Origin of the sequence: Leptospira limi (assembly GCF_026151395.1) — a bacterium.
Classification (GTDB): Bacteria; Spirochaetota; Leptospiria; order Leptospirales; family Leptospiraceae; genus Leptospira_A; species Leptospira_A limi.
The window spans coordinates 2496885-2612227 of record NZ_JAMQPV010000001.1 but is presented as its reverse complement, the minus strand read 5'-3'; the positions used below and the strand labels follow the sequence as shown (position 1 = coordinate 2612227).

The 115343-nt window shown below is 37.5% G+C and carries 114 protein-coding genes, 1 tRNA gene and 1 pseudogene (2 of these 116 cut by a window edge); 64 read left to right on the top strand and 52 right to left on the bottom strand.

Features of this window, described 5'->3' with window-relative positions:
- The 8 genes from ND812_RS12125 to serA form a co-directional block, all read right to left on the bottom strand.
- On the bottom strand, window positions 1–732 hold the 5' portion of the coding sequence (locus tag ND812_RS12125) for an ABC transporter permease (RefSeq protein WP_265375665.1). Its footprint begins 39 nt before the window's first position; only the first 732 of its 771 coding nucleotides appear in the window; the start codon lies at window positions 730–732; the stop codon falls past the left edge of the window.
- Window positions 733–734: 2 nt separating this feature from the next.
- Window positions 735–1652, bottom strand: coding sequence for an ABC transporter ATP-binding protein (locus ND812_RS12120; protein ID WP_265375664.1), 918 nt, complete (start codon window positions 1650–1652; stop codon window positions 735–737).
- Window positions 1653–2684 (bottom strand): oxygen-dependent tRNA uridine(34) hydroxylase TrhO, encoded by a 1032-nt coding sequence (trhO, locus tag ND812_RS12115; RefSeq protein ID WP_265375663.1) that lies wholly within the window; start codon window positions 2682–2684, stop codon window positions 1653–1655.
- Window positions 2681–4066, bottom strand: a complete 1386-nt coding sequence (locus tag ND812_RS12110) for a dihydrolipoyl dehydrogenase (RefSeq protein WP_265375662.1) — start codon at window positions 4064–4066, stop codon at window positions 2681–2683. The genes trhO and ND812_RS12110 overlap by 4 nt, the downstream gene beginning before the upstream one ends.
- A 101-nt stretch (window positions 4067–4167) precedes the next feature.
- Window positions 4168–4908: an endonuclease gene (locus ND812_RS12105; protein WP_265375955.1), complete on the bottom strand. Its 741-nt coding sequence runs from the start codon at window positions 4906–4908 to the stop codon at window positions 4168–4170.
- 47 nt (window positions 4909–4955) lie between these two features.
- Window positions 4956–5348, bottom strand: a complete 393-nt coding sequence (locus ND812_RS12100; RefSeq protein WP_265375661.1) for an MAPEG family protein — start codon at window positions 5346–5348, stop codon at window positions 4956–4958.
- A gap of 45 nt (window positions 5349–5393) precedes the next feature.
- Window positions 5394–6170, bottom strand: a complete 777-nt coding sequence (locus ND812_RS12095; protein WP_265375660.1) for an MBL fold metallo-hydrolase — start codon at window positions 6168–6170, stop codon at window positions 5394–5396.
- 24 nt (window positions 6171–6194) lie between these two features.
- The gene (gene serA / locus ND812_RS12090; RefSeq protein ID WP_265375659.1) at window positions 6195–7418 is read right to left on the bottom strand and encodes a phosphoglycerate dehydrogenase; all 1224 of its coding nucleotides are present in this window, start codon (window positions 7416–7418) and stop codon (window positions 6195–6197) included.
- Between the two features lie 201 nt (window positions 7419–7619).
- Here serA and ND812_RS12085 point away from each other — a divergent pair, with 201 nt between their 5' ends.
- Window positions 7620–8024 carry a hypothetical protein gene (locus ND812_RS12085; RefSeq protein WP_265375658.1) on the top strand — a complete coding sequence of 135 codons (405 nt, stop codon included), beginning with the start codon at window positions 7620–7622 and terminating at the stop codon, window positions 8022–8024.
- A gap of 126 nt (window positions 8025–8150) precedes the next feature.
- On the opposite strand, the gene lysS is transcribed toward ND812_RS12085, so the two are convergent.
- Together lysS and ND812_RS12075 are read right to left on the bottom strand one after the other, a co-directional pair.
- Window positions 8151–9635, bottom strand: coding sequence for a lysine--tRNA ligase (gene lysS, locus ND812_RS12080; protein WP_265375954.1), 1485 nt, complete (start codon window positions 9633–9635; stop codon window positions 8151–8153).
- A gap of 10 nt (window positions 9636–9645) precedes the next feature.
- Complete coding sequence (locus ND812_RS12075; RefSeq protein WP_265375657.1) at window positions 9646–10284, bottom strand: hypothetical protein; 639 nt, start codon at window positions 10282–10284, stop codon at window positions 9646–9648.
- Between the two features lie 105 nt (window positions 10285–10389).
- Between ND812_RS12075 and ND812_RS12070 the strand changes: the two genes are divergently transcribed.
- The 3 genes from ND812_RS12070 to ND812_RS12060 all read left to right on the top strand — a co-directional run bounded on the left by ND812_RS12070 (window position 10390) and on the right by ND812_RS12060 (window position 11435).
- A tRNA-Leu gene (locus tag ND812_RS12070) sits at window positions 10390–10471 on the top strand.
- 273 nt (window positions 10472–10744) lie between these two features.
- Window positions 10745–10930 (top strand): hypothetical protein, encoded by a 186-nt coding sequence (locus ND812_RS12065; RefSeq protein ID WP_265375656.1) that lies wholly within the window; start codon window positions 10745–10747, stop codon window positions 10928–10930.
- Window positions 10931–11168: 238 nt separating this feature from the next.
- Window positions 11169–11435, top strand: a complete 267-nt coding sequence (locus tag ND812_RS12060) for a hypothetical protein (protein ID WP_265375655.1) — start codon at window positions 11169–11171, stop codon at window positions 11433–11435.
- 775 nt (window positions 11436–12210) lie between these two features.
- Here ND812_RS12060 and ND812_RS12055 read toward each other — a convergent pair.
- Window positions 12211–13095 (bottom strand): alpha/beta hydrolase, encoded by an 885-nt coding sequence (locus ND812_RS12055; protein WP_265375654.1) that lies wholly within the window; start codon window positions 13093–13095, stop codon window positions 12211–12213.
- A gap of 70 nt (window positions 13096–13165) precedes the next feature.
- Between ND812_RS12055 and ND812_RS12050 the strand changes: the two genes are divergently transcribed.
- A complete protein-coding gene (locus tag ND812_RS12050) occupies window positions 13166–13603 on the top strand; it encodes a DUF1499 domain-containing protein (RefSeq protein ID WP_265375653.1) in 438 nt (145 codons plus the stop codon).
- Here ND812_RS12050 and ND812_RS12045 read toward each other — a convergent pair.
- A complete protein-coding gene (locus ND812_RS12045; RefSeq protein ID WP_265375652.1) occupies window positions 13598–14704 on the bottom strand; it encodes an NAD(P)-binding protein in 1107 nt (368 codons plus the stop codon). The two genes, ND812_RS12050 and ND812_RS12045, sit on opposite strands and share 6 nt — an antisense overlap.
- Window positions 14705–14731: 27 nt before the next feature.
- Window positions 14732–14953: a hypothetical protein gene (locus tag ND812_RS12040; RefSeq protein WP_100728036.1), complete on the bottom strand. Its 222-nt coding sequence runs from the start codon at window positions 14951–14953 to the stop codon at window positions 14732–14734.
- A gap of 79 nt (window positions 14954–15032) precedes the next feature.
- Between ND812_RS12040 and ND812_RS12035 the strand changes: the two genes are divergently transcribed.
- Complete coding sequence (locus ND812_RS12035; protein ID WP_265375651.1) at window positions 15033–15605, top strand: methyltransferase domain-containing protein; 573 nt, start codon at window positions 15033–15035, stop codon at window positions 15603–15605.
- A 32-nt stretch (window positions 15606–15637) separates the two neighbouring features.
- Here the strand turns inward: ND812_RS12035 and ND812_RS12030 are convergent.
- Window positions 15638–16540, bottom strand: a pseudogene (locus ND812_RS12030) (APC family permease); the annotation flags it as partial.
- A gap of 98 nt (window positions 16541–16638) precedes the next feature.
- Here ND812_RS12030 and ND812_RS12025 point away from each other — a divergent pair.
- From ND812_RS12025 to ND812_RS11920, 22 genes are all read left to right on the top strand, one after another.
- Window positions 16639–17478 carry a tyrosine-type recombinase/integrase gene (locus ND812_RS12025; RefSeq protein ID WP_265375649.1) on the top strand — a complete coding sequence of 280 codons (840 nt, stop codon included), beginning with the start codon at window positions 16639–16641 and terminating at the stop codon, window positions 17476–17478.
- 171 nt (window positions 17479–17649) lie between these two features.
- On the top strand, window positions 17650–19164 hold the full coding sequence (locus ND812_RS12020) for a VapE domain-containing protein (protein ID WP_265375648.1): 1515 nt from the start codon (window positions 17650–17652) through the stop codon (window positions 19162–19164).
- Between the two features lie 310 nt (window positions 19165–19474).
- Window positions 19475–19978: a hypothetical protein gene (locus ND812_RS12015; protein ID WP_265375647.1), complete on the top strand. Its 504-nt coding sequence runs from the start codon at window positions 19475–19477 to the stop codon at window positions 19976–19978.
- Window positions 19975–20454, top strand: coding sequence for a hypothetical protein (locus ND812_RS12010; protein WP_265375646.1), 480 nt, complete (start codon window positions 19975–19977; stop codon window positions 20452–20454). The genes ND812_RS12015 and ND812_RS12010 overlap by 4 nt, the downstream gene beginning before the upstream one ends.
- Window positions 20432–20665, top strand: a complete 234-nt coding sequence (locus ND812_RS12005; protein WP_100766337.1) for a hypothetical protein — start codon at window positions 20432–20434, stop codon at window positions 20663–20665. Before ND812_RS12010 ends, ND812_RS12005 begins: the two co-directional genes overlap by 23 nt.
- On the top strand, window positions 20662–20982 hold the full coding sequence (locus ND812_RS12000) for a hypothetical protein (RefSeq protein ID WP_100728697.1): 321 nt from the start codon (window positions 20662–20664) through the stop codon (window positions 20980–20982). The genes ND812_RS12005 and ND812_RS12000 overlap by 4 nt, the downstream gene beginning before the upstream one ends.
- The gene (locus ND812_RS11995; protein WP_165780934.1) at window positions 20979–21146 is read left to right on the top strand and encodes a hypothetical protein; all 168 of its coding nucleotides are present in this window, start codon (window positions 20979–20981) and stop codon (window positions 21144–21146) included. Before ND812_RS12000 ends, ND812_RS11995 begins: the two co-directional genes overlap by 4 nt.
- Before the next feature lie 34 nt (window positions 21147–21180).
- Window positions 21181–21723, top strand: coding sequence for a hypothetical protein (locus tag ND812_RS11990; protein WP_265375645.1), 543 nt, complete (start codon window positions 21181–21183; stop codon window positions 21721–21723).
- Between the two features lie 120 nt (window positions 21724–21843).
- A complete protein-coding gene (locus ND812_RS11985) occupies window positions 21844–22938 on the top strand; it encodes a hypothetical protein (RefSeq protein WP_265375644.1) in 1095 nt (364 codons plus the stop codon).
- Window positions 22939–23168: 230 nt separating this feature from the next.
- A complete protein-coding gene (locus ND812_RS11980; RefSeq protein WP_100766334.1) occupies window positions 23169–23708 on the top strand; it encodes a hypothetical protein in 540 nt (179 codons plus the stop codon).
- Between the two features lie 34 nt (window positions 23709–23742).
- Window positions 23743–24432 (top strand): hypothetical protein, encoded by a 690-nt coding sequence (locus tag ND812_RS11975; protein ID WP_100766333.1) that lies wholly within the window; start codon window positions 23743–23745, stop codon window positions 24430–24432.
- Between the two features lie 69 nt (window positions 24433–24501).
- A complete protein-coding gene (locus tag ND812_RS11970; RefSeq protein ID WP_100766332.1) occupies window positions 24502–24951 on the top strand; it encodes a hypothetical protein in 450 nt (149 codons plus the stop codon).
- A 2-nt stretch (window positions 24952–24953) separates the two neighbouring features.
- Window positions 24954–25616, top strand: a complete 663-nt coding sequence (locus ND812_RS11965) for a hypothetical protein (RefSeq protein WP_100729140.1) — start codon at window positions 24954–24956, stop codon at window positions 25614–25616.
- A gap of 3 nt (window positions 25617–25619) precedes the next feature.
- Window positions 25620–26912 (top strand): hypothetical protein, encoded by a 1293-nt coding sequence (locus ND812_RS11960; RefSeq protein WP_265375643.1) that lies wholly within the window; start codon window positions 25620–25622, stop codon window positions 26910–26912.
- The gene (locus tag ND812_RS11955) at window positions 26913–27332 is read left to right on the top strand and encodes a hypothetical protein (protein WP_265375642.1); all 420 of its coding nucleotides are present in this window, start codon (window positions 26913–26915) and stop codon (window positions 27330–27332) included.
- A 4-nt stretch (window positions 27333–27336) separates the two neighbouring features.
- The gene (locus ND812_RS11950; RefSeq protein ID WP_100729023.1) at window positions 27337–27678 is read left to right on the top strand and encodes a hypothetical protein; all 342 of its coding nucleotides are present in this window, start codon (window positions 27337–27339) and stop codon (window positions 27676–27678) included.
- A 38-nt stretch (window positions 27679–27716) separates the two neighbouring features.
- Window positions 27717–28184 carry a hypothetical protein gene (locus ND812_RS11945; RefSeq protein ID WP_265375641.1) on the top strand — a complete coding sequence of 156 codons (468 nt, stop codon included), beginning with the start codon at window positions 27717–27719 and terminating at the stop codon, window positions 28182–28184.
- Entirely contained in the window at window positions 28185–28670 is a 486-nt protein-coding gene (locus ND812_RS11940) for a M15 family metallopeptidase (RefSeq protein ID WP_265375640.1), read from the top strand.
- Window positions 28667–29008: a hypothetical protein gene (locus tag ND812_RS11935; protein WP_265375639.1), complete on the top strand. Its 342-nt coding sequence runs from the start codon at window positions 28667–28669 to the stop codon at window positions 29006–29008. Before ND812_RS11940 ends, ND812_RS11935 begins: the two co-directional genes overlap by 4 nt.
- A gap of 7 nt (window positions 29009–29015) precedes the next feature.
- On the top strand, window positions 29016–29693 hold the full coding sequence (locus ND812_RS11930; RefSeq protein ID WP_265375638.1) for a hypothetical protein: 678 nt from the start codon (window positions 29016–29018) through the stop codon (window positions 29691–29693).
- Window positions 29690–29959, top strand: coding sequence for a hypothetical protein (locus ND812_RS11925; protein ID WP_100729028.1), 270 nt, complete (start codon window positions 29690–29692; stop codon window positions 29957–29959). The genes ND812_RS11930 and ND812_RS11925 overlap by 4 nt, the downstream gene beginning before the upstream one ends.
- Window positions 29956–30336, top strand: coding sequence for a hypothetical protein (locus ND812_RS11920; protein ID WP_265375637.1), 381 nt, complete (start codon window positions 29956–29958; stop codon window positions 30334–30336). Before ND812_RS11925 ends, ND812_RS11920 begins: the two co-directional genes overlap by 4 nt.
- Before the next feature lie 4 nt (window positions 30337–30340).
- Here the strand turns inward: ND812_RS11920 and ND812_RS11915 are convergent, their stop codons facing one another.
- Window positions 30341–30643 (bottom strand): hypothetical protein, encoded by a 303-nt coding sequence (locus tag ND812_RS11915; RefSeq protein WP_265375636.1) that lies wholly within the window; start codon window positions 30641–30643, stop codon window positions 30341–30343.
- A gap of 155 nt (window positions 30644–30798) precedes the next feature.
- On the opposite strand from ND812_RS11915, the gene ND812_RS11910 reads away from it, so the two are divergent.
- The gene (locus ND812_RS11910; RefSeq protein ID WP_100766322.1) at window positions 30799–31536 is read left to right on the top strand and encodes a hypothetical protein; all 738 of its coding nucleotides are present in this window, start codon (window positions 30799–30801) and stop codon (window positions 31534–31536) included.
- Window positions 31533–31760 carry a hypothetical protein gene (locus ND812_RS11905; protein WP_265375635.1) on the top strand — a complete coding sequence of 76 codons (228 nt, stop codon included), beginning with the start codon at window positions 31533–31535 and terminating at the stop codon, window positions 31758–31760. The genes ND812_RS11910 and ND812_RS11905 overlap by 4 nt, the downstream gene beginning before the upstream one ends.
- Before the next feature lie 210 nt (window positions 31761–31970).
- Here the strand turns inward: ND812_RS11905 and ND812_RS18445 are convergent, their stop codons facing one another.
- The 4 genes from ND812_RS18445 to ND812_RS11890 form a co-directional block, all read right to left on the bottom strand.
- The gene (locus ND812_RS18445; protein ID WP_407658517.1) at window positions 31971–32216 is read right to left on the bottom strand and encodes a type II toxin-antitoxin system RelE family toxin; all 246 of its coding nucleotides are present in this window, start codon (window positions 32214–32216) and stop codon (window positions 31971–31973) included.
- The gene (locus ND812_RS11900) at window positions 32213–32686 is read right to left on the bottom strand and encodes a hypothetical protein (protein ID WP_265375634.1); all 474 of its coding nucleotides are present in this window, start codon (window positions 32684–32686) and stop codon (window positions 32213–32215) included. Before ND812_RS11900 ends, ND812_RS18445 begins: the two co-directional genes overlap by 4 nt.
- A gap of 398 nt (window positions 32687–33084) precedes the next feature.
- A complete protein-coding gene (locus ND812_RS11895) occupies window positions 33085–33672 on the bottom strand; it encodes a hypothetical protein (protein ID WP_265375633.1) in 588 nt (195 codons plus the stop codon).
- Between the two features lie 363 nt (window positions 33673–34035).
- On the bottom strand, window positions 34036–34719 hold the full coding sequence (locus ND812_RS11890) for an APC family permease (RefSeq protein ID WP_265375632.1): 684 nt from the start codon (window positions 34717–34719) through the stop codon (window positions 34036–34038).
- 127 nt (window positions 34720–34846) lie between these two features.
- On the opposite strand from ND812_RS11890, the gene ND812_RS11885 reads away from it, so the two are divergent.
- Window positions 34847–35101, top strand: a complete 255-nt coding sequence (locus tag ND812_RS11885; protein WP_108959252.1) for a hypothetical protein — start codon at window positions 34847–34849, stop codon at window positions 35099–35101.
- 351 nt (window positions 35102–35452) lie between these two features.
- Here the strand turns inward: ND812_RS11885 and ND812_RS11880 are convergent, their stop codons facing one another.
- On the bottom strand, window positions 35453–37123 hold the full coding sequence (locus ND812_RS11880) for an EAL domain-containing response regulator (RefSeq protein ID WP_265375631.1): 1671 nt from the start codon (window positions 37121–37123) through the stop codon (window positions 35453–35455).
- A 144-nt stretch (window positions 37124–37267) separates the two neighbouring features.
- Between ND812_RS11880 and ND812_RS11875 the strand changes: the two genes are divergently transcribed.
- Both ND812_RS11875 and pepN read left to right on the top strand, forming a co-directional pair.
- On the top strand, window positions 37268–37537 hold the full coding sequence (locus ND812_RS11875; RefSeq protein WP_100728010.1) for an RNA recognition motif domain-containing protein: 270 nt from the start codon (window positions 37268–37270) through the stop codon (window positions 37535–37537).
- Between the two features lie 41 nt (window positions 37538–37578).
- A complete protein-coding gene (gene pepN / locus ND812_RS11870; protein ID WP_265375630.1) occupies window positions 37579–40161 on the top strand; it encodes an aminopeptidase N in 2583 nt (860 codons plus the stop codon).
- Here pepN and ND812_RS11865 read toward each other — a convergent pair.
- The 3 genes from ND812_RS11865 to ND812_RS11855 are packed head-to-tail and all read right to left on the bottom strand — an operon-like array spanning window position 40158 to window position 43923.
- Complete coding sequence (locus ND812_RS11865; RefSeq protein WP_265375629.1) at window positions 40158–42032, bottom strand: AMP-dependent synthetase/ligase; 1875 nt, start codon at window positions 42030–42032, stop codon at window positions 40158–40160. The two genes, pepN and ND812_RS11865, sit on opposite strands and share 4 nt — an antisense overlap.
- A 32-nt stretch (window positions 42033–42064) precedes the next feature.
- Window positions 42065–43546 (bottom strand): tetratricopeptide repeat protein, encoded by a 1482-nt coding sequence (locus ND812_RS11860; RefSeq protein ID WP_265375628.1) that lies wholly within the window; start codon window positions 43544–43546, stop codon window positions 42065–42067.
- The gene (locus ND812_RS11855; RefSeq protein ID WP_265375627.1) at window positions 43543–43923 is read right to left on the bottom strand and encodes a YopX family protein; all 381 of its coding nucleotides are present in this window, start codon (window positions 43921–43923) and stop codon (window positions 43543–43545) included. The genes ND812_RS11860 and ND812_RS11855 overlap by 4 nt, the downstream gene beginning before the upstream one ends.
- A 95-nt stretch (window positions 43924–44018) precedes the next feature.
- Here ND812_RS11855 and ND812_RS11850 point away from each other — a divergent pair, with 95 nt between their 5' ends.
- Window positions 44019–44792 carry a ParA family protein gene (locus ND812_RS11850; RefSeq protein WP_265375626.1) on the top strand — a complete coding sequence of 258 codons (774 nt, stop codon included), beginning with the start codon at window positions 44019–44021 and terminating at the stop codon, window positions 44790–44792.
- A 10-nt stretch (window positions 44793–44802) separates the two neighbouring features.
- Here the strand turns inward: ND812_RS11850 and ND812_RS11845 are convergent, their stop codons facing one another.
- Entirely contained in the window at window positions 44803–46158 is a 1356-nt protein-coding gene (locus ND812_RS11845; RefSeq protein WP_265375625.1) for an ion transporter, read from the bottom strand.
- Between the two features lie 80 nt (window positions 46159–46238).
- Here ND812_RS11845 and ND812_RS11840 point away from each other — a divergent pair, with 80 nt between their 5' ends.
- On the top strand, window positions 46239–46559 hold the full coding sequence (locus ND812_RS11840; RefSeq protein WP_100728017.1) for a YbaB/EbfC family nucleoid-associated protein: 321 nt from the start codon (window positions 46239–46241) through the stop codon (window positions 46557–46559).
- A gap of 109 nt (window positions 46560–46668) precedes the next feature.
- On the opposite strand, the gene ND812_RS11835 is transcribed toward ND812_RS11840, so the two are convergent.
- Together ND812_RS11835 and ND812_RS11830 are read right to left on the bottom strand one after the other, a co-directional pair.
- On the bottom strand, window positions 46669–47400 hold the full coding sequence (locus tag ND812_RS11835) for an OmpA family protein (RefSeq protein ID WP_265375624.1): 732 nt from the start codon (window positions 47398–47400) through the stop codon (window positions 46669–46671).
- Between the two features lie 97 nt (window positions 47401–47497).
- A complete protein-coding gene (locus ND812_RS11830; RefSeq protein ID WP_100728038.1) occupies window positions 47498–48346 on the bottom strand; it encodes a flagellin N-terminal helical domain-containing protein in 849 nt (282 codons plus the stop codon).
- Window positions 48347–48549: 203 nt separating this feature from the next.
- Between ND812_RS11830 and ND812_RS11825 the strand changes: the two genes are divergently transcribed.
- Window positions 48550–49122, top strand: a complete 573-nt coding sequence (locus ND812_RS11825; protein WP_265375623.1) for a cob(I)yrinic acid a,c-diamide adenosyltransferase — start codon at window positions 48550–48552, stop codon at window positions 49120–49122.
- On the top strand, window positions 49095–50468 hold the full coding sequence (locus ND812_RS11820) for a peptide MFS transporter (protein WP_265375622.1): 1374 nt from the start codon (window positions 49095–49097) through the stop codon (window positions 50466–50468). The genes ND812_RS11825 and ND812_RS11820 overlap by 28 nt, the downstream gene beginning before the upstream one ends.
- Before the next feature lie 19 nt (window positions 50469–50487).
- On the opposite strand, the gene ptsP is transcribed toward ND812_RS11820, so the two are convergent.
- From ptsP to ND812_RS11790, 6 genes are all read right to left on the bottom strand, one after another.
- Window positions 50488–52215 (bottom strand): phosphoenolpyruvate--protein phosphotransferase, encoded by a 1728-nt coding sequence (ptsP, locus tag ND812_RS11815; protein WP_265375621.1) that lies wholly within the window; start codon window positions 52213–52215, stop codon window positions 50488–50490.
- A gap of 62 nt (window positions 52216–52277) precedes the next feature.
- The gene (gene lpxC, locus ND812_RS11810) at window positions 52278–53186 is read right to left on the bottom strand and encodes a UDP-3-O-acyl-N-acetylglucosamine deacetylase (protein WP_265375620.1); all 909 of its coding nucleotides are present in this window, start codon (window positions 53184–53186) and stop codon (window positions 52278–52280) included.
- Between the two features lie 178 nt (window positions 53187–53364).
- Window positions 53365–54138: a mammalian cell entry protein Mce gene (gene mce / locus ND812_RS11805; RefSeq protein WP_265375619.1), complete on the bottom strand. Its 774-nt coding sequence runs from the start codon at window positions 54136–54138 to the stop codon at window positions 53365–53367.
- Window positions 54139–54170: 32 nt separating this feature from the next.
- Complete coding sequence (locus ND812_RS11800; protein ID WP_265375618.1) at window positions 54171–54959, bottom strand: ABC transporter ATP-binding protein; 789 nt, start codon at window positions 54957–54959, stop codon at window positions 54171–54173.
- Between the two features lie 8 nt (window positions 54960–54967).
- A complete protein-coding gene (locus ND812_RS11795) occupies window positions 54968–55744 on the bottom strand; it encodes an MlaE family ABC transporter permease (RefSeq protein ID WP_100728023.1) in 777 nt (258 codons plus the stop codon).
- Window positions 55741–57150, bottom strand: a complete 1410-nt coding sequence (locus tag ND812_RS11790; protein WP_265375617.1) for a hypothetical protein — start codon at window positions 57148–57150, stop codon at window positions 55741–55743. Before ND812_RS11790 ends, ND812_RS11795 begins: the two co-directional genes overlap by 4 nt.
- A 47-nt stretch (window positions 57151–57197) precedes the next feature.
- Between ND812_RS11790 and ND812_RS11785 the strand changes: the two genes are divergently transcribed.
- The gene (locus ND812_RS11785) at window positions 57198–58247 is read left to right on the top strand and encodes a D-alanine--D-alanine ligase (RefSeq protein ID WP_265375616.1); all 1050 of its coding nucleotides are present in this window, start codon (window positions 57198–57200) and stop codon (window positions 58245–58247) included.
- Here the strand turns inward: ND812_RS11785 and ND812_RS11780 are convergent.
- From ND812_RS11780 to ND812_RS11760, 5 genes are read right to left on the bottom strand one after another with little or no spacing between them, the layout of a single operon-like run.
- Window positions 58216–59616: a high affinity choline transporter 1 gene (locus ND812_RS11780; protein WP_265375615.1), complete on the bottom strand. Its 1401-nt coding sequence runs from the start codon at window positions 59614–59616 to the stop codon at window positions 58216–58218. The genes ND812_RS11785 and ND812_RS11780 overlap by 32 nt on opposite strands.
- 3 nt (window positions 59617–59619) lie before the next feature.
- A complete protein-coding gene (locus ND812_RS11775) occupies window positions 59620–59895 on the bottom strand; it encodes an exodeoxyribonuclease VII small subunit (protein ID WP_265375614.1) in 276 nt (91 codons plus the stop codon).
- Between the two features lie 9 nt (window positions 59896–59904).
- A complete protein-coding gene (gene xseA, locus ND812_RS11770; protein ID WP_265375613.1) occupies window positions 59905–61182 on the bottom strand; it encodes an exodeoxyribonuclease VII large subunit in 1278 nt (425 codons plus the stop codon).
- Window positions 61183–62292 carry an AI-2E family transporter gene (locus ND812_RS11765; RefSeq protein WP_265375612.1) on the bottom strand — a complete coding sequence of 370 codons (1110 nt, stop codon included), beginning with the start codon at window positions 62290–62292 and terminating at the stop codon, window positions 61183–61185.
- A 2-nt stretch (window positions 62293–62294) separates the two neighbouring features.
- Window positions 62295–62723, bottom strand: coding sequence for a hypothetical protein (locus tag ND812_RS11760; protein WP_265375611.1), 429 nt, complete (start codon window positions 62721–62723; stop codon window positions 62295–62297).
- 120 nt (window positions 62724–62843) lie between these two features.
- On the opposite strand from ND812_RS11760, the gene ND812_RS11755 reads away from it, so the two are divergent.
- The 5 genes from ND812_RS11755 to clpA are packed head-to-tail and all read left to right on the top strand — an operon-like array spanning window position 62844 to window position 70422.
- Window positions 62844–63455 carry a DedA family protein gene (locus ND812_RS11755; protein ID WP_265375610.1) on the top strand — a complete coding sequence of 204 codons (612 nt, stop codon included), beginning with the start codon at window positions 62844–62846 and terminating at the stop codon, window positions 63453–63455.
- Window positions 63456–63482: 27 nt separating this feature from the next.
- Window positions 63483–66632 (top strand): SpoIIE family protein phosphatase, encoded by a 3150-nt coding sequence (locus ND812_RS11750; RefSeq protein WP_265375609.1) that lies wholly within the window; start codon window positions 63483–63485, stop codon window positions 66630–66632.
- Between the two features lie 15 nt (window positions 66633–66647).
- Window positions 66648–67811 carry a GNAT family N-acetyltransferase gene (locus tag ND812_RS11745; protein WP_265375608.1) on the top strand — a complete coding sequence of 388 codons (1164 nt, stop codon included), beginning with the start codon at window positions 66648–66650 and terminating at the stop codon, window positions 67809–67811.
- The gene (clpS, locus tag ND812_RS11740; protein ID WP_265375607.1) at window positions 67811–68146 is read left to right on the top strand and encodes an ATP-dependent Clp protease adapter ClpS; all 336 of its coding nucleotides are present in this window, start codon (window positions 67811–67813) and stop codon (window positions 68144–68146) included. The genes ND812_RS11745 and clpS overlap by 1 nt, the downstream gene beginning before the upstream one ends.
- Before the next feature lie 2 nt (window positions 68147–68148).
- A complete protein-coding gene (gene clpA, locus ND812_RS11735) occupies window positions 68149–70422 on the top strand; it encodes an ATP-dependent Clp protease ATP-binding subunit ClpA (RefSeq protein WP_265375606.1) in 2274 nt (757 codons plus the stop codon).
- A 47-nt stretch (window positions 70423–70469) separates the two neighbouring features.
- Here the strand turns inward: clpA and ND812_RS11730 are convergent, their stop codons facing one another.
- Window positions 70470–71021, bottom strand: a complete 552-nt coding sequence (locus ND812_RS11730; RefSeq protein WP_265375605.1) for a hypothetical protein — start codon at window positions 71019–71021, stop codon at window positions 70470–70472.
- Window positions 71018–71476: a RidA family protein gene (locus ND812_RS11725; RefSeq protein WP_265375604.1), complete on the bottom strand. Its 459-nt coding sequence runs from the start codon at window positions 71474–71476 to the stop codon at window positions 71018–71020. The genes ND812_RS11730 and ND812_RS11725 overlap by 4 nt, the downstream gene beginning before the upstream one ends.
- 153 nt (window positions 71477–71629) lie before the next feature.
- Between ND812_RS11725 and ND812_RS11720 the strand changes: the two genes are divergently transcribed.
- Window positions 71630–72073, top strand: coding sequence for an Hsp20/alpha crystallin family protein (locus ND812_RS11720; RefSeq protein WP_265375603.1), 444 nt, complete (start codon window positions 71630–71632; stop codon window positions 72071–72073).
- A 17-nt stretch (window positions 72074–72090) separates the two neighbouring features.
- Entirely contained in the window at window positions 72091–72492 is a 402-nt protein-coding gene (locus tag ND812_RS11715) for an Hsp20/alpha crystallin family protein (protein ID WP_265375602.1), read from the top strand.
- Window positions 72493–72602: 110 nt separating this feature from the next.
- Here the strand turns inward: ND812_RS11715 and hisC are convergent, their stop codons facing one another.
- The 3 genes from hisC to ND812_RS11700 are packed head-to-tail and all read right to left on the bottom strand — an operon-like array spanning window position 72603 to window position 76702.
- Entirely contained in the window at window positions 72603–73697 is a 1095-nt protein-coding gene (hisC, locus tag ND812_RS11710; RefSeq protein ID WP_265375601.1) for a histidinol-phosphate transaminase, read from the bottom strand.
- A 3-nt stretch (window positions 73698–73700) separates the two neighbouring features.
- A complete protein-coding gene (locus ND812_RS11705; RefSeq protein ID WP_265375600.1) occupies window positions 73701–75218 on the bottom strand; it encodes a 2-isopropylmalate synthase in 1518 nt (505 codons plus the stop codon).
- 17 nt (window positions 75219–75235) lie between these two features.
- Window positions 75236–76702, bottom strand: a complete 1467-nt coding sequence (locus ND812_RS11700; RefSeq protein WP_265375599.1) for a hypothetical protein — start codon at window positions 76700–76702, stop codon at window positions 75236–75238.
- Between ND812_RS11700 and ND812_RS11695 the strand changes: the two genes are divergently transcribed.
- On the top strand, window positions 76703–77065 hold the full coding sequence (locus tag ND812_RS11695; RefSeq protein WP_265375598.1) for a VOC family protein: 363 nt from the start codon (window positions 76703–76705) through the stop codon (window positions 77063–77065).
- On the opposite strand, the gene ND812_RS11690 is transcribed toward ND812_RS11695, so the two are convergent.
- On the bottom strand, window positions 77047–77811 hold the full coding sequence (locus tag ND812_RS11690; protein ID WP_265375953.1) for a glycerophosphodiester phosphodiesterase: 765 nt from the start codon (window positions 77809–77811) through the stop codon (window positions 77047–77049). The genes ND812_RS11695 and ND812_RS11690 overlap by 19 nt on opposite strands.
- Before the next feature lie 4 nt (window positions 77812–77815).
- Entirely contained in the window at window positions 77816–78526 is a 711-nt protein-coding gene (locus ND812_RS11685) for a queuosine precursor transporter (protein ID WP_265357825.1), read from the bottom strand.
- A gap of 145 nt (window positions 78527–78671) precedes the next feature.
- Between ND812_RS11685 and ND812_RS11680 the strand changes: the two genes are divergently transcribed.
- Window positions 78672–80252 (top strand): glycosyl hydrolase family 18 protein, encoded by a 1581-nt coding sequence (locus ND812_RS11680; RefSeq protein ID WP_265375597.1) that lies wholly within the window; start codon window positions 78672–78674, stop codon window positions 80250–80252.
- A gap of 1 nt (window position 80253) precedes the next feature.
- Window positions 80254–81246 (top strand): L-threonylcarbamoyladenylate synthase, encoded by a 993-nt coding sequence (locus tag ND812_RS11675; protein WP_265375596.1) that lies wholly within the window; start codon window positions 80254–80256, stop codon window positions 81244–81246.
- Between the two features lie 85 nt (window positions 81247–81331).
- On the opposite strand, the gene ND812_RS11670 is transcribed toward ND812_RS11675, so the two are convergent.
- Window positions 81332–82855: a S49 family peptidase gene (locus tag ND812_RS11670; protein WP_265375595.1), complete on the bottom strand. Its 1524-nt coding sequence runs from the start codon at window positions 82853–82855 to the stop codon at window positions 81332–81334.
- A 152-nt stretch (window positions 82856–83007) separates the two neighbouring features.
- Between ND812_RS11670 and uvrA the strand changes: the two genes are divergently transcribed.
- Both uvrA and ND812_RS11660 read left to right on the top strand, forming a co-directional pair.
- Complete coding sequence (gene uvrA / locus ND812_RS11665) at window positions 83008–85899, top strand: excinuclease ABC subunit UvrA (RefSeq protein WP_265375952.1); 2892 nt, start codon at window positions 83008–83010, stop codon at window positions 85897–85899.
- A 5-nt stretch (window positions 85900–85904) separates the two neighbouring features.
- On the top strand, window positions 85905–86912 hold the full coding sequence (locus ND812_RS11660; RefSeq protein WP_265375594.1) for an acyl-CoA dehydrogenase: 1008 nt from the start codon (window positions 85905–85907) through the stop codon (window positions 86910–86912).
- A gap of 42 nt (window positions 86913–86954) precedes the next feature.
- On the opposite strand, the gene ND812_RS11655 is transcribed toward ND812_RS11660, so the two are convergent.
- Genes ND812_RS11655 through ND812_RS11645 form a run of 3 tightly spaced genes read right to left on the bottom strand, consistent with a single transcriptional unit; the run spans window position 86955 to window position 89656 of the window.
- Window positions 86955–87941, bottom strand: coding sequence for a cation diffusion facilitator family transporter (locus tag ND812_RS11655; RefSeq protein WP_265375593.1), 987 nt, complete (start codon window positions 87939–87941; stop codon window positions 86955–86957).
- On the bottom strand, window positions 87934–88998 hold the full coding sequence (locus ND812_RS11650; RefSeq protein ID WP_265375592.1) for an OmpA family protein: 1065 nt from the start codon (window positions 88996–88998) through the stop codon (window positions 87934–87936). The genes ND812_RS11655 and ND812_RS11650 overlap by 8 nt, the downstream gene beginning before the upstream one ends.
- On the bottom strand, window positions 88985–89656 hold the full coding sequence (locus tag ND812_RS11645) for a hypothetical protein (RefSeq protein WP_265356082.1): 672 nt from the start codon (window positions 89654–89656) through the stop codon (window positions 88985–88987). The genes ND812_RS11650 and ND812_RS11645 overlap by 14 nt, the downstream gene beginning before the upstream one ends.
- Window positions 89657–89742: 86 nt before the next feature.
- Here ND812_RS11645 and mgtE point away from each other — a divergent pair, with 86 nt between their 5' ends.
- On the top strand, window positions 89743–91146 hold the full coding sequence (mgtE, locus tag ND812_RS11640) for a magnesium transporter (protein ID WP_265375591.1): 1404 nt from the start codon (window positions 89743–89745) through the stop codon (window positions 91144–91146).
- A gap of 63 nt (window positions 91147–91209) precedes the next feature.
- Entirely contained in the window at window positions 91210–91845 is a 636-nt protein-coding gene (locus ND812_RS11635; protein ID WP_265375590.1) for a hypothetical protein, read from the top strand.
- Between the two features lie 40 nt (window positions 91846–91885).
- Here the strand turns inward: ND812_RS11635 and ND812_RS11630 are convergent, their stop codons facing one another.
- The gene (locus ND812_RS11630) at window positions 91886–92857 is read right to left on the bottom strand and encodes an LEA/WHy family protein (protein WP_265375589.1); all 972 of its coding nucleotides are present in this window, start codon (window positions 92855–92857) and stop codon (window positions 91886–91888) included.
- A 33-nt stretch (window positions 92858–92890) separates the two neighbouring features.
- Complete coding sequence (locus tag ND812_RS11625) at window positions 92891–93661, bottom strand: exodeoxyribonuclease III (RefSeq protein WP_265375588.1); 771 nt, start codon at window positions 93659–93661, stop codon at window positions 92891–92893.
- A 50-nt stretch (window positions 93662–93711) separates the two neighbouring features.
- Here ND812_RS11625 and ND812_RS11620 point away from each other — a divergent pair, with 50 nt between their 5' ends.
- The 8 genes from ND812_RS11620 (at window position 93712) to ND812_RS11585 (ending at window position 107079) form a co-directional block, all read left to right on the top strand.
- Complete coding sequence (locus ND812_RS11620; protein WP_265375587.1) at window positions 93712–96537, top strand: adenylate/guanylate cyclase domain-containing protein; 2826 nt, start codon at window positions 93712–93714, stop codon at window positions 96535–96537.
- A 4-nt stretch (window positions 96538–96541) separates the two neighbouring features.
- Window positions 96542–98665, top strand: a complete 2124-nt coding sequence (locus ND812_RS11615) for a FecR domain-containing protein (protein ID WP_265375586.1) — start codon at window positions 96542–96544, stop codon at window positions 98663–98665.
- Window positions 98655–99836: an LIC11435 family protein gene (locus ND812_RS11610; RefSeq protein WP_265375585.1), complete on the top strand. Its 1182-nt coding sequence runs from the start codon at window positions 98655–98657 to the stop codon at window positions 99834–99836. The genes ND812_RS11615 and ND812_RS11610 overlap by 11 nt, the downstream gene beginning before the upstream one ends.
- A 43-nt stretch (window positions 99837–99879) precedes the next feature.
- Window positions 99880–101172 carry a histidinol dehydrogenase gene (gene hisD, locus ND812_RS11605; protein WP_265375584.1) on the top strand — a complete coding sequence of 431 codons (1293 nt, stop codon included), beginning with the start codon at window positions 99880–99882 and terminating at the stop codon, window positions 101170–101172.
- Entirely contained in the window at window positions 101169–102023 is an 855-nt protein-coding gene (gene panC, locus ND812_RS11600) for a pantoate--beta-alanine ligase (RefSeq protein ID WP_265375583.1), read from the top strand. Before hisD ends, panC begins: the two co-directional genes overlap by 4 nt.
- A gap of 6 nt (window positions 102024–102029) precedes the next feature.
- Window positions 102030–105452: a transcription-repair coupling factor gene (mfd, locus tag ND812_RS11595; protein WP_265375582.1), complete on the top strand. Its 3423-nt coding sequence runs from the start codon at window positions 102030–102032 to the stop codon at window positions 105450–105452.
- Between the two features lie 100 nt (window positions 105453–105552).
- Window positions 105553–106233, top strand: a complete 681-nt coding sequence (locus tag ND812_RS11590; RefSeq protein ID WP_265375581.1) for a lipoprotein LipL31 — start codon at window positions 105553–105555, stop codon at window positions 106231–106233.
- 6 nt (window positions 106234–106239) lie between these two features.
- Window positions 106240–107079 (top strand): undecaprenyl-diphosphate phosphatase, encoded by an 840-nt coding sequence (locus ND812_RS11585; RefSeq protein ID WP_265375580.1) that lies wholly within the window; start codon window positions 106240–106242, stop codon window positions 107077–107079.
- Here ND812_RS11585 and ND812_RS11580 read toward each other — a convergent pair.
- On the bottom strand, window positions 107054–109582 hold the full coding sequence (locus ND812_RS11580) for a 7TM diverse intracellular signaling domain-containing protein (RefSeq protein ID WP_265375579.1): 2529 nt from the start codon (window positions 109580–109582) through the stop codon (window positions 107054–107056). The two genes, ND812_RS11585 and ND812_RS11580, sit on opposite strands and share 26 nt — an antisense overlap.
- Window positions 109583–109637: 55 nt before the next feature.
- Between ND812_RS11580 and ND812_RS11575 the strand changes: the two genes are divergently transcribed.
- The 3 genes from ND812_RS11575 to ND812_RS11565 are packed head-to-tail and all read left to right on the top strand — an operon-like array spanning window position 109638 to window position 113401.
- A complete protein-coding gene (locus ND812_RS11575) occupies window positions 109638–110819 on the top strand; it encodes a class I SAM-dependent rRNA methyltransferase (RefSeq protein ID WP_265375578.1) in 1182 nt (393 codons plus the stop codon).
- A 25-nt stretch (window positions 110820–110844) separates the two neighbouring features.
- Window positions 110845–112269, top strand: a complete 1425-nt coding sequence (locus ND812_RS11570; protein ID WP_265375577.1) for an MBOAT family O-acyltransferase — start codon at window positions 110845–110847, stop codon at window positions 112267–112269.
- Between the two features lies 1 nt (window position 112270).
- The gene (locus tag ND812_RS11565) at window positions 112271–113401 is read left to right on the top strand and encodes a DUF1574 domain-containing protein (protein ID WP_265375576.1); all 1131 of its coding nucleotides are present in this window, start codon (window positions 112271–112273) and stop codon (window positions 113399–113401) included.
- Here ND812_RS11565 and ND812_RS11560 read toward each other — a convergent pair.
- Window positions 113398–113997, bottom strand: a complete 600-nt coding sequence (locus ND812_RS11560; RefSeq protein WP_265375575.1) for a J domain-containing protein — start codon at window positions 113995–113997, stop codon at window positions 113398–113400. The genes ND812_RS11565 and ND812_RS11560 overlap by 4 nt on opposite strands.
- 62 nt (window positions 113998–114059) lie before the next feature.
- On the opposite strand from ND812_RS11560, the gene miaB reads away from it, so the two are divergent.
- Window positions 114060–115343: the 5' portion of a tRNA (N6-isopentenyl adenosine(37)-C2)-methylthiotransferase MiaB gene (gene miaB, locus ND812_RS11555; protein WP_265375574.1), read on the top strand. It continues 93 nt past the right edge of the window; only the first 1284 of its 1377 coding nucleotides appear in the window; its start codon is at window positions 114060–114062; its stop codon lies beyond the right edge, outside the window.

Genomic DNA, 115343 nt, shown 5'->3' with positions numbered 1-115343 from the left:
ATTGAGTAAAAATAAAAGAGCACAAAGAAATAGGATAAAACTAAGAGAAAAGAGTAAATTTACATCTGTTATCCCAATGAATCCATATCGGAAAAGATTCACCATATACAAAATTGGATTTAGGTAAGAGATGGTTTGCCAAAATTCAGGCAAATTTTTCACCGAATAAAACACACCACCTAAGTAAGTTAATGGAGTGAGGATAAAAGTGGGAATGATTGTAACATCATCAAATTTTTTTGCAAAAAGAGCATTAAAAAATCCTCCAAGTGAAAATAAAATCGATGTTAGGATGACTGTAAAAAAGATGATGATGGGATGTTGGAATTGAAGGTTTGTAAAAAATAAGGAAGTGAGGGTGACCAAAATTCCGACAAAAAGACCTCGCACCACTCCACCAAACGTATAACCTAAAACAATGGTATAAGGAGATGTGGGTGATACCAAAAGTTCTTCGATATTTTTTTGGAACTTACTTGAAAAAAAGGAAGAAACAACATTGTTATAGGAATTGGTTATGACACTCATCATGATGAGTCCAGGAACAATGAATTCGATATAAGTAAAATTTCCGATTTTGCCAATTTGGCGGCCAACAAGTTCGCCAAAAATAAGGAAATAAAGCGCCATTGTGATCACTGGTGGGATTAAAGTTTGGACCCAGATTCTAATGATTCGAATCCATTCTTTTCGAACGATGGTTTTAAGTGCCGTTAAGTTTTCTTTCCACATAATTAGTTTTTTCCTGTAAGTGATAAAAACAATTCTTCTAAACGATTTGATTTATTTCTCAAACTTAAAACTTCCATCTTATGTTTTGTCAGTTCGGCAAATAAATCATTTACTGACGTTTTTTTGTCCAATTGAACTTCTAGGCTATGATCGTCTAACCAAATCCAGTTGAAACCTTTGGAATTTGGTTTTGTTTTAAAAGATTTTTTTAAATCGATGATAAAGGTTTCTTTGTCCAATCTTTGTAAGAGTTTTTTCATCGATGTATTTTCGACAATTTCGCCCTTATCAATGATTGCTATATTTTTACAAAGGGATTCTGCTTCTTCTAGGTAATGTGTGGTAAGGATGATTGTTTTACCTTCTTTGTTGAGTTCTTTTAAAAAATCCCACATGGACCTTCTAATTTCAATGTCCACACCTGCTGTTGGCTCATCCAATATTAGTAATTTTGGATCATGAATGAGAGCCCTTGCAATCATCAACCTACGTTTCATTCCACCACTTAATGTCCCCGCAGCTGATTTACGTTTATCATAGAGTGAAAGTTTATCTAAATAATACTGAACTTTATCTTTTGCTTCTTTCAGTGGCATACCATAAAAACCAGCTTGGTTGATGAGGATTTGCTCTACTGCTTCAAATATCCCAAAGTTGAATTCTTGCGGGACAATTCCGATGAATTTTTTTGCTAGATTTGGATTTTCATCTATATCCACTCCAAAGATTTTCACTTTGCCATTGGTTTTATTCACCAAGGAACTTAAAATCCCTATTGTGGTTGATTTCCCTGCACCATTGGGTCCAAGAAGGGCAAAAAAATCGCCTGTTTCGACTTTTAAATCGATCGATCGAAGTGCCTTTACACCGTTTTTGTAAGTTTTTTCAAGTCCGTTTAATTCAATCGCATAATGATTCATTTATTTTCCTACTAGTTTTCTTGTTAGGTGATGAGTTGGGTATTTTTGTTGTTTTCTTTGTTCTTGTCTTAGTCTTTTTTGTTCCTCTTCTGGAAGAGATACAATGTTTTTGCATTCTTCTGAACAACAACCAAGTAAAGACTCAGAACAAGATTCACATTGAACGATGAGAACATGGCATCCTAAATTGGCACAGTTAGCGTGACGGTCTGATGGTTTGCCACAGGTATAACAAACGGTTAAAACATCATCAGTAATCCTTTCTCCCAATCGGTCATCAAACACAAAGTTTTTGCCTTTGAATTTTGATTGTAATCCATTGTCTTGGACAACTTTCGCATAATTGATGATTCCTCCACGTAACTGATGGACCTTTTCAAAACCTTTGTATTTTAAGTAAGCACTTGCTTTTTCACACCGGATTCCTCCAGTACAATAGAGTAAGATTTTTTTATCTTTATCATTCTCTAGAATTTTTTCGACTAAAGGTAATTCTTCTCGGAAGGTTCCGACATCTGGTAAAATTGCATTTTCGAAATGACCCACTTCTGATTCATAATTGTTTCGTAGGTCAACAACGATGACACCTTCTTCCTCCAATGCATTATGAAATTCAAGAGGTGAAAGATGGGTTCCCACATTGGAAGGATCAAATTGAGAATCATCTAATCCATCAGCGACAATTTTTTTTCTGACTTTGATTGCAAGTTTGATAAAACTTTCCTTTTTATCTTCCACTGCATCATTAAAATAGATATTGTTAAGTTCTGGAACCGAATCGACAAAGGAACGTAAATTTTCGACATTCTCAATCGGAATTGAAAATTGTGCATTAATTCCTTCGTTTGCTAAATAAATTCTTCCAAGGATTCCTAAGTCTTCAAAAGAATCATAGAGTAAATTCCGAAATTCCAATGGATTTTCAATATTAACATAACGATAAAATGATATGACCCGTCTTTCTCTTGTATCCGACAAAACTTTTTTTTTAAGGGTATCCTTATCAAAACGATTGAATAAAAATTTTTTCACGATTTTCCCTCTTTCCATTTTTGTTCGCGAACTTTGCGAAATGCATTTCTAGTGATTTCTGAAATGGCCGGATGGATATAAACCATTCCTAAATAATCATCGAGTTTGGCATTTAAATAAATTCCGAGTAGTATTTGGTGGATGAGATTGGATGCTTCGTCTCCAATGATATGAGCACCAAGCACTTGTTCTGTTTCTTTAGAAACTAAAACCTTCACAAAACCTAAATTGGATAATCTAGCCATACCCGTCGCACTGGCGGAATAGGGATTGATTCCTTTGTAATACGGAATCCCTTCTTGTACCAAAGTTTCTTCCGTCTTTCCCACACTTGCGATTTGTGGGTTTGTAAAAATGGCCTCAGGGATTGGCGGGTAAACAATTGGTTGGTTCTTCTTGTTACCAAATAAATGTTCAAAGAGGTATTCCCCTTCAAAATTGGCACTGTGTCGGAAAAAATACCTTCCGATTACATCGCCAAAAGCATACACACCTGGTTCACCAGTTTGTAAGGTCCCATCCACTTGGATAAAACCTTCTTCATTAATTTGTATGTTTGTATTTTCTAAGTGTAATTCATCTGTATTGGGTTTGATACCAGTGGCAACGAGGAGTTCATCTGCTTCAAACTCGGTAAATTTTCCCTCTTTTGTTTTTCCACTGACTTTGAATTTTTGGTTTAGGTAAGAAACCGATTCGAATTGAAAATCAGTGTGGATAGGAAAGGGTAAGTGTTTACTTAACTCGGTTTTGACATCACCATCTACATGCCTTAACACTTCCCCTCGTGTGATCCCTGTTACTTGGCACCCGTATGCTTGGTAAGCAGCACCGAGTTCGAGTGAGATAAAACCAGCTCCGATAATGAGTAAAGATTTTGGAAATTTAGGAGGGGAGAGAGCTTCTCTAGAAGTCCAATAGGGTGTATTTTCCAATCCTTGTATGTTTGGAATTTTTGGTCTTGTGCCAGTAACAATGAATATGTGTTTGGCGGTGTAATCGTTTTCACCATCTGTGAGAATTTTGGATGCCTTAAACCAAACTTTTTTAGGAATATAATCGATATTGGGATTTTTTTCATACGCAATCGGAATGGAATCGGAATCAATTTTTACGGTTTGGTTCACTCTTTGGAATATGGACTCAACTGGAACCGTTGTTGGTTTTGGGAATTCGATGCCAAATCGTTTTCCTTCTTCTCGAAGTCTGATCAGTTCAGAAGGATAGATGATCATTTTGGAAGGGATACATCCTCGATTGAGGCAGGTTCCACCAGGTGTCTCTTTTTCAAAGACAACCACACGTTTGCCTATGAGAGAAGGAGGGGTCACAAGTTTGGTTCCTGCACCGGCTCCTACCACCAAAATGTCATATTCTTTCATAATGGTTCCAGACTCCAAAGCACCTGAATTCTGTAAATGAAGCTATCTTTGGTTTGGCAAAATTAAAATCATTTTCGAAACCAAAACTTCCGCTTAGCGGATCAATTGGGAGTCTCTCCATCCACAAAGGGATTTTTGACCTTCTGGAGCCTTTCTACAATCTCATTTTTGCGGATCTCAAACGTATCCGGCGGGTCATTCTCGTGCCAGGATTGGTAGAGTTTACGTTTTCCTTCTGGGATGGGAATTTGGTACCGCCACTCCATATAAAAGTAAATCCGTGCAATGTCACCCCTGATCTCTAGTTTTGGTTCTGCAATGGATTCCTTAAAATTCACTTCAAAATCACAAAGTCCATATTCCCTGGGTTCCCCATCTATTTCTCCAAAGGGAAAAATTCCCCTGTCAGCATTAATTTCACCTGGTACGGGAACGATGTTATGAAGGTCGGCTTCGATGAGATTAAATTCAGGATCTGTTGCACCACAACATTTCCTTCCTTTTAAAAGTTTCCCGCCAACCTCACAATTGGATTTGGTCCAACACTCTCTTGTTTTTCCAAAACTATAAGCGGGAACAATGTGTTCCCATTCGATGTAGGTTTGTCGTTTGGAATCTTTTCTAGCTTGTAATCCACAAGAATCCTGTTTGATTTTGAAACGTCCGAATTCCTCTTCATCTTTTTCAAACTCACATCCACAATAAAAATCCTTTCCTACTTTTGTATAAAACCGTTTTAAAACACGTTTTGCTTTTTGAAAATCGGTGATTCGGTTTTTACCATTAGTTTCTGCTTCATTCGATTCAGAAAAAAGTACATAACCAAACCCAAATACCAACATAAGTAGAAATAAAATGGAAATTCGTTTCAATGGTTTATGAGAGTAACTTAATACACTAATGGTAAGATATACAATCCAATATTACAAAGAAATGCAAGTGTCCATGTGGTAGAACGTGCAAAAGGAAAATCAGCAATATACAAGTAAATGTATAAAAAACGTAAGGAAACAAAACTAAGTGCGAGGATTTCAGCGAAATAAAAATCTACTTCGATGGTTAAATTGAGGAGGATTGCAATCGCAAACATTGGGAAGGCTTCAAATCCATTTAAGTGTGCACCATAAGCTCTTCCGCCCCATCCAGTGAGTTTTGATTGTTGTTCCCTAGGATGGTGGTTGTCATATCCATTCTTCTCGCGTGACATGGCAACGGCTACAACACCCTTGGCTAAATAAATTTGAAAAATGGAAACTAGGAGGCAAATGATAAGAATTGTCATATGACTAAAGGTAGAAGAGAGTTTCTCTTTTGTAAAATGAAAATTTTACCAATGGTCTCTTAGTTTCCGTAAGAGTAAGAATACAGAACGATCATCTGTAACCGTTTCTCCCATTTCTGTTAGTCGGTCCTTTATGGATATTGAATCACGTCGAAAAAATGGGCTTAATTTTTTTTCAAGCCCAATGGTTGAGACTAAATGAGGGGTAAGTGTTTTTTGGAACAATTCTCTCTCTTCGTGAATGGGTTCAATATGTTTGGAAAAGGCAAGATTATTTTCCCAATAATCATGGCCTGGATACAAACGACATGTGTCAGGTAAATTGGCATAACGGTTGTTTATGGTTTCATACAAGGCATTTGGATCTCCACCACGGAAACAATTGCCCACACCTACATTGAATAAGGTATCACCTGAAAAAATTCCAAGTATGGTTTTAGGATTTTTATGTACAAAACTTAAATGAGAAAATGTATGACCGGGAGTGTCCCATACTTCAATGGATTCCCCTTCCACTGAAAAACAAATTTGTCCTTCTGCTAATGTTTCGTCGAGTCCAGGGATTTTTCCTTTGGCATTTTTGTGCCCATAGATGAGACATTTGGTTTCTTCTTTTAATTCTAAATTTCCTTCTGTATGATCACCATGTTCATGTGTATTCAAAATTCCTTTTAGTTTTAGACCCATTTTTTTGATCTGTGCCAAGATGAGTGGAGCATGATAGGGATCTACAGAGTATGCTTCACCAGTTCGGTTGGAATAAATGAGATATGTGAAGTTGCGAAGTGGAGAATTTGTAAATATGGGAAGGATTTCAATCATTTTGATTTCATCCTTCCTTTTGGTTTAGTAAAGGATTCGAGTGCGAATCGAATGTTTGTGGGCTTTGATTTTGTCTTTTAGTTCATCACCCAAATTTTTATCAATTTCCATACTCAAGTAACCAATGTTTGCTGATGTACTTAAGTTTTGAGTGAGGATATTTCCTCCCATATCGGAGATAATGGAGTTAATATCTCGCAAGAAACCTGGTTGGTTTTGGTGGATATTTAGAATTCTGTGGTAACCAGATTTTAAATTCCCCAACTCAATGTTTGGAAAGTTCACAGAAAAAGTGGTGGAACCATTATTCATGAATTTTAATAATTTTTCGGCGACTTCCGTTCCAATGTTTTTTTGAGCTTCTTCTGTAGAACCACCAATGTGCGGAGTGAGAATCACATTGGGAAGTCCTTGTAGTGGACTAACAAATGGATCATCATTAGATTTTGGTTCTTCAGGGAATACGTCAACACCAGCACCAGCAATTTTTCCTGATTTGATTCCTTCTACAAGTGCATCAATTTCGAGAACCTTTCCACGAGATAAGTTTAAAACATAAGCCCCATTCTTTAAGAGAGGTAAGTGTTCCTTACGGAATAGGTTTTTGGTATCTTCTGTTTCAGGAACATGGAAAGAAATAAAATCAGATTGTTTCAGAAGTTCTTCGTAACTGTGTGCAGACGAGGCATTGCCGAGTGGGAGTTTGGAGATGATATCATAAAATACCACTCGCATTCCCATGGATTCAGCAAGAACCGATACTTGGGTTCCAATATGACCATAGCCAATGATACCGAGAGTTTTCCCTCTCACTTCAAAACAACCTTTTGCAATTTTATTCCATTTGCCAAGGTGGACATCCCTTGATTGGTCCGATGCTTTTCTTGCAAGCATGATGATTTCGGCTATGACAAGTTCTGCCACAGACCTTGTGTTGCTGTAAGGAGCATTAAAAACAGGAACCGCTCTTTTTTCTGCTTCTTCCAATTCCACTTGGTTGGTTCCGATACAAAAACAACCGATCGTCATTAATTTTTTAGCATTCTCTAATGCTTTTTTTGTGACGTTTGTTTTGCTTCGAATTCCAAGGACATGGACATCAGAGATTTTTTGGATGAGTTCTTCTTCTTCCATCGCATCTTTGATGAGAGTTACATCAAAACCATCTCGGTGGAAAAGTTCATATGCATCCTTGTGGATGTTTTCCAGAAGTAGGACTTTTATTTTTCCTTTGGGATAAGATACCATAGGAACAGGATTTTTTCCTTTGCCAAACCTTGCATCTCGAAAAAGGTTGGGTGTATCATGGAAAGAAACTTCTCACTCACCCGAATTTCCTCGATTTTCCTCCTTTTTTTGGTCCTCGTTTCCTGTTCCGGGACTAAGGCCTTTGTCGTAACCCCAGAACCGACCTTGGAGCAACAAACCGCGATTTCCAAAGACATTTGTATGCAAAAATACCTATGGTTATTCTCAGGAAAACGCCCTTGTGTGTATTTTAAGGCAGAACGAGATAATGGCACAGGGGCTATTAATTATTTCCTACTGTACGAAATTGGAACCTTCGATGTAGATATCCCAATTGGAGTTTCATTAAAGTTGGGAGAAACTTGGTACAATTTAAAAAAGACCAATACTGATTATTCTGATACCATCATTGTTACTTCGGCACTCACACAAGACATGTTACCAAAAATTGGTGAAAACCAAAACATCACCATCAGTTACACAAATCGAAAGGAAACTATCAATTACCAATTGAATGGAGACCAAACGGTGAATTTTCAATCTAACCTCTCTAAACTCATCCGTGTGATTGAATCGGAACCAAAACTCAACATTAACAAACGTTAAGAAGAACTGATTGGGTAAGTTTTGATGCCGTAAGGTTTTAGAAACCACTCTTTCAATAAAAAACCTCTCCAAGACTTAGGTGTTAAGGAGAGGTTTTTTTATCCCTAGAAAGAATGCTTGAGGATTTTATTCTGGGCGCATCAGTGGAAATAAAATTGTATCTCGAATGGAATGAGAATCTGTCAGTAACATGACCAATCGATCAATTCCAATCCCAAGCCCACCTGTTGGTGGAAGTCCATATTCTAAGGCACGGATGTAATCATCATCCATCATAAACGCTTCATCATCTCCAGCTTCCCTCTGTTTTACTTGTTCTTCAAAACGTTCCCTTTGGTCGAAAGGATCGTTTAACTCAGTAAAGGCGTTTCCAATCTCTCTTCCAGCCACATATGGTTCAAATCGTTCCACAAACTTTGGATCATCTTCTTTTGATTTTGCAAGAGGGGAGAGTTCTTTTGGAAAGTCAGTGATAAAGATAGGTTGGATGAGGTGAGGTTCTACTAGTGAACTAAACACATCATCACACACTTTCCAAATCGATACTGAATCAGAAGAATCAACTCCTTTGGATTTTGCTTTTTCAATGGCTTCTTTTACATCGGAGATTTGGCTAAAATCAATTCCTGAATAGTCTTTAATGATATCAATGTATTTTACTCGTTTCCAAGGAGGAGTGAGGTCAATCTGGTCTTTGCCATACGCAAATTTTAAACCTTTTCCAATGGATTGTGCCACAGAAACAATCATCCTTTCGGTAAGGGATAACATAGTTTCCATATCACCAAATGCCATATACGCTTCCATCATGGTAAATTCTGGGTTGTGTTTTGTGGAGATCCCCTCGTTCCGAAAGTTACGGTTGAGTTCAAACACTCGGTCCATTCCACCCACAATGAGTCGTTTTAAATAGAGTTCTGGTGCAATTCGAAGGAAAAGTTCCATATCAAGAGTATTGTGGTGGGTGACAAACGGTCTTGCTGCTGCACCTCCCGCAATCGGTTGCATCATGGGAGTTTCCACTTCTAAAAATCCTTCATTCGTTAAAAACTTTCGGATTTCCGAAATGATACGAGAACGCATCTTGAATGTTTCTCGTACGTTTTCGTTTACGACAAGGTCCACATAACGCATTCTATATCGTTGTTCAACGTCGGAAAAAGCATCATACACAACGCCATCTTTTTCTTTTACAACAGGGAGTGGTCTGATACATTTTGCTAACAATTGAACATTTGTTAAATGGAGAGTGGTTTCCCCTTTTTGTGTTTGGAATAACCAACCTTCAATGCCAATCCAATCTCCTAAGTCTAATGACTTAAATAATGAGTAATTTTCTTCGCCTAGGTCATCCCGAGTCGCGTACAATTGGATGAAACCTTCTGCATCTTTTAAATGAGCAAAACTTGCCTTTCCCATAACACGTTTTGCATGCAGACGTCCACCAAGTTTGAAAGATTTTTTCTCAGTTTGATTGGGATCAAAACTAGATAATAGTGTTTTAGAATCTGAATTTGGGAAAAAACGAAGTGGGTAAGGGTTGATTCCTTTTGTTTTTAAATCATTTATCTTTTGAATTCTTTGTTCTATGAGTTCGTTTGAATCTTTTATTTCATCCATGTTAAAGGATACCTCTGGTGTAAGAATAGATATAACGTACAAATTCTACGGAAACTTCTTTCATACCTGATTCTGATAAGAACCAATTCGAACCCGAAATTTCAGATGGAAAACTATACGCTGTGACTTTTACGGGCAAACTGGTTAATGTTTTTTTGTAAATATTCAAAACACGACGTTTTTCAAACTCACGTGTTAGGAGTAATATTGACCCTAAATTGTCAGAAACAGCTAATTTTAATAGGTTTTTGGATGCCTCATCTGTGTCACCCATTTTGGAGACTGGGATTACAAGAGTCATGATTTGAGAATTTGGGATTCCGTTTGAAATGAGGAATTCTTTCACTTTTTGGTCTATTTCAAAAGGTCCTATCAGTTGGTTTTGTGATTTATCTTCTTTGCTAACAAGGATTAGCTTTTTGAAATCTGACTTGGAATACAAGTTTGTGATCGCCTTTAGTTGTTTTCTGTTCGGCAAAACGTCTGTGATTTCCAATACGGCTACGTCTGATTTTTGGTATGGATCATTTGTTCCTAACCAATATGGGCTTGAAAGTAACAAACCCAAACAAAGAAAGATAGGCGAAAGAAAGCCAAGAAAGAGTAGTTTAAATCGAAACGCTAAATCGGAAACTTGCATATTGATGACCCCTACAACCTACTGAGAACTAAGGGCAAGTGACAAGAGAAAATTCATCTCCTTGACGAAAGAACCTGTTTTCCTAACCTGTCCACATACACACCCGCTCGGATGGTGGAATTGGTAGACACGCTACTTTGAGGTGGTAGTGCCGCAAGGTGTGGGGGTTCGAGTCCCCCTTCGAGCAGTGGTAATCACCGAAGCCCACATTTCTAGAATCCCCCAAAGTCAGTAGATTTCGTAGTTCAGGAACAAACCTTACGTTTCCTAAGAAACTGATCTCATCCAACGCCAATAGTCCCCACTTACAACTTAAGAACCCATAACTGCGGAAACTTTGTTTGAGTAGATTGTTTCGTGTTTCTGCTCCATTGGAACTCACACCCTCTTTAGTGACCCATCTCTCACTAGACATGTTGTATCTTGGATCATTCGATTTCTTACTATGATTTACGGATCTATGATTGGGACGATCCCACAAGAAGTTGTATCCCTCATCAGTGAAGAGAGTCACGTTCTTTGGTATCTTCTCATTCAGATCCTTCTCTCAGTAATGTTGGTTGTTCAGTGGTATACTTTTGTAGAAGGTCATCCCTCCATTGATGACTACTGTATGAACCAAATTTCCTTTCTGTTCTCCTCTTAAGCAGATGCTGATTGTTTATCTTTTTGAAGGTTTTTCTAAGTGGATTTTATTGATAATAGACTGTTGATTGTTATATTCTCAAATTAAATCAGATTTAAATTTTATACAGATGTTTTAGGTGAGAAATTTCGTTTGGATATCCTTTTTTCATAAAGAAACATATTAACATGATGTTATTGGAATTCCAAATTTTGAAAATGAGTTGAAATTTGAAGATATCTAGGGAAGCATGAACCCGATGAAATTGAATACACTAACAAGAATTTTATTACTTTGTCATTTGTTCATTAACTGTGAATCCAGCAGAGATAAGTGTTTCGAATTTAGGTCAGAAACAGATTGGGGAGGGGTTTGCGAGACTTTATGGAAAACTTCTAGCGTGGAAAAAAATGAAGAGATAAAGAAGAATGCAGAGGGAGCCATTTTACTTGCGTGTTTCCTTGGTAATGAGCAAAATAAACAATGTAAGAAAAAAAGAAATTGGGATGTTGTAGATATTTTTTAATCAGCAGATGGTCTTTGAAAATGATAGTAAAAAGTTTGTTTCTAATAAGGACAGAATATAAAGTTTTTTAAAAGAATCAGATGAATTGCCAGATATAATATTCTCATTACAAATTTTTCAACTTACTTTATGTTTCAATTTTCTGTTTTTTATATTCATCTTGGAATATTTTTTAATAAATTTGTTCAACAGTTTATATGGATGTCTCTTTATGTTACGTTTCTTTTTCATTAGATTACTTTCTAGATTTTGTTAGTTGTTCAATGGGATAGATTTATAGAAAGTCATTTCTTCGTTACTATCTACTGAATGAATGAGTCTCCCTTTCTCTTCTCATTCTAAGCTTTTAGGTTGCTTTTTGTAAAAAGATAGTTGTATGATTTTGAATCGAGATTCCAATTGTGCAAAGTAAAAGAACAACTAACAGGTTCTTTAGTTACAGATATCATATTAAAATGGAATAAGAAGATTTTATGGTGAGAACGGTTATCATAGTTTTATTTTTGATTGTAAATTGTTCTGTTTCCGTTTCAACGAGCAATAGTGATTGCTCTGAACAAAAAAAGAAACTGCAAGCTTGCCTATTTCTGGCAAATTCAGCAAGAGACTCCGAGAAATTACCTTTAGTCCTTTCTTGTCGGAGTATTTTAAGAATCGATTCAATTTGTAATTAGTATTCCAAACTTACGTAAGCTCAAGAAAGTATTAATCATTATTTTTATGTTCCTAATTTACGAATGTATTAGCAGCCCTTGTGCTATTTCCTCTCACTTCCTTACTTTAAATACTCCATAAAAAAACCAACTGTTCTCTTTTCAGCTTCTTTGGGATCAAAATTCCAAATTCGTTCGTGACGATTGCATTCAGGCGCCCATAGACTTTTCGGTTCTTTTGCTTTGGCATATAAGTCCTCTGCATGGTGGTAGTCTACATAATCATCCATCTTACAATGAAAAATGGCAATTGGTCTTGGGTGGATGTTTGCGATCGAATCAATCGGTCTTATGGAATTCATATCGATTCCACTTCGGAAGTCCAATACCAATTTCACAACGGGGATGAGGGGGTAGTAAGGAATTCCAAAATCACGTTTTGCAGATTCGATAAGAACATCCATCGCACTTGCATACCCGCTACTAAAAAGACCCGCTTTGATTTCTGGGTGGTTTGCCATAGCGATGATACTTGTTGCGGAACCCATTGAAAATCCAAAGATTCCAATTTTGGTTTCACCTTTTGTCTTTAAGAATTGAAGTGCCGCATCCACATCTTTTTGTTCGAGGCCACCCATAGTTGCATAACCACCGTGGTTTCTGCGAAGGCTTAGAAGTAATAAGTTGTATCCTGCTTGGTGTAAGCTTTTGGAAAAACGAAGACCCTCATTCCTTTGGCCACCATGCCCATGTACCATAAGAATAGTTCCTTTAGGTTGTTTGGCGGGGATCCAGTAACTAACAAGGTTCAATTTGTCTTCAGTGGTGATGTTTACTTCTTCAAAATCCAATCCCAATTCTTTTGGTCCGTCACAATAAACATGATGGTCTGGGTTACAACGAACCTTGGGGTATAACACCATCCCTGAAAAATAATAGGCGATACCAAAGAGTAGGATGAGACTTAAAAACAAAATAACCGAAATAAGTTTGAAGGTTCGTTTCATGAGATAAGGAAATTACGAGGAAAATGAAAATCTGCAAGTAAAAAAAAGGGGAACTTTAAGAGATGGAAGTATGGAAGCAGCTTTAGGCCTATTTTTCATTTGTTGTATGAGTGTTCTTAGTCCCTTTTCAGGTGTAGAAGAAGGTGAACTTCGAGGTTGCCCTCCTTCACCTAACTGTGTTTCGTCGCAAAGTATGAAATACAATTTTGTTCACAAAGTGGATCCTATTGTGTATTCAACCTCTAGGGAAGAGGCATACAAACGAATTTCGAAATTTTTTCGCGAATCAGAAAATATCTACATCAGTGAAGAGAAAGAAGGGGAATACATTCGAATCATCTTTTTTACCAAAGTGTTTCGGTTTCCGGACCGAGTGGAAGTTTACTTTCCAAACGACAAAAACGAAGTCCAGGTTAGGTCTCAGTCACTCCTTGGCCTTTGGGATATTTTTGCCAACAGAAGGAGAGTGAATTCGTTTCGGGAAATTTTAGGAAAAGTCGAATCATAAGATACCGTTATGGATGAGGAAAAAAACTCCTCCAATGATCCTTTCAATCTTGGATCCAAATAGCCAATCGCCTAACACAGTGATACCAGTTTCTTTACAGAGGGATTTCCATTCTAAGAATTCCTCTGAATCAAGTTGTAAAGGACCTTCACGACCTAGGAGTGGCATCTGAGCCTGTGCAAACTTCCAGCGGTGGTTCCAAATTCCATCGGGATTTGGTGCCTGCCATTTTTCCTTTAAGCTGGACGTTAACATTTCTTCATAAAAGGGAGTTGGTTTTTTATCTGGATCCATCCAATACTCAAAATGTTGTTCAGAAAACATCGCCGAAAATTGTACGAGCAAAGTGGATCCTTGATCATTTTGAATTGGGTATTTGATAAATTCCCAACTTTGGTATTCCCAGTCTTTACCTCGTTCCAAAACGGTATTCACTGGGTATTTGGAATTTTGGTTCAGTCCGAATGTTTCCAAACCTGGTTTCCAGTTTTTCCAATGAAATAAACTAACAAGAGTTTTTCTGTAATCATTATAAGTTTCTAAAAATTGAATCCATTTTTCTAGGTGGACATTCGATTCAGAATGTTTGAATATTTCAAGGATTTGTGGGATAGGGAGGGTGAGGATCACTTCTTTTGAAGAAACTTGTTCCAATCGTTTGTTTGTATTGGAGTAAAAATCACAATTCCATCCATCGTCCTTATCTTGGCTGATAGATTTTAAAGTCATACTTTGAGAAGAATGGTGGTTTTTTAACATTCCCTTCACAATTGATTCCATTCCATACACTGGATAATGGTGGTGGTTGTCATAAATCGGTTTTGTATCCACCGTGACAAGGTTCGAATTCCAGATTTCAAAGAGATTATAGGATGAAGTTTTTCCTAACCAATTGACTTCCATTTGGTCACGGAACATTGTAGCTCCTATATCAAATCGAATTCCCAAATCTTGTAATTCTTTTGTGGTAACCCTTCCTCCAGCATTTCTTGCTTTGTCAAATAACCGAATTTCCGGTTTCATCATCATGATGGATGCACCAGTGATTCCAGAACCCACAACGATGGGGGTATTTGATGATTTTAAATCAGATTCGCTCACGTAGGATTAGACGGAATACGGTTATGATTATAATTGTTTGATCAACGTTTTCAAATCATTGATGAGGGAAAAAGGAACAGGTTTGATTTCTTCAGCGAGTTGGATTGTGTCTTGAATTGTCCTTGTAAGGACTTGTTTCTCCGCTTGGTAAGCGGCTTGGGGCAGTTTGGTTTTATTTTTTTTAAAGATCGAAACTTTCGTGTCTATGATTTCAATCATCTGGTTTAAATACTGTATTTTTTGATCCATAAGGAAAACTTGTAACACGGATTGGAAAAATGAGAAACCAATTTTTGAATTGGTACTTTCTTAGGATGTAGGGGATGTGATGACAGACGAGATTTGGGATTCTTTTTTACCAATTGAATACAAAGTCCTTTCTCCCTACCAGTGGACTCCTATCGAAATCATTCGGTTCACCTGGGAGTATCTAAAAACGCAATCTGTGTCTTCCGTAATGGATTTAGGTTCAGGGGTTGGAAAATTTTGTTTGAACTTGGTCCAGTTTGCCAATGGAAGTTTCCCTGTGTATGGTGTCGAAGATCGTAAGGGACTTGTAGATGTTTCAGAAAAGTTAAGGCAAAAACTGAAAATAACAGGTGTTACCTTTACTCATTCTGATTTTTTGGTCAATTTTCCTTACGGACATTCTCATTATTATGTTTTTAATCCTTTGTATGAAATAATGAAAGGAGAACATTCGATTGATTTCAAAAAGGAAAAGTCAGCAATGGTTTTTATCAAAAACTTACAAATTTTAAAGAATCATTTGAGCCATTGCAAAAAAGGTACAAAACTGATCACCTACCATGGATTCGGTGGAAGTGTTTTGCCTGGTTACAAAATTGTCAAACAAAAGGAATTGGAATTCGGAGATTGGATGGTTTGGGAAAAAGAATAATCCATTTCCCAAAATCCATCGTTTCAAAATTGCTAAATCGATTTTGCGTATTTTTTTCGGATATGTGGTTTCGCTAGAAAAAGGTAGAATAAACCTGTTGTTACTACCACTAGTGATGTGAATATCATTCCGTAATTAATGAACCAAGGTTCGTCTGGTGATCTTGGCCATACCATATTCGAAACAGCAATGATTCCATAAACAAAGGCAATTACGTTAATTCCATAACCATACTTTCCTAGCGTAAAGGAACCTTGTGGTTTCCATCCTTTGAACCTGGCATATAAAGCTCCAAAGACAACCATTTGAAACGCCACATAAATTCCACAGGATGCAAAACTGATGATGGTAGTGACCGTATCTTGTAACCAGTGTCCAATGCTTGTGATGATGATGGGTATTATCCCTGTGATGATCAGAGCTTTTGTTGGAACTTTTCCTTTTTTGGATAGATGGTTTAAATATTGGCTTCCAAATATCATTCCATCACGTGCAAATGAAAATAACAATCGACTCGCCGCTGCTTGTAAACTCAGTAAACAGGATAAAAAGGAAATCATCACCACAACAATAACCAACCGATAACCAGTCATTCCCATAGCAGTTGTGAGTGTGGTGGTAACTGGATCAGAATCTTCTCCCGAGATCGCTTTTTCCACATTGGGAAGTGCTAAAAGTAGGGCCAAACAAATGAAAATGGCAGCACCACCACCAATGTAAATTGTCATACGCATGGACTTAGGAATCGCTGAACTTGCATTTGGTGTCTCTTCGGCCACATCTCCACATGCTTCAAACCCATAATAACAAAACATGGCAGCAACTGAAGAGGCAAGAAATGCAGGAAAATAATCAACTACACTCCCGAAAGAAAACGTATTCCATAATATAGAAATAGAGTTCACTTTTGCAAAAAAAAGTAAATACCCCCCGCCAGGCATTGACCGAATGATGTCTCATTAGAGGCCATTTCCCGTAAAATATCAAATTTAGAAACCCTTAATCTCCTTCCGATCTTATCCCCAAAAAAAATATGATAAGATCAATCGAACCTCACATAATATCTGATAGTTTACAACTTCTCACTACACGTGACCAATACCGTGTAACCAAATTCCTTACATGGAACAAGGGTGAGACGGTGACACCAAGACGATTTTTAAATTTTTTACAAGAACGGAAAAATTTAGGAATAAAATCCGCAACGCTTAGAGACGACAAAAACTCTGTTTTTCGAGCAATGAAAAAGGCAACCGTAGGAACCGAGTTAGGTTTGGTAATCGACGCATTTCGAAAAGAGTTAAACGAAGTCTTCCCAATTAAAGTTCCTAGAACTCGTGTTAGTGAATCTGATTTAATTACTCTAACAGAAATTCAAAAGATCAATAAATTTGGAACCGCACGTCAGAAGGCTATCACTCTTTTTCTTTGGACAACTGGTGTCAGAGCTGGGGACTTAGTAAGCATAAGACTAAAGGATTGCCGTCCGTTAGATAACAATCTAATCGAAATTAAACTAATAGGAAAGAATGAGAAGAAAAGGAATATCGTTATTCCGATTTCCCTCTTTCAGCAAATCAGACAAACCTTTTGTGGTTATGTTTTCCTATTCGAAACGGTAAATAAAGATCAGTTCAATCCTCACGCAATTTGGAGAATCGTTTCTGCCATTGGAAAGAAATATCTTGGAAGAGATATTTACCCGCACCTGTTTCGACACACTTTCATAACAGACATGATCCGAGAAGGAAACGACATAGGAGCCGTTGCTGAGTTCGCAGGAAACACTGCCGAGGTGATTGCAAGAACATACCTTCACTCTTCCTTAGATCGTTCAGCTATTACGAGACGTTTAGACAAAATTTGCGCATGATAAATATAGAAAAAGATGAACCTAAAAAGAATGAAAATGAAGAGCCTAAGTCCTGCAAAAAATGCGGGGCTTCGAATGTTCAACTGTATCAATACGATATGTGTAAGGACTGTTTGTCGGAATGGTTTAAAGAAATCAAAGTTGATCTAAAGGAAGCAAAAGTATTTCACTATGTCTGAACAAATAGAAAATCAAATTCAAAAAGAATTGCAGAAAGTTATACCTGCTATCTATTACCAGAAATTTTTTAAAGAAATGAAATTGGTAAGGCTAAATGAAAGTAAAGTGGTGTTCGGCTTAGCTGGATCGGGAGCCTTAACAGCAAAACAACATATTGAAAATAAGTATATGGATAGCTTAAGCCTAGCGGTGGCCAATTCAATTGGAAAGAGAAAAGTTGAACTTATAGTTGATGAGAAAGTAAACATTACGAAAGAACCAAAGCCTTCAGAAAAGATCGATATTGATGGAGAAGTTCACAAGTTAGAAAACTATTTAAAAAAGAATGTAAATTTGCGATTTAACGAAATTTCTCAATCATTAGAACATAAGCCAAATAACTCAAAGAATTTTATTCAATGGAGCGACAGGGATTTTAACGATCTATGGATCTTTGTTAAAAAACAAAAAGAGTTTAAATATGCCTCTAAAGACAATTTGCTTTCCCTTCTCAGTTCTTCAGTAATTCCCACATACCACCCAATCAAAGATTATTTCAACAATCTAGAGAAATGGGATAAGAAAACAGATTGGATCGGAAAAGTGTGCTCATGTATAAAAGTCTCGAATGAATTAGATTTTAGAAGCTATTTTGAAAAATGGTGCATTCGTGCAGTCTACTCACTGTTCAGTGATGGAGAATTTGTCAATGAACATTGTTTAACAATTCAATCTAACCAAGGTTGGTATAAAAGTACTTTCATCAATGGACTGATTCCAAAAGAGCTTAAACCTTACTACAACTCAAGGATTCCCACTGATTTCAAAAGTAAAGACGCATCGGTTGCCGCTTCTAAAATTTGGATTTGGCTATTTGACGAGATAGATAAAATCACAAACAAAAAGGAAGCCGCCGAAGTTCGAGACTTCTTTTCAATGAAAGGCTCTTTTGAACGAGCTGCTTACGGAAGAAACGCTCAACACTTTAAACGAATTTCTAGTTTTATTGCCGCTTGTAATAAGGTCGAATTCTTGGTGGATGATACCGGAAACAGGCGATACATCATCTTTTCATTGTTAAGGCCAATCGAAATCGACAAGTTTCAAAAAATTCCAATAGAACGATTTTGGGCACAAGTCTTTCATTTATACAAAGCTACACGTTGGAACCAAATCCACTGGAATAGCAGTGAACAAAAAGCCATTCAAGAAAATAATCTTCAATACGAATACTCGAATAACGAGTACGAGTTGATTCTTAAATATTTTAGACCAATCACTGTTGAAGAATTCGAAGATAAGAATAAAAATCATGTGAAGTTAAGTGCAACGGATATCTACCTCTATATTCACGAAAAGCATCCAACTTTTAAATTAGATACTAGATGGATTGGAAGAGGTTTATCGAAGATGAACTTTGCAAGAACCAAGATCGACAAAAATCATAGGGTATTTTTGCTAAAGAAGGTCGGAGACAAAGAGACATCAGAGACATTATTTCCGAAAAACAGTATTGGAGGTAAATGAAAATGAAAATCCATGATCGACATACAAACCTAGTTCAAAAAATCAATATGCCGGACTTCTGCCAATTCTGTGATAGTTTCGCTGTGCATGAATACCAAGGACGCTTGCTTTGCGAAGATCATTTCAATAAAGCATGTAACAGACTCCTAAACCTTGTCATCTATGGAACTTTGTTAAAATCATAATAATCGGAATTGGAATCAATGAAAACAGGAACGAAAATATTATTATTACCTATCTCCTCTTTGGCTCTCACCTTCATTTTTTTTAATCTTATCTTTGGTGAGGTTAAGGGTTGGGATCTATATGTTTGGATCTTCTTTCTTTTCGTTACGATGGTTGTCATCGATGTCTTGGATTACTGGGTGAAGAGAGTATGAAGTTGAGTCCAATTGAAGCCAGAATTCAAAAATTGAAATCTCGATTAGTGCATATAAACTTAGTAAAATCTGAGTTTGAACTTTCTCGTTACAATCCTAAAACTGAAAATCTTCGAACTAAAATTTTGAATCAGCTAGAACATGATAAGTATATACATATAAAAGAAATAAAAACCCTCTCTGCAATTTTATCAGAACTCAAAGCCGACAATATTAAATCAATGGAGAAGGAAATGAGGCCACCCGTTCGTTTAGAAAAGTTAAATCAATTTATCGATGGTGAAGAACAATTTGAAGCCTTCATTCATGAGCATGTTGTTGAAAGAGGAAGTTTCGAACAGTGCCAAAGGACTCTAAGAATGAACGGTGAATTCGTCACCAGAGGAAGCATTTATTCAAAGAATAAAGAAGATTCATCGGAGGTAATAAGATGAAAGATTACACAAAACTAGCAAAGGAATTTTCAAAGAAAGGGGTCAGATTGAATTCAAATTTGGATTCCTTCTTAATAGCCTTACAGAACGCAAAGGAACCAAACGAAGATCCTATTAGTCAATGGGATGCAATCCGTATTCTCCAAACTATGGTTTGGTTAGAATGGTGTCACACTTTTGGTTTCACAATTGATTTAGATGTCGATGCAATTATCGACGAAGAATCTTTTAAAGAGGAAATGAAGTTAAGAGGTTATGATCCAACTCTCGGAATTTCGATGTACGAATCAATTAGGGAGAATCTAAACGATGAAACGAAGGAACCTAAATCGAGCATTGAATCTAATCTGGTTTCTAGCGACATTACAGCTTCTCAAGGAGAATCCAACCAAGGAGAGAATGGAACAGATTCTAAAACTCTGGAATCAAATGAAACTAAGGGAGAAGCCCAAGATGGTAGCTCTAAAAGCGGTTGATCCTAAGTCGGCATATATGGACTCAAAAAATCTTGTACCGATTTGGAAAAGGGAAATAGAGAAGATTGATTTAGAAATTCAGGTACTGGAAGGTGATCTTGAAACCGCAATCGATAACCTCAACTACATTAAAGACAAAAAAACAAAACTCAAAAAGCAAAAGGAAATTGCCTTGAAAAAAGCGATGGAAGACCAAGGCCTCTTTCAATGAATGTGATTCGTTTGCATAAAGACGAATTTATTCTCGACATATACTACGATGTCGAACTCGGAAATACCCACGTAGCAGACCACGGAGTTACTGACTTGGAACTTTATGAGTTTTTTTCACTAGAAAAATACTTGGCGATAAAAAGAAAAGATGGTAGCTTTGAGGCTGTGGGAATGACTTCCAATCGCTCCTTAAAAGTGATTTTTAGAAATCAGAAGATGACAAAGAAACAAAAACATTTTTTTGTCATTACTGCTTGGGAGTATAAACTAAGCAAAGATGAAACGGACGCTATTCGATCCAGGGAAGATTTATGAAAACAAAAGTTGCATTTAACATTGTAACCCCGACGAAAGCTGAGGATAAAAAGATAAAAAAGATCCTTTCCGATGTTGAAAAGAACAAGGATACTTTTGATTTATCTAAGGCAAAACATCCAGATGGGAAAGCAATAAAGAAAAAAACAAAAAAAGCCTCTTGACTTAAACTCACCCTTACACCCCGAAATATCGATTATGCGAAAAATCGAAAAAGTCGGGGAATACACTCGAACTAGACAACCACTTTTTACATACAAACAAACGGTAGCAGATTGTTTTGATCTTGCTCGTTTGTATTGGAAAGACCTTCTCCTATTCAAAGCCAACGGCGTTCCATTAGAGGATTTATCAATTCGTGAGTTTTACGAATATATTAAATCAATTCGGTATGTAAAAGATCCCGACAGAAAGGAACACGTAAGCAGGCCAAAGATTCTATTGGAACGAGCGAATACAGATCATCCATTTGATTGTGATGATAGATCCATTTTGGCACTTAGTTTCTTTAAACTTCAAAACAATTTAAAAGGAACAAGATTCAAAACAAGATTAGCTGTCACTGGTCGATATGCAAAACCCAAACACATCTATGCTGAATTTAAAGACGAAAATAATTTAGAAAGCCAATGGACTCCTTATGATTGTACTTATCCTTGGAACAATTTTGGTAAAACTTTATATATTCCACAGTTCAAAAGAGTTTTTTATGAGGAAAACCATCCAGTTAAAAAACATTGATTCACTTTAAATATATATCATTAATTAGTATTAGGTTGTATTGGTTTAATACTTGTTAAGGTTTTAATCTTTTTTCTGTTTACAGTTTTTCATTTTATAAAGTGATTCTGTTAAGCGAAAATGTCACAAGTAGAATCAATTCGATTAGAGGGGGACGAAGCTCCCCCTCAATCGGTCAAAAATATTTTAGTAAGTTATGATTCAATTCTTCATGGAGAAGAAATTGATTCACCTTTGTTTTCAAACGAACCTGTCTTCCTTTCTGGAGACGATGGAGAAGAATATCTTCTCTTAGGTGAGGATGAAGATACAGGATATCTTGTCTATGGTTTCGAAGATGAAAACGGAGACGCTGTCCTTGTCTTTGGAGACGATGAAGGAAACGTACATGAATATGAAACCTTAGAAGGATTTAGCTTCAAAGGTTTCAAAGGTTTTAGTCTTCCTAAAATGCCGAAAATGAAACTCGGTAAACTTCCAAAAGTAAAATTCAAAGCTCCCAAAATCAAAACAAGCGGCTTAACTAAAGGATTTAGCAAAGTCGGTAAAGGCATCTCTAAAGGTGTCAGTAGTGTTGGGAAAGGTATTTCTCAAGCTGGAAAAGCATATACAAAGCATCTTTCTGATGTCGGCAAAGGAATTTCTAAGGGTGTAGGTCAACTTGCAAAAGGTGCGGGTGATATTCTATCACAAGTAGCTCAAGGTGCTGGAAGCCTTCTTAGTCCTGACTCTGGAATGCCTGAAGAGGAACCAGAGGAAGAAGAAGTCGAGGAAGAATACGAAGAAGAAATTCCAACTGAAGAATATTCAGAGGAAGAAAGTGATCAATATTATGAAGAAGAGGAAGAAGAAATGAGTGGCGAACTTGGATTTGCACAATTTATTCCAATGGCGATGAGTGCAGCTTCGACCATTCAACAAAACCAAGCTGCAAAGAGTGCAAAGAAAAAAGTATCAAAGCAAAAGGCAACGGATGCAATCCTTAAAGCACTCTCTCAAACTAACAAGCCTGTGAAAATCAAAAAGGCCACTCCCACAAAAGCGGCAAGTATTAAAATAGCAAAGCCAACTTCAAGTGCGGCTTATGCAAGCGGTAGTTCAACTTCACGAGGAATCTTAGATTCTGAAATTACCCATAAGGTTGATAGTGATAGCAAAAACACCATCTTGTTAGTTGGTGTTGTACTCGGTGGATTATTTTTATTTAAAAAATAAGTAAGTAGGTAAGCGAAAAATGTTCGGATCAACAAAACGAAAAAAAAGAAAACTTCCAAAAAAGCCGAAGGCTCCAAAGGAATCAGCTTCCATTGAAACTTGGAAGCGATACGGCGAGCGTATTAAGGCTTGGGAAGCAAAGGTAAAGGCAAAAACAGAGCCTTTGAAAAAGAAGAAAGCACTTATCAACCAAATTCGAAGTGCAGCGTCCAGAGTAAAGGCGGCTTAATATGAGTTTTAAACAAAACATCATGTCAGGAGCTAAACTTGGTGGAGCTGCCTTTGTTGGTTATGCTTTGAACCGATTCCTTTCAACTATGGAGTATTCAAAGCAAATCATGAAAGAATCTCCTGAAACCGGAGCTGTAATTGTGTCCGCTGGTATAACAGTGGGAGCAATCAAATTACAAGACAAGATTAAGGACAAACTAGTCCGGGTCGGTATCGTTGCTGGTTCTGCATCCGCTACGCTTCATTTGGCAACTAGAATTCCAACGGTTCAAAATGCCCTTCCTGCTGGTGTTGTAAGTGCGTTAGCCGGTGAAACCGATGAATACATCGAAGTATCTGGAGAAGAAGCTGAAAACCAAATCAATGCGGAAGTTGATCGAAGAATTCAACAAGCATTCAGTGAAGGAAAGATTCAATATCTTGCTCCAAGTGAAAGTTCGCAAGTTGGTGAATCAGAACCAGTTTATGAATTTGGTAACGATGAATTCGAGGAAGAAGAAGAAGTCTCCGGTGCTGAATCGGTCTTCGACCTTGTGTAAATGATTTCAAAAAGCGAAAATAGGTAAGCGAAAAATGCAAACACAACAACAACCGACACAAGCACGTGTTAATAAAAATCCAAATGCGAGAAAAACTGTTCAATCTGAAATTTCTCTTCTTATGCAAAAGGGCGGAATCCCAATTGAGCTTCAATCAGTTGCAAAATTAGCAACAGGGGATAAATCATTTGGTTTCTTTTCCGGAAATGAAGACCGAGCAAACTATGGTCATTTAGCACATTATGGCCTTGGTGGAAAAAATCCTATCGAATCCCAAAAAGGGAAACTTGTAGGTTTCCAAGCTGAACTTCACGGGCCAGACTTTGCAGCTTTAAATCTCGCAGGTGATGGTACCTACAATGTTTTAGATGCAGCGAACAAACTAATCAACTTGATTCGATTTAAAATAACAAAGAACAAAACCGTTCTAAGAGAAGGATCTTTCAAGTCGATCATTGACCCGCTTCCAAGAGTATTGAAACCGTTTAAGATTGGTGATGGAATTACAAACGGTCATGAATCTGTGGCTGTTGTCCATACTCAAACCGGAAACATTGAAGAAAGAAACTCTGGATTAAGAGTTCTTTATCTTCCAGTGGAATTCTCAAATAACGATTCATTTGTTTTTGAGGCTTGGTTGCCATCGCAAGGAACTGGAGTTGATGCACCGTTAAACAATCACCTTTTGGTTGTTACTGCCCTAGGTGTGGAATTTCCAAAATAAACGTTTCTAAAGAAACTAATTCAATTTTAAGACCGGCGAGAAGCCGGTCTTTTAAACGGTACGCGAAAAATGAATACTAAAGTAAATTACAAAGGCCATGACTATACATTGTTAGCTGGAATGAACAAAGCAGTCAATCCTGTTAATGGTGACAGTTATACGAAGGCTATGACTATCGAAAACAATACAAACAAAGACGGGCGAGTTATTGGTGTTGTATTAAGATACAAAGGTGAGATTGATGATGTTTGTATAGAATTCAAAACTTCTAAAACAAAAAACAATCCTCCGATTTCTGGAGACCTTGCATTGGCAGTTTTAGGATCTAAGATTTCTCCAAACCTTTCAACGCCTGCATTTCAAATTTTCCCATTTCCTGGTGATGGAATTTTGATTCCAAAGAATCTTTCAATTGAAATTCATTTAAAGACTTGGGCTATTGCAGTTCCTGAACGAAGTGTAATGGTAGCACTTCTTATGGAAGAATTGGACGACTCGAAGGAAGTGGTTCAGAAATAATAATGGAACGTCGAATTTCCCATCCATTTTCATTTACGCAAGACTATCGATCTTCTTCGGAATTACCTCCTCCGATTTATACAGAGACTTTCAGTATCGGAAAAATAGATATTGAAAAAGAGAAGAAGTTAGTGATTCGAAACGCACTTGTTCAGAGTTATTTCTTTAGATCAACTCAAGCACTTTCGAATCCGGTAACTCTTGCTCTTGTGTTAGCTGATAATTTGGAAGAAGTTCTAAATGACGGATTTAATAAGTTAGTTGATTATGGATCAGGAATTTTTGCACCAGAAAACAATATCCCTGCAAACACTCCATTCCCTGAATTAAGTGTTGCAGATAAGATTTCTAGAATGCCAACAATTGTCTGTTACGAAGACATTTTAGAATATGAAGAATATATTGATGAGGAAAATTTTTCTAATCCTCAGTATGATTTTGCTTCAGCTTCTAAGTTATTAATTGGCAATACGTTAGTTGATACATTTCTCTTGAATGGAACTCCTTATCCAGTCCCCGGAGATATTCCAATTAAAAATCCCAATGGAAAGAATTTCCTTTATTTCTTTCCTTATACTGCTAAATGCCAACGTACTAGAGTTGCGATGAGTGGACGTATCAATTTCTCAATCATTTCTCTATCTGATGAAGATGAGGAGGAATAGAGAATGTCTAAAGGTATCTATTCCGCTTGGTTGGATTGGCCAGTTGGTGGAGAAATTTTTGCAAACATATATGCAACTGATTGGGAAAATGAATATGTTGAATTTGCCGAAATTTCTGATTTAGATGATTTAAGAGATTCAATCTTAGATCAGTTTAATGAATTAACAGAAAGGTTCGATAGACTTGCTCATGGTGAAGCACCTTCTCAAGATTCAAGAAATGGTCATAGGAAATATCTATGGGAATTCTTTGAACTTATTTCAACCGATCAAATTGATGGATACAAACAACAAATGCAATTTTTTTCCAATGCACTTGGAGAAAAGATCAATGGTTTAGATTCAGATAGTGCGACGGGAATTATAATTTCCAATGCAAATCCGGTAAGACCTCGCATCGTACAAAATAAACCTAAATGGGAAGATATACAGTTAAAACCTAGCGTATTTCCACCTGCTATACATTCACACGAGCCTTCGGACTTTCCTGATTTAACTTTGGAGATAAATTCAAAAATACCTTTATCTCAAAAAGGTGTTTCAAATGGAGTTGCTTCTTTGGATGCTTCTGGAAAAATTCCAGCTTCTCAGGTTCCAGTATTCGATCCAGCATTACAAATCGTTAATACTATTGTACAAAGAAATGCTTTAACACCAATAGGAAACCTTCCCGTTTACGTAAAGGATGCAACAGGAGATCCCACTGTATCAACAGGAGGAGCTTTTTATCTATTTGAAATTGCTTCATCAACATGGATTAAACTATCCGAAATGGAATCAATGGACATTATCCAGTCTTGGATTAATATTATTGATAAACCTACAACATTCCCTCCCGATCCTCATAGCCATACAATTGCCAACATCACTGGATTACAAACACAACTAGATAGTAAGCGAAATAACGGAAATATTCCTGCTTCCGAAATTGAAGAATCTATTTACAAACGATTCGTTTCTGATTCCGAAAAGAGAGTTTGGAATAATGAAGTCTTCGAATTCGGAGAACTATATGGTTCAATTCCATTCGGTACCATTTTCAATGGTAATCGCACTGTAAAAGTAAAATTAATCGGGAATCTTACTATCTCATCTCTAAATGGTGGATATGAAGGAAACGTTTATCTAATCGTTTTCACACAAGATGAAACAGGAGGAAGAACGATAACACTTCCTTCAAATGTAAAAATACCAACTGGTGAAAGTCCAGACCTTGGAGCAAATAAAGTTTCCATCTTAACCATGTATTTTGATGGAACAAACTATCTTGGATCTTGGAAGAAAGGTTGGACTTAAATGTTAGCAAGCCTTATGTCTGTAACCCAAACTCTGCTTGGTTATGCAAATGTTTCTTATGAATATCAAGGAGCACAGCCTTGGGCTTGGGTAGAAGTTATCGCAGAGTATGATAAACATTGGATTCGAGATGGATGGGGAAATTTAATCTGTTTCGAATGGATCTATTCTTGGGGAACATATCAATGCCAATGCTTAGTTAATGGAGAATGGAGAACTGGACAAATTGATTATACTCCATGGCCATGGATGGCCGTAAGTCCAGATCCAGCTTATGCAAGAGAATATCGACCTCAACCGATTCCATGGATTGCTTCTGGGGATGTCGGATATAAATCCCTAACAGAATGGAACAGTCTTCAATTAGATGTAACTGCCGGGACAAAAAGAAATTTAGTGGGAACTCCAGTTTACGGATAAATGTATGGAAATCGGATTTCAAGAGTTAGTTGGTGCTGTGACAGGATTTTCTATTTACTATGTAAACTCACAAGTAAATCAGAAAATTGCTAAAACCAAAGAAGAGTTAAACGAAAAGATACAATCCAACACTGACAAAATCACAGAAGTGAAATCTGAACATGATCGTAACAATGATAAGGTCATGTCGGAACTTTTGACTCTAAATAAAAATTTAGAAAGAACTGAAAATACGATGAGGAAGTTCTCTGATGAGTCTTCAGCTACAAGAGATTTAGTTTTAAAAATTTATGAACAAATTATGGGTCTTGGTAAGAAACAAAACAATAAGGGAAAAAAACAATGAGCAATATAAACTATTATATCAACCGATTTCTAGAAACCATGCCAACGGAATCTTTTATTCCTGGCTGGGATGTTCCATGGATACCAAACAGTAAAAACAGCGTTCCTCGTTATGCGTTGGATTACTCGTTAAGCGGAGTAACACAACCGATAGGCTTTGATATTGATACTTTCAACTATTTAAGCCAATTCAAAGGCTTTAAGCACAATGCAGAATTGAAACGACTTTCTTTTGTAGTAAAGAAAGAAACTGTCTTTCGGAAAACTCTTGCTTCTACTCTTTTTTCTACGGATGAAGAGATCCAGAAATTTAGAGAAACAATCTTATCAAAGCATCCATCTTTGAATCAATTGAAGGAGTATGTTTTTGAAGAAGGCGGTTTAGTTGATCCCATCCGAACCATTGCAGATTCAACCGGAACCAAAAAAGATGAAGTCAAAGATGGATTAAAGTACGGAACCTATGCAGCCGTAGGTCTTGGTCTTTTTCTTTTGCTTAGAAAGTAAATGAGTTTAGAAGTAACACAGGCCAACAATTCAATTGATCTAGTTACTTCTAGACTTCAATCTTTTTGGAAAGATTTGAAGAGGACAATTCCGGAGGCGGAATTGTTTGAAACTAAAAGAACAAATGAAAGACAAACCTATCTTTACTCTTTGGGAAGAACGAGATCCGGAGAGATTGTGACTTATGCGACCGCCGGGAATTCTCCACATAATCACGGTTTAGCTTTTGATATAAGGAATGTCAATTTTACAAACAGAGAAAAGGACATTCGAGAGTTACTGAGTAAAAACTCAGATATAGCATGGGGAATGGATTTTTGGAGAATCGACACAAAAACAAAGAAGAAAATAAAATTTCCAGATCCAGCGCATTTTCAAATCAAAGGTTGGAGAAGATTTGTTCCCGGACTCAATGGCAAGATAATCTTCCCTATAGTAGCAGTTATTGGAATTTCAATTTATAGTTTAAGAGGTAAGCGAAAATGAAAGGTCGAGTTTATGTTTATGTACCAACAAACAAGAAGTACAACTACCCAAAAGTAGAAGGACTATTGTATAACACTCAAGAGAAGAGATTTTCTTTTCTATCTGAAGTCGATTCAAATGGAAAAGCAATCGGAGAAACTGCCGGTAAAGCTATCCGGGATTTTCAAACAATGAATCCGGGTGTTGGAATTATTAAAGTTGAAACAAAACCAATTTCAACTACAACCCAAACCCCACCAAAGGCAAACGTGACCACAACTCAAACGAACGCTAAAGAAAAATCTGGTTCAAGTGTTCTTTTGGTAATAGCAGCGATTGCAGCCGGTTTTTTCTTCTAGTTAAAAGATGGATTCATTTACAGATCATCTCTTAACGAAAACAGATTATCTCTCTCAAAGAGATAATATAAATCCTTACACCATCGAGGACGGAAAAGTTTTCGATAAAAAGGGAAAGTATCTTTTTGATTTAGAAGACTTTGAAAAATACGAACACCTACTATATGATCGAGTTACAAAGTGTTTTATATCTGCTGGTTCCATGTTCTGTGGATTCTTACACGAAAGAAGAATTATAAAAACTATTGTCGATGAAGTCGCTTATGAACTTGCATTAGACAAAGTAATGAAAAAGGGAGAAACAAGATTCCTTTGGGCAGTTCATAAAAGACTGATGAACGAAGTCATTCTAAAGGACACGGACTTCACATTTGATTTTGAAAAGGCTACTCTTTCAGCAATTCAAAAAATCATGAAGAAAGGAGATCCTTTGATGATTTCACTTTACATAAAGGATTGGTATCCTTCGGGAAAAGGTCATCTAACATTTGGAAGTGGATACAGAGAAGACTTAAATGGAAAAATACTTGGTTTTATACTTAAAGATCCTTTCGGAAAACTTTTAACTAATTACAAGGACCATGACGGGGCCAATTCGTTCATTCCACTTCAGGACTTTAAGAAGGCAATCAATGGTCCATCGAAAGCACCTTGTCACATTGGATTTTTACAGGAAAAAAAATGAAAAGCGAAAACAAAATTTTAAACTTCTTACATAAGTTCGGGATTGCAATTTTCTTCTTAGGATTTATTGCAGATGCAATTCTTCAGTATTTTGAGCGTGCTCCTGAAGTAAAAATCCTTGGAGATAATTCTTTCCCGGCTTTTTGGTCTTTGTCTATATTGGGAATCATATTTATTGCTTCTCCGATATATCCGACTGCTTGGGAAAAGTGGCGTACCCGGAATTCATTTGGTACGTGGCCACAACTGAAGAGGAAAAGAAAATGAAAGTATTCATTTGTTTATTTATTTTCTTTTTTGGATGTCTTAGCGTTCCTCAAAACCCATCTTCTAAGCCCCTGACGAGCCTTCTACGCAGCTCTGCAAAGGAAAAGAAGGATCTAGGAGACCAAAAGACTTCGGAGCTTCTAGAAGCAGCAGCCGATACAATTGACTCCTCTGATGAGAATGCACGTATTGCAATTGCAAACCAAGCAAACACAGTAAAGGAAAATTCTGATCTTCAAAGGGATGCAGGTTTTACGGAAGGATTAAAAGCATTGAGAAACTGGTCTATCGTTGCACTGTCTCTAATTGTTTTAATTCTAGGATTGTATGCTTATATAAAAGGCAAAATCAAAATACCTTTTTTACCTTCGCCTTAAAAAGTTATTCGTCTCCGGATACGGAACTCCGGAGAGTCTCAGCACTCACATTCAATTTTAAAATCTCCTCTAGATATTCTATCTCTTTCAAATCGAAAGAGCTTTTTTCTTTTTTATCTTTCAAAAACTTTATTCGCCTATCGTAAGTATATTGATAATCACTTGTCTTATGTAGAATAGATCCTAAGATATCCGAGTGAGTTGGATTAAATCCATTCTGTTTTATAAATTCCTTTCTATACTCTTCCCATGATAAAACTAAATTATGTTCGCTTAAACGTGCTTGGATCTTGATAGAATTTCTCATAGCACTTTCTTAATACTTACTTTTCTCTTGACAAGCCTTATAAAAATCATTCATTCACTTAATATGTACTTTGTGGTCACTTGGTTTTTACTTGCTAATCACTTAGTTTTCACAAAGATACTACAAAAAACTAAGCGAAAAGGTAGAAAATTTGTATGGTTGATTCAAACGATGCGTTCCGCAAAATGAAAACTCTTTACGGAAAAAGGAAGAACGAGTTTCCTGATTCTGATTACTCTTTAGAATTATTTACTGAAAAGTCAAAAGTAGTGATAAAAGGTGAAGATATTCCAACTTCCTTCCAAGTAATAAATACAAACTTAGAAAATCCTCATTTTATCAACTATGAGCTGAAGAAAGATGGAAATGTAATTGGCTCTGGATCATTGAAAGAGTTTAGTCCTTTTGAAAAGAAACAAGAGGAAGTTCCTACTCCTCATCTTCCGACCACTCCCCTAGATATTATGAAAGCCACATTTGAAATGAATCGAGTTTATGCTGAAGACTTAGAAAGAGTTACCAAAAAGTATTCTGACAAGTTCGCTGAATACGATCAAGAAGTAGAACAAAGGATCAACAAACAAAAAGAAAATTTGAATGAGAAACTCGATTCTATTGAGTTTGCAAATAAACGAAGAATGGAAATCCAAAATGAAGAGTTTGGATTGGAAAGAAAGCGTTGGGAATTGGAGAAAGAACAAATTCTTGCTCGTAAGCGAATTAGAGAAGATCGATTTCGATTTACAGATGTTCTAGGAAAAGTTGCTGAAGGGGCAATGGAAGCCTTGTCTGCAAATCCGGAACAATCAGTAAATCTATTGGTTACTGGTGTAAAATTTTTGGGTAAGGCTTGGAGGGGAGAACCTTTCGAAGTTGAAATTCCATCATCATGAAAAAGAAATTTCCTTTCGGTCGTATTGCAATTGCTATATCAAAGGCAATACTTAAAGAAGGAACTCCTTATTTATTAAAAAAAATAGATCCGAATCTTAAAATGGAAATAGAAAAGTTCCAGTTGCATAAAAAGCAAGTAGAACGGCAAGAAAAGATTCGGAACAAGTTATTTCCAAATTCAATTGAAGTAAAAGATTACCAGGTAACAGAAAATGACGAATGAAGAGAAAATATCTAAATTAGTATTAGTAATGGATAAAGTAGAAAAGTTTGTGTCGGCAAAAATGCCAGGTTCAGCTTTATTTAGTCCGGAATTGAAATTCATTAGAAATGAGATTAAAGAACTAAAAAGCGAATGTAATCTTAAGACCAGCTAACAAAGTATACAAGTTGATTCCAGTCTATCCTTCCTGGTTGTTCAAAGAAGGAAAAATTACAACGATTTATAAATGTCTTTTCTTAGACCTATATCAATTACTTCGAAATCACCATCATCTAATTTTAAAATTAGGATTCGAAAATCACCAACTCTTATCCGGAAACAATTGTCTTTACCTTGTATTTTCTTTACGTTTGAATTTGAAGTTGATTTGAAGGAATGAATTTTCTGCGCTATTCGTCTAGAATCCTTCTTCGGAAGGTCTTTCAAATATTTTGAAGCCTTCGAAGAAATTATCATGTATAATCTTTTATGTTAAATACTTTAGATCCTTTTGTTGGTTTTCCATCATGATTTTCAATTTTGTCACGGAGAGAAGGTGACAAAGTCTTAATTTCTAGTAGACCAATCAGATCATAAAAATCGGTTACAAGCAGATCCATTTCATTAGAAAGTCTCGCATAAATAGAATCAGAATTTTTACTTTTCTTTGGATAGGAAGGTATAAGTTCTAATTTATCTTCTAATGGATACAAATATGACAAAATCTGTCTCGCTCTTTGTGGAGAGTATTCGTTTACTTTATTTAATGCAGTTTTCAAACTCTTTCTAACATCGTGAATTTCTTTAATAAGATTTTCCGCGGAGTGGTCTTTTTCTTTTGATTTAGCTTCAACTTCAATAATCCTTACTTTGGGACTACTCAACGCTTGGGTAATCTCAAATTTAGTAGAAACTGCTGCTATAGTAAAATCCAATGCTGCGATCATGTGTAAACCATCGGCAAAATTGTTTTTAAGTCAATCTCCAAATTTTAAAAAAATTTAAAATTACCGAATTAAGTATTAAAGCCCTAGTTTTTAATAATCTTAAAACTAGATTAATACTCAGACTCCTAGTATATTAGACTCGAATTTGACAAATAAAAACCTAAATTGGGCATAACAATTTATAGATAAAAAACGAACAGCTGAAAAGAAAGGTCATTTCCTCTTACTTCAATTTAGTTTTCTAGCCAAAAAACATTTTTTCTAGTTTTCCCTTTTGAGTAAAAAGTTCAGCAAAATGTCGAAGTTTATGTCCCCTGGTCAGTTTTCCACCTAACGCCTAAGTCAAAAAAACGATTTTGCCTAGTACCCGGAAGGCTGTCCGAAACACTAGTTTTTTGTCAGGCCTTCCGGGATTCCTTCTTTTTGTTCCGAAGTTTTTCCTTCCTGAATTCATCCCTAGCAATTTCCATTAATTCAAATTCAATTCTCTCCCTTGGAAGCAAAGGATAGAAGATTTTTGATCTCATCCCGTCCAAAGCATGTTCATCAAATTTCTCTATATGATCAAAAGAGATGTCTTCAAACAAAACAATGAGACTATTTAGTTCGCTAGATATTGAATCTAATGTTTCATATAAATTAATATCATCCGGATTTTTGATTGAGATAGAATCATTGACTTTTCTAATGAGAGACAAAATACTAAATCTAGCTTTTAAGGCGTTTTCATAAATTTCTACAAAATCCTTCTCAGCCAAAAAACCATTTTTTTCTTTATATATCAGAAATTGATTAAGAGCTTCATTCAATGATTCTAATTGACTTGTGTTTTCTTTGCGATCTTTATAAAAATTGTAGAAATCGTTGTATGATTTCATTGAATCTTTGAGTTCTCCATCATGGATCAACTCTTGAATAAAATCAGTAAAGAACAAATCACGCATCACTTGTTTTCGAATCCAAGACCCGAAATCTTCATCACTCATAGAATCTATTACATCGACCACAAAACACCTCACAAACGGTGAAAACGTATTTTAATTTCTTGGATAGAAAAAAATTACTCAATCCAATTTTCCCCGGCTAGAAAGGTTTTCGGAGAAATAATGTCTCTAATGTCTCCTTGTCTTTTAATAAAATCAAATATAAAATAACAAAAAGTATTACTTTGTAGTTGACATAATTCCGTCACTTGGTAGTCTTTTGATAGTTACCAAACTTGGGGCTAAGGGGGTGGGGAGTGTTGGCGATACAGAAAGAAAAGACCGTAACTTTTAAATGTGAAGAAGATTTAATTGCAGCAGCCGAAGTATATGCTGCAAATAATGAAATGGATCGTTCAAAAGTTATTAGATTAGCTTTAAAACGATTTCTAAATGTTTCGCCGGTTGAAAAAAAACGATCGGCAAAGAATTAAAGAATGATAGATTTGATTTGGGGGCGGATGCCCATGATACTGCACAACCGTGTAGGCAATACATCCCAACAAGGATTGCACCTACTAGTTCACAGAAAAAACCAAAAAAGGCAACCTGTGCTAATAATTTAGTTCCACTTAAATTAAGTAAGGTGGAGATGAAAATCATACCAATCGCAATCCAAATAAATCCTGTATTACCTAGTTCCACTCCTAGTAGGTTACCTAGAAAAGGGGCACCACCAACGGCGACCGCTGCAACGGATGTAAACAAAGCCCAAGCATAAACCCACGCGGCCATCCAAGCAAACTTATCGCCCACAAGTCGGAGTGACCAAGGGTAAATCCCCCCAGAGATTGGGTATTGGGATACCACTTCGCCAAAAACCAAACAAACCAAAAATTGACCTAACCCTACAAGGAGATAGTTCCAAACCATGGGTGGTCCACCTGCCTGGATGGCTAGGGCAAATACGGAATATACACCCACAACGGGAGACAGATATGTAAAACCGAGGGAAAAATTTTCCCAAAAACTCATACTCCGGTCAAATTCTGATTTTAATCCGAGGCTCTTTAATTGTTCGGCATCTCGGTCTAAGTATGTTTGGTCCATTCCATTACCTTTTGTTTGGTCGTAATTGGATTGGTTTTACAAGAGGGCTTCTTTTCTACAAACGATTTTGTTTTTCCATTGACGGAACAAGAAATGACCGAATCCTCTTTTACTTACGGGAAAACGAATGAAAAAAAGTATACTCTTCTTATTAACTTGTCTGTTTGCACTTTCTTGTGCAAGTTCTGAATCGAAAGATGCTGGTTCCAATGAACCTGGTCTTATGGATAAATTGATCGAAAAAGCAAATTCCGAAGAAGGCCAAAAAGCCATTCAAATGGGAAAAGAAAAACTCCAAGATCCTGAAACACAAGAAAAGATCAAAGGGATGATGTCTAAGGATAAAAAGAAAAAAGACCCAACAGCCATTCCTGGCCAATAACAAACTGAGGTTCGTTTAGGCTCCATTGGTAAAGAGTGCCAGGGAGCCTTTCTCTTCAATCGAATCGCACATGATCAGGATCTCCTCCTGAAATTTCAAAAATCTGTTTTAAAATCCAGTGACTAACATTTGTTATATAACTATTCTCACAAAAATAAATCTACGAAAAACTCACTAACTCTGTATCATTCTCCAAACAAAGTTTCGAATCCATTTGGATTAAATCTTCCCAAGTATGACAAAATTGATTAATTCACTACCTACGAGTATGATTTGAACCAAACGTAAATTTGTCGATTTATGGTTGGACAAACGTAATTCTTTTTCTATTATAAGAAACTACCAAATCCATTATAATTTGAGACTAGCAGATTCTGGAATGGAAGCAGAGGGTTTCATAAACAAATACCCTTGGGAATAATCAATTCCCAAAGACTCAACTAAATCTTGTATGGCGGGGCGGTCTACAAATTCGGCAACTACTTTTGCACCAATTCCTCGTGCTAAGTCTACTATACCTTGTACTAATAAGTATGCTGTTTTGTTTTCAGGAAGATTTTTGATGAACTTACCGTCAATTTTCAAATAATCAGGGTTAAATTCCAATAATCTAGCTAAGTTCGAATATTGTACGCCAAAATCATCGATCGCTATTTGGCAACCTATCGTTTTTAAATCCTTAATGGTGGATAAACTATGTTTGTGTTCTGAAAAACTGATGTCTTCTAAGATTTCGAAGGTCACACGTGTAGGATCTATTTTGTAATGGGAGAGCCTTGATTCAACCCATTTGCTAAAACTTTTATATTCTAATTCTGATTCGGTTAAGTTGATCGAAAAATCGTAAGGGAAATTGGAAAAATACTGCATGGACTCATCAATCATTTGTAAGCCAATCATGCGAATGCTTCCTGTGACTTTTGCTAATTTCAAAAATACATCTGGTGTTAAAATTGTATCTCTGTCTTTAATCCTTGCTAAACATTCAAATTTTCGTATTTCCTTTGTTTGGTTGTCTAAAATTCCTTGGAAAAAAGGAACAATCTGCTTATTGGAAATGGCAGAATGGATTTTTTGACTGAGTTGGAAGTTTTGTAAGTGGTGGTCTGTTGATAAATCTTCTGTATAAGATACAAAATCCATTGAGTTTTGTATTTCTGCTTGGAAGAGTGCAAGTTTTGCTTTGTAATAACAATCTTCCTGTCCCGTGGCTGATGCATATCTACAATCCAAATGGAAACCGACACCATCCAAATAAAATTCATCAGATTTGAGCATCATTCGGAAACTTCGAATGGTATCAACTAATGCTTGTTCAGAGAGGTTGGACAGGATTGCAATTTCATCCGAATACAAATGGAAAACCTTGTGTTCATTCTGTAAATGTACTGTGAGAAGCTGCAATAATTTGCGAAAAATCTTACGATACACTTCTATCCCAAATGTTTTAATGATTGTTGGGAAGGTAACAATTTTAATGAGTAAAATCGTTTGGTTAGTGTTGGCAAACTTATTGTTTTTGAGTTCTTTTGCTAGGGATTCAAAATTTGGAAATTTTGTATCACGGTGGAAATACAAAGAATCTGCTAATTCTTTGTTTTTTTCTTCCAATGATTTTTCTTGGAAAAAAGCGTCGATTGCCTGTTTGATGGTGAGTTCCAAATCATGTGCATCCCATGGTTTGGATAAGTATCGGTATAAACATCCATGATTGAGTGCATTCCCGATGGCCTGTGCAGGAGCCTGTCCCGTTAACATGATTTTTTTGGTACGGGGATGGGTTTTTTGCATTTCGATGAGAAATTCATCACCTTTTTGGCCTGGCATCACATGGTCGCAGATGACAACCGCTAAATCAGCTCCACTGCTATCAATTTCTTTCATAATTTCTTTGGCAGTTTCTGCGCTTTCGGCAGTTTCTATGGTAAACCCTGAACCAAAGACTTTCTTTAGCTGTTCTTTCAGGTTCCAGAGGATAAAGAATTCATCATCAATGCATAAGATGTAAGGTTTTTCGTTCAAAGGGATTCCTGGAGAAGCGTTTTAAATGAATCCGAATCTTCAGATTATGCAAGAATTATTTGCAGTTGACAATTTATCTTCTTTGGTTCTAATTTAGCCGTTCCAAGGTACTTGGGGCATGCATTTCTTTTTAAGAGGACAGGAATGGTTTCAAATAAAATTTATGTAGGGAATTTAAAATTTTCCCTCAAGGAAGAGAATATCCGGCAAATTTTTTCAGTGTATGGAGTGATCCAAGATTTGAAAATGATACATGATCGTGAGACAGGTAATTTTAGAGGGTTTGCTTTTATCACATATGCAAATCCAAGTGAGGCGGAAGAAGCTGTGGCCCAAATGAATGGACAACCTGTGGATGGTCGCAACCTAAAAGTTACGTTCGCCGAGGACAAAAGAAAAGAAAAACAGAATTAAAATTCTCTTTTCTTACCACCACCACCAAATAAAGAAGGAGGATGACCTCATCCTCTGCATCTCCTGTTCATAAAATAGAAGATTATTCTCCCTGCCTTTGGTTCACCCCAAAGGTTCATTTGCGGTTCGATTTAGACCCCCACCTCACAGTTGTCAGAGCCGATTACGAAGTAAAGTCCAATGGAAACAAAATTTCCCCTTTATTTTTAAATGGGGAAAATTTGGAATTTTTATCCCTGCGAGTGAATGGAAGGGTTGTTGACCCTTCCGAATATAAAATCACCGATTTAGGTTTAGAACTCATGGAACCACCAAGTGAGGTTTTCCAACTCACGGTTGAGAACCGCATTTGCCCCAATCAGAATACAAGTTTAGAAGGATTGTACCAATCTGGATCCATGCTCTGTACACAAAACGAACCAGAAGGTTTTCGTAAGATTGTATATTCCATTGATCGCCCAGACAATATGATGAAGTTTACGGTCACCATTGCCGGTGATCCAACTTATTTTCCTGTTATGTTGTCTAATGGAAATTTAAAAGAAGAACACCCACCAGTGAGTGGCAAAAGAGAAGTGGTATGGGAGGATCCATTCCCAAAACCAACATACTTATTTGCGCTAGTTGCAGGAGAATTAATCGAAACAAAAGACGAGTTTGTTACAAAATCAGGAAGGATTGTCACACTCAAAATTTTTGTCGAAAAGGGTAATGAAGAAAAAGTCAGTTTTGCATTCGAATCCCTAAAACAAGCGATGAAGTGGGATGAGGATACCTTTGGATTGGAATATGATTTAGATTTATTTATGATTGTTGCCGTGGAAGATTTTAACATGGGAGCGATGGAGAATAAAGGTTTAAATCTTTTTAACGCAAAACTTGTACTAGCTGATAAAAAATCGGCAACAGATGAAACCTTTGAATCGATTATGGCAGTGATTGGCCATGAATACTTCCACAATTGGACAGGGAATCGTGTCACCTTACGGAACTGGTTCAATTTAACGTTAAAAGAAGGTCTTACTGTTTTTCGCGACCAATGGTTTACGGAAGACATGACTGACCCCGCTGTCAAACGTATCAAAGATATTTTGTTTTTGAAGGAACACCAATTCCCGGAAGACCAAGGTCCCATGGCTCACCCCATCATTCCAAAATCATATTCGGAAATGAATAATTTTTATACGGTGACAGTGTATGAAAAAGGGGCAGAAGTCATTCGACTGGTTTCGCAAATCCTTGGAAGAGAGGTATTTAAAAAAGGCCTTCAGGATTACCTCACTCGTTTTGATGGCCAAGGTGTCACTTTTGAAGAATTTATCTCCAGTATGGAAAGAGCACACGGTAAAACAATTCCTTATCTAAGGAACTGGTACCACCGAAGTGGGACTCCTATCTTACATGTGGAGGAAGAATTTGACCAAAGTAGTAAAGAATGGGTGTATCAAGTAAAGGACAACACGGATACAAATTTGCCTCTTGTCTTTGTCAATTCATACGCAGCATTTGATTCGAATGGAAAATTGATTACTGAAAACAAACGAATCCAAGAAGGAACTATCGATGAAATCAGAATCAAAACACCAAATGGTTCCGAATCAAAACCAATTGTTTCTTTTTTTCGAGGGATGTCGAGTCCAGTACTTTTAAAATCAGAAATGACAAAAGAAGAGATCCGGATTTTAGCAGAACATGAGCCTGACGGTGTCTCTAGGTTTTTTTCCTTTCAAAACCTAATTTTTTTATGGATGTCTGAAAGCTTAAAGGATAAAAGCAAAAAAGAGAACCTAACCGATGTTTTAGAAATCATTCAATCGAGTTTCAAAAAGGATTGGGACAAAACCTATTTTAGTTTTTACTTAACCTTTCCTTCATTGATTCAGTTTTGTGAACACCTACAATTTTTCGATTATAAACAAGTGGAATTCCTTCGGAATTTTGCCATCCAAACAATTGCAGAAACTTTTACAAAAGAATTTCAGTTTTTGTATGAAGAAAATCGCAAAACGATTCCAAAACAATCCAAGGAAGAAATTGGAAAACGAAGGTTAAAAAATACAGCTCTTTACTATTTGTTAAACCATCCAAAAAAATCGTTTGAAAGCCTTGCCATCTCCCAACAAAGAGAAGCAAAACATATGAGTGAAGAAATTTTTGCGCTTCGTAGCCTAATTGAAATTGGGTCCAAAGAAAAAGAGCAGGCGATTTCCCTTTTTTATGATCAGTGGAAACACAATGCCTTGGTATTAGATGTTTGGTTTGCGGCACAAGTGGCCACTGGTGAAAACCGAATTTCTGACCTAGAACGGTTGGAAAAACACTCCAAATTCAATCTCAAGAATCCGAATAAGGTGAGATCTTTGTATTTTAGTTTTGCGAGAAATCCATTGTCTTTTCATGAACAAGAGGGGAAAGGGTATGTGGTCATTGCAGAACGAATCAAACAATTGAATGGAATCAATCCTCAAATTGCAGCGGGACTTACAAAGTTGTTTTCACAAAGTTCCAAACAAATAGGGAATTTGCCAATGATCGCCAAAAGAGAGTTAGAGGGAATCCAAAACCTCCCCCAAATATCAAAAGATTTAGGAGAGGTAGTGGGGAAAATCATTAAATCACTTTAATTATACATTGATTTTATGAGATCTTTGTACTTGTCATGTATGACATTTCGTTTCATTTTGAAAAGGTTGGTGAGTTCATCACCAACTTCCATCGCTTTCGGTAAAAAACGAAAATCAGAGAGTTTTTCAAATGATTTGAATCCATTTTCAGAAGAGATTTGTTTTTTAACAATGTTTTGGTAATACAACCTTACATCCTTATTTTGGTTGAGGTCCTCACCATCTTTCCATTGTAATCCGGCTTCCTTCATTCGGTCTTTATCAGGCCAAATCAAAGCTGTTAAGGATTTTTGGTCTTGGCCTACCACAATCACTTGGTTGATCATGGCATTTTCTAAAAGTAAATTTTCAATGGGAACTGGTTCTACGTTTTCTCCACCAAGTAATACAATCGTGTCTTTCACTCTTCCACGAACTGAAAGTGTATCATTAAAGGAAATAAAACCTAGGTCACCTGTATTCATCCAACCATCTACGATTGCTTTTTTTGTGGCTTCTTCGTTTTTGTAATAACCCTTCATCACTTGAGGTCCTTTGATATGAATGACACCCATTTTTCCTTTGGGAACAGATTCTCCTTGTTCATTCACAATTTTGACTACTGTTCCATCAGGCCATTTTCCAACTGAACCTTGGACAACATGTCCAACGGACCTAACAGAGATAATGGGGGCACATTCTGTCATTCCATACCCTTCATAGACAGGGATCCCAATGACATTAAAAAATTCGTCTACATGGGAAGGTAAAGCGCCACCACCTGAAATGGTTCCAATCAAATGGCCACCTAAAACATCTCTGATTTTGGAAAACACGAGTCCATCCAGAACTTTAGCGAGTAAAAATAAATTGAGCACATAACCAATGGAGATGGTAGTGTTTTTCATCCTTTCAAATGGAGACTCTTCTTTAGTGAGTAATTTATTTCCTGCTAAATAATCTTGTCCATCTTTGAATTTTTTACAGATATCATATGCAAAATCAAAAAGTTTCTTTTTGTTTTCTGGAGCCTTTTCCAGTTTTTGTTTGATACCTAAGTATAAGTTTTCCCAAAGTCTCGGAGCGGATGCCATAAAACTTGGTTTGATTTTTTGAAAATCGTCACGTAGGTCTCTAATGTTTGTATAGGCGATGGAAGCACCTTCTGCAATGATCGCATAATCAATGGCTCTTTCAAAAATATGCCATACAGGTAAGATGGAAAGTGTTCGGTCAGAGGACCTAAGGCCGACTCGAGGCGGAACCTTTACCACATTGTACACCATATTTTGGTGGGTTAACATCACACCCTTTGGCATTCCTGTTGTACCGGAAGTATAAATGATGGTAAATAAATCATCTGGTTTTACTTGTTTGGATCGTAATTCTAAAGAAGGAAGGTTCTTTCGAAGTGATTCACCTTCCTTCACTAGTGTTGGTAAACTAATCGCAAAAGAATCTTTAGAGACAAAGTTTGGATCTAAGATGATCACCTTTTCCACTTTTGTATTGGATAATATTGGCTTGAGCATGTCGTAGAGTTTTTCATGTTCTACAAAACAATACTTACTTTCGGAATGGCTTAGGATGTATTCGATTTCCTGTGCCGTGGAGTCCGATCCTCTTGGAACATTGACTGCTCCATTTAGAAGAGTGGCAATGTCTGCAATGGCCCATTCGGTTCGGTTATCAGCCATAAGACCAATACGATCTCCAGGTTGTAAGCCCATTTGTAAAAGGGATAAGGCTAAATTTTCTGCTTCGTGAAAGATGTCGGAAAAAGTACGTCCTTTGAAATTTTTTGCATTGTCTTTTGCAAAGAACATCTCCTTGGAACCATAGGTTCTCTTGGCATAATAAAATACATCATTCAGCGTTGTGAAATTTTTCATGAATCAAATCTATCTCCGTAGGGACTAAACTCTCACGGCTTTCGTACTTTATTCAAGTAATATTTTGATCGGTAGGTTTTACCACTAGGAGATTCTAAAAAGTTGAGGAAAAGTGGGTCTCCTTCTACTTTTGGGAAGAGGTCTAAATCCAGATATAGAGCTTGGTCTAACCAAAGTTTTCCTTCACTTTCTCTATTGGTTGCGTAGGATGCTCTTGCTAATTTGTAATACACGATAGGTAAAAATACCTTTTCTCCACCTAAAATTTGAGCTCGTTTTAAATTGGTATAAGCCTCGTCAAAATTACCTAAACTCAATTCACAGGATCCTCTATAATAAAAAAGGAAAAATCTAGGATATGCCATAAGCCTTCTCGAGTTTAGTTTTTCTAAACTCATTAAACATGCTTTAGGTTCCTTTGACATCAAATAAGCATAAGCCAAATTGAGTGAGATTTCGGGACTAATTTCACCGTTTACTTTACGGTAAATTTCGGCCGTTTTTTTATAACTTTCCTTTGCAGAAGAATAATCATTTAAAACATAAAGATAATAATAGGATTTATAAAGTAAAACATCCAAAGAATCAGATTCACAAACTCTATAGGAAAAAAATTCATCCAAAGTTTTTGTGAATGAATGAAATTCCCTTTCATTGTATTCAATGTTTGCGATTTTTCGAAGTAAGGAACAAGTGCGAAGGGTTCCATTGGGAACTTCTTTTTTATATTCAACAAGGGATTTACGATAAAATTTTAATGCTTCTTTGTATTTTTCAGAAGCTTCTAGAGATACAGCTTCTCTTTCTTCTTTTTCACCAACACCTTCACAATAGGATTCTTTATTGTTTTCAAAATAACAGACTCTTTCTTTAAAACCATTTTCATTCGCATCATACTCAATTCTCACAAGTTTACAGTTTTGGTAGTACCACCATTCATCAATGCCTCCAAAATCATTTTTGTCTTTTGTGATTTCTTTGGGACAGCCGTTACTGGCATAATAAGTAAAACTATCCTTTTTACCATTTTTGGTTTCATCTTCTTCAGTCAGATACAGTTGTCCATTTTGGTTAAAATGATCATAACGGTAGGGAAAAAATTCATTTTCATTTAGGAAAAAATGAATTTTTAAAAGGGAACTTCCATTTTTCCACCCTGAGAAACATGTGAAACTTGTTTTGCCACTTAAAAAATTTTGGGAAAGATCTCCATACAAATCAGTTAAGTGGGAACGTATGTCTTCTTTGAGCCTTGGGTAAGGGTAGTTTGAGTGGTATTTTTCAATGTACTTTTGGCAAAACCAAAATACTTCGTGATTAAAGGTCTCTTTGTGAATGAAGGAAGGACTTTGGTTGGCAAAACCAAACTGAAATCGTTTGGGACTATCATCCTCTAATTCAAATTTTTCTTTCGATTTTTGAATGGCATCCCAATAACCCTCTAAAAGTGGATTGGCATTTAGAGGGAATGTAAAAAGGAAAAGAATCGTTAAAAGGATTCGAAAACAGATCAAGATTTACTTTTTAAATACAAATCATACAGTATCGGATTTTCATATGGATTACCCACTTTGCGAATGGAAAATAATTGCAGGAGTGGTGGCCCGTTTTCTAAATAAAATGCACCATGTTCGAGGTTATATCGTATAACGCCTGTATGTTGAGTTAAGTTTCCGCCTTTGGCAACTGTATGTTCAATGATGTCTTCTTCATACAATTCTTTGTCATACTTATCTTTTAAGCCAGTGAAACAATTAATTACATAATTATCTTCGTTTGGAATGGGTTGTCCAAATTTTAGTAATTTTCCATCTAAGGTCAAAGAAAATCCTTTTTGGGTGAATTCTTTTTCTTGTTTGTCCCATACTCGGAATCGAATTGTGAATGCCATAACAGGAACCAATTTAAGTAGGACGAAGTCCTTTCCAAGGAAAATTCAAAAAAAAATCAGTGGTCAATGGATGAATTCTAGAGGATCTTAGCCCCATGAAGGTGATTTCGGTTTCCAATATCAAAGGGGGAAGTGGTAAATCCACAACAGCAGCCCACTTGGCTTGTGCTTTAGCAAGAAGAGGGAAAACGCTCATTGTTGATATGGACATGCAAGGGGATTTAACTGACTTTTCTTTGCCTGATTTAGATTTATCTGCGCTAGATGAATCGAATGTAATGAGTGTCCTACTCGGAATGAAAAAAATTTCCGATTGTATTCGAAAAACAAAACACTTTGATGTTTTACCTTCCACTCTCAGTTTGGCAAAACTCACAAAATACAATCCTGATTCCACAAGTTTATGCCTTCAATTCAAACGTTCTTTAGAAGAAGTACGTAAAAATTACCAATTTGTTGTGATTGATACTCCGGGTTCGGCAAAACATGAACTTACAACTGCGATTTACAATTCGGAACTGATTTTAATTCCAGTCACACCCAGTAAATGGACCATTCGGGCCGTCAATCTATTGTTAGATGAAATAACACAAACGGAAACAGTTTTTAGTCAAAGGAAAAAAATTGCCTTTGTTCCTTCTTGGTTTGGTCCATCCAAAAAACACCGAGAATTGTTGGAAAAATTAAAAGCCATTGAAGAAATTCCAACATTAGGGGAAATTCCAAAATCAGAATCCATTAAGGCAAAAACAGAAAAACAAGAATCCTTAAAGAAGGACACAAATGCTTGGTATGCATTTGATCGTTTGGCAGACGAAACCATTGCCCTTGTTGACCCGGAAAATTCGATTTCCCAAATTCGATTGTAACGAACAAATTTTAATCTTTCTGTTCGAAACTCGTTTGGTGTTTTTTTCGTTCAGCTGCGATTTTTTGGATATGTCCTGCGAAACTTGGATGGTGTTTTAAAATTTCAGTAAATGCATCTCGGCTGAGTGTATATACATCACAATAAGAACCTGCTTTGATTGTAGCAGTACGCAATGAATCGTCAATCAAACTCATCTCACCAAAAAAAGATCCGGAATTTAAGGTAGCGAGTAGTTCTCCCGACTTTTCTTTGATCACTTCTACATGGCCTTTCGATAAAAAATACATATTATGCGGGACATCCCCTTCACGGAAAATTACATCTCCTTTCATATAATAAGCAGGTTTTAATTCGAGAACAACTTCTCGTTTTAATTCTTCTGGTGCATGTTTAAAAAATGGAACCACAGAAATCAGATGGTTGTGTAAAAACATCGATACATCAATTTTGATTCCCGATGGAAGTTGATCCCAGATCTCTTTTTCATCAATCCCGTGTTTGTTTTCCCAAAGATTGATGTAGTAGGATCTGATCCTATTTGCTAAATGAGGAGGTAATTTTTTGTATTTAATGAAGGAGTTAATTGTATTTAATTTTTCTTGGAAAGTGACACGGGAGATATCCAAATTCGATAACAAAGTGGAAATATTACCAATCACATATCCATAAATACCAACTCCTAAAATCATCACACCCATCGTATAAATTGTTTGTCGATTTGTTGTAGGGGTGATATCCCCATAACCAATGGTTGTGAGAGTTGTAACCGACCAATACAAAGAACGGATATAACGTGTTGTTATATCTTTGTCTGGTAAAAACTCAGGACTCAAATGGATCCAACCACATGCGACCCAGTGAGCAAAAAGGGAAGTCCAATACACAAAAAAAATCAATCGAAAGGTCATTGGATTGATCACATCCAATAATTTGAATCGATCTTCCGAGTCCGCACCAAGAGCTAACATTCGTAAGGATTTAAAAAGTTCAAAAACTCTAACAGATCGTAACAATCTTAAAATTTTTAAACTGTCTGTCACTCCGAAGTATTGGAAAAAAAATCCACCGAATAAATCGAAGGGAAAGGCAGATAAAAAATCGATGAGAAACCAGGATTTTAAATATGTTTTGGCTACTATTTTTTTGTTTTGGATGAGGAGCCTGTCCTTTAGGATCGCAGTAAAAAAATTGAGAAGTAAGTCGATTCCAAAAATGACTTGGATCCCTCTTTCGAAATGGGTAACTCCTGCTGACAGTTTATGAGGGAATACGAGTCGGAGAGGCACTTCTATGGCGAAGTATGTGATACAAATAAAGACAAAAAGATCCCAGATTCGTTTGTAGGGAGAATTTGGATGGATCATATTGTATAGTATCGACAAGCTATGTTTTATATTTGCGTTCTTTCAGATAAAAAAAATCCTGAATTGGATAAGAGGTGATTATGTTCGGTGGAGCCGGTGGAAACAAGTTTGATATGCTCAAACAGATGAAAAAAATGCGTTCGCAAGTGAAAACCATGGAAAAGGAACTTGCTGGCCTTAATTTTGTGGGAATTTCTAAAAATAAACTTCTATCCGTCACTTTGGACGGTAAATTCCAAATGAAATCGATCCAAATTGAAGATGAATTATTAGAAAAAAAGGATAAAAATCTTCTCGAACGTTCTATCCAAGAAGCCTACACAAAAGCATTACAAGATGCGCAGGCTGGGGCAGCTAAACAAATGCAAGCGATGGGTGGATTTCCAGGACTTGGAATGTAATCCAAAGATTCGTTTTGGTTCTATCCAGAAAAAGGAGAAGCCTACAAAGGAATTCTTTGTAGGCTTTTTTTATGGGATTTTTTCCCTTTTTCGTGGTTACTAAATGTAATTAACTTGCTGGTACAATTTCCACTTCAACTCGTCGGTTAGAACCATCTTTTGGATCTACATTTTTCAGTGGAGTTGACGAACCTAATCCTTGTACGGTTCCAATTCGTTTCCCTTCTACACCGTTTTCAATGATGGCATTCTTTGCAGTCACTGCACGGTCATTGGATAGTTTTTGGTTGAGTTCTTCTGCACCAGTGCGGTTTGCGTGACCAGTGATATTGACTTTTGTCTCAGGGTAAGCAGCAAGTGCTTCCGCTAATTTATCAATATTTTCTTTTCCTTTTCCTTTGAGGTCAGCTTTACCATCTTCGAATGCGATTCCGCCGTCCATAGATGCAGTCAGAGCCACAGTTTCACCACCACGTTCACTTTTTGTAAGAGTGATCCCTTGTTTTTTCATTTCTTCCGCCATGTTGTCATACATGGTGTTGAGATAAAAACCTGTTCCAAGTCCTGCTAAACAACCAGCACCTAAACCAACAATCTTACCTTTGTTTTGTGGTTTCTTTTTTTCCATTGCCAAAGATTCTTTCACTTGTCTTTGGAAATCGTTCTTTTTGTTTTTTGTGTCTTTTTTTCTTTGGGACTCATCATACACTGCACCTAACGCAAGACCAACTCCACATCCAATGGATGTACTGAGGATGAGACGTTTTGTGTTGTCTGAAAGGCCACAAGAAATTGTGGTAAGTAATGATAGGGATAAGATTCCCGAAATGATTTGTTTCAAAGTGATTGTCCTCGCTCACCTTCTCAATGAAGGTTTCGGACAAAGTTTAAAGAAATCCTCCCTGTTTGCAAGGAGGATTTCCATCTCTTTAAAATCCTTAGTATCTGTCCGTGAGGAGTTTTACCACTGATTCTGGTCTGAGATTTGCTTGGGCAAGCATGGCCACACCCGATTTGGTTAGGATTTGGTTTTTGGAGTATTCTACCATTTCCGTTGCCATATCTGCATCTCTGATTTGTGATTCGGAAGAAACCATGTTCACGTAGTTATTACTCAGTGATTTTAAGGTTAAATCCAATCGGTTGTAATAGGCACCCAAGTCCGACCGTAATCGATTCACTCGAGAAATGGCATCATCCAATACTTGGAGTGAATCGGTAGCTTTGTTTGGAGTTGAAAGTGTCAACTTGTTTCCAGCTTGTTTCAGTTTTAAAGAAGAACTTGTCATCGTATTGATAAACACTTCTATCTTTTCTGATCCGTTTGCACCCACTTGTAGTGTCATTGGGTTTTTGCCAGCACGAGAAAATCGACCATCTAGTGGCCTAACTTTGTTAAACTCCGCAGATGTTCCGATCCTTTCCACTTCTTCAACTAGTTGTGATACTTCCAATTGGACAAGTTTCCTGTCTTCATTCGAATAGATCCCGTTAGCTGATTGAACTGAAAGTTCGCGTAACCTCTGTAAAATAGAGTTTACTTGGTCCAAAGATCCTTCCGTAACTTGTAAAAACGACATACCATCCTGGGTATTTCGTTCTGCTTGGCCTAAAGCTCGGATTTGGGATCTAAGTTTTTCGGATACGGAGAATCCCAAGGAATCATCCCCTGGTCTGTTGATTCGCATACCCGTTGCTAGGTGTTCCATGGACTTGTCCATGTCACGACTTGTGTTTGTGAGTGCCCGTTTTGCAACGAGTGCACTGATGTTGTGATTGATAATCATTGTCACACCCTCCTGTGTGTCCATGACCCGCTTGTTTCCCTACAGGCGGAGAAAAGAAAAAATCAGTTTCCAGAAATCCTTTCCTTCGAGGAGAGAAGGGGTTGCCTGCCCTTGGTTCTCCCGTGAATTTTTCCTTTCCAGATGATTCTATACCAGAAAACTTATGTCTGTAAAGAAAATTTAGGGTGCGAGGTCTTAAGATTTTGAAAATCTACACCAAATTTGGCGACGGCGGGCAAACGTATTTAGCGTCTGGGAAAAAAGTTTCGAAAACTGACAGACGAGTTGATTTGTATGGAACCTGTGATGAATTGAATAGCACCATTGGTCTTGCACTTTCACTTGGTAAAAAAGAAACTTTACAAACTTCCTTTTTAGAACATTTGCAAAACATCCAAAGTTTTCTCTTTGAAATTGGTTCGGAGCTTGCAGGTTATGTACCTAAGGAAGCCAAGGATGGTACTGTCGTTAACGCACAGGATGTGAGTATTTTGGAACAGGAGATTGACCGTTTGATGGAAACCCTTCCCGAAATTAAATTTTTCATTTTGCCAGGGGGAAGTCCTTTTTCCAGCGCTTTACATATGGCTCGAACGATATGCCGCAGATTGGAAAGGGATTTACTTGTTTATATAGAGGCTGGTGGAGAGATTCATAACGATCTTAGAATTTACATCAATCGTTTGTCGGATTATCTATTTGTTGCCGCAAGGTTTGTCAATTTTTCATTGGGGCAAGAGGAAACCATTTGGAAAAGTCGTACAAAAACAAACTAGAAGAACATCCCAAAGGGATCACCAGTTTATTTCTCACAGAAATGTGGGAAAGGCTTAGTTATTATGGGATGCGAGCATTACTTGTTTTGTATCTTGTAAATGCTTTGGGTTTTTCCGATAAAGATGCAGGTGTGATATATGCGTATTATACTAGCTTTGTTTATCTAACTCCTGTTATCGGGGGATATATCACAGATCGTTATTTGAGTTACCGATTTGCCATTTATTTAGGAAGTATTTTGATGTTACTCGGCCATCTTTCTTTGGCCGTATCTGGATTATCTTATTTTTATTTAGGGTTATGTTTACTCGCTTTAGGAAATGGATTTTTTAAACCGAATATCTCAACAATATTTGGAAGGTTATATGTAGAAAAACCCAATTTAAGAGACAGTGGGTTTACCATTTTTTATATGGGGATCAATGTAGGTGGATTACTTGGACCAATCATTTCTGGTAGTATAGGTGAAAAAGTAGATTGGCATTTGGGATTTTTATCAGCTGGTGTTGGAATGGCAATTGGTATCTTGGTTTTTTATTTTGGAAGTAAATCCCTTCCAAAATCCATTTGGGAAAAAACAAAGGGAATCAATCAATCACAAATGAAAGAAAGTTCCACCTCACCAAATGTTTCCGAGAATGAGGTGATGGCAAAAATTGCTTTGATTGGACTTCTTTCTTTTTTTAGTATTTTTTTCTGGATGGCGTTTGAACAAATGGGTTCTTCTCTCAATTTGTTTGCCTTACGCCATACAGATCGGAATGTATTGGGATTTGAAATTCCAGCTTCCATCTTACAATCATTAAACCCCTTGATGATTTTGGTTTTTGGGCCTTTAGTTTCTCTCCTTTGGACATCTCTCTCCAAAACCAATCGAAACCCAAATCCAATTATAAAGTTTGTGATCAGTTTGTTTTTGCTTGGAATTGGATTTTTGGTGATGGTCATGGCAGCAAACCAAGCAGAAACAGGAGTCTCCGTTTCCCTCTTCTTTTTAGTATTTGTCTATTTTTGGAATACGATGAGTGAACTCTGTCTTTCACCAGTAGGACTTTCATTTGTCAGTAAAATGGCTCCAACAAAGTTTGCTTCATTTCTAATGGGAACTTGGTTTTTAAGCACAGCCTTTGGTCATTATGCAGCGGGCATTCTTTCTGGTTACCAAAGAGAATGGGGTAGTATGGTGCATTTTTATGCTCTCTTTGTGATTGTCTCTTGGATTGCTTCTCTTATCCTTCTGGGAATTTACCTTTGGAAAAAAAAATCCATCCTCCCTTTATTGGATTCAGAAAAAACAAAAAAAGAGGACTCCTCTTCACCAATACGTGTTTCCATTGAAACCTAAAATTTGTTAACTTTTGAGATTATCCTTTGGTTTCTAAGACTAAGGTTTCAATTTCTTCAAACTTTTCTTCACCTGCTAATGAGATGACTTGTTCTGCGAGTAACTTTGCTTTCCAAGTGGAGATTTCTGTGACTTTCTCTGCGACTTCTTTCATGAGAGGGAGAGCCGAACTCAAATCACGTATCCCTAAACCAATGAGAACAGCAGTAAACATTGGATCACTACCGATTTCCCCACAAATGCTAATTGGTTTTTTTTGAGAATTGGCAACATCGACAATGTTTTTGAGTAAAAGTAAAAATACAACCTGCCACGGATTGTATAAGTCTCCCACCAAATGATTGTTACGTTCCACTGCAAGTAAATATTGTAATAAATCGTTAGTACCAATGCTATAAAAATCTACATGGTTCCCTAAAAAGGGTAAGTTTAAGGCACATGCAGGTGTTTCGACCATTATGCCCAGTGGAATTTTTTTGGTGATCACAAGTCCTAAGTTTTTTAATTCTTCCAGACATTCACCAATCAATACTTTTGTTTGTAAAATTTCGGAACGAGTTGTGATCATTGGTAACATGATCCTCATCGTTCCAAATTCACTCGCACGAAGTAGGGCACGAAGTTGTTCTTTAAAAAAATGAGGGTGCCTTAAGAGGTAACGAATGCCTCTGTTTCCTAGAAATGGATTTTCTTCTTCATATCCATTTTCCATTTTATCGGCTCCGATATCCCAAACACGAAAGGTCACTGGGCGGCCTACCATCTTCAGTAAAATTCGTTTGTATACGGCAAACTGTTCTTCTTCTGTGGGTTTGAATTCGATATAACGGATGAATAAAATTTCTGTCCGAACAAGACCGATCCCGTCGGCACCTTGGAGAAACGCAGTATCTACTTCTTCTTCTGAATCGATATTCGCACGTAAGGTGAATTTTTTCCCATCTTTTGTTTTGAGTTCTTTTGGACCGTCACTAATCTCTCGAATGGGAATCGTTTTTTTAATTTCACTTTTGATCCCTGCAAGTTTGATTTCATCGATGGCTGGAGAACGATTGAGGATTCCTCTTGTGGCATCGAGTAAAATATAATCATCATCTTCTACGTGTGAGGTGATATTCTTAAGACCGACAATAGTAGGTATCCCATAATTTCTGGCAATGATGGCGGTATGTCCCGTTTTCCCACCAAAGTCAGTGGCAATCCCACGTAACCTGGACTTACCCAATTGGATCATTTCGGAAGGAGTGATTTCTTTTGCGATGAGAATAACATCATCAGGAATTTTCGTTGGTTCGGCTCCTTTTTCAGGGTACAAATTGGATTCAATTCGTTTGCCGATGTCGAGAATGTGGTCGGCCCGTTCCCTAAAAAATTCGTCAGGAATGGATTGGAATTCATCATACAAGGAACTCACTGCCGTTTCCAGTGCAAGTCCCGCCGATTCATTGTTTTGTGCAATTCGCTCAAACACACGAGCCCGAAAGAGTGGGTCGTTTAAAAAGACAATTTGCGATTCTAAAATTTCTGAAAGTTCGACATTCTGTTTGGATTTTTGGACAAGGTCGGCAAGGTCATCTTCTGTTTTTTGGAGGCCTTTTTTTAAGAGTTCAATTTCCTCTTTGATTTCCTCAGGGCTTAAGTCTGTACGATCTTCCCGTTTCCGTTTGGATTGTTTCCAACGAAATACCTTTCCATACACTGTCCCTGGGTAGGCAGAAATGCCTTTAAATGTAGTTTTTTCTTCCATCCGAACCTATGCCAAAAATACTTTTGGTTTAAGCTAGTTTGGAAAGTAAAAAAAGATCCGAACTACCGTGCGGCTTCTTTTTTAGAGAAAAGTGGAATCCGTTTGCTTTTGTACTGCGTGAGTTCGTTTCCCGTTACTTGGCTCATGATGCATTTCGCAAGGGAGATGTCGAGAGCGTGCCCTGCTTTGGATGCAATGAGGTGGCCTCTGAAGGGACGACCCATCACAGCTAAATCTCCCACTAGGTCTAGGATTTTATGGCGAACACATTCATTGTCATAACGCAAATGGTCGTTCAGGTAACCATCATCGGTGAGAACCACTGCATTGTCGAGGGATCCGCCCATAGCAAGTCCTCTCGCTTGGAGGGCTTCCACATCTTTCAAAAACCCGAAGGTTCTCGCAGGAAGGATATCCGTTCCTAAAATGGATTCGTCAAGAGTGGTGGTGTAGGACTGTCCTCTGAGGAGTGGGTGGTTAAAATCGATACTATAAGTGACTTTTAATTCATCGGAAGGGAGCATGACGAGGTATTTGTCCCCGTCAACGACCCAAATGGGGTTTGTGATGGTAATGGGTTCCACGGTTTCGTCTAGGACACGAATCCCTGCGGAACGAATGCCTTCCCAAAATGGTAGGGAGGATCCATCCATAATCGGAACTTCTACGGAATCAATTTCAAAGATACAATCAGTAATGCCTAACGTGTGGACTGCTGCAAGTAAGTGTTCGATGGTTTGGACCCGATTGGAACTACCATCCCCGATGGTCGTTGCGTTACTTGTGTCTACCACATGGTCCAGGGAAACTGGGATTCTGACTTTTTGGGTGCCTCTATAGAGATAAAAGATAAGTCCGGTATTTGCCTCAGCAGGATGCAGGCGAAGAGTCACCACTTTACCAGAATGGACGCCAATTCCTTTGAGTGTTATCGAATTTTGGATCGTTTTTCTGTGGATTGCCGTTTGCATAATCAGTTCCTACATACAAAATTGTAGGAATCTGACCTCGGACAATACCAAAACCTAAACCCGAATCCAAAAAAATGTCTCTTTTTTACAACAGTGTGGTGGAATTGTGACGGACAGAAAAACCAGGATTTTACCCTAATTTTTGCTACAAAGTAGGCCGTATTCTCCGTGTTAGTCCTTAAAAAGCGCTGAGGGCAGAACGTATGAAACTGGTGACAGGAGCTTGTTCCCTAGTATCTTCCAAACCTTCTCTCAGTTCTTTGAGAACCACTTGGGCATCTCCCAAGGTCGTGTTCACAGATTTGTGGACATCACTTTCATTGATGAGTTTTCCCAGGGTTCCCTGGCCTTCGTTGATTTTCCCTGTGATATTTGCGATATTTTGCACAGTTTTACGGATATCAGACCTGTTTTCTGCAATGAGCTCTGAGAGTGACACAAGTGGGTCTTGGGTGACCTTCCCTTGGATCGGAAGGAGTTTCCCCGATTTAGGAGAAATTTCAATTTTAGTGAGCGGTTCTTCCGTCATCATGTATTCTTTGGTTTTGGGATCCACAGGGAATTTGGACCCTGGGTCTAGGGCAACCACACGGCCTGAGAGCAAACTTTCGTTTTTGATCGTGATTTCGTAATTGGAAAAAAGTTGCACCTTGCCTTTCAGGAGTAACGTGAGTTCTACTTTTGTTCCAATCCCAGTTTCCCCATCTGGCAATAAATTTCCCATTTCATCAATTTGAACCAAACGGATTTTGGAAACATACCCAAAAGGAACTCCATGGATGGTGACCTTGTTTCCAATTTTAATCCCTTCTGCATCAGGGAAATAAACAGGGAGTTGGTAACCCGACTTTTGGAACGGTCCACCTTCTGTGACAATCGTAAAATAACCAACGGCTACGAGTGAAAAAATGAATAAAAGACCAACAATGAGAGCGCGACCTATGGTAGGCATTCCCTAAATTTCTCCTAGTTGTGTGAACAAAGTCAATTGGATTTTCCTTTTTTTAATTCTGAGTGATCGAGTATCATCGGACCTACGGTGTTTCCATGAATGAATTGTTGGATCACTGGATCTTTTGACGCTTGGATCTCTTCAGGTGTTCCACAAAATTGGACTTTTCCTTCATATAAAAAACTAATCCGATCTGCAATTCGATACGCTGAATTCATATCATGGGTCACCACAATGGATGTGAGGCCTAATTCTTTTTGTAAACGAATGACAAGGTCGTTGATAACATTGGACATCACTGGGTCAAGGCCAGAGGTTGGTTCGTCATACATGACGATTTTTGGTTGGGATGTGAGAGCACGTGCAAGTCCCACTCGTTTTTTCATCCCACCGGAAATATTACTGGGTAGGGTATCCTTTGCCGGAACCAAGTCCAACCATTGTAATTTTTCCATCACAATCCGATCGAGTTCAACTCCATCTGCAATTTTATGTTCTCGTAAGGGAAGTGCCACGTTTTCATACACTGTGAGCCAATTGATAAGAGCCCCCGATTGGAAAAGAACACCTAACTTAGAACGTAACTCTTCTCGTTTTTTTTCATTGGCATGGACAATGGATTCTCCATAAATAAAACAATCTCCTTCATCGGGGTCAAGTAAACCTGTGATGTGTTTGAGACTCACAGATTTTCCCGTTCCAGAAGGTCCAAGGATGACCATCGTTTCACCTTGTTTTACTTGTAAATTCATCCCTCGGAGGATTTTACGTTTACCGAAGGCTTTGTGAACATTTTTCATTTCAATGGCAAATGGTTCCATACTGTCCTTTACTTATAGAAGAGGGCTGTGAGCACATAGCCCGAAAAAATGACCATGAGAAAGGAAGTGACCACGGCTTTCCTCGTTGTTTGGCCGACCCCAATGGCTCCCCCTTCTGTGCGAAGTCCTTGGCTACAGGATATGGTCGCAATGGAAATACCAAACACATAACCTTTCAAAAGACCTACATATAAATCTTTTAATCCAGGTACCGATGAGATTCGGTAATAAACATCTTGGAAATAACTAATGATATCAATTCCTAACTGAAAATGTCCTACTATACCACCACCTAATATACCTAATGCGGATGAGTAAACACAGAGAACCGGAACCATAATGGAAAAACCAACAATCCTTGGCATTACCAAGTATCGGACAGGGTTAATGGACATAACTTCTAAAGCATCAATTTCTTCAGAAACTTTCATCGTTCCGATTTCGGCAGCCATAGCTGATCCAACGGATGCTGCAAGGATGAGGGAAGTCATAAATGGAGACATCTCTCTTGTCAATGTGATGGTTAGGAGTAGTCCAATTTGTCCTTCGGCTCCGAAATCGCGGAGTCCAAGTCCTGTGTTAATCCCAAGGATCATACCTGTAAATACTGATACAATGGACACAACAAATAAGGATCCAACTCCAGCGATAAACATTTGTTCTAAGATTTCGCGGCGTTTGAAATACAAATGGTGGGATTGTCCAATAGCACGAAATAACAACAATACTGTATATCCAATTGCATACAAAAGGGGTTCTATGGTTTTACGATACATTTGGATCATATTTTCCACCAAAGGAGTTTGTAATGATTTATTTCTTCCCTTGTATCAATTCCAAAGAGACCGTAGGCAAACTCATAGGAAAATCCTGAATTTGTTTTTGAGTATTCCATTAGGATAGGGATATGGATATGAGTTTCATCATGAGTCCAACGATGAGTGTACAATCTAGTTATCAAGTGCAATCGTTTTTCTCCATTAGATGACCTCTTATATTCAATGATAGAAAAAATGGGTTCCCAAACATCTTCCATCACTTCAAAACGAACCGGAATGATTGCGAGTGTATTCCATCCAAAATTCCCTTCTGGATCTTTGTGGTACCGAAAGAAGGGCCAAAGTTTCCAATAATAATCTTCCCTTCCTGTTTGGACGTATTCATTTTTCATATGGGAATAAAATGGTAAGATAAAATGAGAAGTTGATTTGAGATGAGAGGTATTCTGAGACAATCGGATATAAAATGGGGTGATAAACTCAGCTTCTTTGTTTGCAAAATAAGAATAACCATAAAAAGGAAAAAACACTAGTTTCTCTGTATCTTTTTTGACTGAAGTTGTGTATTGGAAAAAAATAAAGAGTGCTGTATAATTGGTTTGTCCCGTTTTTTTATCATATCCATAGGAAAAAAGTGAGTTAAGCAAAGGAAACCAAAGAAAGGCATGGCTTTTCATATTCCCGTCTACGGAACTTTTATGGTTGTAGAATGGAAAAAAAATCTGATACGAAGTTGGTTCCTTTTTATCTAACCTCTCTTCGCCCCATTGGAAAAAAGGCCATAAGACCGAATAACGTTTGTATTTACCTTCATGTGATTTTTTCGAATACAAAGGAAAAATCCGAAAGTCATCTCTTGTTTCCGAACCACCCCACATGACAAGTGGCCATCCAATGGATCGAGCCTTATATGTTTTGTATCTCCATTCTGAATATAAGGGAAATAAAACATAATTTAATTCTTGGTAAGAGAGTTTGTTTCTGATCTTTCCATAAAGAGGGAATATACTGTAATAATTTTCTCTTTGTGATTCACCTTTCCCCCATAAAAATAGGGGAGTGAATAAAATGTCTTCATCTTCATCACCTTCCTCATGTTTGAAACCAGTCCCACTGAAGAAAAATAAGGAAGACCAAGTGTACCAATAATTGGTTTCTTCTTTGTAATAAATCGGGGAGAGGTAACTATGAAATCGAAAGGCGTAAGTTTTGTCAGAAAAAGACATATAAAAAGGACGAATGGCAAAGAAGTTCTGTCTTCCTCTGGTTTCGTTTTCGTATAAAAACCAAAATTGAGAATAATCCGATTTGATATCTTCTGTAAAGGAATTTGGTATTTTTGCAAATAAAGAAGAAGTGAGAAAGAAAAGAGAAAAAACAAATCCGAATTGAATTTTAAAGCGGGAATCCACGTAATTTCAATATCATTCACTTTCATGTAAAGGAATCAAGTGATTTCATGCCAAAATTAAAAATCGCATTACTTTTCGGAGGGGTCTCTGGAGAACATATCATTTCCATCCGTTCCTCTGCTTTTATATTCGCTACACTTGATAGGGAAAAATACGACGTATGCCCCATCTACATTGATATGAGCGGAAATTTTTGGATCCCAACGGTATCAGAACCAAATTACCCTGACCCAACTGGAAAATCCGAAGTTGAATTTTCTCGAGAATTTAACAAGTCCAATCAAATTGAATCTTCAAGTGATCCGAGTCAATTGGGGAAACATGGATTTACTTCCGCCTTCCTCGGATTACACGGAGGAGCAGGGGAAGATGGTAGGATCCAAGGATTTTTGGATACAATGGGCATTCCTCATACTGGGTCTGGTGTCCTTGCATCTGCCTTGGCGATGGATAAATTTAGAGCTAATTTACTCTTCCAATCCATAGGTATCCCTGTGGCACCATTTTTGGAATTGGACCGAGTTCAATCTGATGCGAGAAAAGTTCTATTAAATTTACCATTTCCTTATCCAGTGTTCATTAAACCTACGTTAGGTGGGTCAAGTGTGAATACAGGAATGGCGAAAACACCTGAAGAAGCAATTACTCTCGTGGATAAAATATTTGTATCGGAAGACCGTGTCCTCGTTCAAAAATTGGTTTCAGGAACAGAAGTATCAATTGGTGTTTTAGAAAAACCAGAAGGGAAAAAACGAAATGCATTTTCTCTTGTTCCAACAGAAATTAGACCTAAGTCAGAATTTTTTGATTTTGAAGCAAAATACACCAAAGGTGCAAGTGAAGAAATCACACCTGCACCCGTAGGTGATGAGATTACGAAAACACTACAAGAATACAGTTTAAAGTGCCATGGTATCTTAGGATGTAAGGGTTATTCCAGAACTGATTTTATCATCTCGGACGGTATTCCCTATGTGTTGGAAACAAATACCTTACCTGGAATGACTGGCACTAGCCTTATCCCACAACAAGCAAAAGCATTGGGAATCGATATGAAACAAGTGTTTACGTGGTTACTTGAGATTTCCCTTTTTTAGGGAAACAATAGATACCGAAAAGAATGGCGATGAGACTTGCTATTGTACCATAAAAATGGCTTGTCATATCGTCACCATATACTTCTAAAATAAGCCAAGTAACGATACCAACAAACAAAGAAAAAAGAGCAGAACGTTCATCTGCTCTTTTGCTCATTAGACCAAATACCATGGGAATGAATAGGGTAACAAGGGAGATACCCCCCGAATCTTCGACGAGTGCATAAATTGAAGGTTTTCCCACTGCGAGTAAAAAAGAAATCCCTGCAATGATAAGTACCGATACCCTTGAGAGTAAAAGTAGCTTTTTATCATTCATGTTGCTGAATGCATATTTTAGAATATTCTCAGATAATATAGAAGAAGGAGCAAGGATGGCTCCCGATGCAGTTGATAAAATGGCAGAAATGAGTGCTGAAAAAAATAAAACTTGAATCCATGGACTGGAAAATTTAGAAATCATAGTTGGGATTAGAAGTTGTCCTGTTTCTGAATTTAAATCAAAATCTGGGATAAGGCTTTTTGCATGGAGTCCTAAAAAAAGAGGGATCAGGGCAAATAACAAATACAATACGGAAGATAAATAAGATGCCCGAACAGCTACCTTTTCTGATTTCGCAGACATCACTCTTTGGAAAATATCTTGTTGGGGTAAAGATCCAAATCCAACAACCATCCAAGCCGATAGGTACAAAGTCCAAGCATGGTAATTGGATTCAGGAAAAAATCGAAAAAAACCATCAGGTTTTTCTGAGATGGATGACCAAATAGGTTTTATTCCATTCAATTCGATGATCACGACTACGAGTCCAATGATGATCGAAATGGATTGGAAAAAATCGGTTAAGGAAACAGACCACATCCCACCTAAGTAAGTATAAAAAACAACGAGACATGCTCCAATGACAATGGCTGTAAACTGGTTGATCCCAAATAAAATTTGCACCATAATTCCGAGTGCAACAAATTGTGCAGCAACCCACCCAAAATAGGAAAAGATCAGACAAATGCCTGCAATGAACTCCATTTTTTTACCATAACGGTTTTTATAAAAATCACCAAAGGTAAGGATTTGCATTCGGTATAGGTATTTAGCAAATACCAAACCAAGTAAAAACAAACAAAGAGCACCACCAAACGGATCTTGGATGACAGATAAAAATCCACCTTTCGCAAATTCGACAGAGGAACCGAGGATGGTTTCACTACCAAACCAAGTGGCAAATAAAGCGGCTGTTGAAATGGGTAAGGGTAAACTTCTACCTGCAAGGATAAAGTCTTTTGAATTTTTTACTTTTTTTGCTGCATACACGCCAATCCCAATTGTGACAAGGAGGTAAGCTAAAATAAAAATGGCTTGGAAATTCATTCTTTAAAATAAATCTTCTTCCGCTTTATTAGAAGTTGTTTCTTCCTTCTTTTTTTTTACCGTTGATTTCACAACTTCACCACTTGGAGCTTTGGTTAAAAATTCAATTTTGGCTTCTGCATCTACCAAACGTTCGGAACAGATTTTTTTCAGTTCCATTCCTCGTTCGTAAGCCTTAATCGAATCTTCTAAAGACAAAGTTCCACGTTCTAATTTTTCCGCAATGTCTTCCAATTCACGGATTGCCTCTTCAAAACTGATTGATTTTTTTTCTACCATCGTTTGGTCCTATTTGATTTCTTTTACTTCAACTTGGAGTTTTCCATCGAATAAAAAAACTTCCAAAGGTTCTTTTTCTTTAATTTGTGTAATAGAAGAGATCACTTGTTTGTTTGTATTGCGGAGGACTGAATATCCTCTTTTGAGTGTTCCTAATGGAGAAAAGTGGTCTAATCTTTGTTCTGCAAGTTTGTATTTTGTTTGGACTCTTTCCAAATACGATTTCCAAGTTTGTTGGAAAGAATCAAATTTTTGAAATTCACTCTGCTTTTTGACAAGGTAGTTTTTTCCTAGAAGAGAAATTTTGGTTAATAATTCATCCAAATGGTTTTGCCTAGGCTCTAATACTGCTTTTGGATTTTGAAAAACCACTCTACTTGTTACACCTAACCACTTTTCCTTTCCAATTCGTATCACACCTGTTAGAGCAGAGCGCAAACGGTCTTCCATTTCATCCAAACGGATGAGAGTATCCGATACATTAGGGATCGCTAATTTTGCTGCGGCAGTAGGTGTGGGTGTTGTCGCATCCGCTGCTAAATCAGTAAGGACACGATCAATTTCATGTCCTACGGCAGAGATGATGGGAATCCTCGAGTGATAATATGCCATCACTACTGCTTCTTGGTTGAATGCCATTAAATCCTCAAAAGATCCACCACCACGTCCTGCGATGATCACATCTACTTCCCATTTTGGATCATTAATCTCTTTAATGGCTTCAATGATTGAATTTTCGGCACCGTCTCCTTGGACAAGGCATGGTGATACTAAAATTTGAATCGAAGGATTGAGGTCAGTGGCAATGCGAATGATATCTTCGACAGCAGCACCCTTAGGTGAAGTAACAATGCCTAATCGTTTTGGAAATTTAGGTAACGGCCGTTTGTGGGAAACATCAAAGATCCCTTTTTCTGCTAATGATTTTTTTAATTTTTCAATTTTTAGAAGGATATCACCTTCCCCAAGTTCCTCAATTTTTTGGACAGTGATGCTATAATAACCACCTGGTTCATAAACAGAAACAGAACCATACACAAGGATTTCCATTCCATTTCGTAGTGGAGTTCCTTTATAGTTTTTGGCTTGGAAGGAAAAAAAAGCACATTTGATTACACTTGTTGTATCTTTTAAGGAAAAATACATGTGACCAGAACTATTGGTCTGGCTGAAATTCGAAATTTCTCCGCGAATCCAGAAGTTTTTAAATTCGGGAGAGTCTTGTAATTTCGCCTTGATACGGCGATTGACTTCACTGACAGAAAAGGAAGAATCAGCTGTTTCCATTTACGTTGTTTGGAATCGAGTTTCTCGAAAAATTTTCCAAAAATCCCACAGAATAATTACGAGTGTTAATGCCATAGGTCCAATGATAATTCCCGCAACGCCAAACTCTTGTAATCCGCCAATGAGGGAGAGGAAAATTAAAAATGGATGAGTTTTGAGCTTTTTATCAAGGAGTTTTGGTTTTACAAAATTTTCTAAAATGAGATAACTTGCCCCACCTGCAATCATGAAGAGAATACTCCCTGTCCAATTCTCTTGGACAAGTCCAATATAAAGTCCAATGGGAAACCAAACAACCGATGTTCCGACAACAGGTATGAGTGAAAAAATAGTGGCGATACTTGAAAGTAAAAACTTATTCGATACAGATGTAAAAAGTAAAAGAACGTAAATCAATGCACCTTGTAAAAGTGAGATGAATAAATTTCCCATCATTACTGTACGAATCGCTTCTTCGATCCTGCGTCCCAACCTTTCTTCTATTTCTGTGGGGAAAGGTAAAAGTAAAAACAATCCACGTTCCATTCTACTCCCTTCTTTGTAGAGAAAGAAGAGTAAGATGAATGTAAAAAATCCATTGAATATGATTGCTCCTGGAACTTCAAATGACCCCAGTAAAAAACCAGAAGAATTTTTTAATAAACTATAAATAGAATCTAAGTTGAGAATGTCCATGTGTTGACCCACATATTCGCGGTAAAGAATCGGTAATTTGATCCAAAAAAATTCATTTTCTGTAAAAAAGTCAGTCAGGATTGGACTATTGAGTAATAGAGATACAATCGATTCTTCTGTAAGTTGGTTTCTCACATAACTGACTAAATTCAAAGATTCACGGATGAGTGTTGATACAATTAAATAAGAAGGGATGAACACACAAGCAAGCATAAGAATGACCATGATATAGGGAGAAAGGCCATGAAATTTGTCACCCAACACATTCTTTAATCGTTTGTGTAGTTTGCGTGTGGTTAAATAAAACAATAAGGCTAAAAAACTGGACCATAAAAATGGTTTGAATACAAAAAACAAAGTAAAACAAGTAGCAAGAAAAAATCCTGCTAACAGAATGTAGACGATGGTTTCGTTTTTATTTTTAATCCAATTCATTGTTAATAAGTAGAGTGTTTTTTAAAGTAAAATCGAATTTGGTTGTTAGTTTCATTTTTAGTTAGATAAATCGATAATGATTTTTTGATAAACCCTTCCAAAAGGTAGGAAACTTCGGTTTCATTCACATTTTTTTCAATGAGTTTCCAATCTCCTTGGTTCACTCGGTAATCAATGCGTTTTTGGATTTCTTCCCATGACTCGGGAGTTTCCAAAAGTAAAAATGCTTCCTTTGTATGGATGTGGCTTGTTTTGAATTCACTTGATTGAAGGAAGGTTGATCTTTCAGGAAAAAAAGACTGTGGGAAAGCGGGTGGCGAGTTTGTAGGGAATTTTGTCACGATGATCTGGTCAAACCGGTAGGTTTCCGTTTGTTTGTTCGGAGTACATTGGCAAAACAAAAGGAGTGAGAGGAGAAAAATTCGAAGCATTAGGGAAAGCAAATGTCCTAGTATTGATTCCTTCCATTCATTTTTTAAAATCTTTGTTGCCTATCCCAAGAAAGGTTTATCCTTCTTCTTGTGTTAGATTCTATCCCATTCGAAGCCATAATGAAAGAAATTCTCGAATTACCACCGCTTTTCCTTTGGGGTTTTTTCTGTTTTTCGAATTTTTTGGAAAATATTTTCCCACCTTGGCCGGGTGATACAATCACCGTTTTTTCAGGTTTTATATCCTCTGCACCCAACTCTCCCGTTTCCTTTGGATCTGTTGTCATCGCTACCTTTTTAGGGAATCTGTTTGGGGGCCTCGTCATGTATTATTTTGGGGAATCGTTTTTGAAATTTCTGAAACGAACAAGGATCCCTGTTTTATCCAATCTATACCATGAGGAAAGTTTACATAAGACTTTAGTATGGTTTCGGAAATACGAAAATGTAGTGGTTTTACTTTCAAGGTTCTCGGCAGGGATTCGATTTTTTGTTTCTATCGTTGCTGGAATGTCCAAAATGAACATCATTAAATTTGTAATCCTCTATTCCATTGCCGTTTCGTTATGGTGTGGGTTACTTTTATTCGGTGGTAGTTTCCTTGGTTCGAATTGGAACCAAATCATTGTTATACTATCATACTACAATCGTACCATTATTGGCATCCTTTTGGTTGTTTTTTTATACTTCCTTTACCAAATGTTTGGGAAATCAAATACGAAGTTGACATGATTTAGATTTATGTTAGGGTTTTCATCCATGGATTCTTGGGGAAACATAGCGTTTGATTTTTATACTTTCGGCTCTCTCGTCGGAGTGATTTTTACTTTTTACAATGCACAATTATTTCTAACGGTGAAAGAGAAATCGGAAGCCACTTACAACTTAGGAATGGCGACAATGTGGTTGGGTTTATTTCACTTTGGGTACTTGATCAACTTTTCTTTTATGGGCCCGTCCTCAGCGTATATGCGATGGTTTGTCATCATTGGTGCTATGGCAGGATCTGTTTATCTAACTGGATTTTTCTTAAGTTACCCTGAAATTTATTTTCCACGACTTAAAAAATCTATTTTTTGGATCTTAAGTAGTGTGGTCGTACTTGTGACTGCATTTTTTGTCTACATCAGCTTGTCAGCTGGGAGATTGTTTTTCTTCAGTGGCCATTATTGGGATTTCCCAGTTCCAATTTTTTATAAAGCATATGCTGTTATCGTTTTAGTCTTTTTTGTTTCTTTTACCATTGTCGCTATCCTTCAATTATTCAAGATGCCAAAAGAGTCAAAGTTCACTTTGATTAGCGTTCTGATTTCATTTGTTCTCATAACAATGATCCCTGGTTTTTTAAATGTATTGTCAAGGGATGGAGCGATTGGAAGAGGTTTATACCAAACGATTACAGACCTTATTTTGGTAGTTGGTTTATTTGTCGCCAATGTTGTTTATATCAATAATACAAAAGACAAGACAACGATTTTATCAAGAATCATCGGTATCTCGTTAGCTTCTTTTTTGTTAATTTTACAACTGGTTGCTTATTCTGTGATCCAACAAACAGAATCTAATTATGATTTGGTGCATACTGCGAGAGCTAAAAATTACATTGCAGGATTGGAAACAGACCAAGTTCCTAGTTTCCATTATTCTTATGATCTCCAAAACAGATCCTTTGTCACACATAAAGGATTAGAAGAAACAAAATTGGAACCAAACGAATACGAAGCTGAGTTTTACAATGTTTGGGCCTTGGAGATGATCCTATCGTTTGAGAAAAATGAAAATTGGAAATCAAAAGTAAATGAACTCTTACTACAATTACCAGAGACAAGTAACGGGTATTCGAACGAAATCAATCGATTGTTAAAAGAAGATCGAATCACTTCTCCGAAATTGTTAATTTCAGAAATTGAATCGGAAAAACGGAAAATTTTATACACCCGAAATAAACTGAGAGAAATTCCTGTTTCCAATTTTACAGAAAAAGCATCTGGACTTGTGAAAAACGAAGAAGGGGCACTCTCTGGATTTTATGCTGAGGCAAGGAAAATTCTCTCTTCCAATCGATCAGAAGAACTAAAATTCAAAACCTTAGACCAAATGTTTTCTCCCATGCCAAACCATGGTGAAAGAAACTATCGCGGACAAGTGAAGTTTGATTCTAAGAACCCCAATTTTTCTTTTTATGTAAGTTACCTGATTGTAGATAAAAAAAATGAAATCGTTCATGAAGTTGGTTATCCTTATACTGATTACAGAAGTTTCCAACATGAAGTGACTTTACCTTGGATCATTGGTTTATTGGCCCTTGCGGTACTTGTGATTTTGGGATATCGATTGTTCTTTCTCATTGCTCTCATTCGACCAGTGGAACAAATCATTGAAGGGTTAACGGAAGTTAACTCTGGTAATTTGGAATACCGCTTAACTGTTCATGTTGAGGACGATATTGGTTTTATGGCGAGATCATTTAACCGGATGGTGCGTTCGATCCAAGCTGCTCGTAAAAAATTGCAACAGTATGCTGAACAATTGGAAGAAAAAGTTCAAGAACGTACTAAAGAATTGGAAAATACGTTAAAGGAAGTTCAGTCCTTAAAACACCAACAGGATGGAGACTATTTTTTAACATCACTATTATTGCAGCCATTTCATACCAACCATGCAAAACACCAAAATGTACGTGTGGATTTTTTATTAGAACAAAAGAAAAAATTCACATTCAAGCAGTATGAAAAGGAGATTGGTGGTGACCTCAATATCGCCAATCAAATTGTACTCAACAATCGTTCTTACACTGTATTTTTAAATGCAGATGCAATGGGGAAATCAATGCAAGGTGCGGGAGGTGCCCTTGTACTTGGATCTGTATTTGAATCCATTATCACAAGAACCCAACTTTTAAGTGAAGCGAGAAATACATATCCAGAAAGATGGATCAAAAATACATTTTTGGAACTTCACAAAATTTTTGAAGGTTTTGATGGTTCTATGCTTGTATCACTTGTGTTAGGTGTGGTAGACAATGAGACAGGATTACTTTATTTTATCAATGCTGAACACCCGTGGATTGTATTGTATCGAGACGGAATTGCCAGTTTTATTGAAAACGAATTGATGTTTCGAAAATTGGGAACATCCGGTGTCCAAGGGAATTTATACATCAAAACATTTCAGTTGGAAGCAGGTGATATCCTCATCGCTGGTTCTGATGGACGTGATGATTTATTAATTTCCCATACTGAGGATGGAAAACGTGTCATCAATGAAGATGAAAAACTATTTCTTAAAATGGTAGAAGCTGGGAAAGGGGAACTTGATTTAATTTATGATGAAATGGCGAAATTTGGAGCGTTGACTGACGACTTATCAATGTTACGTGTTTCCTTCATTGAAGAAAAAGAACGTTATAAAATTGAAAAAGATAAGTTAAGGGAAATCCAATCTTTGTTAGCGAAAGCCAAAGAAGCAAGTGACTCTTCTGATCTGCAGGAAGCTGTTACGTATTTAGAAAAAGCACATTCCTTAGAGGAAAACATTCCAGAAATCAAAAAGAAGTTCATCCAATTGTATTTAAAACTGAAGGACTATGGGAATGCTAAAAAAATGGCCAAAGACTATAGTTTACTTCGACCTATGGATACTGAGATTATGTACATCACTGCATTTTGTGCAAGGAAAGTTGCTGATATCAAAACTGCCATTGATTTTGGGGAAAGAGTTCGACTCCGTGACCCCAATCATGTCAAAAACTTAATTAATTTAGGACAAACCTACTTAGCGGATAAAAATTATGGGAGAGCTGAAAATATCCTTAGTTCCGCTCTCGAACTTGACCCAGAAAATCCAAGTTTGGTTCGGCTCATTGACCACATTCGGAAAAAACAATTAAAACAAGAGGAAACACATTAGAGTCTAATCATTTGAGTGGATGAAGCAATTAAGATAGAGATTTCCCATAGTTTTTTTGAGTTCAAAAAGGAAGAGTGGAATGAATTGGTTCCTTCCGATTCCCTCTTCCAAGAATTTGAATTTTTGTCTGGATTGGAAGAAACAGGGTGCATTGGGAAATCAGATTGGAAACCCGTCATTGTTTCTGCCAGGTCAGATGGAAAACTCCTCGGGCTTATACCCAGTTATTTGCGCAAAGACTCCTATGGGGAATATATCTTTGATTTCCAATGGGCCAATGCATTCCACAGGGCAGGCATTCCTTATTACCCGAAACTCACAGTCGCTGTTCCCTTTACTCCGGTGACAGGTTCTAGGATTTTGTTCCACCCAGAACTGACTGAGGAAGCTAAAAATTTGTTAGGGCAGAGTCTCTTATTGGCAGTAAAGGAATTTGGAATACAAGAAGGCGTTTCTTCGATTCACATTTTATTTTGTAAGGAAAACGAACAAACAGTTTCTCAGAACACTGGGTTTCACCCTCGTTTGTCTCACCAATACCATTGGTTCAATCGTGGTTTTTCAAATTTTGAAGAATTTCTTTCAACTTTGGTCAAAGAAAGGCGTAAGACCATTCGCAGTGAACGAAGAAAAATCTCGGAAACAGGGCTACAAATCCAAACACTCACGGGTGAACTCATTCGGGAAGAACATGCAAATCTCTTTTATGAGTTTTACCAGGATACCCACAGTAAAAAATGGGGACAGGCTTACTTAAACCGAAAGTTCTTTCTAAAGATGGTGGAAACCTTTCGCCATAGGTTACTCCTCGTTCTTGCTTCCAAACCCAATGGAGATCCCGTTGGTGGGACCTGGAATTTATACCGTGATGGATTTTTGTATGGAAGGTATTGGGGTGCCTTGGAACACATACCTAATTTACATTTTGAATGTTGTTATTACCGATTGATTGATTATGCGATTGAACATAAATTGGAAAGAGTAGAAGCAGGGGCTCAAGGGGAACATAAATTCCTAAGAGGGTATGAAACGGTTCCCATGTTCAGTTCCCATTTCATTTACAATGAAGAAGGTAGAAGTGCCATAGAATCCTATTTAGAAAAAGAGATCAAAATGGAAAGGGAGAATATTGAAGCATATAATGCACATTCACCTATCAAAGCTCTGAGGGAGGGGTAATGTCTGAAACCAGCAGAAAGTCATATACCGATTTTAACGTTGAATTATTAGAAAAAGAAAAACAGAAAAAACAATTAAAAAAACCAAACCGGTTTAAAGTGATTTTAATCAATGATGATTATACACCTCAAGAATTTGTAGTTTATGTATTAGCAGTTGTTTTTCGGAAATCAATGGAAGAGTCTCGTCAAATCATGTGGAAGGCACATACAGAAGGATCTGCTGTTTGTGGAGTGTATTCATTAGACATTGCACGCACAAAAGTAGAGGAAGTACATAAGTTAGCTGATGAGGCTGGTCACCCCTTACAATGCCAATTGGCAAAAGAGGAATAAATATGAATTTTTCAACAGATTTAGAAAAAACTTTAGAACTAGCGCAGAAAGAAGCGACAAAGTACCATCATGAATTTGTAACGCTGGAACATTTGTTATATGGCCTAACCTATAACGAAAAAACAAAGGAAGTCCTTGTAAATGTGGGTTGTGATTTGGATTTACTTCGGAAGGAGTTACTTGCATACTTTGAAGAGGATTTATCTTCTATCTCTGTTCCAAATTTAAAAATCCAACCAAAATACACTGTTGGAGTTCAGTTTGTCATCCAATTTGCTGCGTTTCATGTACAAAATTCTGGTAAGGAAGAAGTGGATGGAAATAATGTTTTGGTTGCTCTATTTCGGGAAGAAGATAGCCAAGCATGTTATCTGTTAGCAAAACAAGACATCAAACGATTGGATGTAATCAAATACATCTCCCATGGATTCAAAAAAGAAATCAATTCCAATGAACCCGATTTTTCAGCAGAGGAAGAATCCATCGACGAAGAAACAGAAAGTAAATCAAAACAGTCTGCTTTGGAAAAATTCTGTGTGAATTTAACTGAAAAAGCAAAATCGGGAAAATTAGACCCTTGTATCGGAAGGGAAACTGAAATCCAAAGGACAATTCATATCCTCTCCAGACGTAGGAAAAATAACCCAATTTTTGTAGGAGAAGCTGGAGTTGGTAAAACATCGATTGTGGAAGGCCTTGCAGAAAGAGTTGTACAAGGAAAAGTTCCAAAAAGTTTGTTAGGATTGGAAATTTATTCTTTGGATATGGGACTTGTTATGGCAGGAACCAAATTCCGAGGTGAGTTTGAAGAAAGGCTAAAGGCAATTTTACAAGAGTTAGTGGGTAAACCTGAAAAGGTCATTTTTATCGATGAAATCCATACCATCGTAGGTGCAGGAGCAGTTTCAGGTGGGAGTCTTGATGCTTCCAATCTGATGAAACCAGCCCTTGCCAATGGTGAACTTAAGTGTATAGGAACCACCACTTATAAAGAATACAAATCTATATTTGAAAAGGATCATGCTTTATCACGAAGGTTTCAAAAAATTGAAGTAGTGGAACCTTCCAGAGAAGACGCCATACAGATATTAAATGGTCTTAAGGAAAAATACGAATCCTTTCATAGTGTCCATTATAGCCAAAAAGCCATTGAAGCATGTGTGGATTTATCTACCTTACACTTACGTGATCGTTTTTTACCAGACAAAGCAATCGACCTTCTGGATGAAGCAGGAGCTTTTGTAAAGTTACGGGACGAAAACAAAGAGAAGGCAAAAAAAACTGTTGGTATCTTTGAAATTGAATCCTTGGTTGCTAAAATCGCGAAGATCCCAGAAAAAACAGTCAAGGCTGACGATAAAAAGAAATTAGAATCTTTGGATGCTGAAATCAAAACCATTGTTTTTGGGCAAGACCATGCCATCGATCAAATTGTAGATGCCATTCACTATTCACGTTCAGGACTTGGGGATGAAGGAAAACCAATTGGTAGTTTTTTATTTGTAGGTCCTACTGGAGTCGGTAAAACGGAAGTTGCAAAAACACTGGCAGATAAAATGGGAATTGAATTTCTCCGTTTTGATATGAGTGAGTATATGGAAAAACATTCTGTATCACGACTCATTGGTAGTCCTCCGGGTTATGTGGGTTATGACCAAGGGGGGCAACTCACAGATGCGATTGCGAAAACTCCACACTGTGTGCTTCTTTTTGATGAAATTGAAAAAGCCCATGAGGATATTTACAACATCCTTTTACAAGTGATGGACCATGCTACATTAACAGATAGCACAGGGAAAAAGGCAGATTTCAAAAATGTAATCCTAATTTTGACAACAAATACAGGTGCCCAGGAAAGTTCTAAACCTCTTCTTGGTTTTGATTCGGATCGTTATGACGATCGATCTTTGAAAGCAATCGAAAGGACATTTACTCCTGAATTTCGTAACCGTTTAACAGCTGTCATTGAATTCAATTCCCTATCCATTTCAATTGTGGAACAGGTTGTCAAACGAATGTTCCAAACCTTACAAAACAAGGCAAAAGAGAAGGGAATCCAATTGGATATAACTGAGAAAGCCGTCAGGTATTTGGCAGAAACTGGGTATGATCGGGCCATGGGAGCAAGACCCATCCAAAGGATCATCAATTCGGAAATCGGAAAACCATTATCGAAAAAACTGCTTTTCCACAAAGACAAAGTGAAGGCATTTTTGGTGGACTTACAAGAGAACCTTGGAAAACCAAATTTGCAAATCGTAGAAGTAGAATCTTGAAGATTGAAAGTCAGAGGTTGGTATTTTCATTTTCCCTTCGCAAGATTTTAGTGGGAATGTAAAAATACCTCATCCTCTTTTTTAAAACTTAAATATCCAAATATAAAGGCAAAAAACAAAGAACCTAGGAAAAGATAAAAAGTGATTTGAGTTGTCACTTCACTTGCATTGACAAAATCATAATACGTTCGTTTTGGCTCCAAATATCCCCAAATCACGATGATTGCAGATACCATCTCAGTTGCAAAAAACCAAATCCTTGTCCAAGAAGATTTCCAAAAACCTAAAAAGAAAAAATTAAGTAAACTGATTAAGATAAAAATGGAGTTGAGTTTGGGACTTAATGAAATTGATTCTTTACTTTCAAAAAAAGTAATTTCGTAGTGGAACCAAGGTAATACTGCAAACAAAAGTTGTAGGAATAAAAATATAAAAAATATTTTATCGTAGAATAGTTTTGTTTTCCAATAACTATATAATGATAAAGTAATTCTTTTTCCTAAATACCACCAAACTTTGAGTAAATCTGGAATTAACTTGATGGTTTCCTTCAGAAAAATCAAGAATTCGGAAAATAAATTTAAAAATAAATTTGTCATTCTACTTCAACTGTCATTTCTAATTCGACACTCGCATTGAGAGGTAAAGAACTCACCCCAATGGCAAACCTAGTATGTTTTCCTTTTTCGCCAAAAATTTGACCAACGAGTTCAGAAGCCCCGTTGGCAACTAAATGTTGTTCTGTGAAGTTTTCATCACTTGCAACATAAACTCCGAGTTTAACAACTGATTTGATTTGGTCTAGAGAACTTATCTGCAATAACAAAGCCGAAAGGGCATTGAGTAAACACTGTTTTGCTTCTTCTTTTGCTTCTTCTAACGTGATATCCTTTCCAACTTTACCCACTTTTCGTAACTTCCCGGAAACTAGGGGGAGTTGGCCTGAGGTAAACACCAAATTTCCTGAACGTTTAGAAGGAATATAGGCAGCAAGTGCCGCAGGAACAGGAGGGATTTGGATCCCAAGTGCATTCAATTGATCCGTAATAGCCATTGCCATCCAAACTATGGTTCCCATGCCTATGAGACAAAATTTTTTTTACTGGATGCAAAAATTCTAAATCTGAATTGACAATTGGCAGTCAAAAGTGTAGAGTGCTAATTAAAATAGCAGGCTACGAATAAGAGTGCCAAAAGGAGATTTTGCATGTTATTTCGAATTCTAGACCCACAAACAAAAACTAACCAGTTTTGGAGAGACTTTGATCGTTTGAACGATGAGTTGACTCGTTCCATTTTGAATGACCAATTCGGAAGTTCTTCGCATTTTCCTCCTGTGAATGTGTACACAAAAGAGGATGAGGCACTAGTCACTTGCCTTTTGCCTGGTATGGACACAGACCAGATTGAAATCAATGTTAAAGACAATATGCTTTCCATCCATGGAAAGAAAAAGGCTGAAGATTTAGCGGAAGGAACAGAAGTTCATCGCAGGGAAATTTTCCATGGTGAATTCCATAGAACTCTTGAACTTCCATTTCGAGTGAACCAAGACCAAGTTTCTGCAAAATACGTAAACGGTGTCTTAAACATCCACTTACCAAGAAGAGAAGAAGACAAACCGAAAAAAGTATCCATCAACATCGGATAAAAGAAGGAGAAAACGATATGAATACACTGACAACAGAAAATAAACAAACGTTAGATGAAAAGGCTGGAGTGAAAGAAGTTCAACCACAAGTAAGAGTTTACTCTCCGAATGTAGATGTTTATGAAACAGAAAACACAATTTTATTCCGAGTGGAAATGCCTGGTGTTGATGAAACATCTGTTGAGATCACAATCGAAAAAGACCAACTCCAATTAGAAGGGAAATTCAAAATGGGAGCGGAAGAAAAAGGTCAGGTTCGACTTGCGGAATACAAAGAAGGTAACTATTTCCGAAAGTTTACCATTAGCAAAGCGATCGATTCTGAAAAAGCTGTTGCAAAAATGAAAAACGGAATTTTAGAACTTTCCATTCCTAAAATTGAACCGAAAAAAACAAAAATTGAAATTCGAAATTCTTAAATCAAAGAAGATCGAATTTGAAAAAAGATGGATTGAGTTTTTAACTCTAACGAAACAGAGATGAACGAAAAATATGTACCCAACAGAACAAATGTTTTGTTGGGTTTTTTTTAGACCAAGGCCTTCAGGGATTGGAAAAGGATATCATTTTCTTCCTTTGTTCCAATTGTAATTCGAATGAAATCCTTACAAATTCCATAGGAAAAATACCGGATGAGAATATTTTTTTCCTTCAAGGAAAGGTATAAATGTTCAGGCGAAATCCCTGGTTTTGGTTTGCAAAAGAGGAAATTAGTAGAAGAATCTGGGATGGTAAAACCCAGGGATTCCAAATTGGTTTTCAGGCGAGAACGTTCTGATATAACAAGTGTTCGTTTCGTTAAGAAATATTCTTTGTCTTTATAAGAAGTTTCTGCAATCACTTGGTCAATGATTCCAACATTATAGGAATCTTTGAGTTTACGTATCCAAGAAATTGTTTCAAGGGATCCTATAATGTAACCAACACGAAGTCCCGCGAGTGCATATGATTTAGAAAAAGTTCTCGAAACAAGTAGGTTTGGATGGTGTTTGATCTCAGATACCAAACTGGCGCTGGCATCTGTAAAATCAATGTATGCTTCATCTGACAAAACAAGGCCACGAAACGAACGAATCAGATCTAATAGTTTTTCCTTCGGTTCTTCAATGCCCGTAGGTGCGTTTGGATGGGCAAAACATAGTAACTTACCTTCTGATTTTTTAAGAGTTTCAAAATCAAAATGTAGATTTTCTAAGACAGGAACCGCTTTGTACTTCGCTCCCACCATCATTTGTTCGGTAAGAACTGGGTAATAGGAATAGGTTGGGTCTGGTGCTACAACCGTATCACCGGGACCAATAAAGGTTTGGAATAACAAACGTAAGGCTTCATCCGAACCATTGGTCACAAGGATTTGGTTTGGGTCCAAATCATAATCATTTGCGATGAGTTCTTGCAGTTTCCTTGCATGGTAATTGGGATACTTGCGGAGTAACCCTTTTTCGATCACTTCCTCTATTGCCTTTTGGATTTTTGGTGAAGGAGGATAGGGATTTTCGTTTGTATTTAATTTGATCGTGGAAGTCGTAAGGCCGGGTTGTTCTCCTGGAGTGTAGGGAGAAAATTGTTGGAGTTCCTTTCTCACAAACAACGTTGGGTCAAATTGGTTTTTTTGTGAATCCATGGATTACAACCGATTCAAAGCATTGATGTATGCCTTGGCACAAGCTTCAATGATATCTGTTGAATCACCTTTGCCCACAACCCGACGTTCGCCGTCCTCCAATGTGACAGAGGCTTCCGCCATCGCATCGGTTCCTTCTGTGACAGGTGAAATCACAAGTCTGGATAAGAGGGGGGAAAGCCCTGTGACAGAACTGATGGCCTTAAAGATACTGTCAACTGGTCCATCACCTTTTGCTTCCCCAACTTTCGTTTCACCGTTGATTTGTAAGTTTACCTTTGCGTATGGTGTTTTGTCGGAACCAGTATTTTGTTCGAAAGAAATCAGGCGGTAGGTTTCATCCACTTGGGATCGGCTAATCTCAGATTGGAAAAGGGCAGCGATGTCTTCATCAAAGACTTCTTTCTTTTTATCTGCAATTTCCAAAAAGCGATTGTACGCATTGTCAATTTCTTCTGGTTTGGGATCAAATCCCATACGGATGATTCTGTCTTTAAACCCAGCTCTTCCAGAATGACGACCCAGTACCATTCTGTTGGATTTTAAACCTACTGACTCTGGTGTCATGATTTCATAGGTTTGGCGGTTTTTGATCACACCATCTTGGTGGATTCCTGATTCATGGGCAAATGCATTGGCTCCCACAATTGCTTTGTTAGGTTGTACCACCATACCTGTGATGGTTTTTACCAAATGAGAACCACGTGTGATAAGAGTGGAATCAATGTTTGTTTCCACACCAAAGGTATCCTTTCTCGTTTTTAATGCCATGACCACTTCTTCCATGGCTGTGTTACCTGCTCGTTCTCCAATCCCATTGATGGTACATTCAATTTGTCTTCCACCTGCAAGGACAGTGGCAAGGGAGTTTGCAACGGCAAGGCCAAGGTCATTATGACAATGGGCAGAAAAAATGACTTTATCTGCACCTTTCACCTTTGTTTTTAAAAAACGGAACAGATCCATGTATTCTTGAGGGGTCGTATAACCAACAGTATCTGGGATGTTGATAGTGGTTGCGCCTTCCTCGATCACAGCCTCAACTAACTCACGTAAGAATTCCCATTCCGATCTTGTCGCATCTTCTGGTGAAAATTCTACATCGGGGACAAAGTCTTTTGCCATACGAACGGCAATCCTAGCCATCTCTAAAACTTCGGATGGTGATTTTCCGAGTTTGTGTTTCATATGAATGGGAGAAGACGCGATAAAGGTATGAATGCGTTTGGATTTAGCTGGTTTGAGTGCGTCTCTTGCCGCTTCTAAATCGGGGCGTAGGGCTCGGGCAAGGCCACATATGGTGGGACCTTCAATTTCACGGGCAATTCTTTCGACGGCTTTGAACTGGACTGGGGAAGAAACGGGGAATCCTGCTTCAATGATGTCTACTTTCATCCGGGCAAGGTGACCCGCAATTTCTACTTTTTCGTCTTCGCTCATAGCAGCACCAGGGCACTGCTCTCCGTCCCTCAAAGTCGTATCAAAAATCCGTACGTAATCTTCCATCTCCTTCCAGATCATAGTTTCCTCGAAGTCTGTCAAGGAGTATGGAAAGCACCTGTGATCCAACGGTATGGTTTCCCATCATCTTGTATTGGGATTGGTTGCCGATTGCCTTCTGTCCAAAAACGAATTGGTTTTTCCTGGGTATAGGGGACTTCTCTTTTGGTAATCGATTGGTGGAATTTTTGTACTTCCTTTCGGGGTTTTGGAAACTCATTGAGAACCAAAATCCAGAGGAGAAGAGAAAGGAAAAAGATGGGGAGAGGGAAACGATTTTTCTCTTTTGCCAATACCCAAGAGACTCCAACAAGTCCCAAAAACCAAAGGGGAAAGAGGTAACGAATGGGATAAGGATGAAGGTAGGTAAACCGACCCACCACTATGAGGAGGAACAGTAAAATCGGAATCAAAAGGAGAAACATTCGTTTGAGTTGGTGTGGAAACCAATGAAAAAAGAAAACGAACACAAACAACAAACCAAGCAAGGAACGATTCTCATACACAAGCAGCTTGGAAACATCATATAGGTAATGAGTGGCTAAGAAGGTAATTTCTCCTAACGATTTTATTTGGAGGGTACCTAACAGGATTCCAAAACTGTTGGGAATCTGAAGTTTTGTTTTGAGTGAATAAAGGATGAGTTCCATAACGATGAAGTAAAACGAAATCATACCAAGGTAAATAATGTTTTTTTTCCGAAAGATCCCTTTCCAATTTATAGAATCCATTCGCGAAAATTTGATGATGATCAAACAAAACATCCCAATACAAAACGAAAATCGATCAGAAAGGTATAAGAGACTAAAACCAAGTAAAAACAGAAAATTAGTAACATGTTTTGGTACAAACAATTGCGGAAACCAATTGCGAAGAAAATTTTTTTCTTCGATCGGAAACTCTACTTGATTCTTGATAAAGGCGATTTGATTCTCTTGCGTCTGGGACCGGTAATAGAGGCTAACAAGAAATAAACTAAAGAAAAAACCTGTGCTATGGTGGGCATTCGAAACAAAATAAACCAAGGGCAAGGGTTTATCTCCAAAGGTGTCTCCGAGCAGTGAAAAGATTGTGAATAAGGTTTGGAACCAGATTAACAATTGGATGGTTGTTCGTTTAGAGAGCTTGGATGATAAAAATGAGTAGAATCCTAAATAGAGGAAAGCCATCTGGATGACTCCATACATTGTAGGTAGATACAAAAAAGGAAATACAAAGTACAAGAAGGCCATACACCCTATGTCAGGAAAAAAATAGGGAGAAGGAGGGAGATACCAATGGGATATTCCATTCCCACTCATCCAATCATGCACAAATAGTGTTGTATACAGCTGGTCAGCGGAGTATAAGGGGATAAAATAAATGGTTTCGCATAACAAAAAGTTGATGAATCCAGAAATGAATAGGAAAAGAATCAAAACCAATCCCTCGTTCCGTTTGGTTTGTTTCCCAGATTCATAGAAATATGATTGGAAAAAATTTCTAAAGATTAGGATTGGATTCATATGCCAGAACAAAATGTGTCTCGTAACAAAACGTTAAACCTCTACTCTGTCAATTTGGCTGGTGGAGAAAATTGTTCCGAACCATTGCACTTCTACCAATCCATTTTAGGTGGCAAAGTTCTGAAAGAAAGTTTTGGTCATGCGGAACTAGAATTGGAGTCTGGTTTACGAATTGTTTTTTCGAAAGAAACGGAACATTGCCCTGTGCGGGGAGGAACCCTCACACTCCAAGTGAGCCAAAATGAACTGGTAGACAAAATGATTTCCCATTGCCACTTGGTACAAGCTGTGCCAACCCAAGGGTATTCCTTATATGAAGACCATTGGGGGAATTGGTTATGGCTTTATTTTGCTAAAAACTGAGCCAAACGATCCGGATAGTCAGTGATAAGACCAGAGACACCTGCATCGATTAGGGTTTTCCATTCTTCTTCTGTATTGGGAGTATATGGAATCACAAGTAAAGACTCGGAATTACATTTAGATACAAATTCCTTGGAACAGGCGGAAAAATGGGGAAGGATCAAATCTGGTTCGAAGTCCATGTAACGGTCGTTTAGCGAATCTCCTTTTTCAATGAGTAATCCACGTAAAACCTCAGGTTCTTCTTTTCGTACTAAGTCTACAAGTTCCCAATCAAAACTACTCACCCAAATTCGATTTTGTAATTGGAACTTGCGGATGAGTTTGACAACTGCTTTTGCTAAATCTTCTCGTTCTTCCCTTTTGCCTTCACTTTTCAGTTCAATATCAAACACTGTGTTTTCAGGCAAAGTTTGTATGATTTGGGATAAGGTTGGAATTTGTTCACCTTCAAAATCCTCGGAGAAAAATCCACCAGCATCCAGTTCAGCTAACTGACGATAGGGGATCTCGGCAACCTTTCCCTCTCCATCAGTTGTTCGGTCGACTGTAAAATCATGGATGACAACCAGTTCTCCCGATCCACATAACATGGTATCCAACTCAAAATAATGAGTGGAGTCTGATCCAACAAGAAAGGATACAAGCGTATTCTCAGGAGCAAGACCCCTTGCCCCTCTATGTCCGATATTGACAGGAGTGTTTCCGAGGAGAGATTGCAAACGTTCGGACCTTGGTTGAAACATTACATTACCCTGGTTGGATGGAAGATTCATACCCTTCTTCTTCCATCGCTTCTTTGAACATTTGTTCTTTTAAGCTCGTACCCAGGTAACGATCAATGTAAATGTGGATGGCATACAGGACGGGTGTGATGAGGATCGCAACCCCCATTTTGTATAAAAAATTGGTACTGGCAATCGATACGAGTTTTGGTACTGGGTGGTACTTTCCGAGGGCAATGAAGATCACAACAAAGGAGTCAATGAGTTGTGAAATCACAGTGGAACCTGTAGCCCGTAACCAAATGTGTTTTCCCTTTGTTTTTTTTCGTAAAAAATGAAAGGTATGTAAATCAATCATCTGTCCGATCACGTAAGCAATGATGGAACCAAGGATCACAAGGCCTGAATTGGCAAACACTCGTTCAAAGGAGGCATCATCAATGGGAGAATCTGGGCTTGCCGGGATTTGAATATCAATGACAATGAGGAGGTAGGCAAATCCAATCATGAGCATCCCAAGAAAGGTAGTGGCTCGCACCACCTTACGCCCAAAGTATTCATTGAGTAAGTCAGTAATGATAAACGTAACTGGAAACGGGATAACCCCCATAGTCATGGTAAACCCAAAGGCAAAAAATAATTTACTACCCGTCAATTCCGCAAGCAGTAAAAACGTTAGAAAAAAACTGAGTAGGACAGTATAAAGGATCACCGGTTTTTGTTTTAAGGCATTCATGGATTTCTTTTCCTTCCCATCTGAATTTCGACTAGGAGAGAATGGCTCCTAAAAAATCATGGGATACAGATAGATAGAGTGGGTTTCGATTAATCTCTACTCTTTTTTTCTGAACAGTTCGATAATCAACCAAGAAGAAACGTATATGTCTGAATCACAATCCCCTAATTCCCCCAAACGCCAACTCTCGAATGTGGCGAAGTATTCGTTATTATTTGCCTCTTGGTTCTTTTTATCTGCCATTTCGTTTTATTTGGGAATGAATCTCATGCAAAATTCAGGCTCCACACTGGTTTTGAAAGACCTTCCTAAAACGGGAAATACAAACCCAAGTGTAGTCGAAGCATCCACTCCATCTCTTGGCACTCCTTCTGAAATGGAGACGGGAGAGAAAAAAGAAACAAAAGATCCTGTCACAGTGGAAGAAGAAGTTGTGGAAACACCAAACTTTGTTCCAGATGAGAACGTAAGTTTTCGTTCTTCCGCTTGGTCCACTGACTGGACGGCGATGAAAAAAACAGTCCACCTTTATAACGAAATCCATCCGTTTATCTATACAATGAAAGGTGGGCTTTCTAATAACGGGGAACTCATTTCCAGTTGGTCAAGTACGTCTCGAAAGGAACGAGTCCAAGAACTCCGTGCCTTAAATCCAAAAGTCAAAATCATCCCTACCATTTTCCGTTGGGAAAATCCAAAAGAAAAAATCCAAGAGAACATTGGTATGGGCGGACGAAGTGACATCCGTGACCACCACATCCAAGTGATTGTGAATGAAATCTTGACCTATGGGTATGATGGAATCGACATCGACTACGAAGGGATGTCTTGTGATAAAAAAGAAAAGTTCGAAGAATTTTTTGCCCTTCTTGCCAAAGAAGTTCATAAAAAAGGAAAACTCATCTCTGTTGCAGTCCATCCAAAAACCCCAGCAGAAAAATCAAAAAAGAAAGAACTCCAATGCCGTGGACTCTCTAAACCAATCCACTTAGACTTCCGTGAAAACTGGAGAGGACCAACTACCCATGATTATGAATTCCTTGCTAAACACGCAGACCGTGTGAAAATTATGGCGTATGAACTCCACCCAAGGAAATACCATAACCCAGGTCCTGGTCCACAAGCACCTAACGTTTGGTTAAAAGACATCATCACTTACGCGAAAAAAAGGGTCCCAACCCACAAACTTTATATGGCGATTCCAACCTATGGGTATGACTGGGCTCTCAATTGTAAGGCATCTGCGAAAGCAATTTACCATTCTGATGCACAAAGGATTAAATCCGGTACCCATAAAAACCGCCAACCCACTGATATCAACCGGATCTTAAATGAAGAAAATAAAGTGGCAAGTTGGAGAAACTTATCGAAGTTTTCGGACATTCATAAAAACCGAGCATATGAAGATCCATCCTTATGGTATACAAGTGGTGGTTGTGACCGAGTTGCATTTTACATGAACAGACGTGCCTTTGAAGAAAAAATGACCCTTCTTCGTAAGTATGATTTGGGTGGATTTTCGTTCTGGCAACTTGTGACAGACAATGACCCTGAGATCAATGTATATTTGAGTAAACTCGTCCAAGGCCAACTCCCACCTGTGGAAAAAGCAAAAGACGAAGAGGAACCGAAGGAAGAAACAACAATCCAAAATTCGGATTCCAAAGAAGCTTTAAAAGTTTCCAATTCTCAAACCAAATCTAAAACAAAGACCAAACAGTTTTAACATGAAAACACTTATCTCTTCGGATGTTCGTTTGCTTGCGGACCTCATCCGAAAGGGAGGAGTGGTTATTTTTCCCACAGAAACTGTTTTTGGGATCGGTGCTTCTAGTTTTAACGAAGAGGCTTGTAAACGGATCTACAAAATCAAAGGGAGACCCAGTGACAACCCTCTCATCGCTCATTTTTCTACGATAGAAGCCATCAAATCTGTCTGTGAAGTGAGTGAAGTTGCAGAACGATTGTTATGCGAATTTGCACCAGGACCTATCACACTTGTCCTTCCTAAAAAAAATCAAAATGTTTTTCCAAAAGAGATGCCAACCCTTGGGGTTCGGATTCCCAAAAATCCAATCATTCGTGAGTGGATTGAAGAATGTGGCTCACCGATCTCTGCACCGTCTGCCAATTTATCAGGTAGACCCTCTTTAACTCGCATGACCGATGTTTTGCGTTATTTTGATGGGATTGTGGATGGAATTTTAGTTTCAGAGGAACCAAGTTTAGGCATTGAATCCACTGTGGTTGGGTTGTATGAAGATCCACCTGTTTTGTTACGGCCAGGATCCATTGAGTCGGACCAACTCAAACAATTTTTGCCAAATTTGGTTTTGCCAAATTCACTGACAAAAGGTGGAGAGTTTGTTCCACCGAGTCCAGGGATGAAATACAAACACTATTCTCCCCAAGCGAACGTGAAACTCCTTCCTTCCGACACATTCGTTTCGGAGTTTCTCAAATGCGGGAGCAAATCCAACTCTGCTTGGATTGGATTTTCTTTTGGACCTACGGACGAACACAAAAAACCAACTCAGACATTCGATCCCACTAGAATGAAACTTGTTTCTTCTAACTGGGAATACAGCTCTGCACTCTATGCTTTTTTTGAAGTTTGTGACCAACTGGGTATAGAGACTATCTATTGCGAAGAACCAAGGGAAAAAACAGGCAAAGAAGGCCTTCTCAATCGTTTGCAGAAAGCCTCAGAAGGGAACTAAGACTTAATCGGTAAGTTTCCTATCATATCCATCGATAGGTGATTGGAACTCCGTTTCGATTTCCTTCTAGGATTACCTTTCCACTTTACCTTCTGTTTTTCCAATGGAGTTTGGTATGAGAAAGGAGAGACACCTCACCAAGAGATTCCAAAAGATTCAATTCAGTGAATAGTCCACCAAGGAGTGGGATTTTATTTTTTAGATTGTAAGCTGGCAATTCTTCGGTTACATAAATCGCCTTTCCACCTAACTTCTCTTTGACAAGTTTGATTGCATCGAGTAGTCCACCGAGTGAATCGACAATATTATTTTCAGTTGTTGGTAAATACACCCTTCCCATGCCAATTTTAGGTAGGGTTTCGAGAGGGATATTCCTACCTTCCGAGACACGGCGGTAAAACAAGGCTTCTATTTTTTTGATTTGTGATTCTAAATACAAAATACTTTGTTTGGAAAGTGGTTGGAATTCAGAATGGATGTCCCGGAACGGATAAAACCCAACGGCTTCCTTATTCAATTGAAACTTCTTATATAATTTTTGTAAATTAGCTCGGATACTTACGGCACCGATGGAACCTGTAATGCATACAGGGGATGCAGTGATATGGTCTGTGGCAGTGGCTATATAATACCCACCACTTGCTACTGTATCTTTAAAGTAAGCAGTTACCAATTTTGATTTTTTTAATTCTAAGATTTCTTGGTGGATTTGTTCGGAATAAAAAGCCGAACCTCCTGGAGAGGATATTTCTAAGATGACGGCTTTGGTTTTTTTATCTTCCGCTAATGCCTGCAATGTGGGAATGAGAGAAAAGGCTTCAATTTTACCATTTTCTCTATTTTTGTGTAAGTAGTCTCCACCGGTAATGTTACCATCAATTGGAAGTACAACCACTTCCAATTTTCTTTTTGGAATCAGTGAAAAATCTTTTATGGCTTGGTAAAGAACGGGAAAATTAGGTGAATAAAGTTTTCGATCTTCACTAAAAAATTCAGTCTCAGTTTTGATTCCTTGGATAACACCTGCGGAAAGTAAATCATCAGCAGATAACATTGGTTTGTAAAAAAGGGATTCTAAGGATTTTTTTCCGCCTGTGAGAGCTTCTAAAATCACGGAACGTAGGTTTAGAATGAGTGATTCTAAATTCTTTTTTGCCTCTTTTGAAAATTCTCCGCGAGTAAAACTTTCTGCAAAGGACTTATAGGGGCCTGAGGCAAAGGCTTGCACTTCAATTCCCCATGTTTTTAAGAATTTACCAAAAAACATAGGTTCGGCGCTCGGAAGCATCAAAGTAAATTCGGATTCGGGGGCAAGGTAAGTTTCATTTGCGACTGTGAGTAACAGTAAAGTCCCAAGTCCACCTTCTTTGGCAAACATCCGTAAGGTTTTCCCAGAATCCCGAATGGCCAAAAGTTCGTTTCTGATTTCATAAAACTCAGAAAGGGTCCATTCTAATGGAGGTAAATTGATATCAAGTGCTTTGATTTTTGGATTTTTTCTGATGGTTGCGAGTAATATGAGAAGTTCCAATCTTGTGATGGTTTCTTCTTTCCCTTGCAGTTTTTTGACAAAATAGGATTTGTATGAGTCCTCAAATCGAGGTGGCATTTCCAATTCATATACTTCACGGCCTCTCTGGAAAAGCAGGCTTAGACGTAGATAGATTAGGTACAAAAGGCGAAAGGGCAAAAAAAGAATCAAAAAAAGAATTCGAAACACTGGCAGTCCTCTTCCTTCCATTCCTTAAAATTCTTTCCAGAATGAAAGAGGAAAACAAGCTATCCGATGTGGATTCCTTTATTCGTATTCGTGGCGCTCGTGAACATAACCTAAAAAACCTAAACCTCGACATACCGAGAGACAAACTTGTGGTCATCACTGGTCTTTCGGGTTCTGGGAAGTCATCTCTTGCTTTTGATACCATATATGCAGAAGGGCAGAGGCGGTATGTGGAATCCCTTTCCAGTTATGCCAGACAATTCCTCGGGCAAATGGAAAAACCAGAGGTGGACCAAATTGAGGGCTTAAGCCCCGCCATCTCCATCGAACAAAAAACTACTCATCGTAACCCTCGTTCTACGGTAGGAACGGTCACAGAAATATACGATTATTTACGTTTGTTATACGCTCGTGTTGGAAAACCCCATTGTCCAAAATGTGGGACCGCAATCTCTAGTTTGTCAGTGGACCAGATCACAGACAGGATTAATATTTTCCCCGAAGGAACTAAACTTCAGATCCTAGCTCCCGTCATCCAAGGGAAAAAGGGAGAACACAAAGAGGTCCTGGAACGTTTCAAAAAGGAAGGGTTCAACAGGGTTCGTGTGAACGGAGAAGTGTATTCTCTCGAAGATGAAATTCCCTTAAAGAAAAACTTTAAAGCTGACATCGATATTGTTGTGGATAGGATTGTGATGAAACCTGGGATCCAATCTCGATTGTCGGATTCTGTGGAAACCGCGCTAAAAACTGCTGATGGAATTGTTGTCGTAGAAGACGGTGAAAAAGACCATCTCTTTTCCCAAAAACTTTCTTGTCCCAAATGTGATGATGTCAGTATCCCTGAGCTGACACCTAGACTTTTTTCCTTTAACTCTCCCTTTGGTGCCTGTACCAATTGTGATGGACTTGGCGCCTTACTTGAGTTTGATGAAGCACTACTTGTGACAGATAGAGAAGCATCACTTGCTGAAGGTTGTATCGAAGCTTGGGGTGGTTCTAAATCCAATTCTTATTGGTATATGGCCACCATACAGGCGTTATCTAAAAAATTGAAATTTAATTTAAACACGCCGTGGAAAGATTTATCGGACAAGGTAAAAAATACAATCCTTCATGGTGATAAATCCATCCATATTGATTATGATTTTAGGGGTGCCAATTCTCATTATGAATTTTCTCGGAATTATGAAGGGGTGATTCCCAATCTAAAACGCCGATACAAAGAAACAAAATCAGATTCCATGCGCCAATGGTTTGAATCCTTTATGACAAACCATGATTGTGATGAGTGCCATGGCAAACGACTCCGAAAGGAAGCACTTGCTGTTAAGGTGCAAGGGATTGGGATTGATGCCTATACAGGTTTTTCCATCGAAAAGGCACTTGAATTCACAAAACAATCGGAATACAAGGGTGCAGAAGACACCATCTCCAAACCCATCTTAAAAGAGATCTTACAAAGGTTACATTTTTTAAATGATGTGGGAGTCGGATATCTGAATCTCAGTCGTTCTGCTGGAACTCTGTCTGGGGGAGAGATGCAACGAATCCGCCTCGCCACCCAAATTGGATCTCGGCTTATGGGTGTTCTTTATATCTTAGATGAACCTTCCATTGGACTCCACCAAAGGGACAATACAAAACTTGTACAAACCTTAAAGGGACTTCGCAATTTAGGAAATACCGTCCTCGTAGTGGAACATGACAAAGAGACGATGGAAGAAGCTGATTTTATCGTGGATATGGGTCCTGGTGCTGGTGTCCACGGTGGGGAAATCGTTGCTTTTGGAACTCCTGAACAAATCAAAAAAGACAAACATTCGGTAACTGGAAAATTTTTATCGGGTGAAAAACGAATCTCCATGCCAGAAACTAGAAGAACTGGGAATGGAAAATTTTTAAAAATCACAGGAGCCTCGCATAACAATCTTAAGAATATCGATGTGTCGATTCCACTTGGGACTTTAACTGTTGTTACAGGGGTTTCTGGTTCTGGAAAATCCACCTTGATCAATGAAATTCTCTACAAGGAACTCGCAAGTTCCGTGATGGGGATGAAACTTGTTCCAGGCAAACATAAAAAAATCCTAGGGAAAGAACAAATTGATAAGGTGATTAACATTGACCAGTCGGCCATCGGAAGGACACCACGTTCAAACCCAGCCACATATACTGGTCTTTTTACCTTTGTGCGTGAACTTTATAGTGGTTTAGAAGAAGCAAAAGTGAGGGGATATGGTCCTGGTAGGTTTAGTTTTAATGTGGCTGGGGGAAGGTGTGAAAAATGTGAAGGAGATGGGATCTTAAAAATTGAAATGCATTTCCTTCCTGATATTTATGTGGAATGTGAAGTGTGTAAAGGAAAACGATACAACCGCGAAACATTGGAAGTAAAATACAAAGGGAAAAATATTTCAGATGTTTTGGAGATGACTGTCGAAGAGGCAGTGGTGTTTTTTGAAAACATTCCTAACCTCAAACGAAAGTTAGACACCCTTATGGATGTTGGTCTTGGGTACATCAAACTTGGGCAAGCAGCTACAACTTTTTCTGGTGGGGAAGCACAAAGGATTAAACTTTCCACAGAACTTTCCAAACGCCCAACAGGAAAAACACTTTATATCTTAGATGAACCAACAACTGGCCTCCATTTTGAGGATATTGAGAGGTTATTGTCTGTATTGCAGGTGTTAGTGGATAAGGGAAATTCCATGGTCATCATAGAACACAATTTGGATGTGATCAAAGCTGCCGACTACATCATCGACATTGGTCCAGAAGGGGGAGATGGTGGTGGAGAAGTCATTGCCACAGGTACTCCAGAAGAAGTTGTTACTGTGAAACGATCGTTTACCGGTCAATACCTGAAAAAAGTGTTGGAAGAAGAAAAGGTTCTCGACGCCAAACAGGCAATGAAAAAGGGAAAATAAAATTCGTGATTGAATCGGCTTACCATTTATTTACAAAATATGCTGATAAAGATTCTTTTTTTCCAAAAACAGTAGCTGAAAATAATGGTTTTTACCGCAGTTGGAAGCCTTATCTTTTTGCCGCTGGTTTTTATGATTTTATCTTAGGAAAAGAATCGTACTACGAATTCCAAAATAAAATTTCGACACTTGCAGAAGAACCCTATGGAGTTTCACTCGCTCTCTCATGTATGGTTGAGGTGAATGTGGCAGGGGGGATTCTCCTTCATACACAGTATGCAAATCCAGGTTCCCATTTCCTCTGGGATGCTTTTCTGGGGGTAACTCCTACACTCATTTTGTCTGTTGGAGTGAGTGAACCTGGGTTTGAAGGAAAGATAAAAAAATTACAATCGAAAGTTGTGTCAAATAGGCTAACAGGAATTAAGTCATTTGTGACAAATGGGGGCGAAGCTGATTTTGTATTTTGGGTTACAAAATCGGGAACTGTAAATCCTGTTTACTTTGTTCCCATTCCCAAAGAAACAAATCATGCCTGTGTGGTGACAAAGGAAAGTTTCCATACAGACTTTACCCCACTTGTCAGCCATTTGAAAATCCAAGTATCGGATTTACCTCTATTACCTGGAAGTTTACTGATCGAAGATTATGGTGAGTTGGGATTGGAATTAAGACTTAAGGAATTGTGTTCGCTTGTTTCCCTTCTCATTGGAAAAACAAAGGAATTGTCTGAAAAAGATTCCGATCTCAATTCGGAACGAAACAAACTCATCCAGTGGAGAGAATCCTTTCTCCTTGGTTTCCAAGGAAATCCCACAAAAGAGAAGTTACTGGAAGGATTTCCTTATCCAATCTCACCGCTTTTATTATCCATCACAAACTATTACCAACTAGAGAGGCCTGAAGACTTAAAAACAATAGATGCCGATTGGCAATTATTTGTCTGGGAAGATTCCTTAACCAAATACCTCACCCAATTGAAAAAACGAAACCAATCTTCCGAACTCTCATAAACAAATCAAAATTAGGTGGTTTAGTTTTAGGTATCTCAAGTATCAGTGTTTATGGGTGTGGCCTTTTCGTTTATTTTCTGTATGGTCATGGGAATGACCATGTTCATGCCCGTGATGGCCAAATTCTCTCTCTGATTCTCGGATCGATAGAGTTTCCAATTTGGAAAGGACACTAGCGGAAACAATTTCAACGGAAACAAAGGGAACTCCAAATTCTTCCTTTAATACTTTGTGAATTTCAAAAGTGATTTTATCCCGATTGGCATTGTCTTTTACAGCAACCTGGATTTCGACTGAAAACACACCAGAAGTGAGTTTTCGAATCGTAGTTTTAGGAACTGATTCAATTCCTTGCAAAACGTTGATATGTTCCAATAGATGATCTTTGTCAAAATCACTTGTGTCAGCTTCGATTAAAATTTGGATCGATTCTTTGACGATACCATACGATGTTTTTAAAATAAAAAGTCCAAGTAAAATGCTTAGAATGCTATCGATTTGTTTCACACCTGTAAAATGAATGAGGAGTGCACCAAAAATCACAGCCAACGTTCCTAGTAAATCACTTAACACATGTAAGTAAGCAGATTTTAAATTTAAACTAGTTTTACTCACTCCGACAAGTAAAGCAGCTGAAATCATATTAATTCCAAATCCGATGAGAGAATACATTAGCATTGTATCCGCCTCTACATCCGCATTCCCATAATACCGTAAGTAACTTTCATACAAGATGAATAGTGCAATCACGATAAGAAGTAGTCCGTTTAAAAAAGCAGCAATGACTTCAAATCGATGGAATCCAAAAGGATATTTTTTATTAGGTTTTTTCGCTGCAATGATAAGAGCAAAAAGGGAGATGATATGAGCGAATACATCTGTAAAAATATGACCTGCATCGGCAAATAGAGCTAAACTCCCACTTTCCTTAGAACCAACCCATTCAATAAAAAAAATCATCACCGACAAAATGCCGGATAGACTTAAAAAGAAAATGAGCTTACGCCTTCTGGGTCTTTGGTTAGTCATTGTTTCCACCCAAGGAACTGGTTGCTCTCGGAATCACAACAATATCTACCCGACGATTGAGTGCTTTGTTTTCTTTTGTGCTATTGGGAACAATGGGTTGGTGTTCTCCGTATCCGGCACTTGAAAAGTTTTTTGGATTAAGGTTTTTATTCTGTAAAATGAATTCTAAAACAGATAACGCCCGTTCGCTGGACAGATGCCAGTTATTTCTAAATTTTGTTTTGATGGGAACATTGTCAGTATGCCCTTCCACAACAATGTAGTTTTCTGGATAAGCAGCCAAAATCTCTCGTATTTTTTCAATGGCAGGGAGAATTGCGGGTTTTAATTCGGATGATCCACTATCAAAAGAGATTTTGTCATCGATGTTGATGATGAGTTTGTTATGAAATCGTTTGAGGCGAATTTGTCCTGATGTGATTTCTTTTGCGAGTTTTTCTTCAAATTCTTTGGTTTGTTCCGAAAGCCTTTCCAATTCGCGTTTTTGTTCTTTGGTAAGTTTCCGTAAATTGGCAAGTTCTTCTTCTAAATTGCGAATCCTTTCTTTCAGTTCATCCATTTTGGATTCGTAAGTTTCGCGGAGTTTTTGTTCCTTTTGAAGGCACTCTCTTTCTTTTTCTTCTAATTTACGTTTGAGTGCGTCTATTTCAGCTCTATCTTTTTCTTCTCGTTTTCTGTTTTCTTCTGCCAGTGTACGTTCTTTGTCGGTTCCTTTTTTCTCTAAACTACGAAGGCGCATATCGTAATCGCGGAGTTTATCAGAATATTCATCTTGTTCTTTGGCACGATTCCGTTTTTCCAATTCTAAATCTTCTGTGAGGTTTCGAATTTGGGATTGTAGGTCTTTTTTTTCTTCTTCTAATCGATTGAGTTCATTTTGATGTTGTTTGCGAATGTCCGCAAGTTCCAATTCTAAGGCATATTTTTCTTTGTAGATTTGGTTGTATTCATAGGGAAAGTAGACCCAATCCGCCTGAACTTTCCCTGGTGTAACGAAACAGAGGGTAAGAAGAATGACGTTGAAGATGGGGAAGAGGTGATGTTTATTTAGAATCATCGAAACTATCCTCTAAATTTACCTTCGGAAGGCTTGGTGCTTCTGTTTTGATTCGTTCCCAATCCGATAACCTTCGTCTCGCATCGGATTTTTTCTCAGCATACTGAGTTTCATAGATTTCTTTTTTTACATATTCAGGATCTGCAGGAGTTTTTCCTTGTGATTCTTGGAACTTAACAGCGATTTCTGATCGTACTAACTCGAGTTCTGCGATCATTTCACCGAGTGCTGCTTCTTTCATTTCCAAATATGCTTTATCTTCTTTTTCTTTTTGTACCCAAGTTTTGTATCTGGTTTCTTCTTTTGCCCTTTCTAATTCAAACATCTGGCTTTCTTCTAGGTAACGTTTGGAAGAGGCAGAGTCTTCTTTTAAAGTAAAGTAGGATTCCTTGGCACGTTTGAGATCTCTTTCCGCAGCATGTTTGTTTACCTTGGCTTGGGAAATTTTGATTGCCTGGGATGTCAGTGCATTTGCCTTTCTTTGGTTGGTGACTTCATTATTTAATTTGATGATTTTTTCAGTGAGGATCTTAGTAGCATTCTTTTGCTCTGCATTCATCACTTCTTCCCGTACATAAGCATCTGGGACTTTGTTTAGTTTTGGTTCAAATAAGACACATTGTGAAAAAACTAGGATGAAAAAAAGATTCGTTTTCAAAAAAGGAACTCGTGCCGACATAGGATATAGCCTATGCTTCACGTGACATAACCGTCAATTGGAAAATTCAGGAAATCCGCTGATTTATGGAAGAAGAAAGAAAGAAAGAGTCCGAATTCCGAATCAAAATCGACAGAGAAAGTGATTCCTATGAAGAGTTTGTCGAACAAATCAAATCTTCCATTGAAGCCAAGGACCAGACCCATCTTAAGTCGCTACTCGATGGGGCACACCCCGCAGACGTTGTTACCTTATTCAAAGATCTAGAACGAGAAGAAGAGTTATACCTCTTCCGATTATTGTCTGTTGAAGACCAAGCTTATTCCCTGATCAAAATGGAAGAGGAGACACTCGAGTCCTTTTTAGAAGAACTCTCAGTGGATGAAATCTCAAAAACACTAAGCCATATTGAAACCGATGAAACAACGTATTTATTATCCTACCTTCCCAGTGCCAAACGAGAACTTGTATTAGCCAATTTGAGTAAAACCGATAGTTTCGAAATCAGGTCCCAACTTGGGTTTCGGGAATACTCTGCCGGTCGTCTTATGTCAAAAGACTTTGCGACCGTAACCATTACGGACAATGTTCGAAAAGGGATCATCAATGTCCGAAAAAAGGCAAAGGAAATCGAAGACATCTACCAAATTTATGTTACCAATGAAGATGGAGTTTTGGAAGGTTTTATCCCTTTAAAGGATTTGTTTCTCACACCCATCAATACAAAAATTGCAAAAATCACTAACTTCTCCATCATCGCTTTCCATTATGATGTGGACCAAGAGGAAGTAGCCAATACATTCAAAAAATATGACTTAGTGAGTGCGGCAGTGACTGATGATTTAGGACGGATCATTGGTCGTATTACTGTAGACGATGTATTAGAAATTGTGGAGGAGGAAGCATCTGAAGATATCCTCCTCATGGCAGGGGTTTCGGAAGATGAAAGGTTGTCTACACCCATTTTACAATCGGTCAAACGTAGGATCATTTGGCTCAATGTAAATTTACTCACTGCTTTTGTGAGCTCGAGTGTGGTTGCTTTTTTTGAAGATACCATTTCAAAAATTGTAGTCCTTGCGACACTCATGCCAATTGTTGCAGGTCTTGGTGGAAATGCAGGAACACAATCTGTAACAGTTGTCATTCGCAATATTGCAACAGGTGATTTGTCGTTTTCCAATTGGTGGGATGCTGTTCGGAAAGAATTCACAATTGGTGTTCTGAATGGATTGGCGCTGGGTACTGTTACATTTAGTATGATTTACCTTGTCAAAGGCAACTTAACTTTGGGTCTTGTTGTTGGTACAGCGATGCTTGTGAATATGATGGTAGCTTCCCTTGTTGGTTCCCTCGTTCCCATTGTACTCAAAGGAATGAAAATTGACCCTGCCATAGCTTCTTCCATTTTTGTGACCGCAACAACGGATGTTTGTGGGTTTTTCTTTTTCTTGGGACTTGCCACGGTATTTGCAAAATATTTGGTTTAGGGATTCTCCTTTTTCCTTTAAATTTCTTGCCAGGGGAAGAAACCACCAAATACTGATGTGCAAATGAAATTTTCGTTTCACTCTGCACTCTTTTTCCTTCTTTTCACCCTAGTTTTTTGCCAATCCACGAAAGATTCCTCCCAGTCAAAACAGGAAGAACCAAAGACGGAAACAACGATCATAAAGGAAATCCTTCCACCACCAGGTGGCGAAGGAGAAGTGATCCTGAATGAAAGAGGAGAAGAGGTTCAAAACCATACAGGTGAAATTCCCTTTTTCCAGAAAAAAAGCGAACTACCTTTAGAAGTATTCCGTGTTTATATTGCTTCTGATACGTATATGGTGAGACAGATCCGTTTTACAGACAAAATCCGCAGAAAGGCTGATTTAGGTGGGGACGAACTCTCAAAAGAAGAAATGAAAAAATACGATCTCTTAAGTTTCGTTGATGATGGAATCATTTCCATTGGGCTCAATACCGTCACAGGCAAATTGGAATCCATTGCCTTTGATAGAAGGGTGCCTCGTATCAATGACATTGCTAAAATCATTCAAAATGATGCCTCTCGCTTTAATTATGAACATGCATCAAAAGATGGAACACCCATCATCACAAGATTTCTTGTTACCTACCAAATCCGTTTGCACCCTGGAAAAACCAGGGATGAAATCAAACAGATGTTACAGAAGAAAAAATAATTTTTTAAAGAATTTAAATTAAATTATAAAAAGGAAAGGTTTACCATTGGAACTTTCCTTTTTTCTCATACGAAAAGGGAATGTTTTCGCGAATGTTAGGTACAAGGAGTCCTGAGTCTCCTTTCAGTTGGTACAGAGCCTCTTTCGATTGAATGGTTTTGTATAAGGAAGAACCAATGGATGCAATTGGGAACTGATTCGAAACTTTTACAGTCGATTCTTTTCCTGAGTTGATGATTTCTTTTGGGGATCCGTTTAAGAAATTTTCGCCCGCCAACTGTAAATTGTATTTTAGATCAGTGAGATTCAGATTCGCTGCTGCTTGGTTTGAAAAAACAAAATCAAATTCCGTTTTTAAATTTAAAGTAAGACCAGCTAATCCTGCTTTGGCGGCAGATGTGGCAGGCGTTTTTGATCCACCGAGTAATCCTTTTAAAAAATTTGTTGTGGTTCCCACCATAGATTCCGTATTCGATGCACTCAAAATTTCTGATTCTGTTGGCATTAAAATTTTGAAATTTCGAATTTCCACATCAGGTAAAACTGCAGGGATTTCTTTTTTTTGGACAAATGGAAAACTTAGCGAATCCTTTCCTAAAAGTTGCCACTGTTTGGGAATGGCAACTTTCATATTTCCTTCCGCACTGACTTCTAACATTGGTTTTGTGGGAAATTTTTTATATAATTGGACTAAGTCAGTATATTTTAATTTTACTTCTAAAGGCAGGGCTTTTGTTTTTTTTGCTTCAATGACTCCCAAATCTGTTTTGACTTGAGACAATTTCATTCCTTCAATTTTGATATCCATATCCAAAAAGGAACTAGGAAGGGAAACTGGGTATGGATTGGTTACCGATGTTTCCACCCCAAGGGTGATGTCTGTAAACGTAATTTGTTTGATATGCAGGGATTCAAAAGAAAATTCAGGTGTTGGGATTTTGTCTTGGAGGACACCGAGTAAAGAACATTGAAAGTGTAAAAAAAGGAGAATGAGGAAAAGGATACGTTTCATGAGAGAAGAATTGATCCGAAAAAAAACATTCTGTCAAGAGAATTGGACCTCGAGTACCACAGGGGCATGGTCTGACATCACTGGTTCTTTTGCAATTTTAGAGGTTAATAATTGAACAGACTTTGATTTTGTGACAAAAAAATAATCAATCCTCCAACCCTTATTGTTTTTCCTAGCTTGGAACCTGTAGGTCCACCAAGAGTATTCATCCTTAGTGTCCGGGTGGAGTGTACGAAAACAGTCAAAAAAACCTAAGTTTAGAAAATCGGTCATCCATTTCCGCTCTTCAGGTAAAAAACCCGAATTTTTTTCATTCCCTTTTGGGTTGTGGATGTCCATTGCCGTATGGGCAATATTGACATCACCACAAACAAAGAGTGGTTTTTTCTTTTTTAAAAATGGCTTTGCGAGATCCATAAACGCATCTAAAAATTGGTATTTGATCTTTTGGCGTTCTTCTCCACTCGTTCCGGAAGGAAAATACAAATTCCAAAGGTAAAACTCATCAAATTCCAGAAAAACAGAACGACCTTCTGTGCGAAAAATCCCATCTCCATACCCAATGGACACTGATTTTGGTTTTCGTTTGGTCAAAACTGCACATCCACTGTATCCAGGTTTTTCTGCGAGACAGAAATAAATTTCATAACCCAGTTCTCGAAACTCATCCCTAACAATTTCTTTTTCGGGAGCCTTCGTTTCTTGGAAACAAATCATGTCAGGATTTTCGTGACGTATAAATTCGAGTAAACCTTTGCTGAGACTGGAACGAATTCCGTTGCAATTTAACGTGATGATTTTCATCTAGAAATGAGATCGATTGAAAGCCTATTTAAGTCGATACTAAAAACAGTATGTTAGAAATTTCTGCCGAAATTCCGTTCCTTAGAACGTCCAAACTCACATTTCTTGTCTGGGATGAGACTCCTGGAAGTTTAGAATCATGGAATGGGGACGACGGGATTACTATATTCTTCCAAACACGAAGGACAAGGGAATTGGAGTTCCGTTTTGGGCCACCTCCATGGGGGATTCAATTTCCTAACAATCGATTTGAATACCCTTATGTTTCCATTCATCAAATTTCATCTAATAAGTATTTGGCGAAAGCTCTATCAAACGCAAGTGAAGGAAAAAACCTTTTTGTCATTTATCCTAAGTCTTCGGAAACGGAAGTAAGGTCTGTATTTGCAAGACTTGAGTATTTATATGATGATCGAATTTCACCTGATCGAATTTCTCATAAATTTGGACTGACAGGAAAAACTAGTTCCTTACCTGAAATTGGCAGTGGTAAAACCAAGGAAATTGAAACCAAGGTTTTATCCTTCCCACCATTGGAACTTGTTGGCAGTTCAGGGAAATCAAAAATTCGTCAATTGGAATTAACTAGTGTTAGTGTGGGTGAAAATGGTACTTCCAATGGCCACCATCCTACGGAATCTCTTTTACCAAGTTCAGAAACTGGATTAGAAAAAGAATCGGTAGTAACGGAAGTGGAAACCGATCCGAATCACCCTTATGATTTGATTGAATCCTCATTTGCCTCTGATGGAGAGGAATTCCCATCAAATACATTGCATCCAAAAGATGGCGAGCATTTATTAGGTGAAGTGCCATTGGAAGGAATCAAACCAAATCCAGAATCGAAAGACAATAAATCAGATGAAATCGAATCTAATCTGCCAATTGATTCGACTGTAAATACGAAGTTTTCTCTACAATTAAAGATGATGGGAGTGATTAGCCTACTATTTGTTTTATCAGTAGCTAGTATCATTATTTTTGCTTCTTTTTATTTTAAACGTTCCATTGAACTCCAGTTACGTGACAATAATATTCGAATTGCAGAAATTATTGGATCCAAAGTAAAATCAGATATTTTAGGAGTTGTGGAAAAAGGCCGCCAAATTGCCATCACTCTCACCACACAAGGACTGCCTGAAGAAGATCGTAAATTACTCCTCAAAACCTTTTTCCAAAATGATAAGGAATTTATCTATTTAGGAATTTTTGAAAAGAGGGACAACATCCTCGTCATGAAACGAGAGGTGTTTAATGAAGAAGAACTCAAAAAAAGTGCCGTCACGGAAGATGACTTTCATGCAGTTGTCAACAGAAACCGTGATGCCTTAGCGGAAGCCTTTAATGGCCAAGCCGTTCTCCTCAATTCAAGTCCCGGGTTTGTGGAACCATCCTTTGCCATTGCCATTCCCACAGCAGAAAATGGTGAATTAGACAATGCTCTTGTCATCATTGTCAAGTTAGACAAAATCATTGGTGCATTTTCTAAAAAGGGAATTGAAACAACATTTTTAGTGAACGGTTCTGGAACGGTCCTTGCTCATCCAAAAGAAGACTTAGTGCTTGCTGCAACCGATTTAACATCAATGCCCATCGTCAAAACGATGCTCACGAGTGCACCAAGCACAGGACAGATGAGTTATCAGGATGAGGAGTTAGGTGGTTCCTATCTAGGTTCCTTCCAAAAAATTGGATTTGCTGATGCAGGTGTAATCACGATTGTATCAGAAGAAAAGGCATTTGCAGATGTTTACAAAAGCCAAAAAACAAACCTTTACATAGCAGGCATTGGGTTATGTTCTGCTCTTATTTTTGTGTTTTTCTTCTCAAAAACGATTACAAAACCCGTATTGCAATTGTTAACTGCTACTCTAGAGATTGCAAAAGGTAATTTTAAAATTGGAATCAAACCTACAACCCAAGATGAAGTTGGTTTATTAACAAAATACTTTATCGATATGGGCCAAGGTTTAGAAGAAAGGGAAAAGGTTAAGAACATCTTAGGTAGTATGATTGATCCAGTTGTGGTCCAAGAAGCCATGGTTGATCTTGCTGCTTTAAAACGCGGATCAGAAACTCTTATCACTGCTTTTTTCTCAGACGTTGCTAGTTTTTCTACAATTTCCGAACAGTTAAAAAGTGCTGACCTCGCTGCACTTCTGAATGAATACCTGTCAGCAATGACTCTAATTTTGAAAAAACACGAGGGTGTTTTGGACAAATACATTGGAGATGCGATTGTTGGGATCTTTAACGCACCAGTACCTGTTGCAGACCATGAACTGAAAGCGGCAAGAGCTAGTGTGGATATGGTTTTGAAATTACAAGAGTTAAGGGAATACTGGACCACAAATAATCTTTACTCCAAAGAAGCTCAAATGATGGATGCAAGGATTGGTCTTAATTCTGGCCCAGCAAAGGTTGGTTTTATGGGAACCGATGCCCTTGCGTCTTACACGATGATGGGTGATACCGTCAATTTAGCGGCACGACTCGAAGCTGCTGGTAAGGATTATGGTGTGAATATCCTCATCACAGATCCGATTCGTGAAAAAATCCAAGAAGAGATGATCACTAGGTATGTGGACTTGGTTCGTGTGAAAGGTAAAAACGAACCAGTTCGTATCCATGAATTAGTAGGGTATAAATCCCTTGTAACTCCCAATGTAGTGGAAGCGGTCGAATTGTATGAAGTCGGGTTTAAAGAATACCTAAATCAAAATTGGGCAAAAGCAATCCAGTTGTTTCATGATTCCGAAAGAAGTAAAGGCACAAAAGATAAATCGTGTCATATGTTAATTGAACGATGTGAAGAGTACAGTTTCAGTTCCCCTGGAAAAGATTGGGACGGGGTGTTCACTAGGACACATAAATAATACCATGCGTTTGTTAAATGATACAAGATTTGTAGTAACCGCATTATTAATACTAATTTTGCTGTTTTCTGTTTTACTGTATCGTAATTTAAATTTTAGAGCCAATGATTCCAGTGAACCAACAATAGGTGTCATTACGTTTAAGAATAAGACGGTTTTACGCAAGTACAATGATGCTGTTGTATGGGATTTAATTGAATCCAAAACAGAAGTGAAAAATAGAGATACGATCCGAACAGAAGGGTTGTCCGATGCCGTTTTAACTTTAAATGACGGGACAAAGATCAACATTTCAGAAAATTCCATGATCTTACTCGATCTATCCGACAAAAACATCAATATTAATTTTGCCTACGGTTCCTTTGAGGCAGCAAGGGTGTCTGGGTCTTCTGGTGATGTCAAAATGAATATCACTGCGGGTGACAAAACTGTTGAAGTCACCAATGGTGATGTAAAACTCGATAAAACAAAATCAGAATTAAATATCAAAGTTGACCAAGGGGAAGCGAAAGTGACCTCCAATGGAAAAGAAGAAACAATTGCCAAAGACCAAGTTGCCAATGTTTCCGAATCTGGTGTTAAAGTTGCCAAACAATTGTTTCGTCTTGTCAGTCCAGAAGATAGAAAGAATATTCTTTCTGAAGCTGGAGTGGAACGGATTTACTTTTCAATTTCAGGATGGAATTCGGATTCAGTAAAACGTGCTTCTCCTATGATCGAAGTTTCTCTTTTCCCTGATTTTTCCAAATCAATTATCGGAGAAAAGTTAACATCCGCTAATCTTGCAAAAAAAATGGAGCCAGGTTCTTATTACTGGAGAGTTTCTTACAATGATCCAATTACACAATCTAGATCCGTGACAGAAGTATTCCAATTTAGAATTTTAAATGATCCGTCATTGAAATTATTATCACCTAAAAATGAAGAAGTGATAACCTACTCAAATGAAACTCCTGTTGTAAGATTTGTTTGGAATGTTTTGGATTTATATTCTTCCTATTCCGTTCAAATTGCTCGTGATAAGGCTTTTACAGATATTGTCACCTTAAAACAAACACAAAACCAATCTTTGGCGTTTGATAATTTAAAAGAAGGGACTTATTATGCGAAAATAAAAGCGAAGTCGAGTTTACCTGGAATCGAGGATAAAACGTCAGCAGTAATTTCCTTTCAAATTCAGAAAAAAACAAATAGCTCACCACCTGAATTATTAGAACCGAGTAAGGGTAAGGTGATTGCAGAAGAACAAACCAAATCACAATTATTTTTTTCATGGAAAGATGATAAGGATTTCGATTCTTACCAATGGGAGTTGAGTAGTGATGTTAATTTTTCTTCCATTCTCCAAACAGAAAAAATTAAGAATAATTTTTTTAAATCCACAACAGGTTTAAAACTTGGTAACTATTTTTGGAGAGTCAAAGGGATCACTAACGAAGGCACTCGGATTGATTCCAAATCTTCTTCTTTTACTGTCATTGCAAAAGAGGAATTAGAATTAATCTCACCAACCCAATCTGCAGAAGTTGAAGTTGATGACCGAAATCTTGTGGTTCTCAAATGGAAAAAACTGACTGGAAAATCGAACTATGAGATTCAAGTTTCCAAACAAGCCGACTTTCAAAGTTTATTAGTGAAAGAATCTGTGGTTGGGAATTATTATGAATTTAAATCAAAGGATTTTGGAAAATTCTATTGGCGAGTGAAACTTGCAGAAGATGAATCCACAGTCAGTCCCATAAGAAATTTCCAAATGGTATCTAATATTGAACCTCCTAATTTATTGTCACCAGGGAGAAATGAAACAATTGATCTTTTCACAAAAAATTACATCAGTTTCTCTTGGAAACCAGTGGAAAAAGCTTCAGCATATCGATTGAAACTCATCGATGTTTCAGGCATTCGAGAAAAAATAATTCTGAATGAACGAATTACATCGAATCGATTTCAAATGAATGAAATCCAAAAATTAAATGTAGGTCGATTTCGATGGGAAGTTTCCTCCTTTTATAAGGCGAATGATGGTTCAGAAAGAGAATCCGTTTCTAACAAACAGGATTTTTTCATCTCTGTTCCCGAACTTAAAATTCCGAAAATCCTTACACCAGGTACCATCTATGTGGAATAAAAAAGGGATTATACTTTTCATTTTCATATTGATTGGTTTTCCTATTTGGGGAGAACCAGACGGAGAAGAGGACACACAACACCAGTTACGTTGGATGGAAGTGGAAGGTGCTACTGGTTATGTGTTAGAAATTAAAAATTCCAGCGGTTATTTGGTTCTATCTGAAAAAGTAAAAGGAACAAGTTATGATTTGGTCAATTATACTTCTGGTGTTTATGAACACCGAGTGGCGGTGATCAACAAACTAGGAAAAGTTGGCAGTTATTCTGATTGGGTGAAATTTGAAGTAGTTGTTTCTCGAGTTCCCACTCTTTCCAAGGACTCAGTGTATTCCGTATCTAAGGAAGAAAAAGAAAAAGTTTTTTTACTCGAAGGAAAAGATTTTATCCATCCCATGAAAGTGTACATGGTTACTGGAGGGAAACGAATCCCAGCTAAAAAAGTAGTGATTGAATCTGATTCGATTGCAAAGGCAACATTTGCAGTTGATCCTGATACAGACACAGGGGTTTATGATTTGGTCTTAGAAAATCCTCGGAATAAAACCCTGACTGTGAAACAACGTGTTGTTTTGTCTGATTCAAAGGAAAGAGCAAGTAGTTTTGCAAAACGGCAAGAGAAAATCATACGGAAAGAAATACCTGAGGATTATTATGAAACTCCATATTGGTCTACTTTGTGGCGATCTTCTGTTTTACCTGGTTGGGGGCAAAAATACATTGATGGTAAGGATTGGAAATTGTATGTGTATCCAGCCATTGCTGTTTCGGCAGTTGCGGTGTATGCAAATTCGTACAATCGTTTTTTAGCGGCGAGGTCCGATTACCAATCCGCCGTCCTCCTTGGAGCCGTACTCGCTGACCGAGCTGACACACAAGTTTTATGGTTACTCAATCGAACGAATGCAGAGTCAAGTTTTAATCGCGCAAAATCAGAGTTAGGTGTGATCCAAGCAGGAGCGGGGATCCTTGGTGCGTTTTTAATTTATAATTTGGTAGATTCGTATTTTTCTGCCAAAAGGAATGTGGCGACGTATGAACCAGGATTTCCTCTTGGAAGTGAAAACCAAAGAGTGTATGCGTCGATGGTCCCTGAGTCTGGTTTTTCCCAAACCAAATTGGTTAGGGATGTAGGTTCCCGTTACCAAATCGAAATCTCCTCTCGTTTTTGACAAAAAGCTTGTTTAGGAAGGCACTTCCTTCCAAGCTGAAATTATGCCGATTCCTATTCTTTCCTGTGATCGAAATTCTAAAGAGGTATACTCACGTTTTCTCTCGGGTGCAAGGGAAGACTTAAGTTCCGCAACGAGTCGGATTTTACCCATTCTAGAAGATGTGCGAACCAAAGGGGATTCTGCTCTTTTTTCTTATACAGAAAAGTTTGATGGCATCAAACTTTCGAAACTTACAATCAACCCAAAAGAAATCCAAACGAATGTTGATTCTAAAACCAAGGAAGCTTTTTTAAGAGCAAAAACCAATATTGAAACCTTCCACATGGCCCAAAAACGAGAGGCTTGGTCCAAGGTGATCGATGGAAATCGTTTGGGTGTCAAATACACTGCCATTCCTTCTCTTGCTGTTTATGCTCCCGGCGGGAAGGCTTTGTATCCTTCTAGTGTGCTTATGGGAATCATCCCAGCAAAAATTGCAGGTGTTAAATCGATCCAACTCATCACACCACCACAAAAAGAAGGAATCCCAGAGATTTTAGTTTGGCTTGCCCAGATTTTGGAGATTGACCGGATTGTGACTGTTGGTGGTGCTCAAGGCATAGCAGCAGCTGCATATGGAACCGAGTCAGTTCCCAAATCAGAGTTCATCGTGGGACCCGGGAATTCCTATGTTGCCGCCGCCAAATCCTACTTAAGTGGCCAAGGACTGATTGGAATTGATAGCCCTGCAGGTCCAAGTGAAGTTTGTATCATTGCCGATGGAACATCAAATCCAAAATGGATCGCCTGTGATATGTTATCCCAAGCAGAACATGGTGAAGATAGTTCTGCGATTTTACTCACCACAGAGGTTTCCCTTGCAGAAAAAGTAAGAGACGAATTGGAAATCGCATTTCGTGAACGTCCCAAACGATTGGAAATGAAACAAAAGGCAATTTATGAAAATTCCAGCATTCTTGTATTCCCTACAATGGAGGATTGTATCTGGTTTTCGAATGAATTGGCACCAGAACATTTAGAAATCCAAACAAGGGATAATGATTCTGTATTTGCCAAAATTGAACATGCAGGGAGTGTCTTTTTAGGACCTTATTCTCCAGTAGCGATGGGAGATTATATTTCTGGGACCAATCATATTTTACCAACAGCTAGAGGCAGTCGGATTTACTCTTCTCTGGGTGTGGATACGTTTTTAAAACGAGTCACCTTCCAAGAAGTCACAAAGGAATCACTCGAAACTTTATACCCTTTTGTGAAACTGATGTCGGAATTGGAAGGTTTGGATGAAGAACATGGGACCAGTGTCAAAGTGAGAACCAAAGGCCAAACATGAAAGTTGTCTCCGAAATTTCAGAATTAAAAAAAATCATTCAAGAATGGAAACAACAAAAGGAAACCCTTGGATTTTGCCCTACAATGGGAACCCTTCATGCGGGCCATATGGATTTGGTAAACCATTCAAAACAACAATGTACAAAAACCATTGTCTCCATTTTCATCAATCCAACCCAATTCAATGATCCAAAGGATTTTGAAGCCTATCCCATCAACACAGAAGCTGATTTAAAGTTATGTGAAGAAAATGGGGTTGATTTAGTATTTTTGCCTAGTGTTGGTGTCATGTACCCAAAAACGGAGACACCCATCCAAATGAGCATTCCGTCGCTACAAACAACACTTTGCGGAAGGACAAGGCCCGGGCATTTTGAAGGTGTACTTCAGATTGTTTCAAAGCTCTTTCATCTAACAGAGCCAGACTATGGTTTTTTTGGTTTAAAAGATTACCAACAGTTCAGAGTGATTTCCTCTCTTGTTGAGGAACTCAATTTTCCCATGAAAATTGTAGGCGTCCCTACGAAAAGAGAAGTTGATGGACTGGCCATGAGTTCTAGGAACCTTCGTTTATCAAAAAAAGATAGAGAAACGGCAACCCTAGTTCCAAGGATGTTCCAACTTGCCAAAAAGACACTGTTAGGTGGTGAAAAAAACATAACGGTATGGAAGGAAATCCTTTCTGATTTTCTGTTAACAGGACAGAAAGTTAAAATTGATTATTTAGAAGTTGTGGATCCCATTACACTACAACCTATCACCGAACTCAAAGGGAATGTATTACTGGCAACTGCTGTTTTTGTAGGTGATGTACGTTTGATCGACAACGAAGTAATCGTTTGTCCCGAATGATCCAAAATGACAAAAGAAATTCAAATTAGACCCTACGTACCAAAAGAAGTTTTTGCAGAAGCAAAAAACACTCTTGTAAGTCTCAGTGGTATCCCTGAGTCTGCTCATTCCTTTGTCACGAGTGAACTCTTCCAAAATAAATACGCAAAAAATACTTTTGTCGTCATCCTACCAACAAACCAAGATGCAGAAAGTTTTTCACGAGAACTTTTAAGTTTTGTTCCAAAAGATATTATTTATTTTTTTCCAGGCCCTGAGAATATTCCCTACGAATATACCAAATGGCAAGCCGAGTGGAAACGAGATCGTATACTAACAATTAATCGAATTTTAACAGGTGATCGTTGTTTGGTGGTAACTTCGGTATCTTCTTTTCTTCGTAAACTTCCAAACAAAGAAAGCTTAAAAGGAAAATCGATTACCTTAAAACTTGGGGTTGATTTTCCATTGGAATCTTTATTGTTTGAACTTGTACAACTTGGATACCATCGGGAAGAAGTTTGTGAACAATTTGGTCATTTTAGTTTAAAAGGTGGAATTCTTGATATTTACACACCGTATTTGCCAAATCCAGTAAGGATTGATTTTTTTGGTGATACTGTAGATGAAATCAGAACATTTGATCCAAACACTCAAAAATCAATTTCCAAAATTACTGAAATCGTAATTACTGCTGCTAACGAAACGATTGTTACAAAAAGTGAATTAGAAAAATACCATACTCTATTAAAAGAATATACTGATAAACGACTTCCTGTAGATTCCGAAATTGAAATCATCGAGGAACATTTGCCACTCGTGAGAAAACAAGAAGGTTTTTTAGAATTTTTTAAAGAATCACCCATTCTTATTTTCCCTAAGCTTCAGGAAACAAAAGAAAGATCGTATGGAATGGAGAGGGAATACAATACCTTATTTGAGAAAAAAAAAGAAGAATCCGTTTGTTTACCTCCGGAAGAATTATTATCGTTTGGTACCGAATGGGACGCCTTAACTTCTGAAGAAACGAAAGGAATCCAATTCACACTTCTTCCAAATCTAACACATAATTTTGGTTATGCACCCATCACAGAGGTAAAAGGTTTCCGAGGTAAAATCAGAGAAGCTAAGGAACATTTTTTAGAATTACTTTCTGAAAATCCAAATCATAGTATTTATATCACGTCTTCATTTCTCGCACAAATGTTGCGATTGAAGGGTTTATTTTCTGAAACAGAAGTAAATACCATTGGAGAAAATTCGGAAGAACCAACCCCATTTCCCTTTGGTAATACGAAACCGGGGATCCATTTGATTTTATCTGACTTAAAACGTGGGTTTCATTTGGTGGAAAATGGTATCCACGTTTTTACAGATAATGATTTGTTTGGACGTCAATACAAACGTAAAACTCGTTATAAAAAACAATCCTCTCAAATGATCGAATCCTTCATTGATTTAAAAGAAGGGGATTACATCGTTCATGTGAATCATGGAGTGGGCCGTTTCATTAAAATGGAACGAACAAAAGCCGATGGAAAGGAAAGAGATTTTCTTAAGTTGGAATATGCTGGTGGTGATAGTTTATTTGTTCCATTGGATCAAATTTCCCTTGTACAAAAATACATTGGAGGGACAGATTCTCCTAAACTCGATACGTTAGGTAAAAATTCTTGGAAAAAAGCTAAGGAACGGGTTCAAGAGTCCGTAGATAAACTTGCCGAAGAACTCGTGTTACTTTATTCGAATCGAATGAAGTTAAATGGTTTTGCATTTCCTCCTGATACAATTTGGCAGGAAGAGTTTGAGGCTGCATTTGAATTTGAAGAGACACCAGATCAAATTTCAGCAATTGAAGCCGTTAAACAAGACTTAGAGTCATCGCGACCAATGGATCGTTTGGTATGTGGTGATGTTGGGTATGGGAAGACAGAAGTTGCAATTCGCGCTGCATTTAAAGTAATCATGGCTGGTAAACAAGTGATGTTACTCACGCCAACAACCATTCTTTCACTCCAACATTTTAATACATTCAAACAGAGGTATGAAAACTATCCGATTAAAATCGCTTTTGTTTCTAGATTTAGATCTCCTGCAGAGATACGTGAAGATTTAAAAAATTTTACGGAAGGTAAAATTGATATGTTAATTGGAACACATGCAATTTTGTCTTCTAAGGTGAAACCAAAAAATTTGGGACTACTCATCATTGATGAAGAGCAAAAATTTGGTGTCACTCATAAGGAATCGATTAAAAAATTCAAAAACCTTGTTGATGTTTTAACATTAACGGCAACACCAATTCCAAGAACCTTACATATGGCACTCACGGGAATTCGAGAACTTTCAATCATTTCTACTGCGCCTAAAAATAGACAAAGTGTCGAAACATATGTTTTAGAAGAAGATGATACCCTAATCCAAGAGGCGATTCGGAAGGAAATTGAGAGGGGTGGACAAGTTTTTTATTTATACAACCGAGTGGAGTCAATTGAAGAGGAAGCATCTTATGTAAGGTCTTTAGTCCCTGAAGTTTCAGTTGGTATTTTGCATGGACAATTGACTGAAGATGAAATCGAAGAAACTCTAGTCGATTTTTATGAACGAAAGTATGATATTTTAGTAACGACCACGATCATTGAATCGGGTATAGACATGCCAAATGTCAATACCTTAATTGTGAAACGAGCTGATATGTTTGGTTTGTCCCAATTGTACCAAATCCGAGGTCGAGTGGGAAGGTCAGATCGAAAAGCATATGCATATATGTTTTATCCTTCCAAGAAACTGATGACGGAACTTGCCGAAAAAAGACTGAATACAATCTTCGAATACCAAGAGTTAGGTTCTGGATTTAAGGTAGCGATGCGAGATTTGGAAATCCGCGGAGCAGGGAATTTACTGGGAAAAGAGCAGTCTGGCGATATCATGGAAGTTGGATTTGATCTTTATGTAAAAATGTTAGAAGAGTCCATCTCTAGAATCAAAGGGGAAGAGGTTCGAGTCGAAGTCCGAACTGCTGTGAATTTAAAAACCAATTTTTATCTTCCTGATGAATACATCCCTGACACAAAACAGAAAATCGAATTTTATAAACGATTTGAAGGGTCTGCAAATTTAGATGAAATCGAAGAATTGGCTCTTGAGATGGAAGATCGATTTGGCGAACTCCCTCAGATTGCAAAAACCTTTGTCGAATTGGAAAAAATCAGAACATTATCTTCCAATTTAGGTTTCGAATTTGTGACAGAAAAACCAGAAGAGGTTTTGTTCAAATGTGGAACTTACTTCAGGGGGAATCCGGACAGAGTGATCCAGGCTATGGGCCAATTTAAGGGGCTGACCATTGCTCCATCTGAACCATCTGTTCTTCGTTATACGAATATCGAAAAAGATGATTTGAAAAAAATCAAAAAACTTTTGGGCATTTTGGAATTTTTAGCCGCTTAATTTTTAAGCATAGGAATCAAGTTTTGGTTGGCAAAAAAAGATAGACATTGAGGGAATTGGAGAAACCATCATCTCAAATCTATTTTGGCAATAAAATAATATGAAAAAAATCCTTCCTTTGTTTGTGTTTTTGGCATCTTTCGCCCTAGTACAGTGTTCTGACTCTTCACCAGTCATTGAAACCTTAGACAACCACAAGATTACAGTAAAAGACTTCGAAGCAGCATACGATACTGCCCTAGATTCAATTAGCCGTTTACAGAATATCGAAAAGAAAACTCTTTTAGAATTCATTGAAAAAGACATTAGCGAAGTCCCACCAAATTTCCAAGACCTCAATTACCAACTCCAGAAGAAAAATTTCTACCAAACATACAGACAGATGATTATGACTCGTTTGGTTGCAGAAAAGAATGGTTTTATTTCACGGCCTGATGTTGCAGAAGTAATCAAACAAGTTGAGATGCAAACAATTGCGCAAATGTATGTTTCTGAACAAGTTGAGAAAAAAATTCAAATCACAGAAGAACAAGCATTAGCGGAATGTGAAAGAATGAGAAAGTTGGATCGTAATTTTAATTTAACGATCGACAAATGCAAAACATTCGCAAAAGCACAGTTAAAACAAATGCAAACGAGAGAATACCTTCCTTTAGTAGTAGAAAGAATTAAAGAGGAAGTTAGCATCAAACGAAATGAGAAGTTTGATTTGGATGCATATCTTGCTCCAAAGAAAAAAGTAGAAGAACAACCAGCTCCAACACAAACTCCAAATAACTAAGTTTAAATGGATAATACTATAAATGCGTTTTTACGTGGCATCATAGAAGCTGCCACGGAATTTTTGCCAGTGTCTTCCACTGGCCATTTGTTTTTATTTAGTTATTTTTTCCCTTTCCAGAACCTTTCTGTTCCTCACGAAGCGTTTGAGGATTTGTATGATATATTCATACAAACTGGTGCCATTTTATCCGTTGTTGTTTTGTATTATAAAACACTTTGGAGCCACTTGAAAATGGCGGTTCAGTATGGATTCAAACAAACCAATGACAGAACTGGTTACCAATTTTATTTAAATTTAATGATCGGTATTTTACCAATACTCGTATTAGGATTTGTTTTTAAATCCCAACTCGATCAAATTAAAATGAGACCTGATTTACTCTTAATTCTCGGCGTATCATGGTTCGTCGGTGGAATACTCATGGTCATTGTTGAAAAGAGACATTTAGACGAAAGCCATGGTAAGGTAATTGGACTCAAAGAATCAATCATTGTTGGTTTTTTACAATGTTTTGCATTGATTCCAGGTGTATCTAGGTCTGCAGCGACTATCATATCAGCAAGAACGTTGGGTGTATCAAAGAAAGATAGCGCCGAGTTTTCCTTTTTTCTTGCCATTCCAGTTTTAAGTTTGGCAGGTTTGTATAAATTATACAAACACCGTCATATTTTAAATTCAGAAACCATTGGTCTTTTACTATTTGGAAGTATTATCTCCTTTGTTATTTGTTACTTTATCATCCGCCTTTTTATGGCCTTTATACGCAGAAGGAGTTTTATTTCTTTTGGAGTGTATAGGATTATACTTGGAACATTGGTTATACAATATTTCCTTCGTGGCTAAGAAATTCTAAATAAAAACTTTTTTTATCAAAGTTTTCTGTGTGGTCTAATAATCGAAAAAATAATTTTGTATTTTGTTTGTGAGTTTTATTCCTTAAAAATAATCGTTCACACCAGATGATTGCATCATCGATCTTACCCATTTGGAATTCAGATTTAGCGATCATATACAATAGATTTTCTTTCGACTGGTTTTCATGGAATGCAAGTTTGAGATGGTTTAATGCTTCTATCCACTTCTTCTCGTGAAAATAGATTTTCCCAGCCAATGAATGAAAGTTCGGATGGGAAAATTGAGTGAGAAGGGGAATCAATTCCGAGAGTGCTTTTTCATGATTTCCTTTTTTGGCATCAGATTGAATTGTTAGGAATTTTGTACGAATTTCTTCGGATATCGAAAGTTTTGGCATTTCTGATTGGTAACATATCCTTAAAAAAGATACATCATCCGTAATTTCTCCGTTATTTTCAATTTCTTTCACAAGTGGTAGGAGTTTTCCTTCCGTTCTTTCTACAAATCGTAGTATCAATGTTTCATCTTCATTGATATAGCGGTTCTCTGAACCATTCATTAATCCGATATCATCTCTTCCATCGGAACCAACGAGTAGAACATCACCATCTAATAGTGAGAATGTTTTGATCTGGAAATGTGAATTGTTTCTTGGGAATCCAAGTTTACGCATAGAAAGTTCTGTTTCGATAAAGGAAGCTACACCGTCTCTGTATAAAATACTCCAAGGGTGCTCAGCATTGATATAGTAAATATATCCATTTTTACCAACCATACCAAGTACCACACTCGATAACATGGAACCATCAAAACTTGCGAATACAGATTGTAATTCTACATAAAGATCCTTTAACCAAAGTTCAGGTGGTCTTTTTTTGGTGTAACTGGATTTTGCTCTAGATAAGACAGCTTGGAATACAACACCTAACACAAGGGCTCCTCCAGCACCTTGTATTGATTTTCCCATTGCATCGGCATTGGCAAAAACAGTATACTCACCCGATTCTAAATGAATCGAACCAACAATACAAATATCTCCACCAATTTCGCCATTTTTCCCTCGAAATTGAAATTTTTTCTTTTGGTTGGTATAAGATTCTATTTTGATTTCAGGGATTTTATTTTCAATTCGTGCTAATGGTTGGATGAGAAGTGAAGTTAAAAAATAATCTCCATCTTGTTTTTCTTTTAAGATTTGTAATTGGTTGAGTGATTCATTTAGTGCATCCGTTCGATCCTCAACTTTTTTCTCTAAGTTTTTATTAAGGTCTTCAAATTCTTCATTCAATTTGACAAAAGAATTAGCAAGGATCATAGCAAGTGAGATGTTAAAGAACAAAAATGCATATCCCATAATACGAGGGAATACCCAATAATTACGATTTGTTGCTGTATCAATGATGGCTGCAATTAAGACGATGGTGAGTCCTATCGTAATGTAGATTGCTCGTTTTTCTTTTTTTCTCAAATTGCGAATCAAAATTGAAAATATGAGTATTATATAAAGGATCCATGTCGGTTGCACTAAATTGGAGAGAACAAAATTAAATTGTTCTATATTATTCGAAATTAAGAAAAAGGAAAAGATCACCAATTGAAATCCATCTAAAATTTTCGCAAAAAGTACGTATCTATCTTCAAATAAAGTACGCAAAAAATGGTACATGAATGGAATGAGTAACAAAATTGTTAAATATTCCAATTTTTTCATATCTAAGAATGAAAATCCTAGTTCATATTTTAATTGGTTTCTTAAAAAATTATAAAGTACGAATGAGAAGGAAAAGAGTGAAAAGAATAAATTTTCCCTGTCCTTTCTCCTTCTGATAAACAAAAATAAAAAGTAACTTCCAACAGTAATATATACTGTGAGGAAAATTAATTTTATGAATTCATCTTTATAAAATCGATTTTGGATGTCGGTACTCGGACCTAATAATGTTTCGTCTTGTTCAATCCCACCTGAATTTTGGAAATACAGTTGGATTTTGATTAATAAAAGATTCTTTTTTTGGGGTAGAATCAGAAGGGATGGAATTGGATAAATTCTCAATTTATCATAATTTTGTGGAAACGGAGAATCCCATTTTCCAGTTTTCCCAATCAGTTTTCCATTTAAATAAGTTCTGTCACGGTCATTGATGATCCCAAGGCGAAAGCTATATTGAGTGTTTGGATCTACATTCATTTCGATCCATTTCGCTAAAATCACGGTCCTTTTCTGTTTTTCATTTCCTTTGGAAGGGAATAAGTTTCCTGGAATTTTGATCCGTTTCCAATTGTAATTGGAAAAATTTTCTTCCGTTAGACTTTGAATTTCATTTTCTGTTAGTCCAGTTTCCGTAACATACCACTGGGAACTTGTATCATTTTGGTTTGAATCTAAACTTGTGATCGAATGGGGATGATTCTGGACGGTAAAATCTAAAAGTGGGCTCGATTCCAATTGGGAAAAAGAAAAGACAAGAACAATCAGTAACTTTTTTATCATATTTATAAGGGGGTAATTACTCCCGAAACATTTCGTATAAACAATTGGATGAAGAATGGTCATTCGCTTAAAGAAGAATAAAGAAAAAGCTATATTAAATTTTCATCCTTGGGTATTTTCAGGTGCCATTGATTTTGTAGAGAAACATTGTAACGCTGGTGATATCGTTGAAGTGCAATCTTCGAATGGATCTTTTTTAGGGTGGGGTTTTTATGATCCAAGTAGCCAAATCCGGATTCGGCTGTTCTCTTTTGATAAGGAAAAAGATGAAAAGTTGGATACATATTGGTTTTCCAAATGGAATCAAATCTTAAATCTGAAACGTTCCTTATTACCTAAAGATACGAATGGATTTCGTTTGTTTCATTCTGAGGGTGACGGTGTTCCTGGGATGATCGTGGATATTTATAATGATACTGCCGTTCTCCAATTAAAAATCCCAGGTGTCATCCGATTAAAGCCACTCTTAGTACAATTCTTAGAATCAGTTGGTTATCAAACGATCATTGAAAAACATGAGAAACAAGATTCGAAAAAAGGGGAAGAAGTTACCGTCGAAAAAGGTGTACTATCCGAATGTATATTTTTAGAAAATGGATATCGTTTTATTTCGGATATTGAAAAAGGTCAAAAAACTGGATTTTTTTTAGACCAAAGGGAAAATCGGGCACTCTTAGGAACATATGCAAAAAATCGAACTATACTCAATACCTTTGCTTATTCAGGTGCTTTTTCCGTATATGCATTGTTAAATGGAGCAAAGTCCGTTCATAGTCTTGATATATCAAAACAAGCGTTAGAAATTTGTGAAAAAAATTTGAAATTGAATGGAATCGGTTCTGCCATTGAAAATGGTCAACATAAGAGTATTGAACATGATTGTTTTGATTATCTAAAACAGATGGATCCTGGGTTTTATGATTGTATCATCATTGATCCACCTGCATTCACGAAAAACATTTCTACAGTGATGCAAGCAAGTAGAGGATACAAAGACATAAATATGAGGGCAATGTCCAAAATCCAAGATGGTGGGCTTATTTTTACCTTTTCTTGTTCTCAACACATTTCCTTTGACCTATTCAAAAAAATTGTTTTTGGAGCAGCCAAGGATGCAAAAAAGAGAGTTAGAATTTTACACCATTTAACCCAAAGCCCTGACCATGGGTATTCTGTGTTCCACCCAGAAGGAGAATACCTAAAAGGACTTGTGATTCAGGTTGATGGAGAAATATAAATGAAAATATTGGTGATATCTTAGAATGAAATTTACATCGCTTAGTTTCCTTTTGTTTTTTATTGTAGTGTATGCACTACACTGGTCTATCCGAGGTAAGTTTAGACTCGTATTTCTATTTTTAGCTTCATTTGTTTTTTATGCAGCTTGGTCGATTCCCTTTGCATTTCATTTTCTAACTTTAGTTTTGATTAACCATTGGTTGAACAAACAAATCTTGAAAAACAAGAACAGTTATTGGTATCCCATATCCTTATTAATCAATTTTGGAAACCTATTCCTCTTTAAATATTTTTATTTTTTGTGGTCTCTTTTATTTCAAATCACAGGGAGTTTATGGTTTTCCAATGATTCCATTCAGGTTTTCTTAAATTCACAATTTGGTTTTGATTCCATCACGTTGCCTCTTGCCATTAGTTTTTATACCTTTCAAATGGTTGCGTATACAATTGATGTCAAACGAGGGAACGCAAATGAGAATCCAAGTTTTTTACAATTTGGTTTGTTTATCTTCTTTTTCCCCCAATTGGTTGCAGGACCTATTGTAAGGCATGGTGAATTCTTTTACCAATTAGAAGTTTGGAATGCTAAAAAAGAACAATTATTTGAAGGTTATTATTTAGTCTTTCTTGGTTTATTGAAGAAGGTAGTGATTGCTGATAATTTATCCTCCATCATCGAACCTATATTTCAAAACCCAGATGCATATGATGGTGTTTCAAATGCACTAGCAATGTTTGGTTATGCGGCACGTGTTTTTTGTGATTTTAGTGGGTATACGGACCTTGCGCGTGGTTTAGGAAAATTATTAGGGATCAATTTACCTGAAAATTTTCATGCTCCTTATTTATCAGCATCTGTTCGTGAATTATGGACTCGATGGCATATGACACTTGCTACATGGATTAAAGATTATATTTATTTTCCACTCGGTGGTTCTCGGGTATCGGAATGGAGAGGCTATTTTAACCTAATCCTAACGTTTACATTGGCTGGATTTTGGCATGGCGCCAATTTTACATTTATCATTTGGGGATTTTTACATGGACTTGTGCTTAGTATCGAACGCAAGGTAGAGATTATAACCAATAAACCTAAAAAGGAAGCTGTGGTACTTTGGAAAAAATGGATAGGTATTGTTTATACTTTTCTCTTTTTTGTATTAACAATTCCATTTTTTAACGCACCGACTGTCAAAAATGCAGTTTCTATGTTGGTACGTTCTTTTGGTAATGCACCGGGGGAGAGGATTGGTCAGATAGAAAAAATTCTTTATTCCCTATTGTTAACATTTTTGCTAAACTACTTACAAACAAAACATAGTTTTCCAAGAGAATCATGGACAACAAAGGTTAGTCTATTGTTTTTATTTTTGTTCTCATTTGTCGTCACGGTTTTGTTGGGTTATTTAGCACCTGGAGGTACGGAGTTTATATACTTCCAATTTTAATATGAAAAATAGATTTCCAATTGTTTTGTTTCCAATTCTACTTGCTTTATCATTGTTTTTGTTTGATAAACTTTTTTTCCTACCAGTGATTGTTGAAAATACATATAGCTGGAAAAAAATTGAACGTAAGTTTTACGAATTAAAGGAAGACCTTTTTGAAGTTATGCTTGAGGAATCGAAAAAGAATCCTGGGAAACAAATCGGTCTTATTTTAGGAAGTTCCCGCTCAGGTGAATTTGATTCTGAAATGGTGGAAGAATTTTTTCCTAACACCAATTCTTTTAATTTTGCGGCACCTTTTGGTCCACCAAGTTTCCAAGCATATTGGTTGGAACGAGTGCTTGCTACAAACTTACCACTTCGCTATGTTTTGATTGAAGTAGATCCACTTTTATTTTCTAAATCTGCTATCGATTATTCCTTAAATGGATCGTACGATAATCTTTATGTATTGGAACATTTGGATTTTTTTAGAACGAAAACGAATGATCCATGGACCACTCACACAAAAGGTTTTTCGATTGATGAAGCAGAAGTTTATTTTCTAAAGAAATTATTTGCTTTGTATAAATACCCTTTAGATCCTACAGCAATTAAAGCCAATAACAAATTGATTGAAATTGGTTTTCTTCCGGGTATGTCAAATGGTTATACAGGTAAGGAACACAAACGCGCTTACGTTGAGAGAATCAAGATGGTGAATCGTGTCAAATTTGGTGCACTACCCAATGAAATTAAATTTGCGAATATGGATTTATTTTTGGAACGAGATGCGGAAGCAATGTACAACCAATACTTACGAGGTTCTTCCTTGTCTCCGACTCAAATTTTCTTTTTTAAGAAAATGTTACATTTATTGGAAGGAAAAGATATTCCTGTCATCGTTTATTTCCCCGCTGTTTCAGAACCTCTTCGACGAAGGATGAAAACAGATGGGTTACTCGATCGATTTAATGCGGAAGTTAGGAAGGAAGTGGAAGTAGTATCACATACACCAAATTCGAAATTCATAGTCATCGATCCGAATGAGGATGCAAATTGGAAATGTAAAGATTTTGTCGATTCACTCCACTTGAGTGGTGCTTGTTTTCCGAATTTACTACCTATTTTATTTCCGAAATCAATTCGTTAAAGGCGAGACTCTTTCCTTTTTTTTAATTGTTTCGGAATGTAAAAAAATCGGAAGAGTAGGTATCCAATACCGCTGAATCCCAAAAATAGATAGGAAAGGAAATTAAAGAGAATGTCATTTTCTTTAGACGTTTTCACTTCATTTTGGTGGAGTAAAGACTGGAACAAAACAATTCCGGAGTATAACAGTAAGTTGATAACAAGGTAGATGGTTGTTTTTTTTAATACCCATAGAGTATCTCCCATCTCTCCTTTGAATTTTGAAAACTCTCCAAGAATTTCTTGGTAGGTTTTTTTATGACCCAATCGGTAAATATCGTAAGCCTCTTCCATATCTGGGTCTTTGGCTTTTCCATCGAGTAATACAAATTCAAAATCTAATTCTGAATCATACATTTCTCTTTTGTTAGGATCACTTAAAGTCAAATAAGCCCTCGTTAATTCCAAAATTTTTTCCTTGGCTTCTGGACTCCCTGCTTTTTCAATTTGTTCCCAAAATAGTAATTCCCGTAGGTAAACCGCTTCGATGCCATTCGTAGGAAAATCTCTAGAAATTCCTAAAATTTCATAAAAAGTCTCCCGTTTTGTGTTCGGCATATACCCCTTCCTAACCATTCTTCTTTGCTTTACAAGGAATTTTCTTGGGAAAACATATCATTATGAACCCTACCTTGACAGAAAGCTTAGACAGTATTCCCTCCATCCAACTGGGAAAGGTCTATGTGGAAACTTACGGCTGCCAAATGAACGAATACGATTCAGGCATAGTAAAGGAACTATTCCGTAAGGAGAATTACGAAACCACAAATTCAGTGGAAGACAGTGATATCATATTTTTGAATACTTGTGCCGTCCGAGAAAATGCACATGCTAAGATTTATGGACGACTCCAATCTCTAGGTTACCTCAAAAAAAAGAATCCCAATTTGGTCATCGGTGTTTTGGGCTGTATGGCACAAAACTTAGGGGAAGACTTATTCAACCAAGAATTACCCCTTGATTTGATTGTGGGACCAGATAATTACAGGACTTTACCAGAACTCATTCAAAACATTCGAAAGGGTGAAAAAGATGTCCAACTCACACGTTTGTCCCGGACAGAGACGTATGATGAATTAGAGCCAAAGGTTGTGAATGGAATCCAAGCATTTGTTACCATCATGCGTGGTTGTAATAATTTTTGTACCTTCTGTGTGGTTCCTTATACTAGAGGAAGAGAAAGGAGCCGAGAACCAGAGTCCATCATCCATGAGATCAAACAGTTGGAAACGATGGGAGTCAAACAAGTCACTCTTCTTGGTCAAAATGTAAATAGTTATTCCTATGAAAATTTTGATTTTTGTGCACTTGTGGAAGAAATTCTCAAACAAACTAGTATTGAGCGAGTTCGGTTTACAAGCCCTCATCCAAAAGATTTTCCCGATCATCTCATTTCACTTATGGCAAAAGAAGAAAGATTTTCTTCTCAAATCCATATGCCACTCCAAGCAGGGAGTTCAAAAGTACTCCGAGATATGAAACGTAGTTATACAAAGGAAGAATATTTGGATTTGGTTCAAAAAATCCAATCAGTGATTCCAGATATCGGTATTACGTCTGACATCATCGTAGGATTTCCGGGAGAAACAGAAGAAGAATTCCAAGAAACATTAGAAGTAGTAAAACAAGTAAAATTTGATATGTCTTATATGTTTAAGTATTCTGAACGAGAGGGAACAATCGCAAAACGTAAGTTTATTGATGATGTCCCTGAAGAAGTTAAGAGTAAAAGATTGATCGAACTTGTTGAGCTCCAAACAAAAATTTCATTGGAGAAAAACCTAACAAAAATTGGAAAAGAATTTTCCGTTTTGGTTGAAAATACTTCAAAAAAATCAAAACAAGAGTTATGCGGTCGATCACACTGTGGTAGAATGGTAGTTTTCCCAATTCCCGAAGGAATG

Excerpts from the sequence above, each read along its gene's own strand:
- ND812_RS11700 (WP_265375599.1), bottom strand. The coding sequence starts at position 76,702 with ATGAATCCAATCCTAATCTTTAGAAATTTTTTCCAATCATATTTCTAT.
- ND812_RS11885 (WP_108959252.1), top strand. The coding sequence starts at position 34,847 with ATGAAAAAAAGTATACTCTTCTTATTAACTTGTCTGTTTGCACTTTCT.
- hisC (WP_265375601.1), bottom strand. The coding sequence starts at position 73,697 with ATGGATTCACAAAAAAACCAATTTGACCCAACGTTGTTTGTGAGAAAG.
- ND812_RS11800 (WP_265375618.1), bottom strand. The coding sequence starts at position 54,959 with ATGGAACCATTTGCCATTGAAATGAAAAATGTTCACAAAGCCTTCGGT.
- ND812_RS11890 (WP_265375632.1), bottom strand. The coding sequence starts at position 34,719 with ATGGACCAAACATACTTAGACCGAGATGCCGAACAATTAAAGAGCCTC.
- ND812_RS11560 (WP_265375575.1), bottom strand. The coding sequence starts at position 113,997 with ATGCCGAACACAAAACGGGAGACTTTTTATGAAATTTTAGGAATTTCT.
- ND812_RS11950 (WP_100729023.1), top strand. The coding sequence starts at position 27,337 with ATGGAAATCGGATTTCAAGAGTTAGTTGGTGCTGTGACAGGATTTTCT.
- ND812_RS11915 (WP_265375636.1), bottom strand. The coding sequence starts at position 30,643 with ATGAGAAATTCTATCAAGATCCAAGCACGTTTAAGCGAACATAATTTA.
- ND812_RS11850 (WP_265375626.1), top strand. The coding sequence starts at position 44,019 with ATGAAGGTGATTTCGGTTTCCAATATCAAAGGGGGAAGTGGTAAATCC.
- ND812_RS11720 (WP_265375603.1), top strand. The coding sequence starts at position 71,630 with ATGTTATTTCGAATTCTAGACCCACAAACAAAAACTAACCAGTTTTGG.
- ND812_RS11590 (WP_265375581.1), top strand. The coding sequence starts at position 105,553 with ATGAAAAAAATCCTTCCTTTGTTTGTGTTTTTGGCATCTTTCGCCCTA.
- mgtE (WP_265375591.1), top strand. The coding sequence starts at position 89,743 with ATGGAAGAAGAAAGAAAGAAAGAGTCCGAATTCCGAATCAAAATCGAC.
- ND812_RS12025 (WP_265375649.1), top strand. The coding sequence starts at position 16,639 with ATGATAAGATCAATCGAACCTCACATAATATCTGATAGTTTACAACTT.
- mce (WP_265375619.1), bottom strand. The coding sequence starts at position 54,138 with ATGCCTACCATAGGTCGCGCTCTCATTGTTGGTCTTTTATTCATTTTT.
- hisD (WP_265375584.1), top strand. The coding sequence starts at position 99,880 with ATGCCGATTCCTATTCTTTCCTGTGATCGAAATTCTAAAGAGGTATAC.
- ND812_RS11830 (WP_100728038.1), bottom strand. The coding sequence starts at position 48,346 with ATGATTATCAATCACAACATCAGTGCACTCGTTGCAAAACGGGCACTC.
- ND812_RS11705 (WP_265375600.1), bottom strand. The coding sequence starts at position 75,218 with ATGATCTGGAAGGAGATGGAAGATTACGTACGGATTTTTGATACGACT.
- ND812_RS11925 (WP_100729028.1), top strand. The coding sequence starts at position 29,690 with ATGAAAAGCGAAAACAAAATTTTAAACTTCTTACATAAGTTCGGGATT.
- ND812_RS11980 (WP_100766334.1), top strand. The coding sequence starts at position 23,169 with ATGAGTTTTAAACAAAACATCATGTCAGGAGCTAAACTTGGTGGAGCT.
- serA (WP_265375659.1), bottom strand. The coding sequence starts at position 7,418 with ATGGTATCTTATCCCAAAGGAAAAATAAAAGTCCTACTTCTGGAAAAC.
- ND812_RS11900 (WP_265375634.1), bottom strand. The coding sequence starts at position 32,686 with ATGATCGCAGCATTGGATTTTACTATAGCAGCAGTTTCTACTAAATTT.
- ND812_RS11625 (WP_265375588.1), bottom strand. The coding sequence starts at position 93,661 with ATGAAAATCATCACGTTAAATTGCAACGGAATTCGTTCCAGTCTCAGC.
- ND812_RS11570 (WP_265375577.1), top strand. The coding sequence starts at position 110,845 with ATGAAATTTACATCGCTTAGTTTCCTTTTGTTTTTTATTGTAGTGTAT.
- ND812_RS12105 (WP_265375955.1), bottom strand. The coding sequence starts at position 4,908 with ATGTTGGTATTTGGGTTTGGTTATGTACTTTTTTCTGAATCGAATGAA.
- ND812_RS11875 (WP_100728010.1), top strand. The coding sequence starts at position 37,268 with ATGGTTTCAAATAAAATTTATGTAGGGAATTTAAAATTTTCCCTCAAG.
- ND812_RS11970 (WP_100766332.1), top strand. The coding sequence starts at position 24,502 with ATGAATACTAAAGTAAATTACAAAGGCCATGACTATACATTGTTAGCT.
- ND812_RS11615 (WP_265375586.1), top strand. The coding sequence starts at position 96,542 with ATGCGTTTGTTAAATGATACAAGATTTGTAGTAACCGCATTATTAATA.
- ND812_RS11965 (WP_100729140.1), top strand. The coding sequence starts at position 24,954 with ATGGAACGTCGAATTTCCCATCCATTTTCATTTACGCAAGACTATCGA.
- ND812_RS11750 (WP_265375609.1), top strand. The coding sequence starts at position 63,483 with ATGGATTCTTGGGGAAACATAGCGTTTGATTTTTATACTTTCGGCTCT.
- ND812_RS12000 (WP_100728697.1), top strand. The coding sequence starts at position 20,662 with ATGAATGTGATTCGTTTGCATAAAGACGAATTTATTCTCGACATATAC.
- ND812_RS11680 (WP_265375597.1), top strand. The coding sequence starts at position 78,672 with ATGTCTGAATCACAATCCCCTAATTCCCCCAAACGCCAACTCTCGAAT.
- ND812_RS12005 (WP_100766337.1), top strand. The coding sequence starts at position 20,432 with ATGGTAGCTCTAAAAGCGGTTGATCCTAAGTCGGCATATATGGACTCA.
- ND812_RS12065 (WP_265375656.1), top strand. The coding sequence starts at position 10,745 with ATGATTGGGACGATCCCACAAGAAGTTGTATCCCTCATCAGTGAAGAG.
- ND812_RS11985 (WP_265375644.1), top strand. The coding sequence starts at position 21,844 with ATGTCACAAGTAGAATCAATTCGATTAGAGGGGGACGAAGCTCCCCCT.
- ND812_RS11695 (WP_265375598.1), top strand. The coding sequence starts at position 76,703 with ATGCCAGAACAAAATGTGTCTCGTAACAAAACGTTAAACCTCTACTCT.
- ND812_RS11690 (WP_265375953.1), bottom strand. The coding sequence starts at position 77,811 with ATGTTTCAACCAAGGTCCGAACGTTTGCAATCTCTCCTCGGAAACACT.
- ND812_RS12060 (WP_265375655.1), top strand. The coding sequence starts at position 11,169 with ATGAAATTGAATACACTAACAAGAATTTTATTACTTTGTCATTTGTTC.
- ND812_RS11685 (WP_265357825.1), bottom strand. The coding sequence starts at position 78,526 with ATGAATGCCTTAAAACAAAAACCGGTGATCCTTTATACTGTCCTACTC.
- ND812_RS12055 (WP_265375654.1), bottom strand. The coding sequence starts at position 13,095 with ATGAAACGAACCTTCAAACTTATTTCGGTTATTTTGTTTTTAAGTCTC.
- ND812_RS12110 (WP_265375662.1), bottom strand. The coding sequence starts at position 4,066 with ATGAAAGAATATGACATTTTGGTGGTAGGAGCCGGTGCAGGAACCAAA.
- ND812_RS12035 (WP_265375651.1), top strand. The coding sequence starts at position 15,033 with ATGACAGACGAGATTTGGGATTCTTTTTTACCAATTGAATACAAAGTC.
- ND812_RS11840 (WP_100728017.1), top strand. The coding sequence starts at position 46,239 with ATGTTCGGTGGAGCCGGTGGAAACAAGTTTGATATGCTCAAACAGATG.
- ND812_RS11785 (WP_265375616.1), top strand. The coding sequence starts at position 57,198 with ATGCCAAAATTAAAAATCGCATTACTTTTCGGAGGGGTCTCTGGAGAA.
- ND812_RS11935 (WP_265375639.1), top strand. The coding sequence starts at position 28,667 with ATGAAAGGTCGAGTTTATGTTTATGTACCAACAAACAAGAAGTACAAC.
- ND812_RS11655 (WP_265375593.1), bottom strand. The coding sequence starts at position 87,941 with ATGACTAACCAAAGACCCAGAAGGCGTAAGCTCATTTTCTTTTTAAGT.
- mfd (WP_265375582.1), top strand. The coding sequence starts at position 102,030 with ATGACAAAAGAAATTCAAATTAGACCCTACGTACCAAAAGAAGTTTTT.
- ND812_RS11865 (WP_265375629.1), bottom strand. The coding sequence starts at position 42,032 with ATGAAAAATTTCACAACGCTGAATGATGTATTTTATTATGCCAAGAGA.
- ND812_RS11575 (WP_265375578.1), top strand. The coding sequence starts at position 109,638 with ATGGTCATTCGCTTAAAGAAGAATAAAGAAAAAGCTATATTAAATTTT.
- ND812_RS11945 (WP_265375641.1), top strand. The coding sequence starts at position 27,717 with ATGCCAACGGAATCTTTTATTCCTGGCTGGGATGTTCCATGGATACCA.
- pepN (WP_265375630.1), top strand. The coding sequence starts at position 37,579 with ATGACCTCATCCTCTGCATCTCCTGTTCATAAAATAGAAGATTATTCT.
- xseA (WP_265375613.1), bottom strand. The coding sequence starts at position 61,182 with ATGGAAACAGCTGATTCTTCCTTTTCTGTCAGTGAAGTCAATCGCCGT.
- ND812_RS11725 (WP_265375604.1), bottom strand. The coding sequence starts at position 71,476 with ATGGCTATTACGGATCAATTGAATGCACTTGGGATCCAAATCCCTCCT.
- ND812_RS18445 (WP_407658517.1), bottom strand. The coding sequence starts at position 32,216 with ATGATAATTTCTTCGAAGGCTTCAAAATATTTGAAAGACCTTCCGAAG.
- ND812_RS11960 (WP_265375643.1), top strand. The coding sequence starts at position 25,620 with ATGTCTAAAGGTATCTATTCCGCTTGGTTGGATTGGCCAGTTGGTGGA.
- ND812_RS11910 (WP_100766322.1), top strand. The coding sequence starts at position 30,799 with ATGGTTGATTCAAACGATGCGTTCCGCAAAATGAAAACTCTTTACGGA.
- ND812_RS11855 (WP_265375627.1), bottom strand. The coding sequence starts at position 43,923 with ATGGCATTCACAATTCGATTCCGAGTATGGGACAAACAAGAAAAAGAA.
- ND812_RS12085 (WP_265375658.1), top strand. The coding sequence starts at position 7,620 with ATGCAAAAATACCTATGGTTATTCTCAGGAAAACGCCCTTGTGTGTAT.
- ND812_RS11920 (WP_265375637.1), top strand. The coding sequence starts at position 29,956 with ATGAAAGTATTCATTTGTTTATTTATTTTCTTTTTTGGATGTCTTAGC.
- ND812_RS11760 (WP_265375611.1), bottom strand. The coding sequence starts at position 62,723 with ATGCTTCGAATTTTTCTCCTCTCACTCCTTTTGTTTTGCCAATGTACT.
- ND812_RS11975 (WP_100766333.1), top strand. The coding sequence starts at position 23,743 with ATGCAAACACAACAACAACCGACACAAGCACGTGTTAATAAAAATCCA.
- ND812_RS11905 (WP_265375635.1), top strand. The coding sequence starts at position 31,533 with ATGAAAAAGAAATTTCCTTTCGGTCGTATTGCAATTGCTATATCAAAG.
- ND812_RS12040 (WP_100728036.1), bottom strand. The coding sequence starts at position 14,953 with ATGGATCAAAAAATACAGTATTTAAACCAGATGATTGAAATCATAGAC.
- ND812_RS11995 (WP_165780934.1), top strand. The coding sequence starts at position 20,979 with ATGAAAACAAAAGTTGCATTTAACATTGTAACCCCGACGAAAGCTGAG.
- ND812_RS12020 (WP_265375648.1), top strand. The coding sequence starts at position 17,650 with ATGTCTGAACAAATAGAAAATCAAATTCAAAAAGAATTGCAGAAAGTT.
- ND812_RS12075 (WP_265375657.1), bottom strand. The coding sequence starts at position 10,284 with ATGCAAGTTTCCGATTTAGCGTTTCGATTTAAACTACTCTTTCTTGGC.
- ND812_RS11955 (WP_265375642.1), top strand. The coding sequence starts at position 26,913 with ATGTTAGCAAGCCTTATGTCTGTAACCCAAACTCTGCTTGGTTATGCA.
- ND812_RS11630 (WP_265375589.1), bottom strand. The coding sequence starts at position 92,857 with ATGAAACGTATCCTTTTCCTCATTCTCCTTTTTTTACACTTTCAATGT.
- ND812_RS12095 (WP_265375660.1), bottom strand. The coding sequence starts at position 6,170 with ATGATTGAAATCCTTCCCATATTTACAAATTCTCCACTTCGCAACTTC.
- ND812_RS11635 (WP_265375590.1), top strand. The coding sequence starts at position 91,210 with ATGAAATTTTCGTTTCACTCTGCACTCTTTTTCCTTCTTTTCACCCTA.
- clpS (WP_265375607.1), top strand. The coding sequence starts at position 67,811 with ATGTCTGAAACCAGCAGAAAGTCATATACCGATTTTAACGTTGAATTA.
- ND812_RS11675 (WP_265375596.1), top strand. The coding sequence starts at position 80,254 with ATGAAAACACTTATCTCTTCGGATGTTCGTTTGCTTGCGGACCTCATC.
- uvrA (WP_265375952.1), top strand. The coding sequence starts at position 83,008 with ATGAAAGAGGAAAACAAGCTATCCGATGTGGATTCCTTTATTCGTATT.
- ND812_RS11795 (WP_100728023.1), bottom strand. The coding sequence starts at position 55,744 with ATGATCCAAATGTATCGTAAAACCATAGAACCCCTTTTGTATGCAATT.
- ND812_RS11895 (WP_265375633.1), bottom strand. The coding sequence starts at position 33,672 with ATGAGTGATGAAGATTTCGGGTCTTGGATTCGAAAACAAGTGATGCGT.
- ND812_RS12050 (WP_265375653.1), top strand. The coding sequence starts at position 13,166 with ATGGAAGCAGCTTTAGGCCTATTTTTCATTTGTTGTATGAGTGTTCTT.
- ND812_RS11765 (WP_265375612.1), bottom strand. The coding sequence starts at position 62,292 with ATGAATTGGATTAAAAATAAAAACGAAACCATCGTCTACATTCTGTTA.
- ND812_RS11585 (WP_265375580.1), top strand. The coding sequence starts at position 106,240 with ATGGATAATACTATAAATGCGTTTTTACGTGGCATCATAGAAGCTGCC.
- ND812_RS11670 (WP_265375595.1), bottom strand. The coding sequence starts at position 82,855 with ATGCCACCTCGATTTGAGGACTCATACAAATCCTATTTTGTCAAAAAA.
- clpA (WP_265375606.1), top strand. The coding sequence starts at position 68,149 with ATGAATTTTTCAACAGATTTAGAAAAAACTTTAGAACTAGCGCAGAAA.
- ND812_RS11780 (WP_265375615.1), bottom strand. The coding sequence starts at position 59,616 with ATGAATTTCCAAGCCATTTTTATTTTAGCTTACCTCCTTGTCACAATT.
- ND812_RS11650 (WP_265375592.1), bottom strand. The coding sequence starts at position 88,998 with ATGATTCTAAATAAACATCACCTCTTCCCCATCTTCAACGTCATTCTT.
- ND812_RS11755 (WP_265375610.1), top strand. The coding sequence starts at position 62,844 with ATGAAAGAAATTCTCGAATTACCACCGCTTTTCCTTTGGGGTTTTTTC.
- panC (WP_265375583.1), top strand. The coding sequence starts at position 101,169 with ATGAAAGTTGTCTCCGAAATTTCAGAATTAAAAAAAATCATTCAAGAA.
- ND812_RS12010 (WP_265375646.1), top strand. The coding sequence starts at position 19,975 with ATGAAAGATTACACAAAACTAGCAAAGGAATTTTCAAAGAAAGGGGTC.
- ptsP (WP_265375621.1), bottom strand. The coding sequence starts at position 52,215 with ATGGAAGAAAAAACTACATTTAAAGGCATTTCTGCCTACCCAGGGACA.
- ND812_RS11610 (WP_265375585.1), top strand. The coding sequence starts at position 98,655 with ATGTGGAATAAAAAAGGGATTATACTTTTCATTTTCATATTGATTGGT.
- ND812_RS11845 (WP_265375625.1), bottom strand. The coding sequence starts at position 46,158 with ATGATCCATCCAAATTCTCCCTACAAACGAATCTGGGATCTTTTTGTC.
- ND812_RS11620 (WP_265375587.1), top strand. The coding sequence starts at position 93,712 with ATGTTAGAAATTTCTGCCGAAATTCCGTTCCTTAGAACGTCCAAACTC.
- ND812_RS11715 (WP_265375602.1), top strand. The coding sequence starts at position 72,091 with ATGAATACACTGACAACAGAAAATAAACAAACGTTAGATGAAAAGGCT.
- ND812_RS12100 (WP_265375661.1), bottom strand. The coding sequence starts at position 5,348 with ATGACAATTCTTATCATTTGCCTCCTAGTTTCCATTTTTCAAATTTAT.
- ND812_RS11580 (WP_265375579.1), bottom strand. The coding sequence starts at position 109,582 with ATGATAAAAAAGTTACTGATTGTTCTTGTCTTTTCTTTTTCCCAATTG.
- ND812_RS11990 (WP_265375645.1), top strand. The coding sequence starts at position 21,181 with ATGCGAAAAATCGAAAAAGTCGGGGAATACACTCGAACTAGACAACCA.
- lpxC (WP_265375620.1), bottom strand. The coding sequence starts at position 53,186 with ATGCAAACGGCAATCCACAGAAAAACGATCCAAAATTCGATAACACTC.
- ND812_RS11565 (WP_265375576.1), top strand. The coding sequence starts at position 112,271 with ATGAAAAATAGATTTCCAATTGTTTTGTTTCCAATTCTACTTGCTTTA.
- ND812_RS11730 (WP_265375605.1), bottom strand. The coding sequence starts at position 71,021 with ATGACAAATTTATTTTTAAATTTATTTTCCGAATTCTTGATTTTTCTG.
- ND812_RS11940 (WP_265375640.1), top strand. The coding sequence starts at position 28,185 with ATGAGTTTAGAAGTAACACAGGCCAACAATTCAATTGATCTAGTTACT.
- ND812_RS11775 (WP_265375614.1), bottom strand. The coding sequence starts at position 59,895 with ATGGTAGAAAAAAAATCAATCAGTTTTGAAGAGGCAATCCGTGAATTG.
- ND812_RS11930 (WP_265375638.1), top strand. The coding sequence starts at position 29,016 with ATGGATTCATTTACAGATCATCTCTTAACGAAAACAGATTATCTCTCT.
- ND812_RS12120 (WP_265375664.1), bottom strand. The coding sequence starts at position 1,652 with ATGAATCATTATGCGATTGAATTAAACGGACTTGAAAAAACTTACAAA.